108 protein-coding genes, 2 tRNA genes and 3 pseudogenes (2 of these 113 cut by a window edge) are annotated in these 112,127 nt (G+C 64.2%); 55 read left to right on the forward strand and 58 right to left on the reverse strand.

Translation table 11 applies throughout. The features are described from left to right. The 3 genes in view from M8523_RS02655 to M8523_RS02665 are tightly spaced (at most 53 nt apart) and all read right to left on the reverse strand, a layout consistent with a single transcriptional unit that may run on beyond the window. Positions 1-1,921: the 5' portion of an ABC transporter permease gene (locus M8523_RS02655; protein WP_282583258.1), read on the reverse strand. Its footprint begins 140 nt before the window's first position; the window shows 1,921 of its 2,061 coding nt (coding positions 1-1,921); it begins with the start codon at positions 1,919-1,921; its stop codon lies off the left edge, out of view. After that, entirely contained in the window at positions 1,918-3,459 is a 1,542-nt protein-coding gene (locus M8523_RS02660) for a sugar ABC transporter ATP-binding protein (RefSeq protein ID WP_282583259.1), read from the reverse strand. The genes M8523_RS02655 and M8523_RS02660 overlap by 4 nt, the downstream gene beginning before the upstream one ends. Before the next feature lie 53 nt (positions 3,460-3,512). Further along, on the reverse strand, positions 3,513-4,640 hold the full coding sequence (locus M8523_RS02665; RefSeq protein WP_282583260.1) for a sugar ABC transporter substrate-binding protein: 1,128 nt from the start codon (positions 4,638-4,640) through the stop codon (positions 3,513-3,515). A 154-nt stretch (positions 4,641-4,794) separates the two neighbouring features. Between M8523_RS02665 and M8523_RS02670 the strand changes: the two genes are divergently transcribed. Further along, positions 4,795-5,481 carry a GntR family transcriptional regulator gene (locus M8523_RS02670; RefSeq protein ID WP_282583261.1) on the forward strand — a complete coding sequence of 229 codons (687 nt, stop codon included), beginning with the start codon at positions 4,795-4,797 and terminating at the stop codon, positions 5,479-5,481. A gap of 45 nt (positions 5,482-5,526) precedes the next feature. Here the strand turns inward: M8523_RS02670 and M8523_RS02675 are convergent, their stop codons facing one another. Continuing rightward, positions 5,527-5,979 carry a response regulator gene (locus M8523_RS02675; protein ID WP_282583262.1) on the reverse strand — a complete coding sequence of 151 codons (453 nt, stop codon included), beginning with the start codon at positions 5,977-5,979 and terminating at the stop codon, positions 5,527-5,529. 2 nt (positions 5,980-5,981) lie between these two features. Continuing rightward, positions 5,982-7,082, reverse strand: a complete 1,101-nt coding sequence (locus M8523_RS02680) for a histidine kinase dimerization/phosphoacceptor domain -containing protein (RefSeq protein ID WP_282583263.1) — start codon at positions 7,080-7,082, stop codon at positions 5,982-5,984. Between the two features lie 513 nt (positions 7,083-7,595). Between M8523_RS02680 and M8523_RS02685 the strand changes: the two genes are divergently transcribed. Both M8523_RS02685 and M8523_RS02690 read left to right on the forward strand, forming a co-directional pair. After that, positions 7,596-10,598, forward strand: coding sequence for a PAS domain-containing protein (locus M8523_RS02685; protein WP_282583264.1), 3,003 nt, complete (start codon positions 7,596-7,598; stop codon positions 10,596-10,598). Between the two features lie 427 nt (positions 10,599-11,025). Next, positions 11,026-11,544, forward strand: coding sequence for a hypothetical protein (locus tag M8523_RS02690; RefSeq protein WP_282583265.1), 519 nt, complete (start codon positions 11,026-11,028; stop codon positions 11,542-11,544). Between the two features lie 42 nt (positions 11,545-11,586). On the opposite strand, the gene M8523_RS36555 is transcribed toward M8523_RS02690, so the two are convergent. Beyond that, entirely contained in the window at positions 11,587-11,814 is a 228-nt protein-coding gene (locus M8523_RS36555; RefSeq protein ID WP_345894210.1) for a hypothetical protein, read from the reverse strand. Continuing rightward, positions 11,811-12,026 (reverse strand): LysE family transporter, encoded by a 216-nt coding sequence (locus M8523_RS36560; RefSeq protein WP_345894211.1) that lies wholly within the window; start codon positions 12,024-12,026, stop codon positions 11,811-11,813. Before M8523_RS36560 ends, M8523_RS36555 begins: the two co-directional genes overlap by 4 nt. A gap of 247 nt (positions 12,027-12,273) precedes the next feature. On the opposite strand from M8523_RS36560, the gene M8523_RS02700 reads away from it, so the two are divergent. After that, positions 12,274-13,140 (forward strand): LysR substrate-binding domain-containing protein, encoded by an 867-nt coding sequence (locus tag M8523_RS02700; RefSeq protein ID WP_282583266.1) that lies wholly within the window; start codon positions 12,274-12,276, stop codon positions 13,138-13,140. A gap of 140 nt (positions 13,141-13,280) precedes the next feature. Here the strand turns inward: M8523_RS02700 and M8523_RS02705 are convergent, their stop codons facing one another. Beyond that, positions 13,281-13,643 carry an NIPSNAP family protein gene (locus M8523_RS02705; protein WP_282583267.1) on the reverse strand — a complete coding sequence of 121 codons (363 nt, stop codon included), beginning with the start codon at positions 13,641-13,643 and terminating at the stop codon, positions 13,281-13,283. A 42-nt stretch (positions 13,644-13,685) separates the two neighbouring features. On the opposite strand from M8523_RS02705, the gene M8523_RS02710 reads away from it, so the two are divergent. Further along, entirely contained in the window at positions 13,686-14,480 is a 795-nt protein-coding gene (locus M8523_RS02710; RefSeq protein WP_282583268.1) for an ABC transporter permease, read from the forward strand. Beyond that, a pseudogene (locus M8523_RS02715) lies at positions 14,477-15,262 on the forward strand (ABC transporter ATP-binding protein). The gene M8523_RS02710 and the pseudogene M8523_RS02715 overlap by 4 nt, the downstream one beginning before the upstream one ends. A gap of 14 nt (positions 15,263-15,276) precedes the next feature. On the opposite strand, the gene M8523_RS02720 reads toward M8523_RS02715, so the two are convergent. The 5 genes from M8523_RS02720 to M8523_RS02740 form a co-directional block, all read right to left on the reverse strand. After that, positions 15,277-16,698, reverse strand: a complete 1,422-nt coding sequence (locus tag M8523_RS02720; protein ID WP_282583269.1) for a M20 family metallopeptidase — start codon at positions 16,696-16,698, stop codon at positions 15,277-15,279. 756 nt (positions 16,699-17,454) lie between these two features. Then, the gene (locus M8523_RS02725) at positions 17,455-18,090 is read right to left on the reverse strand and encodes an HAD family hydrolase (protein WP_282583270.1); all 636 of its coding nucleotides are present in this window, start codon (positions 18,088-18,090) and stop codon (positions 17,455-17,457) included. Continuing rightward, complete coding sequence (locus M8523_RS02730) at positions 18,087-19,592, reverse strand: FGGY-family carbohydrate kinase (protein WP_282583271.1); 1,506 nt, start codon at positions 19,590-19,592, stop codon at positions 18,087-18,089. The genes M8523_RS02725 and M8523_RS02730 overlap by 4 nt, the downstream gene beginning before the upstream one ends. A 15-nt stretch (positions 19,593-19,607) precedes the next feature. Beyond that, positions 19,608-20,408 (reverse strand): BtpA/SgcQ family protein, encoded by an 801-nt coding sequence (locus M8523_RS02735; RefSeq protein ID WP_282583272.1) that lies wholly within the window; start codon positions 20,406-20,408, stop codon positions 19,608-19,610. Between the two features lie 24 nt (positions 20,409-20,432). Beyond that, entirely contained in the window at positions 20,433-21,221 is a 789-nt protein-coding gene (locus tag M8523_RS02740) for a DeoR/GlpR family DNA-binding transcription regulator (protein WP_282583426.1), read from the reverse strand. A 243-nt stretch (positions 21,222-21,464) separates the two neighbouring features. Between M8523_RS02740 and M8523_RS02745 the strand changes: the two genes are divergently transcribed. The 7 genes and pseudogenes from M8523_RS02745 to M8523_RS02775 all read left to right on the forward strand — a co-directional run. Beyond that, the gene (locus M8523_RS02745) at positions 21,465-22,241 is read left to right on the forward strand and encodes an SDR family NAD(P)-dependent oxidoreductase (protein WP_282583273.1); all 777 of its coding nucleotides are present in this window, start codon (positions 21,465-21,467) and stop codon (positions 22,239-22,241) included. A 123-nt stretch (positions 22,242-22,364) separates the two neighbouring features. After that, the gene (locus M8523_RS02750; protein WP_282583274.1) at positions 22,365-23,537 is read left to right on the forward strand and encodes an ABC transporter ATP-binding protein; all 1,173 of its coding nucleotides are present in this window, start codon (positions 22,365-22,367) and stop codon (positions 23,535-23,537) included. After that, positions 23,534-24,355 carry a carbohydrate ABC transporter permease gene (locus M8523_RS02755; RefSeq protein WP_282583275.1) on the forward strand — a complete coding sequence of 274 codons (822 nt, stop codon included), beginning with the start codon at positions 23,534-23,536 and terminating at the stop codon, positions 24,353-24,355. The genes M8523_RS02750 and M8523_RS02755 overlap by 4 nt, the downstream gene beginning before the upstream one ends. 59 nt (positions 24,356-24,414) lie before the next feature. Further along, the gene (locus M8523_RS02760; protein WP_282583276.1) at positions 24,415-25,692 is read left to right on the forward strand and encodes an extracellular solute-binding protein; all 1,278 of its coding nucleotides are present in this window, start codon (positions 24,415-24,417) and stop codon (positions 25,690-25,692) included. A gap of 37 nt (positions 25,693-25,729) precedes the next feature. Continuing rightward, positions 25,730-26,611: a carbohydrate ABC transporter permease gene (locus M8523_RS02765; protein ID WP_282583277.1), complete on the forward strand. Its 882-nt coding sequence runs from the start codon at positions 25,730-25,732 to the stop codon at positions 26,609-26,611. Between the two features lie 549 nt (positions 26,612-27,160). Further along, positions 27,161-27,484, forward strand: coding sequence for a transposase (locus M8523_RS02770; RefSeq protein WP_282583278.1), 324 nt, complete (start codon positions 27,161-27,163; stop codon positions 27,482-27,484). A gap of 158 nt (positions 27,485-27,642) precedes the next feature. Then, positions 27,643-28,064 (forward strand): annotated as a pseudogene (locus M8523_RS02775) (IS3 family transposase); the annotation flags it as partial. Between the two features lie 28 nt (positions 28,065-28,092). Here the strand turns inward: M8523_RS02775 and M8523_RS02780 are convergent. Beyond that, on the reverse strand, positions 28,093-28,536 hold the full coding sequence (locus tag M8523_RS02780; protein WP_282583279.1) for a hypothetical protein: 444 nt from the start codon (positions 28,534-28,536) through the stop codon (positions 28,093-28,095). A 75-nt stretch (positions 28,537-28,611) separates the two neighbouring features. Here M8523_RS02780 and M8523_RS02785 point away from each other — a divergent pair. From M8523_RS02785 to M8523_RS02795, 3 genes and pseudogenes are all read left to right on the forward strand, one after another. Further along, positions 28,612-29,918: pseudogene (locus tag M8523_RS02785) on the forward strand (IS91 family transposase). A 397-nt stretch (positions 29,919-30,315) separates the two neighbouring features. Continuing rightward, entirely contained in the window at positions 30,316-30,987 is a 672-nt protein-coding gene (locus M8523_RS02790; protein WP_282583427.1) for a response regulator, read from the forward strand. After that, a complete protein-coding gene (locus M8523_RS02795) occupies positions 30,977-32,344 on the forward strand; it encodes a sensor histidine kinase (RefSeq protein WP_282583280.1) in 1,368 nt (455 codons plus the stop codon). The genes M8523_RS02790 and M8523_RS02795 overlap by 11 nt, the downstream gene beginning before the upstream one ends. A 30-nt stretch (positions 32,345-32,374) precedes the next feature. On the opposite strand, the gene M8523_RS02800 is transcribed toward M8523_RS02795, so the two are convergent. The 7 genes from M8523_RS02800 to M8523_RS02830 form a co-directional block, all read right to left on the reverse strand. Beyond that, positions 32,375-33,244 (reverse strand): ABC transporter permease, encoded by an 870-nt coding sequence (locus M8523_RS02800; protein ID WP_282583281.1) that lies wholly within the window; start codon positions 33,242-33,244, stop codon positions 32,375-32,377. A gap of 11 nt (positions 33,245-33,255) precedes the next feature. Continuing rightward, complete coding sequence (locus M8523_RS02805) at positions 33,256-34,065, reverse strand: ABC transporter ATP-binding protein (RefSeq protein ID WP_282583282.1); 810 nt, start codon at positions 34,063-34,065, stop codon at positions 33,256-33,258. After that, positions 34,062-35,072 carry an ABC transporter substrate-binding protein gene (locus M8523_RS02810; RefSeq protein ID WP_282583283.1) on the reverse strand — a complete coding sequence of 337 codons (1,011 nt, stop codon included), beginning with the start codon at positions 35,070-35,072 and terminating at the stop codon, positions 34,062-34,064. Before M8523_RS02810 ends, M8523_RS02805 begins: the two co-directional genes overlap by 4 nt. Positions 35,073-35,098: 26 nt before the next feature. Then, complete coding sequence (locus M8523_RS02815; RefSeq protein WP_282583284.1) at positions 35,099-36,175, reverse strand: YncE family protein; 1,077 nt, start codon at positions 36,173-36,175, stop codon at positions 35,099-35,101. Positions 36,176-36,999: 824 nt separating this feature from the next. Next, complete coding sequence (locus M8523_RS02820; RefSeq protein WP_282583285.1) at positions 37,000-37,362, reverse strand: putative quinol monooxygenase; 363 nt, start codon at positions 37,360-37,362, stop codon at positions 37,000-37,002. A gap of 11 nt (positions 37,363-37,373) precedes the next feature. Continuing rightward, positions 37,374-39,101, reverse strand: coding sequence for a thiamine pyrophosphate-binding protein (locus M8523_RS02825; RefSeq protein WP_282583286.1), 1,728 nt, complete (start codon positions 39,099-39,101; stop codon positions 37,374-37,376). Continuing rightward, positions 39,098-40,339 (reverse strand): MFS transporter, encoded by a 1,242-nt coding sequence (locus M8523_RS02830; RefSeq protein ID WP_282583287.1) that lies wholly within the window; start codon positions 40,337-40,339, stop codon positions 39,098-39,100. Before M8523_RS02830 ends, M8523_RS02825 begins: the two co-directional genes overlap by 4 nt. A gap of 59 nt (positions 40,340-40,398) precedes the next feature. Here M8523_RS02830 and M8523_RS02835 point away from each other — a divergent pair, with 59 nt between their 5' ends. The 3 genes from M8523_RS02835 to M8523_RS02845 are packed head-to-tail and all read left to right on the forward strand — an operon-like array spanning position 40,399 to position 42,654. Further along, complete coding sequence (locus tag M8523_RS02835) at positions 40,399-41,103, forward strand: GntR family transcriptional regulator (RefSeq protein ID WP_282583288.1); 705 nt, start codon at positions 40,399-40,401, stop codon at positions 41,101-41,103. Continuing rightward, a complete protein-coding gene (locus M8523_RS02840) occupies positions 41,100-42,266 on the forward strand; it encodes a lactonase family protein (RefSeq protein ID WP_282583289.1) in 1,167 nt (388 codons plus the stop codon). Before M8523_RS02835 ends, M8523_RS02840 begins: the two co-directional genes overlap by 4 nt. A gap of 46 nt (positions 42,267-42,312) precedes the next feature. After that, entirely contained in the window at positions 42,313-42,654 is a 342-nt protein-coding gene (locus M8523_RS02845; protein WP_282583290.1) for a putative quinol monooxygenase, read from the forward strand. A gap of 354 nt (positions 42,655-43,008) precedes the next feature. On the opposite strand, the gene M8523_RS02850 is transcribed toward M8523_RS02845, so the two are convergent. From M8523_RS02850 to M8523_RS02865, 4 genes are read right to left on the reverse strand one after another with little or no spacing between them, the layout of a single operon-like run. Then, entirely contained in the window at positions 43,009-43,851 is an 843-nt protein-coding gene (locus M8523_RS02850) for a DUF1932 domain-containing protein (RefSeq protein ID WP_282583291.1), read from the reverse strand. Continuing rightward, positions 43,848-44,678, reverse strand: coding sequence for a hypothetical protein (locus M8523_RS02855; RefSeq protein ID WP_282583292.1), 831 nt, complete (start codon positions 44,676-44,678; stop codon positions 43,848-43,850). The genes M8523_RS02850 and M8523_RS02855 overlap by 4 nt, the downstream gene beginning before the upstream one ends. Then, entirely contained in the window at positions 44,675-45,649 is a 975-nt protein-coding gene (locus tag M8523_RS02860) for a 5-dehydro-4-deoxyglucarate dehydratase (protein ID WP_282583293.1), read from the reverse strand. The genes M8523_RS02855 and M8523_RS02860 overlap by 4 nt, the downstream gene beginning before the upstream one ends. Positions 45,650-45,697: 48 nt before the next feature. Further along, positions 45,698-47,011, reverse strand: a complete 1,314-nt coding sequence (locus M8523_RS02865; protein WP_282583294.1) for an MFS transporter — start codon at positions 47,009-47,011, stop codon at positions 45,698-45,700. 187 nt (positions 47,012-47,198) lie between these two features. Between M8523_RS02865 and M8523_RS02870 the strand changes: the two genes are divergently transcribed. Continuing rightward, positions 47,199-47,516, forward strand: coding sequence for a YciI family protein (locus M8523_RS02870; RefSeq protein ID WP_282583295.1), 318 nt, complete (start codon positions 47,199-47,201; stop codon positions 47,514-47,516). 80 nt (positions 47,517-47,596) lie between these two features. Continuing rightward, positions 47,597-48,250, forward strand: coding sequence for a GntR family transcriptional regulator (locus M8523_RS02875; protein WP_282583296.1), 654 nt, complete (start codon positions 47,597-47,599; stop codon positions 48,248-48,250). A gap of 520 nt (positions 48,251-48,770) precedes the next feature. On the opposite strand, the gene M8523_RS02880 is transcribed toward M8523_RS02875, so the two are convergent. Continuing rightward, entirely contained in the window at positions 48,771-49,340 is a 570-nt protein-coding gene (locus M8523_RS02880) for a TetR/AcrR family transcriptional regulator (RefSeq protein WP_282583297.1), read from the reverse strand. 105 nt (positions 49,341-49,445) lie between these two features. Here M8523_RS02880 and M8523_RS02885 point away from each other — a divergent pair, with 105 nt between their 5' ends. Continuing rightward, complete coding sequence (locus tag M8523_RS02885) at positions 49,446-50,852, forward strand: amidase (RefSeq protein WP_282583298.1); 1,407 nt, start codon at positions 49,446-49,448, stop codon at positions 50,850-50,852. A gap of 132 nt (positions 50,853-50,984) precedes the next feature. Continuing rightward, the gene (locus M8523_RS02890; RefSeq protein ID WP_282583299.1) at positions 50,985-51,503 is read left to right on the forward strand and encodes an alcohol dehydrogenase catalytic domain-containing protein; all 519 of its coding nucleotides are present in this window, start codon (positions 50,985-50,987) and stop codon (positions 51,501-51,503) included. Here M8523_RS02890 and M8523_RS02895 read toward each other — a convergent pair. Then, entirely contained in the window at positions 51,397-51,708 is a 312-nt protein-coding gene (locus M8523_RS02895) for a hypothetical protein (protein ID WP_282583431.1), read from the reverse strand. The two genes, M8523_RS02890 and M8523_RS02895, sit on opposite strands and share 107 nt — an antisense overlap. Positions 51,709-51,966: 258 nt before the next feature. Between M8523_RS02895 and M8523_RS02900 the strand changes: the two genes are divergently transcribed. Beyond that, positions 51,967-52,416 (forward strand): hypothetical protein, encoded by a 450-nt coding sequence (locus tag M8523_RS02900; RefSeq protein WP_282583300.1) that lies wholly within the window; start codon positions 51,967-51,969, stop codon positions 52,414-52,416. Here M8523_RS02900 and M8523_RS02905 read toward each other — a convergent pair. After that, the gene (locus M8523_RS02905) at positions 52,403-52,549 is read right to left on the reverse strand and encodes a hypothetical protein (RefSeq protein WP_282583301.1); all 147 of its coding nucleotides are present in this window, start codon (positions 52,547-52,549) and stop codon (positions 52,403-52,405) included. The two genes, M8523_RS02900 and M8523_RS02905, sit on opposite strands and share 14 nt — an antisense overlap. A 41-nt stretch (positions 52,550-52,590) precedes the next feature. On the opposite strand from M8523_RS02905, the gene M8523_RS02910 reads away from it, so the two are divergent. From M8523_RS02910 to M8523_RS02940, 7 genes are all read left to right on the forward strand, one after another. After that, positions 52,591-53,463: a recombinase zinc ribbon domain-containing protein gene (locus tag M8523_RS02910; RefSeq protein WP_282583302.1), complete on the forward strand. Its 873-nt coding sequence runs from the start codon at positions 52,591-52,593 to the stop codon at positions 53,461-53,463. Between the two features lie 136 nt (positions 53,464-53,599). Continuing rightward, complete coding sequence (locus M8523_RS02915) at positions 53,600-54,796, forward strand: tyrosine-type recombinase/integrase (RefSeq protein ID WP_282583303.1); 1,197 nt, start codon at positions 53,600-53,602, stop codon at positions 54,794-54,796. Then, positions 54,789-55,451, forward strand: a complete 663-nt coding sequence (locus M8523_RS02920) for a hypothetical protein (protein ID WP_282583304.1) — start codon at positions 54,789-54,791, stop codon at positions 55,449-55,451. Before M8523_RS02915 ends, M8523_RS02920 begins: the two co-directional genes overlap by 8 nt. Before the next feature lie 80 nt (positions 55,452-55,531). Beyond that, entirely contained in the window at positions 55,532-55,744 is a 213-nt protein-coding gene (locus M8523_RS02925) for a helix-turn-helix transcriptional regulator (RefSeq protein WP_282583305.1), read from the forward strand. 370 nt (positions 55,745-56,114) lie between these two features. Further along, positions 56,115-58,718 carry a hypothetical protein gene (locus tag M8523_RS02930; RefSeq protein ID WP_282583306.1) on the forward strand — a complete coding sequence of 868 codons (2,604 nt, stop codon included), beginning with the start codon at positions 56,115-56,117 and terminating at the stop codon, positions 58,716-58,718. Between the two features lie 304 nt (positions 58,719-59,022). Continuing rightward, positions 59,023-59,619, forward strand: coding sequence for a transcription termination/antitermination protein NusG (gene nusG / locus M8523_RS02935; protein ID WP_282583307.1), 597 nt, complete (start codon positions 59,023-59,025; stop codon positions 59,617-59,619). 259 nt (positions 59,620-59,878) lie between these two features. Further along, positions 59,879-60,091, forward strand: a complete 213-nt coding sequence (locus tag M8523_RS02940; RefSeq protein ID WP_282583308.1) for a hypothetical protein — start codon at positions 59,879-59,881, stop codon at positions 60,089-60,091. 9 nt (positions 60,092-60,100) lie between these two features. On the opposite strand, the gene M8523_RS02945 is transcribed toward M8523_RS02940, so the two are convergent. Continuing rightward, positions 60,101-60,361: a DUF1488 family protein gene (locus tag M8523_RS02945; RefSeq protein WP_282583309.1), complete on the reverse strand. Its 261-nt coding sequence runs from the start codon at positions 60,359-60,361 to the stop codon at positions 60,101-60,103. Positions 60,362-60,715: 354 nt separating this feature from the next. On the opposite strand from M8523_RS02945, the gene M8523_RS02950 reads away from it, so the two are divergent. The 3 genes from M8523_RS02950 to M8523_RS02960 are packed head-to-tail and all read left to right on the forward strand — an operon-like array spanning position 60,716 to position 62,973. Then, the gene (locus M8523_RS02950; protein ID WP_282583310.1) at positions 60,716-61,321 is read left to right on the forward strand and encodes a hypothetical protein; all 606 of its coding nucleotides are present in this window, start codon (positions 60,716-60,718) and stop codon (positions 61,319-61,321) included. Positions 61,322-61,352: 31 nt separating this feature from the next. Continuing rightward, positions 61,353-62,117 (forward strand): hypothetical protein, encoded by a 765-nt coding sequence (locus M8523_RS02955; RefSeq protein WP_282583311.1) that lies wholly within the window; start codon positions 61,353-61,355, stop codon positions 62,115-62,117. Positions 62,118-62,124: 7 nt separating this feature from the next. Beyond that, on the forward strand, positions 62,125-62,973 hold the full coding sequence (locus tag M8523_RS02960; protein ID WP_282583312.1) for a head maturation protease, ClpP-related: 849 nt from the start codon (positions 62,125-62,127) through the stop codon (positions 62,971-62,973). Positions 62,974-63,124: 151 nt separating this feature from the next. Here M8523_RS02960 and M8523_RS02965 read toward each other — a convergent pair whose 3' ends face one another. Next, positions 63,125-63,496, reverse strand: coding sequence for a hypothetical protein (locus tag M8523_RS02965; protein WP_282583313.1), 372 nt, complete (start codon positions 63,494-63,496; stop codon positions 63,125-63,127). Between the two features lie 130 nt (positions 63,497-63,626). Between M8523_RS02965 and M8523_RS02970 the strand changes: the two genes are divergently transcribed. The 3 genes from M8523_RS02970 (at position 63,627) to M8523_RS02980 (ending at position 68,527) form a co-directional block, all read left to right on the forward strand. Then, entirely contained in the window at positions 63,627-64,700 is a 1,074-nt protein-coding gene (locus M8523_RS02970; protein WP_282583314.1) for a glycine-rich domain-containing protein, read from the forward strand. 100 nt (positions 64,701-64,800) lie between these two features. Continuing rightward, entirely contained in the window at positions 64,801-65,190 is a 390-nt protein-coding gene (locus M8523_RS02975; RefSeq protein ID WP_282583315.1) for a hypothetical protein, read from the forward strand. Between the two features lie 43 nt (positions 65,191-65,233). Further along, positions 65,234-68,527 (forward strand): hypothetical protein, encoded by a 3,294-nt coding sequence (locus tag M8523_RS02980; protein WP_282583316.1) that lies wholly within the window; start codon positions 65,234-65,236, stop codon positions 68,525-68,527. On the opposite strand, the gene M8523_RS02985 is transcribed toward M8523_RS02980, so the two are convergent. The 4 genes from M8523_RS02985 to M8523_RS03000 all read right to left on the reverse strand — a co-directional run bounded on the left by M8523_RS02985 (position 68,511) and on the right by M8523_RS03000 (position 72,353). Next, entirely contained in the window at positions 68,511-69,080 is a 570-nt protein-coding gene (locus tag M8523_RS02985; protein WP_282583317.1) for a VPLPA-CTERM sorting domain-containing protein, read from the reverse strand. The genes M8523_RS02980 and M8523_RS02985 overlap by 17 nt on opposite strands. Positions 69,081-70,640: 1,560 nt before the next feature. Next, the gene (locus M8523_RS02990; protein WP_282583318.1) at positions 70,641-71,351 is read right to left on the reverse strand and encodes a hypothetical protein; all 711 of its coding nucleotides are present in this window, start codon (positions 71,349-71,351) and stop codon (positions 70,641-70,643) included. Positions 71,352-71,575: 224 nt separating this feature from the next. Further along, the gene (locus tag M8523_RS02995; protein WP_282583319.1) at positions 71,576-71,824 is read right to left on the reverse strand and encodes a hypothetical protein; all 249 of its coding nucleotides are present in this window, start codon (positions 71,822-71,824) and stop codon (positions 71,576-71,578) included. Positions 71,825-71,963: 139 nt separating this feature from the next. Next, the gene (locus M8523_RS03000) at positions 71,964-72,353 is read right to left on the reverse strand and encodes a hypothetical protein (protein WP_282583320.1); all 390 of its coding nucleotides are present in this window, start codon (positions 72,351-72,353) and stop codon (positions 71,964-71,966) included. Positions 72,354-72,664: 311 nt separating this feature from the next. On the opposite strand from M8523_RS03000, the gene M8523_RS03005 reads away from it, so the two are divergent. Both M8523_RS03005 and M8523_RS03010 read left to right on the forward strand, forming a co-directional pair. After that, on the forward strand, positions 72,665-73,129 hold the full coding sequence (locus M8523_RS03005) for a hypothetical protein (protein WP_282583321.1): 465 nt from the start codon (positions 72,665-72,667) through the stop codon (positions 73,127-73,129). A 30-nt stretch (positions 73,130-73,159) separates the two neighbouring features. Further along, positions 73,160-73,366 carry a hypothetical protein gene (locus M8523_RS03010; protein ID WP_282583322.1) on the forward strand — a complete coding sequence of 69 codons (207 nt, stop codon included), beginning with the start codon at positions 73,160-73,162 and terminating at the stop codon, positions 73,364-73,366. A 161-nt stretch (positions 73,367-73,527) separates the two neighbouring features. Here M8523_RS03010 and M8523_RS03015 read toward each other — a convergent pair whose 3' ends face one another. The 5 genes from M8523_RS03015 to M8523_RS03035 form a co-directional block, all read right to left on the reverse strand. Next, positions 73,528-74,199, reverse strand: coding sequence for a hypothetical protein (locus M8523_RS03015; protein WP_282583323.1), 672 nt, complete (start codon positions 74,197-74,199; stop codon positions 73,528-73,530). Between the two features lie 159 nt (positions 74,200-74,358). Next, a tRNA-Arg gene (locus M8523_RS03020) sits at positions 74,359-74,435 on the reverse strand. Between the two features lie 203 nt (positions 74,436-74,638). Further along, positions 74,639-75,820, reverse strand: a complete 1,182-nt coding sequence (choV, locus tag M8523_RS03025) for a choline ABC transporter ATP-binding protein (RefSeq protein WP_282583324.1) — start codon at positions 75,818-75,820, stop codon at positions 74,639-74,641. Then, entirely contained in the window at positions 75,820-76,680 is an 861-nt protein-coding gene (choW, locus tag M8523_RS03030) for a choline ABC transporter permease subunit (protein ID WP_282583325.1), read from the reverse strand. Before choW ends, choV begins: the two co-directional genes overlap by 1 nt. 68 nt (positions 76,681-76,748) lie before the next feature. Further along, positions 76,749-77,699: a choline ABC transporter substrate-binding protein gene (locus tag M8523_RS03035; RefSeq protein WP_282583326.1), complete on the reverse strand. Its 951-nt coding sequence runs from the start codon at positions 77,697-77,699 to the stop codon at positions 76,749-76,751. Between the two features lie 217 nt (positions 77,700-77,916). Between M8523_RS03035 and M8523_RS03040 the strand changes: the two genes are divergently transcribed. From M8523_RS03040 to M8523_RS03075, 8 genes are all read left to right on the forward strand, one after another. Continuing rightward, positions 77,917-77,992 (forward strand) — tRNA-Thr (locus M8523_RS03040). A 128-nt stretch (positions 77,993-78,120) separates the two neighbouring features. Next, a complete protein-coding gene (locus tag M8523_RS03045) occupies positions 78,121-79,314 on the forward strand; it encodes a glycosyltransferase (protein WP_282583327.1) in 1,194 nt (397 codons plus the stop codon). An 85-nt stretch (positions 79,315-79,399) separates the two neighbouring features. Continuing rightward, positions 79,400-80,737: a nucleotide sugar dehydrogenase gene (locus tag M8523_RS03050; protein ID WP_345894217.1), complete on the forward strand. Its 1,338-nt coding sequence runs from the start codon at positions 79,400-79,402 to the stop codon at positions 80,735-80,737. A 135-nt stretch (positions 80,738-80,872) separates the two neighbouring features. Further along, on the forward strand, positions 80,873-82,831 hold the full coding sequence (locus M8523_RS03055) for a polysaccharide biosynthesis protein (protein ID WP_282583329.1): 1,959 nt from the start codon (positions 80,873-80,875) through the stop codon (positions 82,829-82,831). A 36-nt stretch (positions 82,832-82,867) separates the two neighbouring features. After that, positions 82,868-83,797: an NAD-dependent epimerase/dehydratase family protein gene (locus M8523_RS03060; protein WP_282583330.1), complete on the forward strand. Its 930-nt coding sequence runs from the start codon at positions 82,868-82,870 to the stop codon at positions 83,795-83,797. Between the two features lie 143 nt (positions 83,798-83,940). Then, positions 83,941-84,534, forward strand: a complete 594-nt coding sequence (locus M8523_RS03065) for a PRC-barrel domain-containing protein (RefSeq protein WP_282583331.1) — start codon at positions 83,941-83,943, stop codon at positions 84,532-84,534. A 72-nt stretch (positions 84,535-84,606) separates the two neighbouring features. Next, positions 84,607-85,842, forward strand: coding sequence for an MFS transporter (locus M8523_RS03070; protein WP_282583332.1), 1,236 nt, complete (start codon positions 84,607-84,609; stop codon positions 85,840-85,842). A gap of 127 nt (positions 85,843-85,969) precedes the next feature. After that, positions 85,970-87,727: an ABC transporter ATP-binding protein gene (locus tag M8523_RS03075; protein ID WP_282583333.1), complete on the forward strand. Its 1,758-nt coding sequence runs from the start codon at positions 85,970-85,972 to the stop codon at positions 87,725-87,727. Between the two features lie 111 nt (positions 87,728-87,838). On the opposite strand, the gene M8523_RS03080 is transcribed toward M8523_RS03075, so the two are convergent. The 13 genes from M8523_RS03080 to M8523_RS03140 form a co-directional block, all read right to left on the reverse strand. After that, positions 87,839-88,927 (reverse strand): Gfo/Idh/MocA family protein, encoded by a 1,089-nt coding sequence (locus M8523_RS03080; protein ID WP_282583334.1) that lies wholly within the window; start codon positions 88,925-88,927, stop codon positions 87,839-87,841. 27 nt (positions 88,928-88,954) lie between these two features. Then, positions 88,955-89,716, reverse strand: a complete 762-nt coding sequence (locus tag M8523_RS03085) for an ATP-binding cassette domain-containing protein (protein WP_282583335.1) — start codon at positions 89,714-89,716, stop codon at positions 88,955-88,957. Then, entirely contained in the window at positions 89,713-90,705 is a 993-nt protein-coding gene (locus M8523_RS03090; protein ID WP_282583336.1) for an ABC transporter permease, read from the reverse strand. The genes M8523_RS03085 and M8523_RS03090 overlap by 4 nt, the downstream gene beginning before the upstream one ends. Next, on the reverse strand, positions 90,702-91,655 hold the full coding sequence (locus tag M8523_RS03095) for a sugar ABC transporter substrate-binding protein (RefSeq protein ID WP_282583337.1): 954 nt from the start codon (positions 91,653-91,655) through the stop codon (positions 90,702-90,704). The genes M8523_RS03090 and M8523_RS03095 overlap by 4 nt, the downstream gene beginning before the upstream one ends. A gap of 138 nt (positions 91,656-91,793) precedes the next feature. Further along, positions 91,794-92,777, reverse strand: coding sequence for an ROK family protein (locus M8523_RS03100; RefSeq protein WP_282583338.1), 984 nt, complete (start codon positions 92,775-92,777; stop codon positions 91,794-91,796). Further along, positions 92,741-93,469, reverse strand: a complete 729-nt coding sequence (locus M8523_RS03105; RefSeq protein WP_282583339.1) for a ribulose-phosphate 3-epimerase — start codon at positions 93,467-93,469, stop codon at positions 92,741-92,743. Before M8523_RS03105 ends, M8523_RS03100 begins: the two co-directional genes overlap by 37 nt. Then, positions 93,466-94,293 (reverse strand): alpha/beta fold hydrolase, encoded by an 828-nt coding sequence (locus M8523_RS03110; protein ID WP_282583340.1) that lies wholly within the window; start codon positions 94,291-94,293, stop codon positions 93,466-93,468. The genes M8523_RS03105 and M8523_RS03110 overlap by 4 nt, the downstream gene beginning before the upstream one ends. Further along, positions 94,290-95,114, reverse strand: coding sequence for a sugar phosphate isomerase/epimerase family protein (locus tag M8523_RS03115; protein WP_282583341.1), 825 nt, complete (start codon positions 95,112-95,114; stop codon positions 94,290-94,292). The genes M8523_RS03110 and M8523_RS03115 overlap by 4 nt, the downstream gene beginning before the upstream one ends. Further along, positions 95,114-96,190, reverse strand: a complete 1,077-nt coding sequence (locus M8523_RS03120) for a Gfo/Idh/MocA family protein (RefSeq protein WP_282583342.1) — start codon at positions 96,188-96,190, stop codon at positions 95,114-95,116. Before M8523_RS03120 ends, M8523_RS03115 begins: the two co-directional genes overlap by 1 nt. A gap of 19 nt (positions 96,191-96,209) precedes the next feature. Continuing rightward, positions 96,210-97,043, reverse strand: a complete 834-nt coding sequence (locus tag M8523_RS03125) for a sugar phosphate isomerase/epimerase family protein (protein ID WP_282583343.1) — start codon at positions 97,041-97,043, stop codon at positions 96,210-96,212. Continuing rightward, on the reverse strand, positions 97,040-97,879 hold the full coding sequence (locus M8523_RS03130; RefSeq protein ID WP_282583344.1) for a carbohydrate ABC transporter permease: 840 nt from the start codon (positions 97,877-97,879) through the stop codon (positions 97,040-97,042). The genes M8523_RS03125 and M8523_RS03130 overlap by 4 nt, the downstream gene beginning before the upstream one ends. Further along, positions 97,876-98,805 carry a carbohydrate ABC transporter permease gene (locus tag M8523_RS03135; protein WP_282583345.1) on the reverse strand — a complete coding sequence of 310 codons (930 nt, stop codon included), beginning with the start codon at positions 98,803-98,805 and terminating at the stop codon, positions 97,876-97,878. The genes M8523_RS03130 and M8523_RS03135 overlap by 4 nt, the downstream gene beginning before the upstream one ends. 1 nt (position 98,806) lies before the next feature. Then, the gene (locus M8523_RS03140) at positions 98,807-100,123 is read right to left on the reverse strand and encodes an ABC transporter substrate-binding protein (RefSeq protein WP_282583346.1); all 1,317 of its coding nucleotides are present in this window, start codon (positions 100,121-100,123) and stop codon (positions 98,807-98,809) included. A 186-nt stretch (positions 100,124-100,309) separates the two neighbouring features. On the opposite strand from M8523_RS03140, the gene M8523_RS03145 reads away from it, so the two are divergent. The 3 genes from M8523_RS03145 to M8523_RS03155 all read left to right on the forward strand — a co-directional run bounded on the left by M8523_RS03145 (position 100,310) and on the right by M8523_RS03155 (position 103,849). Next, positions 100,310-101,443 carry a Gfo/Idh/MocA family protein gene (locus M8523_RS03145; protein WP_282583347.1) on the forward strand — a complete coding sequence of 378 codons (1,134 nt, stop codon included), beginning with the start codon at positions 100,310-100,312 and terminating at the stop codon, positions 101,441-101,443. A 151-nt stretch (positions 101,444-101,594) separates the two neighbouring features. Next, the gene (locus tag M8523_RS03150) at positions 101,595-102,548 is read left to right on the forward strand and encodes a tagatose kinase (RefSeq protein WP_282583348.1); all 954 of its coding nucleotides are present in this window, start codon (positions 101,595-101,597) and stop codon (positions 102,546-102,548) included. Further along, complete coding sequence (locus M8523_RS03155) at positions 102,545-103,849, forward strand: D-tagatose-bisphosphate aldolase, class II, non-catalytic subunit (protein ID WP_282583349.1); 1,305 nt, start codon at positions 102,545-102,547, stop codon at positions 103,847-103,849. The genes M8523_RS03150 and M8523_RS03155 overlap by 4 nt, the downstream gene beginning before the upstream one ends. On the opposite strand, the gene M8523_RS03160 is transcribed toward M8523_RS03155, so the two are convergent. Beyond that, positions 103,801-104,679 (reverse strand): aromatic ring-hydroxylating dioxygenase subunit alpha, encoded by an 879-nt coding sequence (locus tag M8523_RS03160; protein WP_282583350.1) that lies wholly within the window; start codon positions 104,677-104,679, stop codon positions 103,801-103,803. The two genes, M8523_RS03155 and M8523_RS03160, sit on opposite strands and share 49 nt — an antisense overlap. Before the next feature lie 177 nt (positions 104,680-104,856). Here M8523_RS03160 and M8523_RS03165 point away from each other — a divergent pair, with 177 nt between their 5' ends. From M8523_RS03165 to rlmH, 5 genes are all read left to right on the forward strand, one after another. Continuing rightward, positions 104,857-105,114, forward strand: a complete 258-nt coding sequence (locus M8523_RS03165; protein ID WP_282583351.1) for a hypothetical protein — start codon at positions 104,857-104,859, stop codon at positions 105,112-105,114. Then, entirely contained in the window at positions 105,111-105,782 is a 672-nt protein-coding gene (locus M8523_RS03170; protein ID WP_282583352.1) for a Rieske 2Fe-2S domain-containing protein, read from the forward strand. Before M8523_RS03165 ends, M8523_RS03170 begins: the two co-directional genes overlap by 4 nt. Beyond that, positions 105,779-106,423 (forward strand): glutathione S-transferase family protein, encoded by a 645-nt coding sequence (locus M8523_RS03175; RefSeq protein ID WP_282583353.1) that lies wholly within the window; start codon positions 105,779-105,781, stop codon positions 106,421-106,423. The genes M8523_RS03170 and M8523_RS03175 overlap by 4 nt, the downstream gene beginning before the upstream one ends. A gap of 327 nt (positions 106,424-106,750) precedes the next feature. Then, positions 106,751-107,116, forward strand: coding sequence for a ribosome silencing factor (gene rsfS, locus M8523_RS03180; protein ID WP_282583354.1), 366 nt, complete (start codon positions 106,751-106,753; stop codon positions 107,114-107,116). Between the two features lie 10 nt (positions 107,117-107,126). Then, on the forward strand, positions 107,127-107,606 hold the full coding sequence (gene rlmH, locus M8523_RS03185) for a 23S rRNA (pseudouridine(1915)-N(3))-methyltransferase RlmH (protein WP_282583355.1): 480 nt from the start codon (positions 107,127-107,129) through the stop codon (positions 107,604-107,606). On the opposite strand, the gene M8523_RS03190 is transcribed toward rlmH, so the two are convergent. The 5 genes from M8523_RS03190 to M8523_RS03215 form a co-directional block, all read right to left on the reverse strand. Then, entirely contained in the window at positions 107,569-108,231 is a 663-nt protein-coding gene (locus M8523_RS03190; RefSeq protein ID WP_282583356.1) for a nicotinate-nucleotide adenylyltransferase, read from the reverse strand. The two genes, rlmH and M8523_RS03190, sit on opposite strands and share 38 nt — an antisense overlap. Continuing rightward, positions 108,228-109,523 (reverse strand): glutamate-5-semialdehyde dehydrogenase, encoded by a 1,296-nt coding sequence (locus tag M8523_RS03195; protein WP_282583357.1) that lies wholly within the window; start codon positions 109,521-109,523, stop codon positions 108,228-108,230. Before M8523_RS03195 ends, M8523_RS03190 begins: the two co-directional genes overlap by 4 nt. 90 nt (positions 109,524-109,613) lie before the next feature. Beyond that, complete coding sequence (locus M8523_RS03200) at positions 109,614-110,216, reverse strand: M15 family metallopeptidase (protein WP_282583358.1); 603 nt, start codon at positions 110,214-110,216, stop codon at positions 109,614-109,616. Positions 110,217-110,232: 16 nt separating this feature from the next. Continuing rightward, on the reverse strand, positions 110,233-111,177 hold the full coding sequence (locus tag M8523_RS03205; RefSeq protein ID WP_282583359.1) for a site-specific tyrosine recombinase: 945 nt from the start codon (positions 111,175-111,177) through the stop codon (positions 110,233-110,235). Between the two features lie 234 nt (positions 111,178-111,411). Continuing rightward, positions 111,412-112,127: the 3' portion of an ABC1 kinase family protein gene (locus tag M8523_RS03215; RefSeq protein WP_282583361.1), read on the reverse strand. It continues 679 nt past the right edge of the window; 716 of the gene's 1,395 nt are visible here — the last part of the coding sequence; its start codon lies off the right edge, out of view — the gene reads right to left on this strand; it ends in the stop codon at positions 111,412-111,414.

Consider the following 112,127-nt stretch of genomic DNA (forward strand, 5'->3'; position numbering starts at 1 on the left):
CGATGTAGCTGCCCCGACCGCCCGTGATGAGAGCCCCGCCGACCACCACGACGGCGATCGAGGGCAGCAGATATTCGTCGCCCATACCGAGACTGCCCTGGCCCGAGAAGCCGGACAGGAGGCAGCCGACGAGCGCGGCGCAGAGGCCGGAGAGGACGTAGACCTTGACGATCGTGCTCTTCACCGGGACGCCCGAAAGCTCGGCCGCTCGAACACCATTGCCGATGGCATAGACCCGGCGACCGAACGCCGTCTTCCCGAGCAGCACCACGGCGCCGATCACGAACAGCGCCATCATGACGACGACCGGCGTGACCCCGGCGATCTGTCCCGTCATGAACCAGCGGAGCCCCGGCGACGCGAAGCCATCCGGTGTGCCGCCCGAATAGACGAGCGCGATCCCTTGGAGGATGCCGTTCATCGCCAGCGTCATCACGATGGGCGAGATGCCGAGCGCCACGATGCCGAGTCCATTGCAGAATCCCACGAAGCACCCGAAGGCAAGAACCGCCGGAAGGGCGTAGATCAACGCGGCATCGGAGCCTTTGAGAAGCCCCGCGCACAGAATGCCGCAGAAGCCAATCGTCCAGGGCAGCGAGAGGTCGAGTCCGCCGGTCAGGATCACGGTGCCCTGGCCAAGCGCCAGAATGGCCAGGAAGCTGCCCAGCACGATCAGCGAATCGTAATAGCGCCAGGATACGAGCGAACTGCCGAGCATGAAGTGGGTCACGACGAGCACCAGCGCGAAGCAGATGAACGCAGGAAGGGCGTTGCGCAGTCCTTCCGCATGGCGCACCCAGAAGGGCGGCCGGTCGATGCGCGGTGTCGCCGCGGGCAGGACGAGCCGGTGCTCCTCCAGTCTCAGCTGGCGCGGTAACGTGCCGGCACGATGGGCCGCGATCCGCCGGCGCGCCGTGCGCAGCGTCGTGGCCAGTACCGAAGAATGCGTTATCGAAGCACCGAGCACCGCCAGGATCAGGATCGCGCCTTCGACGATCGACGAATAGAAAGCCGGCACGTTGAGGACGAGCAGGATGTTGACGACCAGCATCAGTACATAGGCGCCGAAGATCGTCCCGATCGGACCGCCGCGCCCGCCGCCGAGCAGGGTACCGCCGACCACGACGGCCGCAAACATCTGTAGCAGCATGGGGTTGCCGACCAGCGGATCGCCCGAACCCGTCTGGGCGCTGATGAACACGCCGGCGGAGCCATAAAGCGCACCGGCCAGGACATAGACGAAGAATTCGTGACGACGAACACCGAGACCTGCGGCCCTGGCCGCATCGCGGTCCGAACCGATCGAATAGATGGCCTTGCCGAATACAGTGTTCTTCAAGAGGAGCCAGAGGCCGGCGAGAGCCAATAGCAAGAGCACCGGCATCGGCAACAGGCCCGGGATTGCGTCACCCACCAGCAACGCTCCGAAGCCCGCCGGGATCTGGCCGCCAGGCTTGTCCATCACCAGCAGGGTCACGCCCTGAAGGATGAACATGGAGGCGAGTGTCACCACGATCGGCTGCAGCCGCAGGATCGCGATGAAGAATCCGTTGAAGGCGCCCGCCAGCGCGCCGATCGCGAGGCCACCGGCCGTCCAGAGCGCGATGCTCGAGGCCGTATCCTCCATGTGGCCGGCGAGCGTGACGTTGACAAGCGAGATCACGGCCGCGGCCGATAGATCGAAGCCGCCCGAGAGGATCACGATCGTCTGGCCGATGGCGGCGATCGCCAGGGTCGCGCCGCCTGCGGCAAGCGTGCTCAACTCGTAATAGCCGAGCGTGCCGCCACTCACGCCCTTGACGAGGCCGAGGCAGATCAGGAAGGCCAGAACGGCGATGATGGGGCCGCGGTTCCGGCCAAGCCGAAGACGGCGCCTCGCACTTGAAGCGGCTTCCGTGCGGTCGAGGCTCGCGGCGCTCATTGCAGCTCCAGACTGGCGGGAGCGCCGCCCAGCGTCGCGCGCAGGATCGCATCTTCCGAGATCTCGCCACCCGCAAGATCGGCCGCGATGCGGCCCCGGTAGAGCACCAGCACCCGGTGGGCGAGGTGATCGAGTTCGGCGATCTCGGTCGAGTAAAACAGGATCGCACCACCGGCGGCCGCATATTCCTGCATCAGCGCGTAGATCTCGTGCTTGGTGCCGACGTCAATGCCGCGGGTAGGGTCGAATAGCAGCAGCACCCGGCTCTGTGCGAAAAGCCATTTGGCGATCGCGATCTTCTGCTGGTTGCCGCCCGAAAATGCCTTCACCCCGGTCCAGAGCGCCCGCATCTGCACGTTGAGGCGGGCCAGCACCAGCGATACGTCCGCCTCTTCGCGCGCCCCGTCGATCAGCCCGAACCTTGTGTAGCGGTCGATCACCGGCAAGGACACATTGCGCTTGCCGTCGAGCTTGAGGAACAGCGCCTCGGTCTTGCGGTCCTCCGGCACCAGACTGATGCCGATCCGCGCATCCGCTGCGTCGCGAGGCGACGTGAAGGTCACGGGCCGACCTTCGACCCGGATGTCGCCCGTGCTCTCCTCCATGCCGAACAGCGCGGTGAAGAGTTCGAGCTGCCCCATGCCCTGCAGGCCCGCCACCCCGAGGATCTCGCCGCGACGCAGGTCAAAGGACACGTCGGCAAGCCGCTTCTCTGTTGCCAGATTGCGCACGCCAAGCACCGGCTCCCCCGAGGGCGACGGCACGGGCGGCTTCGGCGGAAAGGACTGGCCGAGTGCCTTGCCGGCGATCATGTCGATCACCGCCTCGTCGCTGACGTCCGAGAGACGCTCGGTCGCGACGTGCCTGCCGTTGCGCAGCACCGTCACGCGATCGCAAAATGCCCGGACCTCGCGCATGCGGTGGGAGATGAAGACGATCGTGACGCCTGCGCCGCGGCGCTTTTCAATCAAGTCGCCGAGCCAGTCGATGTCGCGGCCCGACAGGGTCGAGGTCGGTTCGTCGAGCAGAAGGATCTTCGGCTGCCGGAACAGTGCCCGCGCGATCTCGATCTTCTGCCGCTGGTTGAGATCGAGGTCGCGCAATTCCGCCTGCGGATCGATGTCGCCGAGGCCGAGGGCGTCGAGGTGCGCCTCGACTCGGCGCCGCGCCTCGCCCCGCCGGATCTGCCCGAAAGCATTGATGGGCGGGTAGGGCATCAGCATGTTGTCGAGAACCGTGAGGTCCCGGACCATGGTGAGTTCCTGGAACGCCGTCTGGATCCCCCGCGCGTGAGAGGCGCGGGGCGCGTCGAGGACGGCGGGCATTCCGAACACGGACAGAACGCCCGTGGTCGGCAGGATCAGGCCCGAGAGCAGCTTGACCAGGGTCGACTTGCCGGCGCCGTTCTCGCCGAGCAGCGCATGGACCTCGCCAGCCTCGACCGCGAAGGACACATCGTTCACCGCGATCGTGGCTCCGAACACCTTCCGGATGTTCTTCGCCGCGATGGCTGGTGCCGATGGCTGAGGTTCGGACACAGGCAACTCCATGAATCCGTCTCCCGGGTGACCGAAAGAAGGACAGACGAGGCTCAGTCTTCCGGCTGCCCGACCAGCGCGGCGTTGAGGCCGACTTCGGGAGTGTCGTTCGAGAAGATCGAGGCGAACCAGCCGGGGTTCGACACGAGCGACGGCTTGAAAGCGTTGCAGCCCGACTTCATCTCGGCCCAGGTTCCCTCCTGGCAGAGCTTGATGGTCTCGTTGGTGACGAGTGGCAGCGGCAGCGTCGTGTGCTGCGGGATTTCCTTGCCATCGAGCTTCTGCACCGCGAGCTTCAGGGCCAAGGCCCCCGAATAGGGTGGCGACGCGTAGGAGATGCGGGGCGCACTCATCGGCTTGTAGGTGCCGTTCGCACCCTCGACCTCGGTGTTGGCCGGCAGCATCTGGATGCGGCCGCCGTTCGAGCCTTCGCCCGCGCATGGCTTCAATTTGTCGGCCGTGGCACCGGCCTCGATTTGCATGCTGTTGGCCGTGTAGCAACCGACCTGCATCCAGAGCCCGTCGATCTCGTCCCACTTGCGCGTGGCCAGGATCTTCGAAAGCTCGGTGCGGGCGACCGCCTGGCTCCACAGGCCGACCGCCTCGTTGACGATCTTGATGTCCGGATACTTGGCGAAGACAGCCTTGGCGGCCTTGGTGCGCTCGGTATCGACCGAGGTGCCGGGCACGCCCGTGATGGCGACGATGTTGCCCTTGCCGTTCAGCTTCTTGGCCAGCCACTCGGCCGTGACGCGGCCGGCTTCCGCCTGGTCGATCGTCACATTGTGGGCGCAGGGTTCGGAAATTTCGGCGTCGTAGGCGACGACGACCACGCCCTTGCTGCAGGCGTTCTTGACCGCGGCGTTCAAGGCCGTGGGGGAAATCGGATAGACCACGATGGCCTTGGCGCCAGCCTGAACCATCGCGTTGATCTGCTGGATCTGCTTCTGGGCGTTGGGACCGGACACCTGCACCTGCAGATCGACCTTGCCGGCCATGTCCTTGCTGGCCGCCATGGCCTTGACCATGTTGGCGGCCTCGCCCTGCCAGTCGTTGCCGATATAGCTCATCGACAGATAGATCTTGTACTTATCGGCTGCTTGGGCCGGCGCCAGGCCGAGACCGACGGCCCCGATCAATCCTGCGCCGACGAACGCCGACACCCATCCTGTCCTGGTCATGCTTCCTCTCCCCTGTCGCGACATCGCCGCCCCGGGCTTTTGCCCGTGTTCTTTTGATCATAGATCAAAAGTGGCGACGACGACAAGTCAAATCACTTTGGCGCGCCATGCCGATGGCTTAGAGTTTGTGGCGACAGTCGCGTCAGGAACGATGATGAGCATAGCGAAAGGCCAGGAGCGTGGGCCATTGGCGGTCCAGCAGATCCGCCGTGGGACCATGCAGGAGGACGTCTACCGTCAAGCCAAGCAATTGATCCTCAACGGCGAACTCGCACCTGGGCAGTCCATCACCATCCAGTGGCTCGCGGATGCGTTCGGGGTCAGTGCCATGCCGGTGCGCGAGGCCATCCTGCGTCTCACGGCCGAGAAGGCACTCACCGTCGTGGCCGGCCGCAGCCTCGGCATACCGCCTTTATCGCGGGACCGTCTCGCCGACCTCACGCGGACACGGCTCGAAATCGAGGCCCTGGCCGTGACCTGGGCCGTTCCGAACATCACGCGGCCGATCGTCGGCCACCTGGCACGCTGGATCGAGGAGATGGACAACATCAAGCCGGATCGCGAGGCCCGGAAGGTCTATCTGCGCTCGAACCGGGAGTTCCACTTCACGATCTATCAGGCAAGCGGGTCGGAGGCCCTGCTGGGGATCATCGAAAGCCTGTGGCTGCAGGTCAGCCCCTATTTCAACCTCTTGCACGATCGTGGAAACTTCGTCGTCTCGAACCATCACCACCGGCGGCTCGCCGATGCGCTCGCGGCAGGCGATGCGGAGGCGGCCCGATCTTCCGTCCAGGCCGATATCCGGGAAGCGGCCTCGATCCTCGACTCGGTGATCACCTAAAGGTTTCGACGCCATCGAGAACCCGAGCGCTCCACGGCCCCTGCGTCAATCCTTCCATGTCGCCGCGAGAGCCGGAAACGCGGTGAAGTCCGGTGGCGTTGAAGCCGATGGGGGCGGATCGCAGATGCCTTCCGTGATGTACCGCAGCGCCGACATGATGCCATTGCGGGAGAACGGCTTGGCGATCACCCCATGGGCCCCAGGATGGTCGACACGGAGTTTCCTCGGGTTCGCGGTCACGAAGACGATGATGGCATCGCCCCAGTTCTGCTTGATATGGGCGCAGACATCGAGGCCACTGGAACCCTCGGCCAGATGAAGGTCGACGAAGGCCACGTCGGGCGCAATGCCGACGTCGAGGCCCTGAACCTCACGCAGGCAGCCGGCCTCCGCCACAACGTGGTGGCCGGCGTCCTCGATCATCATGCCGAGATCCATGGCGAGCAGCGCTTCGTCCTCGACGACAAGAAACCGCAGGGGAGTGTGGCGCCTTCCCATCGTCATCCTCCTGCCGGAAGGTCGATGGTGACAGTCGTCCCCGAGGTGGCTCCATGCCAGCTTGTCGTTCCGCCGACCTGACGGGACAGCCGGGCGACGAGGGTTCGACCCAGGCCGTCCACCAAGGTGTCGGCCTTCGGCATTCCTAAGCCATCGTCCGAGATGCGCAGGATCGCGCGGCCATCGATCGCGCGTGCGAAGACATGGAGCGTCCCGGACCTGCCGTTCGCGAAAGCGTGCTTGACGGCATTCGTGACGAGCTCATTGATGATCAGACCCAATGCCGACGCCTTGCTGGAGGGAATCTCCAATTCTTCAACGTCGGCGTCCACCTTTATGTCCGTTCGACCGCTCGCTCCGATGACATCGGCGACGAGGTTGGCCGTGAAGGCCCCGACGTCGAAACGCGTGATGTCGTCGGACTGGTACAGGCGTCGATGCACGGTCGCGAGGGCGTCGACGCGCTCAAGCATCGCGTCCAACTTCGAGCTGATCGCCGGGTCTCCGATCTGGCGTGATTGCAGCCGCAGCAGAGACCCGATCATCGTCAGGTTGTTCTTGACCCGGTGGTCGACTTCATGAAGCAGCAGCGTCTTGGCCTGCAGCGCCTCCTTCAAGGCCAAGGTTCTCTTTTGGACCTCGACCTCGACGATCTCCTTCTGCTCGGTGATCTGCCGTTGCGCCTCGATCCGGTCCGTGACGTCGAGTTGCGACGCAAAGAAGAACTGGACGTCTCCATCGACCCCTCGCGTTGGGCTGAGATAGAGGGCGTTCCAGAACTTCGATCCGTCCTTTCGATAGTTCAGGATGTCGATCTGTACGGCGTTCTCGCCCGCGATGGCCTCTCGAAGTGTCGCGACTGCTCCCTCATCCGTCTCAGGACCTTGCAGGAAGCGGCAGTTGCGCCCGATGATCTCTTCCCGCCCGTAGCCGGTCAGATTCTGGAACGCCTCGTTGGCGAACACGATAGGATTGTCGGGGAGGCGCGGGTCCGTGATCACCATGGGCATGCGTGTCGCCCTGATCGCCGCAGCGAAAGGGTCGCCTCGACCGCTCTCATGTTCGATGTCGCCGGTCAGGTGCCAGTCGTCGCGCTGCTTCATGCTCGATCCTTCGGGGAGGCGAGCCATAGCGACCGCTCTTTCGGATTGTCGAAGAACGGGCTCGAGGGAGAAGCGTTCCCAAGATGTTGAAAGGAAGCTTCCGCGGGCACCGCAGAGCTCTCCTGTCACCCTCGTTCAGGAGCACTCGCCCAACGAGGCCGCTCTGGCTCGAAGATTGGTCGTGTGCGAGAGCGGAAGTTCCGATTGGTCCTGGACGCGCCTGAGCACGCCGGATCCGAAACGGACCTCTGTGGCCGGTCATGGTGGTCAACGCTCGTCGACCTTATTGGAACCCACGAACGGTCGCAGCTGGAACACTGCCAATCGGATTCGCTCACCGGGTCAGATAAACACCGTTGGCCAGGTTGCTTTCCCTGCAGAGGTTTGAGCGGACCGTCAATGCGCCTGCATTCGTGCTGAGCATGCTGCTTGCGCCGACCCATTTGACGTGTCGTGCGTTCTTGCCAGCGGCGTCTCGCCAGAACGCGATGCCCCATCGTCAGCAGGTCACGCATGAGTTTGGACGGAAGCAAAGATGACCGGGAGCAAGAAGCCGATTACAGGGCCGAAATCGCCCGCCTGAAGGCCGAGCTTCTCGCGCGGTCATCAAGCACCGCGGCCCACGTCAGCGCGGAAATCGCGGGAAAAGATGGCGGTGACGATCCGTTCTTTGCCGCCGTTCGAGCCACGCGCATGCCGATGGTCGTCTCCAACCCTCGGCTTCCCGATAACCCCATTGTCTTCGTCAACGACTCGTTCTGCCGATTGACCGGCTATCCTCGGGAAGAGATCGTCGGGCGGAACTGCCGCTTTCTGCAATGCGCCGAGACCGATCCTGCGGCGGTTGCACGCATCCGCGCTGCCGTCGCGGCTCCCGAGGCCATCGAGATCGACATCGAGAACGCCCGCAAGGATGGGACGCACTTTTGGAACCGCCTGCTGATGGCGCCGGTCCACGATGCCGAGGGAAATCTGGCCTATTTCTTCGCCAGCCAGGTCGATGTCTCTTTGGAACGTGGCCGTCTGGCGGGACTCGAAACCCACAACGCCGCCCTGATGGCGGAGGTCGCCGGGCGCCAGCGCGCCCAGCGGGAAAGCGACGATCGGCTTCGCTTTGCGACCGAGGCGGGTCGACTGGGCGTTTGGGACCTGGATCTCCGCACGATGGAGATGGAGGCTTCGCCCCGCTGCAACGAGAACTTCGGCCGGCCCCAATCCGCCCCTTTCACCTACGCCGACTTGCAGGCCGCCGTGCACCCCGAGGATCGGGAACGCCGGCAGAAGGCCGTCGAGCGTTCCGTTGCGACGGGCGCCGACTACGACATCGAGTACAGGGTCATCCGGCTCGACGGCAGCACGGGCTGGGTCCAGATCCGCGCCAAAGCCATCATGGAAGCGGATGGAAGAGCACGTCGCCTCGTAGGCGTCTCCCTCGACATCACCGACCGCATGGTCTCCGACACCCGCCGGCGTGCGCTGGTCGAACTTGGCGATGTCATCCGCGACAAAACGGATCCCGACGAGATCGCCTTCGAGGCGGCCAGGATTCTGGGCGAGGCGTTGGGAGTCAGTCGCGCCGGCTACGGCACCGTCGACATCGAGGCGGAGACGATCAGGATCGAGCGGGACTGGAACGCGCCGGGGATCAAGAGCCTCGCCGGCCTGCTGCACTTCCGTGACTACGGCTCCTACATCGAAGATCTGAAGCGCAGGGAAACCGTCGTTTTCGCCGACGCGGAGACCGACCCCCGGACGAGAGACACGGCCGATGCCCTCAAGGCCATCAGCGCTCAATCCGTCGTCAACATGCCGATCACAGAGAAAGGTGGCCTCGTCGCGTTGTTGTATCTCAACCATGCGCAGGCGCGGCATTGGTCGGACGAGGAACTGGCCTTCGTGAGGGAGGTTGCCGAGCGCACTCGTGTCGCGGTCGAGCGTCGCCGCGTCGAGCAGGATCTTCGGGAACTGGCCGCCTCCTTGGAGCGACGCGTCGAGGAGCGGACGAGGGAGCGGGATCGTGCGTGGAAGAACTCGCGCGATCTTCAAGCCGTGGTCGGCCGCGACGGTATCTTTCTTGCCGTGAACGAGGCCTGGACCACGGTCCTTGGGTGGCGGCCGGATCAGGTCGTCGGCCGGCACCACCTGGAGTTCAATCACGACGAGCACCATTCCGACAGCGAAGCGGCCCTGAACGCTGCCTTCGACACCGGGCTGCCGGCCTACGAGACCCGGTGCCGTCATGCAGATGGAAGCTTCAGGTGGATTTCCTGGGTCGCGGCCTCCGAGGACGGACTGGTCTACGCCAATGGGCGGGACGTCACCGCGGAAAAGGAGCAGGCTGAAGCCCTGCACCGCACGGAAGAGCAACTTCGCCAGGCGCAAAAGATGGAGGCCGTGGGTCAGCTCACGGGCGGCCTCGCCCACGACTTCAATAACTTGCTGACTGGCGTCCTGGGCTCGCTCGAGTTGATGCAGACGCGGTTGAGACAGGGCCGGCTCGGAGAACTTGAGAAATACGCCACGACGGCCCAGGGTGCGGCCAAGCGGGCCGCCGCCCTGACCCATCGCCTCCTCGCCTTCTCGCGTCGGCAGACACTCGCGCCCAAGCCGACCGACGTGAACCGACTCGTCGCCGAGATGGCGGAGCTGATTCGCCGGACTGTCGGCCCCACGATCAAGCTTGAGGTCGTCGGGGCCGGCGGCCTTTGGAAGACCTTGGTGGATCCGCCGCAGCTCGAAAATGCGCTGCTGAACCTAGCGATCAATGCGCGGGATGCCATGCCGCAAGGCGGTCAGTTGACGATCGAGACCGGCAATCGATGGCTCGACGAACGCGGGGCTCGCGAACGGGAGTTGAAGCCGGGCCAGTACGTCTCCCTGTGCGTCAGCGATACGGGAACAGGCATGCCGGCCGATGTCGTCGCGCGGGCCTTCGACCCGTTTTTCACGACCAAGCCGATCGGCATGGGGACCGGGCTGGGCCTGAGCATGATCTACGGTTTCACCAAACAGACCGGGGGCACGGTCCGGATCTACTCGGAGGTGGGCCACGGCACCATGGTTTGCCTGTACCTTCCCCGCCACTATGGCAACGAAGCGGCCGACGAGATCCTGCTTGATCGCGGCGATGCCTTGCCGTTCGCAAAGGGCGGGACGGTGCTTGTCGTCGACGATGAACCAAGCGTCCGCATGCTGGTCGCCGATGTGCTCGGGGAAGCGGGCTGCAACGCCATCGAGGCCGAGGACGGCGTCGCCGCGCTGAAGATCCTCGAATCGGCTGTGCAGATCGACCTGATGGTCACCGACGTCGGCCTCCCGAACGGCATGAACGGACGCCAGGTCGCCGACGCGGCGCGTGCCCTGCGACCGGGACTGAAGATCCTTTTCATTACGGGCTACGCCGAGAATGCCGTCCTGGGGCATGGCCACCTTGATGCGGGCATGGAGGTCATCACAAAGCCGTTCGCCATGGAGGTGCTGGGCAAACGGATCGGAGACCTGCTGGCAAATCGCTGAATGGTCATAGATCATCCGTGAAAGCGGTCCTTCAGATCTTCGGTCAAGGAAATCTGCTGGACGCGATCGGCGTGCCGTTCTCAGTTTGCCGATGGCCATCAGGGCGTCAGTGCCGCCGACTTGGCCATCGCTTGATGTTGCAGACGTTCGATGTCGGAAAGCGCTGAATGCTGCTTCTCGATCGACGATCCATTGACGCGAGCAGATCGACGGCTTTCGGCACCCCGCCAATCGTCGGTGCCTCCGTCCTACAAGGTCAGAGGTCCAGACGAATAGATTGGAGCCTTTTACCGATGTGGGAAGGCGTCTGCGCCATGCTGAGCCCGCTTTCCGCAGGAGATGGCCTCATTCTGGGGACGAAGTGATTGTTGGCCGAAAGCTGAAAGTCTGCTTCGGGGGAGTTTTTGCTACCAACGAGACGAACCGGATGCTGGTTTACTCAGATGGGCGCGGGCATCTCGTTCATTATGCGGGCGACCGCTTCCTTTGTTTCGAACTGCGGCATGTGGCCGATCCCGGCGAAGCGGTGCAGGGCGACGTGCGACGGCAGGGTGTCGGCGTAGCGGGCCGGCAGGATCTTGTCGGCGGTGCCGACGATCACCCGGACCAGCATGGCGAGCCAGCGAGATCGGCCCGGATCGAAAAGGTCTGGGTCGCGTCGGCGAAGACGGTCTCCGCCACCGCGCGTTGCGTTTCGACCAGGGCCGTTCCCTCGCGCGCTTTAAGCGTCGCGCGCACGAAGGCCGGGCTGATGGTGTCGGATGCCGGACCATCTGATCGCCCGGTACCTGGCGACGGACGTCTCGTGCCGCGCTCGATAGCGGATGACCCGACCCGGTCAGCGGAAGCGCTGACGGTCTATGCAGCGCACCTGTGCGACCGCCCGCTTGGCAGGGCCGGCACCTGGCTGCTTGACGATCTCCGAAAGCGTTTCGAGGCCGTGTGAGCCGGTCTTCAGCGGGATGAAGATAAGGCGCGGGTCCGATCGCTAGATCCAGATGAGCACGATCGACAGCGCGAGAAAGGCCCCCAAGATCATGTTGAGCGCGCGCCATTGCGTGTCGCTCCGCAAGGCGCGGGCGAGAAGAAGGCCGGTAGTGCACCACAGCGACAGTGAAAGAAGGGCGCAGACACCGAACACGGCGCCGAGCAGTCCGCCGAGTTGCCAGGGGCCATCGGCAAGAGCCGCGAAGGAGGCGGCCGCCCCCACCGTCATCCCCCCCATCCCTTTGGGTTATGCCAGAGCATCCACAGGCCCGTGATGAAGCCGGTCGGCTCCGCCGCGCCGGCAAGACGCGGTGTGCCCCGTCGCGCCGTCTGCACGGCAAGCCACAGGAGATAGGCTGATCCCGCAGCTTTCATCGCGAGGGCGAGCATCGGCGCCGCTAGGAGTACGCTGCCGAGGCCGAGAGCCGCGCCAGCCGCCATGGTGGCAAGGCCAAACGCGATCCCTCCGATCAGGGGAGGGACCGCCTGAACCCGAAGTTCGCTCCCGAGATCGTGGCGAGCGTCGTCGCGCCGCCTGGGCTGATTGTGGCGACAAGAACGAACAGAAGGAGGGGGGCGAGTGCGTGCATGGAAGGTAGAACAGCGTGAGTGACGTTTGCCTAGCTTCCGCTCCGGCTTTACGGAAACCAATTTTGCTAATGCCAGATATTAGCCGCACTGATCGGTGATGCCTCGCAACCTCGACGTCGCCCCGTTCCGGACCTTTCTTGCCGTTGCCGATCTGCGAAGCATGACGAGTGCCAGTCGCAGGCTACACCTGACCCAGGGCGCGATCAGCCAACAGATCGCGCGGCTCGAATTGCTCGCCGGTGGTGCCTTGCTGTTGCGCGAGGCTCGCGGGCTGCGTCTGACCGCGCTTGGAGAGCGCCTTCTGGGCCGGGCCCGTGCCTTTGTGGCGCTCAACGACGAAGTCTGGTCCGAACTGGAACGCTCCGATCTGCGCGGTCGCGTGCGACTCGGCGTGCCCTACGACCTCGTCGGCACCACGCTTGCGCCGGCCCTGCAAGGGTTCAGCGAAGCCGCCCCCCAGGTCAAACTGTCCCTCGTCGGTCTGCCGTCGCCAGACCTGATAGACGCCGTGCGGACCGGCCGGCTCGACCTCGCCGTAGCCGAAGAACCGGCCGGCTTCGAAACGGGCGAGGTGCTTGCCGTCGAGCGGCTGCTGTGGGTGGGCGCGAAAGGCGGTCGCGCGCACAGGCGCGACCCGCTTCCGCTTTCGCTTGTGGCCGAAACCTGCGTCTTCCGTTCTGTCGTCGCCGCGGCACTCGCGAAGCACGGCCGTGAAACCCGGGCCGTGTTCGAGAATGGCGGCCTCGATGCCACGCGCGCGACGGTTCGCATGGACCTGGCCGTCTCGGCTTGGCTGACCTCGACAGTGCCCCCGGAGCTCGACATCCTGTACGAGGCTGGACTGCCGGAACTGCCGAGCTTCGCCATCACGGTTCATGGAGCGGCCCAGGCTCAATCAGCGGCCGTGCGCGAACTGCTCAGCCATCTGCGGAATGCTGCGGCGCGACCGCGAGCTGGTTCGTGAAGGTGCCGTGCATCACGGCGCGGCATCAACGCTCGACGGCACGCGACTACGCGGGAGGGAGGACCCTGGAATCTTCAAAACGGCGTTGTCGCTGGCCAACCTGTGGGACAAGCTTCTGCGTTCGTCGAAAGAGCAATGAGCTAAGCCAAGGGTGATGAACCCTGCGGGAGGGCATTGGCCGCGGTGGCATCCAGGATCTGGTCCGGCCCACCCTTGGGAGGCCACACGCCGGCACCGTAAGCGTCTGCGCGGAGCCTCGCGCGTTCTTCCAGGCTCTCGAAACTCCAAATGTGCGTGATCCTCGGTGCGCCATCCAGGGCATACATGTTGGTGACGAGATGATCGGTGTAGTCGCGTGCCGGCGCGATGGCTGCCTCCCAGGCCGAGAGTATCGGGGCAAGGCCGCCCGGCTTGACGCGATAGGTGCGGACCTCATAGATGCCGCCCCGTTGGCCAAGTCGCAGCTCGATCTCGCCCTCGATGCCGGCGTGTCTCAAAAGCACGTCAGTTTTGTTGAAAGTGGCCGCAGCCAACCGAGCCCGCAGATGGTGATCGACTTCGCCGAGGCGCTCGATGTTCCGCGCGGCAGAAGCCTGGTCATCGCGCGGTGTTGCACTTCGCGCCGCCCGGCGGGCGTGAGCGGGCCGGGTGTGGACTTTTCCTTCTTCGGAGCGGTGCTTCTGGAATTGCTACCCGGCATTCCGGTCACTATCGGCCTGACGGCAGCTTCGCTGCTGGTCGGAGGGCTCTTGGCTCTCGTCATGACCTGGGCGCGCCTTCTCGCCTGGCCGGTGGATTTGCTGGTGCGGCTGTTCTCCTTCACTTTGCGCGGGTCGCCGCTGCTGATGCAGATTTTCCTACTTTATTACGGCCTCGGACAGTTCGCGGCGGTGCGGGACAGCTTGTTTTGGCCGGTGCTGCGCCAGCCGGTGTGGTGCGCCATCCTGGCCCTGTCGCTCAACACGGCCGCCTACACGGTGGAGTTCCTCAGGGGCGGTCTGGCGGCGGTGCCGCCCGGCGTCGTGGAAGCCGCTACCGTGACAGGCATGTCGCGCTTCACCACGTTTCGACGGATCATCATGCCGCTGGCCATCCGCCAAGCCCTGCCGGCCTATGGCAGCGAGATCATCATAATGGTGAAATCGACCTCGCTGGCCTCGATTATCACCGTGTCGGAGCTCACGGGCATCGCTTCGGGCATCGCCTCGGCGACGTTCCGACCCATGCAGGTTTTCCTCTGCGCCGGAGCCGTCTACTTGTCCATCAACTTTCTGCTGTCGCGCGGGGTCGCCCGCTTGGAAGGGCACCTGGATCCGCTGCGACGAGGCACGCTGCCATGAAGTCTCACGACGTCGCGCCGAGCGGGCCTGTCCTCTCGATCCGAGACCTCCACAAGAACTTCGGGGCGCTCGAGGTGCTGAAGGGGGTCTCCCTGGACGCCGCCGAAGGCGATGTGATCGCGATCGTGGGCGCAAGCGGATCCGGCAAAAGCACGCTGCTCCGCTGCATCCCATTTTTGGCAGTACCAAGCGCCGGCGTGATCTCCCTCGAAGGTGAGCCGATCAGGCTCGGCGTCGGCAGCGTTCCCGACATGCGGCAGGTGACGCGCCTGCGCAAGAAGCTCGGCTTCGTGTTCCAAAGCTTCAACCTGTGGCCGCACATGACAGTGCTCGGCAACGTCATCGAGGCCCCCGTCTAGGTCCAAAAGCCGACTCGGGCGGATTGCGTGGCGGAGGCCGAAGCGTTGCTTGCGAAGGTGGGCCTCCTTGACAAGCGGAACAGCTATCCGGCGCAACTGTCGGGCGGACAGCAGCAGCGCGCCGCGATCGCCCGTGCCCTGGCCATGCAGCCGCGGGTACTGCTGTTCGAAGAACCCACCTCGGCGCTCGACCCCGAACTTGTCGGGGAGGTTCTGCGGGTGATCCGCATACTCGCCGAGGAAGGTCGCACCATGCTGATCGTAACGCACGAAATCAGCTTCGCGCGCGACGTTTCCACAAAGGCGATCTTTCTCGACCAGGGCCGGATCGAGGAGCAAGGGCCCCCAGCCCAGCTGTTCGATGATCCTCAATCCGATCGGTGCCGCAGGTTTGTCACCCGACACCTCAATCGGGGCGGGTAACAAGTGGCGTCCGCTCAATGAGCCGCCATGTCCAAAGGGGGATCAACATCGGGCGGGATCGGTGACACGAAGGGTTTGTCGCCCACTCGTCGGCGGTGGTCGATTTTGGCTTCGTCGAGGATCTCAGGATTGTTGAAAAGGTCCATGGCTGTGGCAGCCATGACTTTAGCGGCATGAACCATCCCCTTATGAGCTGCGGGCATCTTACCTTGAGCCGTCAATTGCCAGGAGTGACCAGGCGTGCCGATCGCGTAGGTTGCGCCACGGGCCTGCACGGTGGGGGTGACCCAACTCACGGTTCCGACGTCGGTCGAGCCGACGCCGTCGCTACTCCAATCATTGATGTCCACCACCCAGTCGCACAGCGGCGTGTCAGGCCGCGGAGCCTGGCCGGCGCGCTGGTAGGCGGCCACAATCTCGGCATCTGTGAGCGTCTTCTGAATTTCCGCCGCAAATGCACGGTCGGCGGCGTCGAACTTAGGCCCGCCCAGGCGCTCATAGACCCGTCCCATGACGGTCTCGAGGGGACCGTTCCCGATCAGGTTCGCGTCGGCGCTGAGAACACGATGGCTGACACTGGTTTCGGTCATGAGGGTCGCGCCTTGCGCGACTTTGAGGACGCGGTCGAAAAGCTCGCGCATCGTGTCGAGATCGCGAGCGCGCACGAGGTATCGGACAACGGCCCGGGCCTGAACGACATTGGGCGCGATACCGCCCGTATCGAGGATCGCGTAGTGGATCCGCGCCGAACTCGGCATGTGCTCGCGCATATAGTTGACGCCGACGTTCATGAGTTCGACCGCGTCCAGAGCGCTGCGTCCGAGGTGCGGCGCCGCGGCCGCATGGGCGGACCGGCCCAGAAAGGTGAAGTCGGCCTCCATGCAAGCCAGAGACGCGGCGGCGTTGACGCCTGAGAACGCACTGGGATGCCAGCATATCGCCGCATCGACGCCGTCATAGGCTCCGGCACGCACCATATAGGTCTTGCCCGAGCCACCCTCCTCAGCCGGGCAACCGTAATAGCGGACTCGGCCGGGCAGACCGTGCGACGCGAGAAAGTCCTTCACCGCCGTTGCGGCCAGCAGCGAGGCCGAGCCGAGCAGGTTGTGGCCGCAGCCATGGCCGTAACCCCTGCCCGGCAACGGCCGGTGCTCGGCGACCCCGGGTTCCTGCGAAAGGCCTGGCAGGGCGTCGTACTCGCCCAATATCGCAATCAGCGGACCGCCTTGCCCCGCCTCGCCAATAACCGCCGTGGGCATGCCGGCGACCGCTTCCGTCACTTGGAACCCCTCCGCTTTCAGCATATCGACGTGCTCGGCAACGCTCCTGTGCTCGGTGAAGTTGAGTTCAGGCGTGTCGAAGACACGGTCCGCCAAGACCTCGAACGGCTCTCGCTTGGCATCCACCAAATCCCAGATTTCTTCAGCGTTGCGCATTCAATGCTCTCCGACGCAGGTTTCTCGGCCCGCGCTCCTCGGCCAGTCCGTCCGACCTTTCAATGAAAATGGCACGACCCCCGCCGTTGTGGGACGGCAAGGCCCTTCACGTAGACACCACAGCTCAGAAATCGGGATCGAAGCGTGGCGGCTTGTCTGGAAGCATGGATGTGATGCGACCAGTCCCATAGCGATTTCTCGATCCGATCGGAGGCCGGGTAGGTTTGCGGCCTCCTCCTGCGCTGCCAAAGCCTGAACATCGGCCCGTTCGCAGATGCCATTCGCACTGAGCAAATGGCCGCCAGTTGAGTGATCTGCGGCGCGGCCACGCTCGTGCCGTCCAGCGCGAGCCTTGTCCCGCTGCGCGATCCGCTCGCCAGCACGCCGGCATGCACGATCGAGTATCGCTGATCGCGCAGACGTCAACGCCGGCTGGGTTTGCCGGCCTGAGATGGCTGCCGGTCACTGTCGGCCCTCCTGCTGAGTAAGGGGCGACGCGAAGGCTCTTCTCTGCGACCCCGCCGGCGACGATCACGCGACCACCGGTAGCGATAGAGTTGATCATACCTCGCCGCTTTACGGGCGAGGTCGGCGTCATGCCGCCGCACCGAGGGTCACGCGGCTTACCCCGAACTTCTGCCAACTTCCGCTGAGGCACGTACGACCACGACTGCGGCGTCGATCGGGGCACCCCTGTCCATCCCGGCCTTGCCTCCCGATAGTGTTTTTGACCACGTTCCGAAGCCCGATCCACGCTCAGAACCAGCGGAAGATATCGGCTAGTCGTGAAATCGGACTGGCCCCCGCGGTCGCGATACTGGCATCGAAATGCGTCGTGAAAAACGCGACCGGAAGACCTGCCGCTACGGCGGACGTCATGCCGGCAACACTGTCCTCGACGGCCAGAACCTCATAGGGTGCGAGGCCGAACAACCGGGCGGCCGCAGCGTAGGGCTCGGGATCCGGTTTGCCGGCCGAGACATCGTCCAGCGCGATCGTAAAGGCCATGAACCGGGTGATGCCAAGCGCGTCGAGGTTGGCATTCACGACAGCGCGGTGCGAGTTGGAGACGCAGGCCTGCGGAATGCCGCGCGCTGCCAAGGCCGCAATGGTCTCGACGGCGCCCGGCAGCGGCCGCAGCGTGGCGCGATCGCCGATGTAATGCGCCGCGATCGCATCCAGCCACACGGTCTCTTGAAGGTCTGCGGGCATGCGGGACCGGAGCGCGCGCCACACATCGGGCATATGGACGCCGCGGAACTCATCGTCGCGAAGATCCGATAGGTCGACCCCGAAGCCGCGGCTCGCGGCCAGCAGCGCCCGGAGGTGCAGCGGTTCGCTATCCACCAGCGTTCCATCCACGTCCCAAGCCACGGCGCGCAGCGCGGTCATGCCGGATCCCGATTGGCCGCAAGTCGCTGGTATAGGTTGCGATAGGTCAGAAAGCCCGCGGCATAGACGGCCGCGCCGGCTGGATCGGGCTGGATGAGTTCGCCTTCGCGCACCAGTTTGGCCGCGCCGCTCCAATCGTCGGTGCAGCCCGTCCCCACCGCCGCGGTCCAGGCGGCGCCGATGCACGACCCGAGATGCCCGCTCAGCGTCTGTAGTGGCTGCTGAAGCACATCGGCCACGATCTGCATCCACACTCGACTGGCCGATCCGCCGTCCGACACCAGGAACCGCGTGGTCGAGTGCCCCATGGCGTTCAGCACCTCCACGTGATGGGCGATCGCATACGCGTAGGCTTCCAGCATCGCGCGCCAGAGGTGGCCGAGATCGTGGCTCAGCGTCAGGCCGCTGAAAACGCCACGTGCACCGGCATCGTGGATGGGGGTCTTCTCGCCGAGAAAATAGGGCAGGACGGTCAGGCCCTCGGCCCCTGCGGGACGCGCCCCAGCCAGCGCGTCGAGATGCTGATGCAGGCTCAGCCCGGCGGCCTCGGCCGCGGCACGCTCACCGCCCGCGAAAGTCATCACCATCCAGTTCAGGCCCGAGCCGCCGGTCGACATGCAGCCGTTGGGCATGAACAGGCCCGGCACGAGATGGTAGTCGAGGAACATCCGGGCGTCGGGCGCCACGATGTCGGTGGCGACCAGCACATCGATCGAACCGCCGAACTTGAGCAAAATATCGCCTTTGGCCACCACCCCTGCCCCCAGTGCCGAGGCGATCATGTCGGCCGCGCCGCCCACCACGGGGACGCCGCCCGGCAGGCCGGTGGAGCGCGCGGCCTCGGCCGAAACCCGACCCAGCACCGCATGGGAACGGACCACCGGGGGCAGCGCGCCCGTCGGGCAGTGGGCGAACGCTGCCATGGCGGGGTCGATCACATGGGTCGCAAGGTCGATAACGCCGGCTTCGAGCGCCCAGTTCTGCTCGATAGCCCGCGTGCCGGTGAGCTGCCAATTGATGTAATCGTAGGAGCCGAACACCGTCGCGATGCGGCTGAAGACGTCGGGCTCATGCGTCTCGATCCAGCGCAGCTTGGCGCCCACGAGCTGCTGGTTGATGCCGTTGCCGGCCCGCGTCAGGAAGTCGGCCTCGGGCCATTCGGCCCGCATCGCCTCGACCTCCTCCCCGCAGCGCCCGTCGCTCTGCTGGATGCTGGGGCGAAGCACCGCGCCGTCGCGATCGAGCAGCACCACGGCGGGCAGCATGCCGGTCACCCCGATGCCCGCGATGTCCTGCGTCGGCACCGCGCTGTTCGCGAGCAGCTCCTGGGAGATCGCGCAGACATTGGCCCACCACTGCGCCGGGTCCTCTTCGGCCCAGCCCGGGTGTGGGGCCCGTAGGGTCACCGGGCGCGTCGCCACTGCAAGCACCTGATCGGGCAGGCGAAGTAAGACTCCGATAGTCGAGGTCGTGCCAATGTCGAGTCCGATGACGCAAGGCATCGCGGGGTCTCCGGCTCAGCGCAACTGTCCGACCTTGTCCATGAAGCGATTGACCCGGTTACCGTCCACCGCGTTCCAGGTGATGCCATCTTGCTTGAAGTGGGTGCCGATCACGACGCCGCTTGCCAAGCGCAGCACCTCCGACACGTTGTCGAGATTGACGCCCGTATTGGCGAACACCGGAACGTCTCGGATCGTCTCGCAGACCTTGCGCAAGTCTCCGGCATCGGCGGGCTGGCCGGTGATGGGGCCCGAGACCAGGATCGCGTCGGCGAGCGAAGAGAACACCGCGCTTTTGGCGCGCAGCTCGATCGGCCGCTGGTCGAGAGAATGGGCGAATTCGGCGTTGATATTGAACAGCATCTTGAGGTCCGGCCGGCCGAGTTGCGCGCGCAACCGCGCTGGCGTGGCGCAGTCGGGCTGCCAGAGGCCCATGTCGGACGCGAACAGGCCGGTGAAGATCTCGCGCACGAAGCTCGCACCCGTCACGGCCCCGATCGCGACGCTGGCGGTCGGATCCCACAGATAGTTGACGCCGAACGGCACCGTGAGCATCGGCTTGAGAATCTGCACCACCGCGGTCATGGCCGCGAGACCCTCGGGAGGCGCCTTGAACACATAAGGGCGGTCGTTCTCGTTGCCGAACATAATCGCGTCGACGCCGCCACTCTGGAGTTGTTCGATGTCGCGCGCGACATCGTCGACCAGTTTCTGGATGCCGCCCCTGGCGTCATAGAGCGGGGAGCCCGGCAGGGCCCCGATGTGGGCCATTGCGATGACGACCTTGGTCTTGCTGCCGAAAAAATCGAAAACCATGGGATGTCTTTCCTGTCGCGCCGGTCAGGCGCCTGATGAAGCCGCGGGTGGGGCAAGGATCACCTCGACCCCGGCGGCGTCGAGCGCGGCCTGGATGTCGGGCGGCGGCATGGCATCGGTCACCAGCGTGTCGACGGTGTCGAAGCCTGCCACCCGCACCAGCGACATGCGTTGGAATTTCGAAGCGTCGCAGAGCACGACCTTTCGGCTGGAGCGGCCGAGATACACCCGCTTTACCTCGGTATCCTCGATGGAATAATCGAACAGCCCATCGGCCGTGAGGCCGGACACACCCAGGAATGCGACGTCGAACCACAGCTTGGCGAAGGCCGCCACGGCATCCGGGCCGCCGATCGCCATCTCGGTGCCGCGCACGCGGCCCCCCGGCACGAAGACCTGCTGGGCGCCGTCCGACAATGCAGCGGCGATCCGCAGCGAGTTGGTGAAAAGGTGCAGACCGACCCGGGCGCGCAGCAATTGCGCCAGCAGAAACGCGGTCGCGCCCACGTCGAGCGCCACAGTCCGGGCATCGTCGACCAGCGGAAGCGCCGCAGCCGCGACGCGCTCTTTTGCGCCCCGATCGCGGCTAAGCCGGGCGTCGAAGCTCGGCTCCTCACGGTCCACCGCGATACCCTGCAACGCCACGGCGCCGCCGTGCAGCCGCTTGAGATGACCCTCCCGCTCAAGATCGACGAGGTCGCGGCGGATCGTCATTTCCGAGACCGCCAAGCGTCCGGCGATCTCGGCGACCTGCACGGAGCCGGTCTGGCGCACCGTCTCGAGGATCGAGGCGCGCCGCACGTGCGCCAGCATCGGTCTGGCGCCGCGCCGGTCCGGGGTCACGGCGTCCAGTGCGTGGGAAGCGCGCGCGAACTCGGTGGACGGGACGGTCTCGGCGGGTGGGCTGCGTCGCAGGTGGTTGGGCATCAACGCTTGTCCGGCTTATCGGTCCGCAGGAGCGCCGCTCCACGATCGGGACCAAGCTTGTTAAAAGTTCGGATTTTTGCGTATATGTTCAAATCGCCATTTTGTCCAGGGTCGACCATGAGCCAAGCCGTGACACTCGCTTCCGACATCGCCGGCCAGCGCGCGATTGTAACCGGGGGCGCCACCGGAATCGGGCGGGCCATCGTGGCGGCTCTGGTCCGTCATGGCGCCTTGGTGGTGATCGCCGACCTCGACGCCGCGGCCGCGGCGCAGACCGCAGCAGCGCTCGGGGCCGCAGGCGCGGTCGCCATGGACGTTCGCCGCCGCGACGCGGTTGAGACCGGCTTCGAGGCCGCTCTGGCAATCCTCGGCGGGTGCGACATTCTGTGCGCCAATGCGGGTGTCTCCACCATGAACCGCGCCGTCGATCTCACCGACCAGGAGTGGAATTTCAATTTCGACGTCAACACACGCGGCGTGTTCCTCACCAATCAGATCGTGGCGCGGCACTTTCTTGCGGCAGGAAGTGGGACAATCGTCAACACCGCCTCGCTCGCGGCCAAAGTTGGGGCGCCCTTGCTGGCGCATTACTCCGCCAGCAAGTTCGCGGTGCTGGGCTGGACCCAGGCACTCGCACGGGAGCTCGCGCCGCACGGCATCCGGGTCAACGCCGTCTGTCCTGGCTTCGTGAAGACCGGCATGCAGTCGCGCGAGGTCGAGTGGGAAGCTCAGCTGCGCGGGATGACGACCACCGCCGTGATCCAGGACTATGTCAGCCAGACCCCGATGGGCCGCCTCGAGGAGCCCGAGGATGTCGCCGATCTAGTGGTATTTTTGTGTTCATCGGGCGCTCGGTTCATGACCGGCCAAGCCATCAACGTCACGGGCGGCGTCTACACAACTTGAACCAGCGAGTCACACTCGAACAAAAGATGCCAAATTATATCTTGAAATGTTCGTGAATGTTGTCAGTCTGTCGCTCGGTCGCACATCAATAGCGATGTGGGCGCGGCTGAACAGAAGGACCGCATGGCCTCGATCGAGCTCCGTCACGTCTCAAAGCGCTACGCCCCCACCGTGTACGGCGTCCGGGACGTGTCGCTGCGCATCGAAGATGGCGAGTTCATCATCTTTCTCGGCCCCTCGGGCTGCGGAAAATCCACCACGCTGCGCATGATCGCGGGCTTAGAAAGCGTCTCGGACGGCGAGATCCTGATCGGCGGGCAGGCTGTCAACGCCATACCGCCGCGCGACCGCAACGTCGCGGTCGTGTTCCAGAGCTACGCGCTTTATCCGCACATGAGCGTCGCACAGAACATGGCCTTCGGCCTCAAGATGCGCGGCACCGACCCTGGTCTTATCCGGTCGAAGGTCGATCAGGCCGCGACCCTGCTGGGCCTGACCCCCTACCTGGACCGTAAGCCTGCCGCGCTGTCAGGCGGCCAGCGCCAACGCGTCGCGCTCGGCCGCGCCATTGTGCGCGATCCGGCCGCCTTCCTGCTCGACGAGCCGCTCTCCAACCTCGACGCCCAGTTGCGCGGCGAGATGCGCCTGGAGCTCGTCAAGCTGCACCGGCGGCTCGGCCGCACTATCGTGCACGTCACCCATGATCAGGTCGAAGCCATGACGATGGGCGATCGCATCTGCATCATGCGGGGCGGCGCGATGATCCAGGTCGGTCGGCCGCTGGAGGTCTACGCCAATCCGGCCGAGACCTTCGTGGCGCGTTTCCTCGCGACCCCGCCCATGAACCTGATGCCGGCCGTGCTGCGCGGCGCTGGCGGCGACGACCTCGTGGTTGAAACCGGCGAAGGGCTCGCGCTCGCGGTGCCATCGCCCTATCGCTCCGCCTATGCGGCCTATCGCGACAAGCCCGTAATCCTGGGGCTGCGGCCCGAGGATTTCTATGAGGCGCCCCACGCCTCGGATTGGCAGCCCGTTCCGTTCACGGTGGTGGCTGTGGAGGCCCTGGGGGCGGAACTAGTTCTAGTCGGGCAGGTCGGCGCGACTGGCGGCGTGGCCCCGCAAAAGATCGCGCCCCCTCAGGAAATCGCTGTCCGGCTCAGCCGCCATGTCGTGGCAGAGCCCGGGCAGATGCTGACCCTTTCTCTCGATCCAAACCCGATGCATCTGTTCGATGTGGAGACCACCCGGCTGATCCCGCGCCCGGCGCCCGGCGTGCCCGCCCGGAGGGTCGCATGAGCACGGCGTTCGGCTCCACGCGGTCCAACATCGGGCTGCACGTCGGTCTGATGGCGATGTGCCTCGTCATCGTGCTGCCGCCGCTCTGGGTGCTGCGCACCAGCCTCGTGCCGGAACCACAAGCCTATTCGACCAGCGTGATGCCCGGCTTCACGCTGGACAATTACATCGCGCTGCTCACGCGCAATAAGTTCGGCGTCTTTTATCTCAACAGCGTTGTCGTGGCGCTTGGTTCGGTCGTCGTCGCCCTCCCGTTCGCGGCCATGACCGGCTACGCCTTCGCGCGGTTCCGCACCGGGGGGCGCTTCGCCCGGTTTCTGGTGCTCGCCACCCAGATGCTGCCGCCTGTGGCGCTGGTGCTGCCCACCTTCGCGATCTTTCGGGCGACAGGTCTCACCAATTCGGTGCCAGGCCTCATCCTGGCCTATGCGGCCATCAACCTGCCGTTCCTCACCTGGATCCTGATGGGGTTCTTCGAGGGCGTGCCGATCGACCTCGAATGGGCCGCCATGACCGATGGCGCAACGGCCTGGGGTGCGTTCTGGCGCATCGTTGTCCCGGTGTCGCTGCCCGGCCTCGCGGCCGCTGGCGTGCTAGGCTTCATTCTATCCTGGAACGAGTTCCTGTTCGCACTGGTCCTTACCGGCCCTTCCACGCAAACCATCCCGGTCGCGCTTGCGTCCCTGCAAAGCTCCAACGGCGTGCAGATCGCCAAGGTCTCGGCCGGAGTCGTGCTGGCCGTGCTGCCGCTCGTCATCGCGTCCCGCTTCATCCAGCGCTTCATCGTGCAGGGGCTGACCTTCGGGAGCGTGAAATAGCCGTTGAGTCCCGGTCTCGGGCTGCCGCCAAGCATGAAACGTCGAAACGGGAGAATGCCATGACCATCAAGTCGCTGCTGCTTGCCACTACCAGTCTGCTGGCCGCCCTAACACTGCCCGCGAAGGCTGACCCGATCGTGCTGCGGGCCCTGATGGAGGATGTGCCCGAGACGCAGATCATCGAGGCCATGCTGCCGGAGTTCAAGAAGCAGACTGGCATCACGGTCGAGTTCGAAAAACTCGCCTACGGCGACATGCACGACAAACTCGTGACCCAGCTTACCGGCGCCAGCAGCGCCTATACGGTGCTGGAAGTCGACTTCCTGTGGGCCGGTGAGTTTCCGGCCGCCGGCTGGCTGACCGAGCTTTCGCCGCTGGTGCAGAGCGCCAAGTTCGACCTGTCCCCATTCATCCCCTCGATGCTCGATCTCGTGGGGCACAGCAACGGCGGGCTCTACCTGATCCCCATGTACAATTACAGCATGGGGATGATCTACCGGACCGACCTCATCACGGATCCCAAGCTCGCTGCAGCCTGGAAGACCGTGAACGGCAAGGAGCTGACCGCGCCGAAGTCGCTGGCCGACTATGTCTCGCTCTCGAAGTTCATGAAGGCCAATGCCGGCATCGCGGGCGCGGCCATGCAGGGCCAGCGGGGCGACCCCAACGCGATGGAGTTTTCCAACTATCTGTTCTCGGCCGGGGGCCGCTATCTTGACGATAGCGGCAAGGTCGCGCTCGACAGCCCCGAGGGCAAGACCGCGCTCGACCTCTACGTCGACAACGTCAAAAACGGCGCTCAGCAGGGCGCGCTATCGGCCACGCTCGACGATACGCAGCGCCTGATGTGCGACGGCAAGGCCTTCAGCATGATTACCTATTGGTGGATGTTGCCGCAGATCGACGACGCCAAGAAGTGCCCGGCGGTAGCCGGCAAGGTCGCGCTGTCCGTCATGCCGGGCGGCCATGGAGAGAGCGGCGGCTGGGGCTGGGGCATTCCCAAGAACGTCGATGCGCCGACCCGCGATGCCGCCTGGACGTTCATCCAGTGGGTGCAGGGCAAGAAGATCTCGGTCGCGCGGGCACTCGAAGGCCACGCCCCGGTGCGGGCGGACGTTTATAGCGACCCGGCGGTCCTCGCAAAATTCCCGAGCTATTCCATGGCGCAGGACGTCGTGGCGAGCGGCAAGGCGTTTCCGATCTTCGCCTATTCGGCACAATACGAGGATGTGCTCGGCACGCAGCTATCGCTCGCGGCAGGCGGCCAGGCCGACACGCCTACGGCGTTGAAAGCCGCGGCGGACGGCCTCGCCGACCTGATGAAGAAGGCGAAATAGGGCGCCGCCCCCTTCGCAGCGCCCTGGAGCTTACCTGGTGGCAACGAGCCTGCGCTTCGATCGCGAGTGGCGCACCGGCTGGGCGTTCGCCCTGCCGGGCCTGTCGCTGCTCGCCATCGTGATGGGCTTTCCGCTCGTCTATGCAGCCATCATGGCGGTTTCGTCCATGACCTTGCTGCACCCCAGACTACTGCCCCTGGTGGGCTGGGACAACATCGCCCTTATGATCGGTAATCCGGGCTTCCGTCACGCATTGTGGCTGACGTTCGGCTATTCGGTCGTGACCGTCACGGGTGAGTTCGTGATCGGTCTCGGGCTCGCGCTGATGCTCAACAGCGTCGTGGCGCTCAAGCCGGTCTACTTCGCGATCCTGACCATCCCTATGGCGATGTCGCCGGTCAGCGTGGGGCTGATCTGGCGCATGCTCCTGCAGCCCAACCTCGGCATCGTCAACGCCATGCTGGAGGCCGCGCACCTACCGCGGGTGGATTGGCTCGGCTCGGCCGATCTCGCATTCTGGACCATGGCGGGCGTAGACATCTGGCAGCAGATGTCCTTCGTGGTCCTGATCCTGGCTGCCGGGCTCGCAGCGCTGCCGCGCGACCCCTACGAGGCCGCAGAGGTGGATGGCGCGCGGCCGTGGCAGCAGTTCTGGTATCTCACCCTGCCGATGCTGCGGCCGGTGGCAGCCATCACGGTCATCATCCAGCTCATTAACGAGTTCCGGACCTACGATCTCGCCTATGTGCTGACCAAGGGCGGCCCCGGCGTGTCGACCGAGGTGCTGAGCTTTTTCGCCTATCGCCGGGCGTTTCTCGGCCTGTCCCTGAACGAGGGCGCGGCGGCGTCCTTCGTGCTGTTGCTGGTGGTCTTGGTCCTCACTCTGATTTTCTTCGTGATCACGGAGCGTAAAGCGTAAAGGCCGGGTCGAACCGCGTTCAAGGCAAGGCTGGCCAGCAGCGCCAGACCTGCTTGGTTCCCTGATCCTTTGAGCATTCTCCATGCGCGGTCAGGACGTCGGCGGGCCTCATTGGGCCTAAAGATCCTTTATCGATCATGGTTCGGGCTGGGACCGTGCACAGTGCCAATGACCGTCAGGATGCGACCATCGTCCGTGAAGGACGCCGACCTCTCCCTCTATGGCTTCGCGTCCAACGTCTTCTTCGGAGCCGGAGTGAATACCCGGCAGGACGGCAAAGATGGCCGAAGACCGAACCCGCTGCGCGGGAGGCGCGCGCGTGGCGAGGTTTGAGATAGGGCGCCGTTTGGAGCGCATGGTTTGAGCGGCATCTGAGGCGGGGGAGCATCGAGGGTCCTTTCACCCAAGGAGCCCTCCGATGGACGATGTCATTCCCGCTGCCCCGATCAGCCCGCTTCGCCAACGCCTGATCGACGACATGACCATGCTCCAGTTTGAGATTGACCCGGTTTGGTGGACACCCTGAAGCTTTCATCAGAGGTGTTCTCAATGCCGAAGACCCGCCCGCCGTATTCGGCTGAGTTCCGCCGTCAGATGGTCGATCTGGTTCGCGCCGGTCGCCATCCGGACGATTTTGCCCGAGAGTTCGAGCCGACCGCGCAATCGATCCGGAACTGGACCGCGGATGCCGACAAGAAAGAGAGTCGGCGGGAGGAGGTGCTGCCTGGCCTGAATGTGGCTGAGCGGGACGAACTGATCCGACTGCGGCGTGAGAACAAGCAGCTTCGCGTCGAGCGGGACATCCTGTCAAAAGCCGCGGCCTGGTTTGCACGGGAGACCGGGGCGCTCCCGTCCGGCTCTTCCGGTTCATGAGCGGAGCCAGCTTGAGGCTCCGGCCAGCGAAGCTGGTTGGAGAAGCTGGCGGAGAGGCGAACCAGGCCTGCTTTCCGGTTTCCACCATGGCGCGCGTGCTCGGCGGAGCCTGCCAGGGCCCACGCCAAGCGTAGCTTGGTGGGGTGGCAGGCGGAGGTGTGTCCAAGGCGGGCTACTACGCCTGGCGGCACAGGTCGCTGTCCAGCCACGCGGTTGCCGACGCGGCGTTGCTGAAGCGGGTGCGGACCGTGCACGCCAGTTCGCGGCAGACCTACGGCGCTCCTCGTATTCACGCCGATCTCCAAGGCCTTGGCGAGCGCCATGGCCGCAAACGATTGCGCGCCTGATGCGAGAGGCTGGGTTGGTCGGTGCCAGTCACAGGCGTGGTGGCCCGACCACGACGCTGCGGGACAAGGATGGACGGCCTGCGCCGGACCTGGTCGATCGTAACTTCAAGGCATCCGGTCCGAACCAGCTCTGGGTCGCGGACATCACCTATGTGCCCACGGCAGCCGGCTTCCTCTATCTGGCCGTCGTTCTTGATGCGTGGAGCCGCAAGATCGTCGGCTGGTGTCAGGCGACATGACAAACTAGCCCCCCGTATTGCCTCATGTCGGAATGTTACCCAGCGTTCCAATGTCGCCTAGGGGATCAGGAAGCCGACGGACGGCGGAATCGGCGCGGAGACTCGACACCCCGTCCGAGATCAGCCGGCGCGCGACCGTCATACGCTGTGCCGCGATCGCACGCTGAAGCGTCCGCAGATGCTTGGGGCCGAAGATATCCGGCGCGAGCGTGGTGAGCCGCTCCAAAGCTGCGACCGCGGACAGGCTTGGGTCGTTTTCCATCCAGTCCCGGATCTGATCGCCGTAGGGTGCCAGCATGCCAAGCCGTTTCGGGATCGGCTTGCGGCGGCGATAGGGCCGGCGGTGGATGGCTCGCGGCTCGCCGCCTCGGGGTTGAACCGCCGAGGCCAAGTTGGAGGTGGCCGCCGTCGCCGGATCGATGGCATCCTCCGCCAAGCCTCGCCGGTCCACCCAGTGCCCCAGCACGGTGCGCGCCGTGACCAGTCCACTCGACAGGCTCGGTCTCTTCGTGCCCGACCAGGGGCGCCCGGCGGCTGAGGCGTGCCGACCTCCTCACTGGAGATCGCCGATATCTTCCGGGCCGCAGGCCCAGCTTACCGGACGAAGCAGCTCAAGGTTCCAGGCATGCGCAGCATGGCTGGAACCTTGAGCTGCGGAGGGCGCTCACGCCGGGCATTTGAGCCTGCATCAGCTCAAGATCATGGCGGCGATCCAGAACTGCCGGACAGCCGCTCTGGGCGGCCATGTCGAAGGCTGCGACGACTGCGGCCACCTTCGCGTCGCTTATAACAGCTGCCGCAACCGGCATTGCCCCAAATGCCAGGGAGCTGCAGCACGGACATGGCTGGCCGAGCGCGAGGCCGACCTGTTGCCGGTCGGTTATTTCCACGTTGTCTTCACGCTGCCGGCCGAGATCGCCGAGATCGCCTGGCAGAACAAGACTGTCGTCTACGACCTGCTGTTCCGGGCAGCGTCCGAGACGATGATGACCATCGCCGCCGATCCCAAGCACCTCGGCGCCCGCATCGGCATCACCGCCGTGCTCCACACCTGGGGCGGAGCCTGCCAGAGGCTCCGCTCAGCGAAACTGAGATGGAGTGGCAGGCGGAGGGTCGGCGATGACGCACCATCCCCATGTTCACATGATCGTGCCGGGCGGCGGCATCGCGCCCGATGGCCTGCGCTGGGTCGCTTCGAAGCCCGCCTTCCTCCTGCCGGTCCGGGTGCTCGGCAAACTCTTTCGTCGGCTGTTCCTGACCCGCCTGACGGAGTTGCACCATGCCGGAAAGCTCACCTTCTTTGGCGCCCAGGCCGAGCTTGCCGACCGGCGTCGCTTCCTGCATCACCTCGCGCCGGTGAGAACGAAGCGCTGGGTCGTCTACGCCAAGGCGCCCTTCGCCGGGCCTGAAGCCGTGCTCGCCTATCTGTCGCGCTACACGCACCGCGTTGCGATCGCGAACCGGCGTCTGATCGCCTTCGACAAGGCCGGCGTGACCTTCCAGTACAAGGATTACCGTCGCAGCGGCCCCGAACGCCGGCAGGTCATGAGGCTCGACACGGACGAGTTCATCCGCCGATTCCTGCTGCATGTCCTGCCACGTGGCTTTCACCGCATCCGCCATTACGGGCTGCTCGCCAGCGCCACCCGCAAGGCCAACATCGCCCGCGCCCGCGAACTGCTGGCCGTCTTGCCGCCGCCCGATCCCGTCGCACCCCTCGAACCACCCGATCAGCGACCGCCCTGTCCTTGCTGCGGCGGTCGGATGCGTATCATCGAGACATTCGAACGATGGATGCAGCCACGCGCACCGCCTCGTGCGTCCGCGACAACCAAGGCGCCGGCGTGACCCTGCACGGCCTGATCTTCCTCCACGTCGCAGCCATGCCGCTCCGACGAAAGGCCAGATGCGCGTCGCTCGTCCGTGACCATGTGAGACGCGACCACCCCACCGCCCGAGGGGCCTGCCAACAGACAATCAGTCCAGCTATCCCGCGCTCCGGCTCAAGACGGAATGCGTCTTGGCGCCCTTAGACCGCGTTCCACCACGCGCCTGAACTTTAAATCCCCATAGCGCGACCTGGACACCGCGGGTTCGGTCTTCGGCGACTTTCGTACGCCTCACAGCGCCCGAAACTCTTCACGAAAGTGGAAAAGCAGGTTCGTACAGGGCGCTTGGAAAGTGGTCCTTTGGTTCTGTATCGTGGCGCGGCTCTTATCGCGCCGCCGCCCGGAAGGTCCGCTCCATTCGCCTACTCCTCGTTGAAGACAGTCGCGATCTCGCGACTTGGCTTGCCAAGGTCCTGCGTAACGACGGCTATGCTGTTGATGCGGCCCACGACGGCGAGGAGGCGGACGATATGCTTCGGCTGGTCCCCTACGATCTCGTGGTCCTCGACCTCGCCTTGCCGCGGATGAGCGGCCTTGAAGTCCTCCGCGGCCTCCGTGCGCGGGGCAGCGTGGTCCCGGTCATCCTGCTTACCGCCAACGCGAGCCTCAACGGCCGCGTGCGCGGACTGGACGAGGGGGCCGACGACTATCTCGTCAAGCCGTTTGAGGTGGCTGAGCTCGAGGCGCGGATCCGAGCGCAATTGCGGCGTGCCGGTGGCCGACCAGCGCCGCTCCAGCGCTGCGGCGACCTTGTTTTCGACACGACCAGCCGTGACTTCACGCTTGCGGGCGTGCCGCTTGCCCTGACCCCGCGTGAGCAGGCAGTCTTGGAAGCGTTGGTCCGCCGGCCGGGCCGCACCCTCAGCAAGGCCGTGCTGGCCGAGGCCGTGTTCGGCTTCGACGACCGCGCCGATCCGAGCGCGATCGAGATCTACGTCCACCGCCTCCGCAAGAAGCTGGAAGGGAGCGCCGTGACGATCGCAACCTTACGCGGGATGGGCTACCTGCTGCGCCACGATGCGCCGTAGCCTGCGCAGCCAGCTGCTTGCCTGGGTGCTAGTGCCCTTGTTGCTGCTCGCGGCGCTGAATGGGACCGCGAGCTGGATCAGCGCCCGCGACGCCGCAGACCTCGTGACGGATCGCATGCTGGCCGCCTCGGCCCGCTCGATCGCCGAGCAGGCCATCGTCGAGGAGGATCTGATCGCGGTGGTGGTGCCGCCCGCGGCGCTCGAAATGTTCGACACCGGGTCCGGCGACTTCGTCTACTACGCCGTCACCGACGGCGCGGGCCGGCTGCTCGCCGGCACGGCCGACTTGCCGCGATGGGCGCGGGACCGGACCAGCGGCCAGCCCTCCTCGACCGAAGCGGTCTACCGCGACCGGCCGCTCCACCTCTTCGCCCTCGATCACCCCATTGCCGGGCCGGGCCTGGAGGCGAGTGTCACGGTCGTGCTCGGGACGACCCTCAACAGCCGGGATGCGCTGCTGCGTCATCTGTGGGCCGTTGGTTTCGGCCAGCAGCTCGCGCTGATCGTGACGGCGGGCCTTTTCATGATCCTGGGCCTGCGGATGGGTTTGGCGCCGCTGCTCCGGCTCCGTGACGCGGTGATGGCGCGCCCCGGCTCGAGCCTGGAGCCCCTCGAAGCCGGCGCTGTGCAGGCCGAGCTGCAGCCGCTGGTCGTCGCTCTCAACCAACAGCTCGACCGCGTGCAGAAGCAACTCGCGGCGCAGCATCGCTTCGTCACCAACGCAGCCCATCAGCTGCGCACCCCGCTGGCGCTGCTCAACGTGCAGGCAACCTATGCGCGGCGCACCCTCGGCAGCGCCGAACAGGATGCGGCGCTGGCCGCGATTCAGTCCGGCACGCAGCAGCTGTCGCGCCTGTCGGGCCAGTTGCTTACCCTCGCACGCGCCGAACCGGGCAGCCGCCGGCCGCGCGCCGACCGCGTCGACCTCGGCGCTTTGGCGCACCGGGTGCTCGACGATTTCGCCGAAGCGGCGCTCGCCAAGGGCATCGACCTCGGGCTGGAAGAGCAGGAAGGGACCACCGTCCGCGGCGATGCCACGATGCTCGGCGAACTGCTGGTCAACCTCGTCGACAATGCGCTGCGCTACTGCCCGTCCGGCAGCAGCGTGACCGTGAGGGTGCAACGGGCCGGAGACGACGCCCTCGTCGCCGTGCAGGACGATGGCCCCGGCCTGCCGCCCTCCGAGTGGGAGCGGGTCTTCGAGCGCTTCTACCGCGCACCCGACACGCCGATGGAGGGAAGCGGCCTCGGCCTCGCCATCGTCCAGGAGGTCGCGACCGCGGCGGGCGGGCGTGTTCTGGCGCGGGCGATGGACGGCGGCGGCCTCGTGGTCGAGGTCAGGCTGCCGGCTGCCTGATCTCCCGATCGAACCCGACCCGTGTGGCACTCAATGCCCGTCGAACGGGACCGGCCGCCACTTAACGAGACGGTTCTCGACGATCGTGATGATCCCCTCGACCACCAGCGCAAGCACGGCCAGGATCACCATGGCGGCAAAGACGCCGTTGGCGTTGAAGCTGCCCTGGGCTGTCGAGATCAGCAGGCCGACGCCCTTCTTGGCGCCGAGGAACTCGCCCACAACGGCGCCGACGAGCGCGAATCCGAAGCTGACGTGGAGGCTCGCGAGGATCCAGCTCATCGCCGAGGGGATGATCACGGCGCGGGTGATCTGGAACGACGAGGCGCCGAGGATCTGCGCGTTGGCGATCATCGCCCGGTCCGCCTCGCGCACACCCTGGAACGCGTTGGCAAAGACCACGAAGAACACCATCACCACGGCGAGCGCCACCTTGGACGCCATGCCGAGCCCGAGCGCGATGATGAAGATCGAGCCGAGGACGACGCGGGGGATGGAATTTGCAACCTTGATGTAGGTCGAGAAGATGTCGGCGAGCAGCTTGTTGCGTCCCAGGACGATGCCGCAGACCACGCCGCCGACCGCGCCGATGAAAAAGCCAAGCAGCGTCTCCTCCAGGGTCACGACGACCTGCTCCCACAGCGGCCCCTGCGAGGTCCCCTCCGTGACCCAGGTCCAGACTTGGTCGGCGATGCCGGACGGGCTTGCGAAGAAGAAGGGGTCGATGAGCCCGAGACGGGTGCCGAGCTCCCACCCGCCGAGAACGACGACGAGAATTGCTAGGCGCGCGGTGATCACGACCTGCCGTCGACGACGTGAGGCGTGCCGCGCGGCGATCTCGAGGCTCGACGGGCTGGTCAGCGTGGCGGGCGGATCGAGCGTCTGGCCGATGACGGACATGAACGGTTCTCTCAGGCGGCGGCAGAGGCCTGGTTGTGGCTGCGCTGCACTTCCTCGCGCAGGTTCCCCCAGATGGTGCGGGCATAGTCGATGAAGGCGGGGTCGTAGCGGATCTCGGCCGTCACGCGCGGGCGCGGCAGGTCGATCGTGTAGACCGCCTTCACGGTGGCGGGGCCGGCTGTCAGCACGTAGACCTTGTCGGCAAGCGCGATGGCTTCCTCGAGGTCGTGCGTCACGAAGATGACAGAGGCCCCCGCTTCCGACCAGAGGTCGAGCAGTTCGTCCTGCATCAAAGTGCGGGTCTGAATGTCGAGCGCGCTGAAGGGCTCGTCCAGCAGCAGGATCTTGGGCTGGTTGATGAAGGTCTGGGCCAGGGCGACGCGCTTGCGCATGCCCCCCGAGAGCTGGTGCGGATAATGCTTCTCGAAGCGCGACAGGCCCACCCGGGCGATCCAGTCTCGCGCCTTGTCGTGGGCTTCCGCCTTGCCGGCGCCGCGAAACATCGGCCCCGCCGCGACATTGTCGAGCACGTTGCGCCAGGGGAACAGCGCATCGGCCTGGAAAACGAAGCCGATGTCGCGGCTAATGCCTGTCACCGGCTGCCCGAACAGGCGGACGTCGCCCTGGTTGGGGCGAGCGAGGCCGGTGACGAGGTTTAGGGTCGTCGACTTGCCGCATCCGGTGGGGCCGACGACGCAGGTGAACTCGCCCCGCTTGACCGTCATGCTGAAGTCGCGCAGCGCGGTCATCACCTTGGCGTCGGGGGTGACAAAGCGGCGCGTGACGTCGACGAGCTCGATGGCGGGTCCCGCGGCGATCATTTGGCGGCGTCCACGAAGCTCGTGGAATAGGTCTTGGCGAGGTCGACCGACTTGCCCTGCACATTCTTCGAAAAACTCTGGAGCACCTTCAGCACGGTCTCGGGGCCGTTGGCCGGCATCCTGCCGTCGGCCGTGAACATCGCCTTGCCGTCGGCAAGGCCCTGCACGTAGAGCGCCTTGTCGCCGACATAATAGTCCTTCGGCATCTGGTCGGCGATCTCGACCGCGCTGTGGTCATGGATCCAGTGCAGCGTCTTCACCAGAGCGTTGGCGAGCTTCTGGGCCTCATCCTTGTGCCCGTCGAGCCAGGCCGACTGCACGTAGAAGGAGGCGGCTGGATAGGGGCCGCCTAGAGCCTCCATGGTCTTCTCCGGCGTGCGCAGGTCGATCATGACCTTGGCCTCGCCGCGCTTAACGAGCTGGCTGACGGTTGGCTCGGTGGTCATGCCGGCCTGGATCTGATCCTGCTTCATGGCGGCGATGAACGTGTTGCCTGCGCCGACCGGCAGCAGGCTGTAGTCGCCTGCCTTGAGCCCGGCGCGTGCCACGATGAAGCGGGTCAGGAAGTCGGTCGACGAACCGAGCCCCGTCACCCCCAGCGTCGTGCCCTTGAGGTCAGCCGGCGCCTTGACCGTCTCGGCGGCCTTCGTCGACAGCATCTCGACCTCGCCAGGAGCCTGGCTGAACTGCACGATGGCGGTGATCGACTTGCCCTTGGCCTGCAGGTCGATCGTGTGGTCGTAGAACCCGACGACCCCCTGCACCGCGCCGGCCAAGAGCTCGTTCTCGGCTTCCACGCCGGCGCGAGAGTTGATCAGGTCGACGTCGAGCCCCTGCTCCTTGAAGAAGCCGAGTTTCTCGCAGAGCACGGGCGGCAGGTAGATCTGCTTTTCCATGCCGCCTACGATGATGCTGATCTTGTCGGCCGCCTGGGCGGCCGGTGCTGCGGCCGTCGCGGCCACCACAGTGACGATGCCGAACAGGAGCGCCGGCCTGATCTTGTTCATATCGATCCTCCGATCCCGTAGTGCCGTTAGTTCTTGCCGTAGGCCAGCACCGTGAAGCTGTTCGGGGTAAATGTGTTGGGATAGAAGGGCGACACCGCCGTCAGGATCTTCTTGGCAGGGTCTGCCGAGCCTTCCGCCGTGACGGCATAGAGGGTGCCGCTCTTGTGATCCATCGCCATGGTGCGGACGAAGGCGCGGGTGCCGAGCGTCTCCTCGGGCTTGTAGGTGTTGGCGTCCACCTGTTCGAAGACGTTGAGGTTGGCGCCGAGCCCGTTCGTCGAGAAGATGCGCTTCAGCGCGGGATCGTAGGCGAGGCTGTCGGTGCCAGCGCCGATCTCGGCGCTGTAAATGATCGTTCCGGTCGTGCCGTCTAGGACCACGAGCGAGGGCTTGACGGCGCCGCGGCCGCGGCACCCCACGAAGACCCTGTCGTTTGCGGCATCGGCCGCCACGGAGGTCGGCTGGCCGCATTTGGCAGCGACGTCGATCTCGGCCAGCACCTTTCCGCCGGCCGTGTCGATCCGGTCGACCTTGTCGAGGTCCTGGGCCGCGAGGAAGAACGCCTTGCCGTCGCTGTCGGCGCCCTCGACCTTCTTGCTGGCGACATGCAGGTGGCCGACGTCCTTCATGGACGGCAGCTCGAGCATGACGAGGTCGGTCCCGTCCTTGCCCCCGCTCATGTTGACCACGAGCCGCTTGCCCACGGGGTCGTAGTGGCTGGTGTCGAGCTCCTCGCCAACCTTGACCGGCTCCTGCGCCTCAAGGGTGGACAGCTTGAATGGGATGAGGGTTCCATTCTCGTTATTGGAAAGACCGAGATCAAGGTCGGGGATGAGCACCGCACCGTTGGAGCTCGCTTCGACCGTCCCGGCGATCGTCTTGACGACCTTATGCCCGACCGGATCGAAGACCTGGAGGCCCTCCTTGCGATGGCCCAGGAACACGTGGTTCGTGCCCTCGTCGAAGGAGACGTAGTCCCACGCCGAGGCTTTGCCGTCGATCGTAGTCGCGGTCTTGAGATGCCAGCCGTCCGCCGCGGACGCGAACGATGTCGGTAGGCAAGCGGCGGTCGCCAGCATCGCCGATACAAGTGCGGTCTTCATGCCATCCTCCCTCTGATCATGACCCGCCGTTTGGTCCGGCAGGTTCGGTGTTGAAGGAATGATAGCACCCCCAGCTTTCAGCTGGCTTTCAGTCGGCGCGGAAATCATCGCAGGGCGGGTGACTCGGCGGTCACCGCTTCGTCGATGAGTTCCTCCGCGAACGACTGGTCGTTCAGCGGGCTCTTCCCATGCCTTGGCAATCGGCAAGCCCGCCGTCGACTGCTTCGCACGGAAGCATCGGGAGGCGGGACCGATTTCGCACCGGAGTTTTGCTCAGACTAAGCGGCTAATCCCAAACGGCCCGGCGCGCCGTGCGACCCTCCTGCAACTCGCGCAAGCACGAACGGCCGCTTTCGAGAACGGCCGCGAAAGCGTTGAACGGCGTAGATGGGCGCACAGCTGACCGGCTGCTCAATTGCTCGTTGTGGCCGCATGCGTGCGACGGCTTTTGCACAACCATGGTCAGCAACTGCCCCTCGCGGCTGGGACTCCGTTCAATGTCAGCATGGATTGCGGCGACATGTGGCCGTCCATTCGGCTTCAGCTGGCGCGGATGAGTCAACGGCCAACAAATAGGACCAGCGGATCGCTGGTAAGCATTAGTGCCCTCGATTGAGTACATGAGATTGGCGACGGCGCGGCGCGAAGCAGACCTCGCCGTCGCGCTCACATCGCAGAAAGTCTACGACTCGGTCAGCCCGTCAAGCTTAACCATTGAGCCTCGCCGGCAGCCAGTGGCCGCCGGTTTGGATAAATCGCTCACAATCATCTACTTGACGCATAAAAGGGTCTATGGGCGGGAATCAGCGTTGCCCTATAGCGCCTCACTGCATAGCGGTGGTGACGATGGTGTCGTAGGGGCTGCCGATCAGCGGTTGCAGGTCGTTGCGGAACTTGCGCGTGTGGACTGCCTCGAGGTGCTTGGCAAAATCACCCTCGCTCTTCCACAATTCGAGCAGAGCGAAGTGGTTGGGGTGCACGGTCTCCCGCAGGATCGTAAAAGAGACAAGTCCTGGCTCGCCTTGTGTGTCGCTGTTCATTTGCTTCAGCAGCGCCTGGGCCTTTTCTTCGTTCTGCGGCACGAACTGGTCCGGGATGGCGTCGATCAACGTCATGACGGTGACGGGTTCGGCCGCCTGCGCCATCGAGACCGTCGCGCACAGCGCCATTATGCCGAACAACGCCAAAGGCAGTTTCCTCATGGTTTTTCTCCTTTTTGACCCTGGAGCCGAGCGATCGGAGCGTCAGACAGACGCGCGGTCGGCGTGATTTGATCGGGGTCGACGATCAACTCGAGAAGCGCTGGAGCACCCGCCGCGAGGGCTGCCTGGAGGGCTGGCGCGAAATCGGCCGTGGTTTCGACGCGCGCCGCATGGGCGCCGAACGCGCGGGCCAAGTTCGCGAAGTCGGGTCCCTCGATCCGCGTCGCCGAGATCCGGCCTGGGAAGCGGCGGGCCTGATGCATGCGGATGGTGCCGTAAAGGCCGTTGTTGACGACGAGGACGATCACGTTGGCGCCGAACTGCTTCGCGGTTGCGAGCTCCTGCGGGTACATCAGGAAATCGCCGTCCCCCGCGACGCAGATCACCGTGCGGTGCGGGTGCCGCAGCTTGGCCGCGACCGCAGCCGGAAAACCGTAGCCCATGGCGCCGCTCGTCGGAGCGAGCTCGGTGCGGGGCTGCCGGTAGCGATAGTACCGGTGGACCCAAACCGTGAAGTTCCCGGCCCCGTTGGTCACGACAGCATCGCCCGGGAGTATTTCGGAGAGATGTCGAACAACGGCCGCCATGTCGACCCCGCGAGGCGGGGGCGTCACGGCCGTGCTGTCCGAAAAGCGGAGAAAGCTTTCCCGCATGGTGCGGGTACGATCCCGCCCCGGTCGGGCATCTCCGGGGCCCCCGAGTGACGCCAAGGCTGCGGCCGCCTCGGCAGTGCCGGCGCAGATCGCGAGGTCCGCCTGCACGACGGACGACAATTCGTTAGCGTCGGGGTGGATATGGATCAGTCGCTGGTGGGTGCGGACCGGCTCGATCAGCGTGTAGCCCGCCGTCGCGACCTCGCCGAGCCGGGCGCCGACGACGAGCAGCAGGTCGGCCTCGCGCACGTTGCGCGTCAGGGTCGGGTCCGTGCCGAGCGTCAGGTGGCCGACGTAATTCGGCCGCATGTTGTCGAAGACGTCCTGCCGACGGAACGAGCTCACCACCGGTAGGTCGTGCCGGTCGACGAACTGCGCGAGGTCATGCGCCGCCGCGTCGCTCCAACCGCTCCCGCCCACGATAACGAGCGGCCGCTCCGCCTGCTCGAGGGCCGCGGCGATCTCCAAGACCTGGGCTGCCGTAGGGGCGCTCTGCACGGGCTGGTAGCGGCGCGGCTGAGCAACGCTTGCCACACCCGCGAGCGTGTCCTCAGGCAAGGCTAGGATCACAGGTCCGGGCCGCCCCGAGGTCGCCACCTGGAAGGCTCGGAGCACGTATTCGGGGATACGGGCCGGGTCGTCGATTTCGGCCGTCCACTTGGCGAGCGGGCCAAACATGGCGCGATAGTCGACCTCCTGGAATCCGCCGCGATCCCGGAAGGCGCGGTCAATCTGCCCGATGAACAGGATCATCGGTGTCGAGTCGTGAAAGGCGGTGTGCACCCCGATGCTGGCGTGGGTCGCCCCCGGGCCTCGCGTCACCATGCAGATGCCTGGGCGGCCCGTCAGCTTGCCGTCCGCCTCTGCCATATTGGCGGCGGCACCCTCGTGCTTGGCAACGACGACGTCGATCTCCGGCGCGTCGCACAGGGCATCGAGCACGTCGAGATAGCTTTCGCCCGGCACACAGAAGATGCGGTCGACGCCCTGGATCTGGAGTGCCTCGACGAGAAGGCGTCCGCCGTTCTGCGGCGCGGGCGCGCTAGGCTGTCCATGGAAAATCTCAGTCATAAGCTTACCAACTCCCGGCCGCGCGTTTCAGGCAGTAGCGCCGTACCGACGAGCACCAGGGCATAGGACACGACGGCGAAGATCGCGATCGCGGTGCCGAGCGGCACGGCTGTGCTCACCCAGCCCACCAAGGCCGGCATGGCGGCCCCGATGCCGCGGCCCGCATTGTAAGAAAATCCCTGCCCGCTCGAACGGACATGAGTCGGGTACAGCTCGGCGAAACTCGCCCCCATGCCTGACACAATACCGGACTGGAAGAAGCCGAGCGGAAACCCTAGCAGCAGCACCACGATACCGTCCGTGCTGCCCAGCGTGTAGAGCACCACCGTAACGGCGGCCAGAACGGCGCTAATCGCGAAGGTGAGGCGCCGGCCGAGCCAATCGCTGAGGTGTGCGCAGAACAGATAGCCGCAGAACGAGCCTGCGATGTTCACGGCCAGGTAGCCGCCAGTGTTGAGCACCGACAGGTGGCGTACGGTGCTGAGATAGGTCGGGAGCCAGGTCAGAATCGTGTAGTTGCCGCCGAGCGCTCCGGCGGCGATTAGCGACGCGATCGCCGTGATGCGCCCGAGCGGTGGCTCGAAAATTTCACGCACCCGCACCTTTGCGACGCGCGCCTCGCGCGATGCCTCGAACGCCTTCGATTCCCCAAGTGACCCGCGCATGACCAAGACCGCCAGCGCCGGCAATGCGCCGATCAGGAACAGCACGCGCCAAGCCGTTCCGGGCGCCCAGATGTGGAACACCACGGTGTAGAGTAACGCCGCGGCGCCATAACCAATCGACCAGCCGCTTTGCACAGAGCCCACGGCGCGCCCTCGGAGCCGCGGGGCGATGACCTCAGACATCAGCGTCGCGCCAGCGGCCCATTCGCCCCCGAAGCCGAGACCCTGGAGGCTGCGTAGCACGAGCAACTGATCGAACGAGTGCGCAAACGACGACAGGGCCGTAAAGCAGGAGAACCAAAGGATAGTGAGTTGCAGTACGCGGACCCGACCGATGCGGTCGGCAAGAATGCCGGCGATCCACCCGCCGAAGGCCGACATCAGCAACGCCACTGTGCCGAGCGCGCCGGCCTGGCCGCGTGACAAGCCCCACAGCGCGATAAGGGTCGGCATGACGAGCGCGTAGATCTGTACGTCCATGGCGTCGAGCGCCCAGCCCGCGAAGCACGCCCAGAAGGTGCGCCGCTCGGTGGTCGATAATTGCGTGAACCAGCCGTCCAAACCCGAACCCATACCCGCTTGCAACGGTGAACACCGTTTGGTATTTGAGCCTGTATACAGGAGCACAGGCGTTGTCGAGACCGAAGAAGAACGTGACAGTGGAGGTCGAGCCGAATGGGATGGGCCCGGCACGGCTGTACGAGCTTTTGATCGACGCCATGGTCCGTTTCGACTTCCGGCCGGGCGAGCACCTGAACGAGGGTGCTATCGCCCGTGATTTCGGCGTCAGCCGCACGCCGGTGCGGGAAGCGCTCAGCAAGCTCGTCGTCGCCGGCTTCATCGATCACGAGCCCGGGCAGGGCTTCTTCCGGCGCCAGCTCGACCCCAAGGAGATCTTTGACCTGTACGAACTGCGCCAGCAGATCGAGGTCGGGGCGGTCCGACTCGCGGTCGAACGCGCCACGCCGCAGGCGCTTGCGGAGCTTGACGCATTTCTGGCGCGTAGCATGGCCGCGACACCCGATTGCTCCGTCGATGCGCTGGTCGACCTCGACGAGCAGTTCCATCAAAGCCTCGTCAAGCTATCGGGCAATGGCGAGATGCTGCGCTGCCTACAGGGCATCAATGCACGCATCCGCTTCGTGCGCTGGATCGACATGCGCGGTCGCCGGGATGTCACTCAAGGCGAGCACCGGGCAGTTCTCGACGCTATCGCGGCCCGCGACTCTCTCAGGGGCTGCGAGCTGATGAACAAGCACGTGCAACGCCGCCTCGAGCAGATCGTCGAGCGCGTGCGGGAAAGCTACGGCCGCATCTATGTCGGAGACGCGACGTGAGGCGCCACTTGATCCTCGCGGTTGCGGCAGGACTGCTGTGGGGCGCGCCAGCATGGGCTGATGCGCTGCTGTTGTCGGCCAACGACGGGTTGCAACGGTTTGACAATGGCGCCTACGTCATGCGCCCGCACCCAGGGCTTGGGACCTTGTCGGCCTTCCGGCTGGACGCAGGGGCGTTGCAGCCGCTCTGGCACGTCGCGGTCGAGCAAACGGCCGTCGGGCCGCCGACCGCCCTGGCGGTCGCGCCCGGCAATCGGCTTGCGCTTATTGCCAACCCGGCGATCCTCGATCCGTCCGACCGGGACAAGATCCGGCGCGAGGACGATTTGCAGGTCGTGCCGTTGTCTGGTTCGTCGCATGATGTCGGGCACGTGCCGCTCAATCACCACCCCTGGAGCGTGGCCATCGCACCCGACGGGCGGCTGGCCGCCACCGCCAACGGCGACGGCACGGTGACCCTGCTGCGCATCGCGGGTGAGACCGTGACGGTGATCCGAGACATCACCGTCGGCACGCCGACGTCGCTCGACACGGGCGTAGCCTTCTCGAAAGACGGACGTTATATGCTCGTTTCCCGTCGCCACGACGACGTCGTGACCCTGTTCCGGATCGATGGTGACGCGGGTTCGCCGGTGCGGGACCTCACGGTCGGTTCGAACCCTTACGAAATCGTCACGAGCCCGGACGGCCGCCTCGTGGCTGTTTCGAACATCGGCCGCAACTCCGGCGATCGCGACAGCATCAGCCTGATCGACCTCCGGGCAGATCCGGTTCGCACGGTCGGCATCTTCTCCGTCGCTCCCACGCCGGAAGGTCTCGCCTTTTCGGCCGACGGGCGATGGCTTGCCGTGAACTCGATCAACGGCAGCAATCTCAAGCGCGAAAGCCCCTTCCACAGCGATCACAGCCTGATCCAGCTGTTCGCCCTGCGCGGCGATGCAGCCCAGCAGGTCGGCACGGCCGAGGTCGGGGCGAACGCCCAAGGACTCGCCTTTTCGCCCGACGGCTCGCGCCTCGTGGTGCAAGATTACGCGACGGACGCGCTGCTCACCTTCTCGTTTGGCGACGATGGCTTGCACGCGAGCGGGGTACCTGTGCCGGTCGAGGGTGGACCCTCGGCGCTCGCGATCGTGCCGCAGCCTTCGGGCGCGGAAAACAACTAGAGAATTCCGGGCCATGAAGCGTCCGGTGAATGGAGGAACGCATCCCATGTTGAAACTTGTTCTGGTCGGCCTCGCGGCGACGATCGTGCCGGTTTGCCTCACCTTGCCGGCCCAGGCGGATGACAGCAAAACGGGCATCTACGAAGTATCCGAAATCTACGTCTTGCCAAGCGCGATGTCGTCCAAGAAGTACAACGTGCCCGGCCTGATCGAAGGGCTCGTCAAAGCCACAAAGGCAGACGAAGGACTGCTGTCGATCAAGGTCACGCAGCAGATCGGCCAGCGGAACAACTACACTGTCATCGAACAGTGGAAGGATCAGTCGTCTCTCGACAAGCACGTGGCCGCGGACCACAGAAGCAATTCTACGCCAAGATGGAAGACCTGATGAGCGGCCCCGTCTACCAGCGCGTCTTCAGCGTCTTCCAGTAAGGTCGGTCGCCCTGCTTCCTTCTCTCGCAGGAGAAGGAGGCGCGCAGCCGGATACGGGAGACCGGATGCCGTAGCGACATGCGGCTCCTGGGCTAACCGGATGCACTCCTCGCACAACGCCTTCGCCTTCTTCCCTTGCGGGAGAAGGTGCCATGCAGGGGCGGATGAGAGGTGGCGCTAGCGATGGGTGACGATCCGTCTTGCGTCTGCGGCGCGATTCAACTCGTTTCGCAGGGGAAAGCGGGCACGTACGATATGGATGAACGCCGTCTGTCCTCAATCGGCAACCCGCAGGGGCGAGCCACATCCGTCAGTGTGGCTTCAGAATCTCGGTGAGAATCGCAGAGAGTTCGCCATCGCCGTTCACGTCGGCCGCGATGCTGGCATAGAACTGCGCCATGGCGTCGTAGATGCCGTGTTCAGGCCGGCGCTCTCCCACGAAGGCCGCGATCTCGTGAAGTTCCGGCACCCAGCGCTCGGCCTTGCCGAACATGTCCGGGACCGAGCGCTGGAAGCCAGCGAACATTTGCGCCTGGCTGGCTGCCAGCTCTGCCGCGAGTTCGGGTCCACAGCCGGAGCGGTGGGCTGCGAGCAGCATCGCGGTGCCGAGCGCGATCGTGCCCTTGGTGATGCCCGCATAGCTCATCTTGAGCCCGGATGCCTTACCAACCGGACCCTCCAGCACCCGGAACCGCACTCCCCGGTCGGCAAGCCGGTTAAGTTCGGCCGCGTGGTTTCCACTCGCGAACAACAAAGGCCCAGGCCCTTCCGGACCGGGCGGCAAACCGATGATGCCGCCATCCGCGAAACGCCCACCGGCCACCCCGATCACCGCGGCGGTACGCGCAGCCGTCTGCGGGCTAACGGCATTCCAGTCGATGAACACCGGCTGCCGCGACCCGTGGCCGACCGTGGCGGCCAGCCGCTCCGCGACCGAGGCCGCGATGCTTGGCGACACGATGGAGAACACAAAGTCCGCCTCGCCTAGCGTGCTCTCGTCCACGAACTCGAACCCGGCCGCTTTCGCGCGGGCCACGCTCGCCTCGCTGCGCCCAGCGGGTGTGACCACTCGCACGCCATGTCGGTGCAGGCGGGCCCCAATCGCCGCGCCCATGGCGCCTGGCGAAACGATGGCAACGACAGGCTCGCTCATGGCCGTTCACCTCGCGCCTGGTCTAGCAGTTGTTCGACAAAGTCGTGCACCGGAAGCCCCGGACGAGCGCCGAGCCGCGTCGCGGCCGCGTTGGCGTGCGAGATGATGCCGTCTCGATAGATAGCGCGCGCATCGCCGATCGGCGCACTCGCGGCCGAGGCCGTGGCGGCTGGCATGTTGCGTTTGTCCAGATCCGCAAGTCGAGCAATGCCGGCCCCATCGAGCCCGACGCCGGCGTCGCTGAAAAAGATCGCGCGCACGTCGGGGCCGACCACCCCATCGGGGCGCCCTCTGAACATGGCCGCATGCGATCCCGTGACGACGATCTGCCCCGCATCCGCCGGCTCGAGGAGCGGCGCGGCATCGAGGCAGATCACCCGGGGCGCGCCCGGCTCGTCACGCACGAGATGACGCTTGCCGCCGCCGATTTCGGGCGGCGGCGTCCTCACGACCGGGGCTGTCGTCATACGCTCTGCACAGGTCCGCACCGTCTGGCCGACCTCGCAACCGAGTTTTCGCGCCGCCGCGTTCACGTGGCTGATGATGCCGTAGTCGAGCATGTGCTCGGCATCGGCGATGTGGCAGGTCGCAGCATCGGCGGTCGCGGCCGGCAGGCCGATGCGGTCGAGGTACGGCAATCCCTTGATGCCGGCCTCGTTCTTGCCGACACCGGCATCGTTGAGCACCACGCCGCGAATGCCCCATTTTGCAGCGTGAAAGGCGTTGTACTCGCCCCCATAGGAACCCGACACGATCACCTGGCCGGCGCACGCGGCCGTCGCGGTCGCGCTGCTGGCGCAGGTGTAGATCGTCACGCCCTCGCTCATGCGCGTGCTCCTTCGTGGCGGCCGGCGACCGGCAGGTCGTCCGCGCCTTGCGGCCCCTCGGCTTCGATCAGCCGAGCCAGCATGGCGCGTTCCTCTAACGTCAGGCCTGACAAGGGCGAGCGCACGGGACCGGCGCTACGGTTAATGATATCCACCCCTGCTTTCACGATGCTGACCGCGTAGCCGGGCTGCCGGTTGCGGAGCTCGAGATATGGCATGAAGAAGCGCGTGAAGATGGCGTCGCAGGTCTGCTGATCGCCCGTCATGACGGCCGCATGGTAGGCCTTTGCGGTCCGCGGGATGAAGTTGAAGATCGCCGACGAGTAGGTGGGGGCGCCCATGGCCCGGTATGCCTGCGCATAGACCTCGGCCGTCGGCATGCCGTTGATGAAGATCAGCCGATCGCCGACCAGGCTGCGCATGCCGAGCAGCCACTCTACTGTGCCGAGCCCGTCTTTGATGCCGATCATGTTGGCGCAGCGCGCGGCCAGTTGCGCCACCGTGGCGGGTGCGAGCCGGCAATTGCCCCGATTGTACACGATCACCCCGATGCCGACGGCGTCGCACACCGTTGCCACGTGCTCGGCGAGTCCGGCCTGCGAGGCTTCCGTCATATACGGCGGCAGGAGCAGCAGACCATCGGCGCCGAGCTGTTCGGCGGCTTTCGCGTGCGCGACGGCGGCCCGGGTCCCCATGCCGGCGGCCGCGATCACCGGCACGCGCCCGTCCGACCACGCGACTGTTTCGCCGATGACGGCGCGGTATTCGTCGTCGGCTAGCGAGAAATATTCGCCGGCGCCCCCAGCCGGAAAAAGGCCTGCGGCTCCATATCTACCCAGCCAATTGAGGCGCGCCCGGTAGGCACGCGCGTCGAACGCCTCCGTCGTGGCGTCGAAATCCGTCAGCGGAAACGAGAGGAGGCCGCCCTCGATGGCCTTGCGAAGATCGAACGGGCTGCGTGTCGTAACCATTATCGGCATCCTATGAGGTGAGGTGCGGCGTGGTCCCGACCGCGCTGGTCAAACGGGCTCGCCCACGGGTGTCGGGGCTGCGGCTGGTGATCCGGCGCCACGTCGCCAGCCGGCCATGACGTAGAGGATTGCCGCAGCGATCAGCGGGCACACGGAAAGGAACAGGAGGCTTGACTGAAAACCGTGGCTCGATTGACGCAGGTAGCCCACGAGGTACGATCCACCAAACCCGCCGAGATTGCCGACCGAGTTGACAAGCGCGATGCCGCCCGCAGCCGCTGATCCCGCAAGCGCCCCGGTGGGCAAGGCCCAAAAATTCGCCATGGAGGTCATGATCCCCACGGCCGCGAGCGTCAGGGCCGCATAGGCAAGCAGCGGGTTGCCGAGCACGGCGCTGCCGCCGAGCCCGACCGAGCAGGCGATGCAGGGCAGCACCGCATGCCAACGGCGCTCGCCAGTCTGATCGGAGTGCCGTGCCCAGAGCACCATGACGACCGCGGCCACCACGTAAGGCAAAGCCGAGAGGAGAGTCGTGACGAAGTCCGTGAACCCAACCTGCTTGATGATTTGCGGTAGCCAGAGCCCGATACCGTAGATCCCCATGTTGACCCCCATATAGGCCAGTCCGAAGGCCCACACTCCCGGTTCCCTGAGGGCTGCGAAGAACGACGTCGAGGCCGCACCGGCACGCGCCTTCTCCTCCGCGCTCAGTACGCTTGCAAGGGCCGTGCGCTCGTCGGCATCAAGCCACGCGGCCTCGGACGGCCGGTCGCTCAGAACGAACAGGCAAAGGATTCCGAGCACGATCGCTGGAGCGCCTTCCAGGATGAACAGCCATTTCCATCCTGCAATACCGAAAATGCCACCAAGATTGAGCAGCGCGCCCGAAAGCGGCGCGCCCAGCACGAACGAGAGTGGCACCCCGAGGAAGAAGGTTGACATCACAAGCGCCCGTTCGCGCGCTGGAAACCAGCGTCCGAGATAGAACACAATGCCGGGCAGAAAGCCGGCTTCCGCGAAACCGAGCAGAAAGCGCACGACGGAAAAGCTTGCGGCGTTCCAGGTCAGGGCTGTTGCGCAGGCCAGTAGACCCCAGGTGATCATGATGCGGGCAATCCAGACACGCGCCCCGACACGTTCCAGCAGCCAATTGCTCGGTAACTCGAAGACGAAATAGCCGAGGAAGAAGATGCCGCTGCCGACCGCATAGGCAGTCGGCGACAGCGCAAGGTCCTGGTTCATTTGCAGGGCCGCGACACCGACGTTTACCCGGTCGAGGTAAGCCACGAGGTAGGACGCGAGCAGGAAGGGCAGCAGTCGCCACTTCATCTTAGACAGCGTCGACGGTTGTATCTGTGCCACGCCCGTCTTCTCCCTATTGGCTTGCATGTATGCAGCCGCAGCGGGTTGATCCCCACTATGCGCCCGAAGCTCAGGCAAACTCCCCGGCATGTCAACAAAGATCGCGCATGGTGCATCGTGCACGATCCTTGTTCATTGCATTGAGATAGTTGCTGTGCGAAACCATGCGGATCGGGCTGGAGCCGTCATGCCTTATCTCATCGACACAACCATGGACCTTGCGAAAGCCGCCGAACGCGCGCAGGTGCGGCCGCAGCATCTCGCCTATCTGACCAGCAATGCTTCGTTGGTGTTGGCCGCCGGCGCGAAGTTGGAAGACGATGGCCTGGTGGGGTCGGGCAGCTTTTATCTGGTCGAGCTTGAGACGCGTGCTGCGGCTGAGGCCTTTCTGGCCGACGATCCTTACGCCCAATTCGGACTGATCGCCTCTGCGACATTCACACGCGTCCGGAAGGGCTTCTTCGATCACAGGCAGGTGCTGGCGGCCGGCACCGGCACGCCATGAGCGCCAGCTCCGCTCCGCGGCCGAGGAGCGCGCGTCAGCTAGACGCTCGGCCGAAGGCACCTCCGCTCGTTCGAACGACGTTGACCGAGCAAACCTACGAGTTGCTGAAAGAGCGCATCCTTGACCAGGTGCTCGCGCCGGGCACACGCCTCAACATCGATGCCTTGACGCGGGATCTCGGCGTCAGTTCCTCGCCGCTACGGGAAGCTTTGGCCCGGCTTGAGGCCGAACGACTGGTCGCCTCGGAACTTTACAGCGGCTATACGGTCGCGCCCGAGCCGACGCCACGCTACCTGCTCGACCTCATTGATTTCCGGCTCATGCTTGAAAGCCATAGCGCGCTTGTCGGCGCACCGCGCAAGGACCCATCCATCCTCTCCGAGATGCGCGCTATGGTCCGCCAGATGGCTGCCACCCACAAGCTCGGTACGCGCTACAAGCAGTATCGTCGTTTCGTGGACGCCGACATCCGCTTCCATCAGGCGATCGTGCGCAGCGGTGGTAACGAGGTCGTGATCCAGGCATATTCCGGCATGAACGCCATCCTGCATCAGGCTCGGCTTTACCTCCATCGCTCAGGTGGCGAGGCGCGGGCCGTCGAAGTGGCGCAGGAGCATGGGACCATCTTGCGCGCATTTGAGGACGGCGACGGCGATGCCGCAAGTCGCGCACTAGCGTATCACCTTGAAGGCGGCAGGCGCCGGCTCATCATCAGCGGATCGAACCAAGCCTGAGCTCGGGTTTAGCCTTTGCAAGGCATTGAGCGACCCCCTCGACATTCCTCCTGCAAATGTCCGCTTCTGAGGAGCACCATTCTTGGAGCGTACGACTAAAATGGGCGCACTGCAGGCTGGCTGCTCTTCGCCGGATGTTGGCGGAAGAACGAACCCGCTGCGGGGGATGGCGCTCGTGGCGAGGTTTGAGGTGAGAGGTCGTCCGGCAAGCGCTGTTTGGGCGCGCTCGGGCGCGGGCTGAGCATTGAGGTTCCTTTCACCCGAGGAACCTCCGATGGACATTTTCATTCCCGCCGCCCCCGATCAGCCCGCTGCGCCAACGCCTGATCGACGACATCCCGAGACTGGCCGTTCGAGCCACTGACCTCATTCCCAGTTCTCCATTTTCGATCGACAGTGTCGGGAAAATACAATCGGGAACAGGTTTCGGGAAAGGATGGTCTGGCAGGAGTGCATGGCGAGCGTCGCCGCTCGTGTTCCCGACTGCTGTTCGTTTCTGGGAAAGCGGAACGAGCAGCGCTTATAACGGCAGCAATCCAGTCCCGCGGTATGCGCCGACGAGCGTATCGAACAGCGTGATGTCAGAACGGCTTCTGGCCATCAATTGTGCGCCGGCGATTGAGGCGAAAATCGCACGCGCCCTCGTCTCAGCCGCATCGTCCGAACCGACGATCCCTGCCAAGACGAGCATACGGCTGAGCCACGCGACGTTGACGTCGGTGAACATCTGCACCTCCTTCATGACCGATTCGGGCAGATCGTCATGTTCCGCTGACATGAAACTGCCGAGGCACAGCCGGTTATCGCTTTCCAGCGAGCGGCGAAATACCTCCGGGTACCGCCGAAGCGATGCCTCGGCATCATCCTCCTCGGCGTTGATCGCGTCCAGATTGGCCACGGCATCCTCCCAGTAGCGCTTAGCGACAGCGGCCCCAAGATCCGCCTTGCTCGCGAAATGATGGTAGATACTCGCCGGCTTGATACCCACCCGGTCCGCTAGCTCACGGAAGTTCATGCCGTTATAGCCGTGAGCCTGTGCAATCTGCCGGGCCTCGGAGAGGATCATTTCCTTCGCGCTCGTCGCCGCCATCGTTCCTGCTCCCGCAGTTATCCTAACGACCGTTAGTTAGCCATTGACGGAAACAAAGGGAAGGCCTAGATCTTTCATCCTAACGAACGTTAGGTAGGAGATTTTATGAGCTATGACATAATTTTTTCCGATGCAACGAAGCTCGCCGAGCTGATCCGCACGAAGGCGGTATCTCCGGTTGAAGTGGTTCAGGCGCACCTCGATCGGATCGAAGTCGTGAACCCGACAATCAACGCGATTGTCACAGTCGCCGATGGAGCACTCGCAGCAGCTAAGGCAGCGGAAGCCGCGGTGCTGGCGGGCGATGAGATCGGTCCCCTGCACGGCGTCCCTTTCACGGTGAAGGACTCGATCGACACCGCCGGCGTCTTGACCCAACGCGGCTCGCCGATCTTCAAGGGCCGGCTCCCCGGGGCTGACGCGACCAGTGTGGCGCGCATGAAGAATGCTGGCGGTATCCTGCTCGGCAAGACCAACCTGCCCGAGTTCTCCTACTGGATCGAGAGCGACAACCTGCTCTCCGGCCGTTCGAACAATCCGTGGGATGTGGCCCGCACGCCGGGCGGTTCGAGCGGTGGCGAATCAGCGGCAATCGCAGCCGGCATGTCCCCCGTCGGCTTGGGCACCGATCTTGCAATCTCCGTTCGCGGCCCGGCTGCACAAACCGGCATCACTTCGATGAAGGCGACGCACGGCCGTGTGCCGATGACCGGGATCTGGCCCCGAGCACCGCGTCGCTTCTGGCATGTCGGCCCCATGGCCCGGTCCGTGCGCGACATCGCGCTCGCTTTCGCCCAGCTCCTTGGCCCCGATGGCCACGACGCTTATGCGTCCAGCACCGTGCAGTTCGACGCCGGTATCGGTCGCCAGCCATATCGCCCGCTGCGCGTTGGCTGGATGGTCGGACCGGGCTTCGGCCCGGTCGATCCCGAAGTGGTCGCGACGGTCAAGGCGGCAGCGGAGGCGTTGAAGGATACCGGCATCCATGTCGAGCAGGTCGGCATTCCAGCGCTAGAGCGCGACTTCGCGCTGAACGTGTTCAACCGGCTCCACGTCATGGAGATGAAGGTCGCCTTCCGCGATGCGACGGCCGGTCACGAAAACCAGATGTACAAGATGACCAAGACCATGCTGTCGCTGCCCGACACCTCGATGGCAGACTTCATCGACGCCGAGCAGGCCGCCGAGCGGCTCCGCGACGGCTATGCGGAATATTTCCGCGGCTTCGACGCGCTCATCACGCACGTCCTGCCGATCCCCGCGCACAAGCACGGCGTCGACGAGTTCGTCATCGACGGGCAAACGGTGGACGCCACCTACCTCCAGGGCGCAACCGTGCCGCTCAACGTGACCGGGCTGCCTGGGATCTCGATGCGCTTCGGCACGAGCAAGGAAGGCCTGCCGATAAACGTGCAGATCGTCGGTAGCTGGCAGACTGAGTCGACGATCCTGCATGTCGCTTCGCTTCTCGAAGGCGTCAGCCCGGCCCGTAACCTTCATCCGAATCTGTGACGGTCCGGCGCACTGGGGACGGATACTCCCGGGTGCGGCTGCCGGATCGATCGAGTCAAAGAAACCAGTTCCTAACCCCATGCGGCAATTCCGCTGCGGGTTGAGGCACCATCAAAAGCGAGGATTTATCGTATGACCACTCAGATATGGCTCGACCACACCGGTGGGCCTGAGGTTTTGCAGGTTCGAACAGTCGATCGCGACGCACCCGGGCCAGGGCAGGTCTGGCTCGATCAGGAGGCGATCGGTGTCAACTATCTCGACGTGACGCAGCGCAAGGGCGCGGCGCCGATCCCTTTGCCGGGCGGGCTAGGCTTGGAAGGCGCGGGCACCGTCGCTGCGGTCGGAGCAGGCGTCACCGACGTTGCCGTTGGCGACCGCGTCGCATACGCGCTGGGGCCGCTCGGCGGCTATGCGGACGGGCGCCTGTATCCGGCTGAGCGCCTGATCAGACTGCCCGATGCCGTGACGACCAAGGATGCGGCAGCGATCCTATTCAAAGGAACTACGGCGATTGGTGTAATAGGCGCCTGCGCCCCCGCCGCTACCGAGACGGTGAAGCGAGGCCGTCACGGCTCGTCGCGCGGATACCGGCAGATGCGGAACAGGTCGACGGATCCAGGCCGCCACCCGAGCTCGCCTCTTCGATGAAGGCGGCCATCTCGCCAATCTGGCGGTCGACGATCTCTTGGCGCTGCAGCAGGACCATGTGTCGGAGCGCGGCATCGAGGTGCTGTTCGAGGCAGGCCACCGCGAGCGTCTCGGGCATGACGCCTTGTGCTTGGGCGGCGGTCGTGAGACGGCTTGCGAGTGCGTCGTCGAGGGTGAGGGTGAGGGTGAGCGTGGTTGTGGCCATGGGCGTTGCGCGTTGCGCGGCCTTCACGTCGTCTTTGATGCCACGACGGCCCACAACGAGACAGCCCCACGTCGGCCTGTAGTGAACCGATCCGCACTTCAGTGCATGGGGTGTGGGGGTAGATCCTTAGTGGCCTTTTAGTGGCACTTGCACTGGCAAACGATGGCAAAGCTATGGTATGTCTGGCACTCGCAGGCAAGGCGCAGTGCATAGCTCCTGAACCATCATCGTGCCATGACCATTGATCCCAAGCGCCTGATGCGCGACGCCAAGAAGGCGCAGGCCAAACGCCCGGCCTTGATCGTCGGTCGGGAAACAACGGGCGCAACCCGGGCGATCCGTCTCATGCTTCCAACCATTCGGGAACTGCGCGCCTCCGGCGTGACATGGGCGGCGATCGCAGAGGCGCTTGCCGAACAGAAGATAACCCAAGCCGACGGCGAGCCGCTGACCGCCTCGCGCCTGACGTCGATCGTCGGACAGATCGAAGCACAGGACGCGCGCAAGACTAACCGGGAGGAGACGCGGCACCCTCGGAGCGATAACTTTCCGTCGCTTCGAAGGCCGGCCGACCAAATGCAGCGCTTGAGGCTCGCTCCCGAGCTGACAGCTGACGCCGAGCTCAAGGAAGTGGCTCGCCCGACCTCCGAGGACGAGATCCGGCGTGCGCATTACGCAAAGCATCGCCATCTTTTCAAAAAGGATTAAAGCCTGCTGCGGGCTCGATGGCCTGCGCTTTGTCGACGAAGGCCGCCAAGGCGCTGTCTCTGTCTTGCAGCGCCATCGTCGTAGGATTGGGCGTGACCTTCTCGACACTCAGTATCGTGGCATGATCCAACATTGTTGTTGATCGTGGCAGCCTGGTCTTGACGCACGCTCTGTTTGGATCCGACACTTTTTCTCGCCACGGTCCAACGCCGGCTCGAAGCCCGCCGTCCGACCCGGACGGCGCCACGGGTCGTCAACGGACCGACGTTGCTGACGGGCTTGGCCAAGTGCGATTGCTGCACCACGGAGCAGGGCGAACGGGCCGGCATGATGCTTCGCACGGGGAAGAGCGGGCAGTACCGATATCTGGTCTGCGCCAACCGGGCCACGAAGTCGGTGTTCGCCTGCACGGCGCCGGAGCTTCGCATGGAGCAGGTCGACGAACTCGTGCTGAGCGAAGTCGAGAGGCGCGTGTTGGCGCCCCACCGCGTGAAGGCGCTGTTGGCGAAGCTTTTCGAGCGCAGAGACAAGGATCGGCAATCAACCGAGACCGAACTGCAGCGCCAGCGCGAGGCGCTGAAGAGGGCGGAAAGCGGTCTTCGCAACATGTTCGCCGCGATCGCCGACGCACCCGATCTGATCCGAATCGATGATCCCCTCACGCGCGAGCAGATCGGTCTCCTGAACCGCCAACGCGCCGAATTGTCCGCCTCCATCCCGGCCTTGCAAGACCGGCTTCGATCCGGGCCGGTCGCCATCTCGGATGCGCAGATCGCGACCTTCTCAACGCAGATGCGACAGCGCTTGCGCCACGCAGACCCCGCTTTCCGACGACAATGGCTTCACCTGTTCGTGGACGAGGTGATCGTTGGCCGGACTGAAATCACGATCAGCGGTCAAAACGACGCCCTTCTAAAAGGCGTCACAGGCAAGCCCGATTTTTTTGGGCCTGTGGTGCCCAGTTTTGACCGGGAATGGCGCGCCCGGAGAGATTCGAACTCCCGACACCCAGATTCGAAGTCATGGTTTCTAAGTGAGCAGAGGTGATCGGGAAGCAACTCAAATGCTGATCCTGCTTGCGTTTTGCGACGGACACGCAGATTATTGGGATCAAGCGTAAGCTTTGGGAAGCGCAATGTTGCTTCCCATGTGCTTCCCAATCTTATGCTTCCCAGGCAGCCACATGCGGTTCACGCGGTCGAATTTAGCCAGCCTCAGCCTTCCTCAGGGAAAGAGCGAGGTCATTGTCTTTGATGATGCGACGCCGGGATTCGGCATGCGCATAAGGGCAGGAGGCAAGCGCACTTGGGTTGCTCAGTACCGCCTTGGCACCAAGCAACGGCGCATCACGCTTGGCACGCCCGAGACCGTTGACTTCGACGAGGCCAAAAAGCGAGCGAGGGCCGCGCTTGGCAAGGTCGCATTGGGCACCGATCCGCAGTCCGAGAAGCGGGAGGCGCGCGTTCAAGCCTCCGTCACGCTCGGGGTGGTCGCCGATCGCTACCTAGCGACGCGAGCAGCGGTCCGGCTCAAGCCGAGAACCTTGCTCGAGGTGACGCGGCATCTCGAAAAGCACTGGGCGCCATTGAGGGGTGTAGCGGTTGGCTCGGTCAAACGGAGTCATGTTGCGAGCCGACTGGCAGAGATCGCGGTGGAGAATGGACCCTTTGCGGCAAACCGGGCCCGTGCCGCACTCTCCGCGCTCTACGGGTGGGCTGTTGGTGAGGGCCTTTCCGAGACAAACCCCGTTTTTGGCACCCACAAACCGGCCGAGGAAAAGACACGCGATCGAGTGCTGAGCGACGAAGAGCTTGCTCTAGTTTGGCAGCTCGTGCCGGGCACCGACTTTGTCAGCATCGTCCGGCTTCTGATCCTCACAGGGCAGCGTCGCGAGGAGGTCGGTGGCCTGCTGTGGCATGAGGTCGGCGCCAGCCTGTGGCGGATCGGCAAAGAACGGACAAAGAACCGACTCCCGCATGAGGTTCCGCTCAGCCCTGCAGCATTGTCCATTATCGGTGGGTTGCCGCATCGTGAGGGCAGGGATCTTGTGTTCGGCATCGGGCAAGGCGGCTTCTCTGGCTACGGCAAGCCCAAGGCCGAGCTCGACGCGCGCATTTTAGCCGCACTGAAACAGCGCCACGGCACCAAAACCAAGCTGGCCCCCTGGCGCCTCCATGACATACGACGCACAGTTGCAACGCGCATGGCGGATCTTGGCGTGCTGCCGCATGTCATTGAGGCCGTTCTGAACCACATCTCAGGCCATCGGGCCGGAGTGGCGGGGGTTTATAACCGGGCTGCTTACGCGGCCGAGAAGCGGGCCGCCCTGGATCTCTGGGGTGCCCGCGTCGCCAAGCTGGTGGAGGCGTCCGATGTCTGAGGATGTCCCCGCCCTTTTTCCAGAAACAAAATCTGTTTTTGAGATGCGAAAACAGAAAGAGCAGGCGTATGAGTGGCCGCTTGCCGCGGCGCTGATCTGGATCGTGTGGCGCAACATCCACCTTGCGAACACGGAATGGGCGGCCTACTGCGAAGCAGGAACGCTGACATGGGGGGCCGCCGATCTAAGCACGGCAGCGTGTCCACCTGCCGAAGCCGAAAGCGTGTTGCACGAAGGCTTGAGGACTGGAGACATTCGCGCTTACGGTCAGCGATTGGAGGATCCTGACCCAGTGGCCATCCTACCTCATCAATGGGCCGTTCTGTTTTTAGAAAATTCGATTCCGCAGGCCCCCGACGGCTTCTATTCGGTGTTGGTCCAAGCAGCGGACGTGAAGCGGCTCATGAAAGACAATCCGGGAGCGAGGTCGGCATTCATGCCGGTTGACCGAGATCCTGGCCTCAAGAAGATGGGCCGCCCGGCCGTATATGATTGGCCGGCCGCCGCGGGGTTCGCCGCAAAATATATGCTCGACAATCACCCTTTATCGGTAGCGGACCTCACGTTGGTCCTCCACGGATGGTTCGAAAAACGCGGGAAAGCTCCTGACAGGCGTGATGTCGAGCGGTTTGCGAGCCAAGCCTTGGCAGAATGACTTTCCCGACTTTCCCGACTTTTCCCGGAGACACGCGCGCCAACTGATCTCAGGTTTGCCTTCATAGGACGGAGGTAATCATGAGATATCAAACGGCCCTGCCGACATTCCTCGACCGGCATCGAATGTTGAATACCAAGCAATCAGCCGAGATGCTTGGCTTCAGCGTGGCTCATTTTCGCAGGCTGTACCGCAACGGGCGCGTGCCGAAACCGCAACAGATCGGCGGGCGGAAATATGGGTGGCCCGCGGGCGTGATCATCGACCTTACCTCGAAAGTCGAAGCGGCCTGATGCGGAAAAAACACGACCCGGCGCCTGGGCGGGCGACCGGGTCGGGATCTGAATGCAGTGGCAGCATCAGTTCCGCACGAAATCGCCGTAAAAATCAAGGCATTTTCTACGCCGACCGGGAGCCGGACCGAACCGTCGGCGGGCAGCCGTACTGGCATGTCGGTGCGCACTCCCACATGACCTTGGTCGGCATCGAGAGCCGGCTGGACCTCTACGTGTCTCTCTGCGCCCGGTGCGGAACGCCGTTCCTCGTCTCCGTGGCGGGTTGGCCCTATCGGAATTGTCGTGCGAACCGCCGGTGTCCTGAGCACCGACGACCCGGCGTCAGGGTGAAGCGATTCGCGATCCCCTGGACCGTTGGGGGGCGCCCATGAGCGATCACGGTCATGCTCCGCGCCCTCAGATCGAGAAGTTCAACGGTCTGCGGCCGAGCGCCGCCGCAGAACGCCTCCAAAAATGCAAACAATGGCTGACCTGGACCTACGTATACCGGTCCGAAAAGGACAAATGGGATAAACCGCCCCATAGCGCTCGGACCGGAACTCCGGTCAGCGGTACCGATCCAGACAATTGGGATACTTACGCGGTGGCGGCCGCGACGGCGGCCCGAATGGGTTTGGCAGGAATCGGGTTCGCGCTGTCCAAAGATGACGGATTGACCGGCATCGACCTGGATGACTGCCGAGATCCGGCCACTGGTGTTGTTGCGCCTTGGGCGGCCGAGATCATCGCTCTTGGTGAAACCTATGGCGAGGTCAGTCCGTCGGGCTGTGGCATTCGCCTGTTCGCGGAAGGGAAGGTCGCGTCGGCTCTGAAGTTCGACCCCGCGGGGGTCGAGATCTACGGCACCGGGCGGTATCTGACCGTGACGGGGCGGCATGTGACCGGCACCCCCGACAAGATTGCCCCGGCCCCTCGCACGATCGACGACTTGCGCCGCCGCGTCGAGACAATGCGGAGCGCGGTTGAAGCGGAAAAGATCAAGCAGGCACCATCTCCGAAAAAGGCGAAGCGGCCAGGAAGTGATTTCTTCCGCAATGTGAACGACGCCGCGCTGGCCAACTTGCCCGCGTGGGTGCCGAACTTATTCCCCGTCGTGGCCCGCTTCGTCAGCAGCAGCGGCATCTATCGCGTTTCTTCGAACGATCTCGATCGCGACCTCGAGGAAGATCTCAGCATCACGCCAGGAGGGATCGTTGATTTCGGCGTCGCCGACATGGGAGATCCGAAGCAGGGGAAACGCACGTCCATCGATCTCGTGATTGAGCATTCGGACGTTCCAGAGGAGAAAACACCGCTTGGAGCCGCCCACTGGCTCTGCGCTCAGCTTGGTGTCGAGCCGGCTGAGGTGGGGTTCGGTCGCAACAGAGGTGCACCTGAGATAAAGGTCGTGAACGGTGCGATCCGGGAGGCGGTGGACGCTGCAGAGGATGCGCTAATCGCACTGGGTGGAGTGTTCCAGCGGGCCGACCAGATTGTGTGCCTCGGCGAGGTTCCAATGCTTACAGCGCACAGGCGGGAGGTTAGCGCACGAAGGATTCTGCCGCTCGGCGAGTACGCTCTTGGCGAGCGGCTGGCCGAGGCCGCAACCTTCATGACTTTCGACGGCCGCATCGAGGATTTCAAGGTCGTCGATCCGCCAACGAAAATTGTGCGGACAATGATGGAGCGGGCGGCACGCTGCCGCCTGCCGCAGCTTCGCAGCGTGATCAGCGCGCCAACGCTGCGCCATGATGGGTCGCTACTCTCACAACCTGGTTACGACGAGAGCACCGGCCTCTTCTTTGATCCGGCCGGCGTGGCATTTCCGACAATTGAACAGCGCCCATCACGCCAAGCGGCGCTAGTCGCTCTCGATCGGATCAAACTACTCTACGAAGGCTTCCCCTTCGTGACCGAGGCGGACCGAAGCGTGGTGCTGGTGGCCGTCGTTACAGCATGCGTCCGGCAGGCCCTCTCGACAGCGCCAATATTCGGAGCTTCATCGCCGACACCCGGAACGGGCAAGTCGAAGCTCACTGACACCTACAGCGTCGTCGCTACGGGGCGCGAGGCCGGAGTTATCGCGCAAGCCGGAAACGAGGAAGAGCTCGAAAAGCGACTCGGCGGCATGCTGCTGCAAGGGGCAAGCTTCCTAGCAATCGACAACTGCACCGCGCCAATCGAAGGGATCTTCTTGGCAATGCTGCTCACGCAGACGGAGGTTCAGGTACGCCCGCTTGGCACTTCAAGGGCGGTGGCGGTTCCCACAAATGCATTCCTCGCTGTGACGGGAAACAATCTGCTTGTGGCGGCCGATCTAACTCGACGCGTGTTAGTCAGCAAACTTGACGCGCGTGTTGAACGCCCCGAGCTGCGAAAGTTCGATTTTGATCCGGTGAAAAGGGCGAAACAGGAACGCCCGGAGCTCGTCGCCGCTGCGTTGACGATCCTCCTCGCGTTCAACCACGCCGGACGACCGGCGCAAGCCGATCCACTCGGATCGTTTGAGACGTGGTCTCGGTCTGTCAGGGACGCGCTGATCTGGCTCGGGTGCGCGGATCCCGTCGACACTATGGAGGTCGTACGCGCGGAAGATCCACGTCGTCGGGAACGTGCTGCCGTGTTGGCAAATTGGCGCGACATCATCGGGATGGATCGCATTACGACAGCGAAACTGATCGAACGTGCTGCGGCGCGAGGGCCGAGCGGCTTCCTACATCCGGAATGCCGTGAAGCGCTGCTGAGCGTCGCCGGGCAGGCAGGTTCGATCGACACGCGCCGCCTTGGCCGCTGGCTGGGCCAGAGCGCGAACGCGATCACGGACGGCGTTTGGCTCGAGCAGGTTGGTATTTCCCAAGGATCGTCGGCGTGGCGGCTCTGTTCCACAGCTCCGATTCCCTCGTCAGGTGGAGAAAAGGGGGGATTAGGGGATTTAGGGGGATTGTTTCATTCGACGTACGGAAAGTCGCAGACAGATCTGCAAGTTTTATAGGGGCGTCCAAAAGTGATCCCCCAAATCCACCATCCCCCCTTCTCTGTTTTCGCACTGGCTGGCTCAACGGCGACAGCGCGCAACCTTGCGCTGCCGAACCCTGGCGAAGTTGTGCAGCGCCGATCAACCCACCCCCAGCATTGAGGAATCCAATGACTTTGTCGGATTTCAAGGTCGAACTTAAGAATGTGATCAAGCCAGCAATGGCGGCTCTGTCTTCTGGCAAGCGCCCGGTCCTTAGCCTGAAGCGGCCGCCGGCTCTCGTGATGGAGGCGAAGCGGCGGCTGAGCCTGGGGCTCGTTCGATGACCGGCCCGTCGGAAAGTGCGTGGTTTGCGCTCCTTATCGCGCCACGATCGCTCACCCGCGTTGAGGATTATATTCAACGCGTTGGCTACGTCAGTTTCATGCCGCGGACAAAATGCATGTCGAAGCGACCGAACCGCTCGCGCGTCAGGACAACCCGGCGCACACAATCGGCGTATGTTGCTGTGGTCGTGACGGCTCCGTTGCTCCCGCGCTATCTGTTCGTCCAGCTCCCGGCTGTGGAAACGCCGTTCGGTGTTTTCGGCACGCTGCAGGCGCGCATCGCCGGCATTCAGTCATTCATCGGCACCGGTGCGGGCCCTCTCCGTATCCCTGATCTAGCGGTGGAAAGGCTCAAGTCCCGCGAGGCAGATGGCGAATTCGATGCGACCACGCGCCGCGGTCGGCGGCTGGTTGCGAAAGCTGCGTCGTGGATGACACCCGGCGCGGCTGTTCGGATCGGCACGGGTCCGTTTGCGGAGCTGGATGCACTTTTAGAAGAACTGATTGGCGCCGACCGGGCGAAAGTCTCTGTTTCGATGTTCGGACAGTCGACGATGGTGGACACCGACATCAAGCATCTTTTGAGGGTCTAGATGTCGACCACTTATAATGTTGTCACACGACAAAGTAATCGCCGCGTGATTTTTTGTGAAGAGACTTGCAATACTGCGTGAAGATGTGTATTTTGTTCCAAACGGCCTCTCGGCTGACGGTAAGTCGCGAAGATACAAGCAGGCAATCGCCTTCAACGCGGCTCCGGGTCTCCAATGAGCAATATCGTCGCTCGGGGACGCGCCATCTGAGCGCATCGGCGAAGCTATGCGGCTATGCGTTCAACCCGAGATTTCGGCCATGACTGATGCGGCAAACGATCTTGTTGGCGGCACGCGCGCGATTGCCGCAACGCTGCAGATGTCTCACAACCAGACCCGCTATCTGCTTGATCGCGGTGTGCTCCCCGTCTTTCATTTGCATCCGGCAGGAAAGAAGTTCTACGCCCGCCGAGGCGACTTGGCGCGATGGCTTGCCGACCGCGCGGCAAGCGCCGGGCAAAGCGCTGCATGACAGCGCCACTCATGTCCGAATGACGATCGCCTCGATCCAGGGGTTCCGGTGGCCCGCATCGTAGAGGCTGCTGGCGTGGCGCTCGAGGACGCCTCGGCATGCCTGAAACATTTCAAGCAGGTCCGCATCGCTCGCAGCTCGGCGATCCGCGGTCGCGGTTATTGCGGACCGGAACACATGACATCGGACGCGGTGCCCGCGCTCTTCCATTGTGAACCTCACACCAAATGCGTCGACTTCCCCCGGCTCGTCGATGTGTGTCAGTGGCATGCGAGCAATCCTGTTCGGCGCCAGCATACCAGTCGGCGCACCCATAACGCCGCCTCGCGGTCTGTCCTCCACAGAGGAATAGGCTCAGTTCGCGCTTACAGCTGACGCACACATAGCAAGGGCGTCTCGAAACTCGGTCGCTGATGACCTTCTTGCCCCGTGGTCGGCGCAGCGACGCTGATTGCTCGATGCCAGCCAGGGAGTCGCTACGGGGCGGGAAGACAACACCCTCAGTTCGAGCAAAGAAAATGCAACCACTACGGGTCCTTACCCGCCTTCGGTGCCCTGCGGGTATAGGGCTCCCGGGATGCATCTAGTTCTGAGGTCGAAAAACCGGGTGACCAGTTGACGAAAATGACGACCGGCCTCCGGGCCACGGCCCGGGCACTGAACATCGGACACAGCTACCTCTCGCGCCTAGCTGTTGAGCGAAAAGTGCCCCGAAACCCCGACCGCAGCTTCGACATCGAGGCCGTCAGAGCGGCGATCAAAGCGCAGACCGATCCCGCGTTGATCCGGCCAAAAAAGCACGCAACAGCTGGTCACCAGGTGGTCACTCAGGTGACCAGTGACCAGCCGAAACCGGTGACCACTCCAGATGACGCACGAGAAGCCGTCGCGCTGATCGCTGCCGTCCTCCAGTCCGAAGGCATCGTGCCGGACGGTCCGATCGACTATCCGGCCGCGCGGCTGGCTGAGACGATTTTGAAAGCTCGAGAGCGCGATCTTCGTCTTGCCGAACGCCGCCGGAAGCTGGTGCCGCTCGACGCCGTAAGGGCTCACATCGCGAAGAGCTTCATCAATATGCGCCGGGAAATCGAGCGCATGCCCGATCGCCACGTGGCCGAAATGGCTGCGAAGCTGGGATGCGACCAGACCGCGCTCGACCAAGAAATCCGCCGCATGATCCACGCGACCATGACCGAAATGTCCGCGCCTGCGATCCGGGTGCGCGACTGATCTCTCGAAACCTCCAACCAGAGACCGAACTATGCCCAAGCCGACCAAGCAAACGCCTCTCGACATTGCGAAAGCCGAGATCGTCACGCTGACCAAACGCGGCGCCGCGCTGGAGGCGCGCCGCGACTACGCCGTGGACGCGCTCGCCAAGGCCACGACTGCCCGCCGCAAGCTCCTGGTCGACCATGACGAACCGGACGCCGCGGCTCTTGCCGAAGCGGATCGGATGGTGCGCGAGGCCACCGATGCCGAGGGTGCGGCTCGCGACGCCCTTCGCGAGATCGACGACAGGGTCGCCCAGCTCCGCGCCGACGTGAACCGGATGCAGGATGCCGAGGCGCGCGCCACGCAGGCTCTGCAACTCGAGGCCGCCGCTGCTGCGGTCGACGCCGTCGTGGCTCGCATGAGGCATGCCGCGGCGCTGATCGGCCAAGCGCAGGCCGACCTCGCCGTGATCATCGGAGAGGCCAACGTGACCACAGCTTACGCGCCTCCCACGGAGGATCCCGATCGAAGCTGGGTCAGCTACTTGGGGATAAGATGGTACGGACCAGGCAATGATCGCGAGTACACGGATCCCCTGTCGCCCAGCGACGTCGCCGATCGCATCGCGGGACATATTGTTGCGTCGGCGCTGCCCTCCTGTGCCGTGACCACGCACAAGGAGCTGACCGACCCGCATATGAGCGGCACGCCGTATCGTTCATTGATGCCGCTTGCCGACCCGGCCGCCGTCTCCGCCCTGCTTGCCGAGCCGATCCGCGCGGCAGCGGGCAAAATCAAGCAAGCCGCGTGAGGCGACCATGCCAGTCACAACCATTTCGGGCGAATTGTATCTTGACGGCGACGTCGGCGATTGCGGCTTCGCTGACTTCTTCACCGCGAAGGAGGTCGCCCAGGCGCTCGCCGGCCTCGGCACTCGCGCACCGGCCAAGGTGCGCCTCAACAGCGGCGGCGGCATTGCCACTGAAGGGCCCGCGATTGCTGCAGCGTTCCGGGCCCACAAGCCAGGCGTGTACGTGACGATCGAGGGTGTCGCCGCTTCGGCCGCTACCATCGCGGCCTGTGCCGCCACGCGCTGCACCATTGGTTTCGGGTCGTTGTTCATGATCCACGAGGCTTCAGGCTTGACGCTCGGGCCGGCCGATTCCCATCGCGATATGGCCCAACAGCTCGACATCATGAACGACACGATGGCGGCGAGCTACGCGGCGCGCACGAAGCGACCGGCATCTGAAATGCGCGCGATGATGAAATCCGAAACGTGGATGAGCGCCGAGACCGCTGTCGCCTACGGCTTCTGCGATGCGATCGTGGGCGCGCCGAGCGATCACCCAGCCTTCGCGCGATTCGACTACGGCAAGTACAAGCACGCACCCGCTTCGATCCTGTCTCAAGCCCGGCGCGTCGGCATGGCAAAGGTATCGGCGCAGGTTGAGCAGGAGCGTGCAGCTCAGATTGCGGATGCTTGCCTCGAGGCCGGCCTGCCGGAGATGACATCCGAGCTGATCAAGGCGCCGATCTCGGTCGCTGAGGCCCGAAACCGCGCTGCGAAGGTTAGGTCCAGCAGAGAAGCCCGCGCTATGTCACGTGCTTCCATGGAAAAGATCATCCGACAACGGGGCGAGGAGCCGGTCAAGCTCCGACGCTGACAAAGATCGGGGCGTCGAGACGCGGCGCCGGCCCGTCGCGCCCTGGAAAGCCATCCCGCGCCCCATTGCTGAAGATGCGGGATGGTGGAGGCCGGCACGACAACGGCGGTCGCCTACGGGCGGCCGCCTTCCCCTCAGATCCTCGACGGTGTCAGAGCTTGCCCCGTGTCTGGGCGGAGACCTTCAGGGTCGACATCGGCTTACCGCCATGCGGCCCTCCGCCCTGTTGCTTGTCGTTCAGCTTGCGCTCCTCAGTGCGCTTCGCCACCGCTTCAGCGAGCGCCGACTTGGCTTGCTCTGCTTTCGTCTCTGCTGTGTCGTTGGCAGCGTTGGTGGTGTGGTTCCGTGATTGCTGTTGATCCATACGCGCTGTCCTGTTGCTGAAGATGGTGACGGCTTGGCTGCCTAATGGAGAAGCCAACATGGCGACAGCGCCGTGGCTTACAAGGCTGCCCTGAACCCCGTCTCTGCTTAGTGCCCTGAGATACGAGATCCCCGTGTCGTCATCGGGCGGGGTGGCCAAGTCGTGAGTGGCTCGTAACCGCGACAGCCGGCAGCCTCTTTTTCCGGGAGGCGTGGCCGGCACTCAACATTCCAACGACCCGACCCGCCTTTTCCGGCGGGTTTTTTATGCCTGAAAGGCTCAACTCACGATGAAACGATCAATCCTTTCTTCCTTGCTTCTGGCCGCCGCGCTGGGAGCCGCATCGCCGGCCATTGCGAGCGGATATTATGGCGGTGTATCGACGGTTACGGGCGGCGCCTGCTCGGCTGGTCAATATGTCATTTCGATCTCACCAGCTGGCGTGCCGACGTGCTCGACGTCGATCGATCGCCAAGTCTTCACCGCATCAGGCACGTGGGCCAAGCCTGCGTTCGGCACCCAGGTGACGCTCTTCGAGTGCGGTGGCGGCGGTGGCGGCGGTGGCGGAGGCATGCCGCCGTCTGGCACGGCCGGTTCGGGTGGCGGCGGCGGAGGCGGGGCCGAGTGCCTGACGAAGACGTTCGCCATCGCTGACCTGCCGAGCGCCACCTATGCCGTGACCGTCGGCGCGGGCGGGACACCGGGTGCGGCTGCCACGACAAGCGGCGGAAACGGTACAGCAGGCGGCGTTGGAGGCAACACCTCCTTCGCGAGCAAAATCGCCTACGGTGGTGGCGGCGGTGGAGTAGGCGCTGGAGCGGCCACGGCTTCAACCGGGGGCGGAGGCGGTTCGTTCATCGGTGTTGGCTTGACCGGCAATGCCGCAAGCGCAAGCGGCTGTACAGCAGGGGGTGGCAGCGGCGCAGCCGCAACGCAAACGATCGAGTGTGGCGGTGGCGGTGGCGGAACGTCTGCTACGCTCGCCACAGCATCGGTCGGTGCCGTGTCCTCATTCTCGGCTCCAGGCGGAAGCTCGGGCGGCGGCCTGACGTCAGCGGGAGTCGCAGCCAACGGTAGCGCGGGCCAACGCGGCCAAGGTTGCGGTGCGGGGCCATCTACGGGCACGACGAGCACAACAGTCGCTGGCAATGGCGGCAACGCGACGGCGGATCAGGCCTACGGCATTGGGTGTGGCGGCGCTGGCGGAGGCTCGACCTCGGCCACGTCTGGCGGCACCTCGGGCAACGGTGGCAACGGCTTCAACGGCAGCGGCGCCGGCGGCGGCGGTGCGGCCTTGTTCGGCAATACGGCAGGCAATGGCGGAACGGGCGGCAGCGGTTTCGTGGTCATCGTCACGAACTGAACCGCGGTCGTTATCCGTCGGCATAGTAGGCCCGATCACTTGAAATCCCTTCCACCCAGCCCGGCCGTCGTGCCGGGCTTTTTCCTGCTTGGAGCTCACCATGTTCCGATCCCTAGTCGCGGCCTGCTTTCTGGCGTCGTTCGCCCCGCCTGCGATCGCAGGCACCTTCAACGGCGTGGCATATCCGGTCGATCCGCGGGAAACCTGTGACAGCCTCGCCGAAGGCCGTGCAGCGATGCAGGTTCTAGCCTCGAACCATCACACGACGGTCTTCTACCTCGAAGGAGACCAGGCACACCGTTTCATCGCGGCGATCAACCCACCCGGCTCGAAAATCGTGCTCGAGGCGGACTACGTCGCGGTGTTCCAGGAGCCGGCTTTCCAGTCGGGCTACGTGTGGATCGCCAACCTCCTGTGCGGAGGGTTCGGAACCGGGTTCCCGATGCGCCTGCCTGACCTGAAGGCCGCGCTTGCCAAGGCCCAGCACTGACCAGCGCCGGCGACTACCTCCTCAATTTCCGGGATTCAGAAACATGAAGTTTGACACCCTTCGATTCGCGCTCGTGCGCCTGCGCCGCTGGATGCAGAGCCGGAAGCATTCTGGAGCCGCTGCTCACGGTCGAGGTATCAGCCGACGGGCCGCACTCGCACTCACGGCGGGCGCTGTCTTTGGACCGCAGCCCGCTGACGCGGGAATGGGAGTGTGGATCCGCACGAAAAAGCCAGGGGCCGCGCCGCTCACGTCGACGATTCCTGCCCACTACAACTATCCGCAGTATCCGACATCGAACGGCGATGGGTTCTTCCACGCCCAATTTCCTGCCTTCAGCACGGGTCCGAACGGCACACCGCTTCTTCTCGATACCAGCCTTATCAACCAGGGCGGCACAGGCACGCTTACCGATAGCTTGACGGATGCCGGTGTCGGAGTTGGCGACAGCAGCGGTTTTGCAGGCGTGTTGAGCACCGCGAATGGCGTCACCATCGCGGAACTGATGCTCACCGATCATCATCGGTTTCGCGTTCGCACGTCCGGCGCGGCCAGGATCATGAATTGGGTTCAGACCCTCGGCAACCAGACGCTCGTTCAGCAGATCATGCTGACGCTTGATGCGACGCTCGCGCGGGTGTGGGATCAGTCGCTCGCATCAAGGGTAAGCCAAAACAGCACGACGCTGGCCTACCATTCCTTGACCTTGACGCAGGCCAATTTTCCGATCGTGTCAGGCGTCTATGTGCGCCCCGGCGGCTGGGCTGGGCTCACCCACTTCGTCGGCGTGCCAGACGCGCGCCGCATCGCCGGGCTCAAGAAGGTCGTCACTGGCACGCCTGGCGAGGGGACTGCGCAAGCCCCTGGAACACAGCAGATCATCCCCGAGCTTGCGGCTTATTTTCAGGTCTATGCGCAGGGTTATGGCAACCCAAATACCCAAGGGAAAGGCAACGGCGTCGATACATTCACGACGCTGCATACTCTGCAATCGCCCCCGGCAGGATTTACGTTTGACGGCTACGATTTCGGGGACGTGATTACAGAGCTCAACCACAATGGGTTCAAATTCACGAACACTTATTTCGGCAGCCGGCAGCTCGGGCTCTATGCCAATTTCCCTGGCGTCAATTTCACGATCCTGAATGTCCGAACCGGAGATGACGGCGACACCGACATGTCGCATCTCTATGCCGACAACCTCGATGCTTTGCTCGCGCTTCATGCAAGCACGGCCGTCAACGGGTTCGGAATCTATGGCCGGCTGATCATTCCCTCTGCTCCGAGCACCTATGCGGATCAGAGCTGGAATCCGTTCATGAGCACGACGCAGACAAACCTGAACGTCACGCTGCTCGACATCCTGACGAATTCGCAAGGCCACAAATACATCAAGCTCAACGTCACCGTCCCGACGAACAACATCACCGGCGGGCTGCCGCCTGGATTGAACTGCAACCTGTCGTACGGGCTAACAACCGACTCTCGAAATCCCAATGGGATAGGGACCTTCGGGAACATGGACCGGGGCCTGCATGTGATCGGGATCGCCCCAGGTGTCTCGGCAGGCTTCGTAAGCTGCACGCTCGATGGCCTCGTCCCCGGGGCGAAATACGGCCAATCCGGGCTGAATGCTCTCACCGTTGCCGCGACCGGTGGTTTCGGCCCGGACGACGATGGCACCGGCCACTTCCTTGGGATGCAGAGCTGTGCCGTCGTCGACTCGCCTCAAGACAATCTCGACATCAATCAGGGGATCATCGACGACACGGCGATCATTTCAGGAACGCTCGCTGACGGCAGTCATGTCGACAACATCCAGGTTCTGCAGATCGGCGCTCCAAACCAGACCTACTTCAACCAGCGGCCAAGCCTGAAGATGCGGAACGGCTGCGTCGTCGCAAACCTTCCGCGCTACGCCACGGCAGGGGATCTGATCGACCCCATCATCAACGGTCAGTCGACAAACCCCTATCTGGCGATCCTGCAGGCCACTCAGATGAGGGTCGGCGGTGAAGATGCAGACATCTATTTCGAACTCGGCAAGCAAAGCGGCGGGCAGGCAAACTACGGGGATTGTACCGCGACCGATTGCCTGCTTCAGGGCGGCACCTACGCGATCTTGATCTCGACCCTGATCGCGACATCCGCCAAGTTCACGCGGTCCAACCCTATGTCCGTTTTCCTGGACACGCCCAACGCCACCGGATACGCGCCGGGCGGCACCGGAGCAAATGGCATCGGAGGCCAGATCGCATTCATGCCGGGGTCGCTTCCGCCGGCTATCACCCCTCACAAGCTCTACACGGTGGCCGGGTTCAGCTATGCCTTCGTGTTCAGCATCCCCACCAACACGACGCACGATCTTGCCGTCGGGGACATCCTGATCGTGACCGGCGGCACCCTGGTGGCGGGTGGCCTTGGGGCAGCGACTTTCGCGGTCGCGAGTGTGGATGGAACAGGCAAAGCTCTGACTTTGAACGTGGTCAACCCCGGGCAATACACGACGGCAGCGCGAGCCGGCGCTCCGACCTTCAGCATGGCCATTCAATCGGCCGCAAGCAGCAGTGCGGGTGGTACGCTCACGGCGTCTCAGACATGGGTTTACAACGCCTTAGTGCTGAAGGATCCGGCGACCGGAAGCTTTGTCGATACCAGCGCGAGTTCGACCGGCACCGGTTATGTGGCGGGCGCCTTCTTCAAGGCCATTTCAACCGGGCTGATCTCGGCGAACAACAACTTCGTGACGGATGTTCCGGCGACCCTGGCAAGCAAGCTGACGAGCGTCTCGCTCGACGCCAATAACAAGCCGTACCCGCAGATGAACAACGTCTCGGCGTACAACAATCGCTGGCTCTATGCGGCGCCGGCGACGGAACCCACGTCAGATCCGGCGACCGGGGTCAGCGGCTATCCGCTGGTCACGACGCAGGTCTTGTCGACGCGAGCTCCCTCGATCAATCCGCCGCCTACGCCGATCACATCGCTTGTCGCGGCGGCCGCAAGCGCAACGCAGATGCGGCTCACCTTCGTGCCGGACGGTAACGCGAGGCTCTCGCCGGATGGCGCCCTCAACCCGTCGGGCTATCAGTATGTCTTGCGACAGACCGGCGGCGCGTGGCCTATCGATGGAAGCGGCAACATCGTTTGGTCGAACCTACCGGCCGTCTCCAGCTCTGGCAGCAATGTGACGGCGGTGCTGCCCGACGTCCTCACATCGAACCAGAGCTACGATGTCATGGTGCGTGGCGTGAACGCCTATGACAGCCCGAACCAGATCCCGATGCAGTTCGCAGCGAACAGCAACGTGCCCTCGGTGATTATGCCTGCGGCGTGACGACCTTTCCTCGGCGGCGCGCATAGGCCAAGCAGCCAAGGGTTAATAGGGCAGATCCGAAGAGCGGGGCGGAGGCCGGCAGCGGGACTTGAGAAATTGTCAGGGTAGCGTTGCTGTAGAATACCTGAGGCGCCGCGTAGCCAGTCTCTTCTTGCCCATCGGAATAATTATAATATGTATAGGACTCATAATCTATATTACCCCCGACCACATAGTAGTTTGAAGTACCAACGCCGATCTGCTTGTTTCCGTCGATTTCACCATACCACAAATATAACCCTGCTTGGTCTTGGGGATATACATTCGACCCGATCCTAACGATTGAATCACCGTATGAATTGGTTGCGCTAAAATTTAGGGGATCACCCATGAAGTTGAAATAATACGTGTAGGCAAACGGCGGGCCAAAGGTATCGTATCCAGGTTCATTGATCTCCGAACTTCCAGAAAAATCAAGCTCAGCTCTATAGCTGGTTGCGTTCGCTTGGGTCGTCACCATCAAGCCACACGCCATCACCGCCGCAACCGCAGCGCCCAAAACCGCCTTCTTCACGAGCTCTCTCCCTGGCGGGGCCATCCGCCGTGTGGGGAGACTGCGTTAACCATGCGTAATGTGTAAAGGGCCTCGAGAGCGCTTGAACTCTGGCGGGGTATGCGTGCGACGGACGGTGTGTCTGCGCTGCCACCGGGCGGACATGGCCTCGATAGGCGGCCGGTGTGGCGCTGGCATGGGCTCGACTCACTCCACCGCGTCGTGACACTATTCCGATGCGGCAGGACGCTCTTCATGCCGCAACCTACACCCGGCGTGTTCCGCGTTACGCGCCCGGTGTCTTCCCTGTAAGCGAACTTGCATTGGTGGCCTGGAGCTTTCACTGACTTTTCAGGAAAGGGTCGTCGCCTCTGAGGGTGATCGCCCGCGCCCGTAGCTCACACTGTGGGCATTTGCGTTCGGACGGGCGACGTTCTCCCGGGCCGACGGGAGCCCAGCCCTCTGCAAATCCTCGCTGTCCGGATCACCTGGCTTGCACGCCCTAGGGCAAAACCCACCACAGCGCCAGGCCCAAGATCCCTATCAGGATGACAGCCCATACCGCGCCAGTTGCCAGGCCGGCAATCACCATAGCCAAAGCCAGCGTGGATCTGTCGGGCAAGTGCCCGACCAATGCTTGCTTCCATGTCATCGATCGCCCCCCAGCGCTCGACTTCTGAAACTGCATCTCGCGTGCCAAGGCGAACCACAGCACCGAACCATGCCGAAAAAGCTAAAGCACGGCGTCGGGTGCTTGTCGCCTCCCTTTTAACCATGCCGGCATTCTGTTCGGCGGCCGTTCAGTTCCGGCATGACACTCGCTGCCTGCGCTCATCAGGGCTCGTTGGGCTTCACATGTCGGACAACATTGTCCCAGTTCAAGACAAGAAAGAAACGGCCACAGACGCGCGCCGCGTTCCATGGATCGGGATCATGCTTGTGCTCTGCGGATCACTGCTGACCATCTTCTGGGCCGCCGGCTTGCTTTGGGCAGTGCTCGTGGTTCTGGAATTGGTCTGGAGATGGCTCTAGTCGACGTCCATCTCCGGTGCGACGTAGAGCAGGTAGGCGAGAATGGCCAAGCCGGCGCATACGGCGCCTACAAAAATGATCATCGCCACTCCCCCCGGAGTTTCCAGGCAATCTGGTCAAGCGCCGATTGCTTGAGACCAGGATAGGTAAAACTTTGATCTGGTCAAACGCTGATCACCACGTCGGGCGCGGGCAGTCAGCCTGACGCAAGGCTCCCGCGGCAGCCTTCACACCAAGCCGGACCGATCTGTCCCGGGCGGTCCGGCCCACCAGGCACTTGCGTGCCGACGCGCCGCCATCCGCCCCTAGGCGGTACGCGGCGGCGCGTCAGCCTGGCCACAATGCTGGATGAGGGTTGACGGTAGGTGAACGGGATCTCCGCCGCCTACGCGGCCCAAGGCGATGCATTGCTGATCGAGGGCCAGGCCAGGATATGGCTTGCTGATGAGTACGACGCTGCGCACGAGAACACTCGCAGCTCTCGCCACAGGTGTCTCGCGTTGACTTGCCTGCCTACTGACCGCGGCCAGGAGGCTTTAACAAGCGGTGTCAGGCTGCGGCAGCAGCCTTCTTGCGCTTGGCCGCATAGCTGAAGCCGGCGAGGCCGAACAGAGCGGCGCCGAACATGGGGGCGGAAGACGGAAGCGGGACTGCCGACACTCCGCTTGTGTAATCTAAGACGTCGGTCCCGTCGGTAACCGCAACCCCGTAATTCAGGCCGCCGGGCGTATTTCCGTTGCTCCAGAGGTTCACGGCATCACCGCCGGCAATTGTGAACACCAGGCCGTAGATGTCGAACGCGCCACCGTGGAACGGATAGTCGGTCGCGGTCTGCGGCGATCCGCTTGGATAGAATAGATTGTCGTAGTGAAGCCCCGGTGAGGGGTGTCCGGAGCCATCATCAACGCCATTGGCAACAGTGAAGAGGCTAAAACGAGCGGGCGCAAGCAGGTTGCCATGCTCCGGGTCCACCTGATTTAATTTTGCAAATCCGGTTATGGTTGCATTCGTGATGCCAAGCCCGTTGTTGGTGTCGGAAAACGTGCCGCTTACCGAGTTGATAGTATACGAGCCAACAGGGTCGTACTGATTCGGCGAAGTACCCAACGGGCCGGTATTCAGATCGGGTGAGACTGTAAGGGTCAACGCGGCAGCCACACCTGGACCGCTAAAGCTCAGGTTCAGCGTCTGCGCTTGTGAGATGCTTGGGATCATAACCGCCGTCGCTACGGCCAAGCCCGCCCAAAGACTGCTTTTCATGCGCCTCCTCCCTTTTATTCGCAATTCGCACTTTTTCGAATTGGGAACCCAGTTACGTTGGAGGCATGACAAATTGTCAATCTTGGTTAACTACGAAGCGCCGGGAGCACTCGGGTCGGCCGTGTGGTCCGCCATCCTTCCCGCACCCGGGCGTCGCTCCGCCAGACTATTGCGGTCGCTACGCGCCACCTGGGTGCTCGGTTTTGGACGCTTGCCGGCGGGCCTTACGGCTCGCTCGCCGCCAGAGTGGCAATGAGGTCTAGAAGCGCACCCTGTGCCGGACTTTTTTCATGAAGAAAGTCCGGCAAGCTCAGAATGAACGCTGTTTCGCTCGTGGCATGCGACGTGTCGTGCTCGGTTGTTTGCAGGTGAAGGACATGGACCGGCATGGACCCATGTTCCAGATCGTGCACAAGAAAGAACCGAGAGCCGATCTCGCCATCGCCTTCTTTATAAAACTCGCGTTGTGACATTGGCTGCATCTCTCCGGGGCCTTCTTCGCAAGTCAGCAGACTAGTCCGTTCCCGGCTCTCATGCCATGGCGATGCAACGCTCGAATTGACCAAGGTCGTCTGAGATGGCTTTTCGCTGGCTAGGGCCTAGCAGCCATCATCATGGTTCGGCCAGCTCCGAAGGTCCGAAGGCCTCAGGGAACTCGGCACGGTACAGCGCCATGGTCGCGTCGAGGGCGACCAAGAGGCGCACGCAAGAACCGTCAGGAAATTCTACGAGAAGATCGGACGGCATCGCGCCAAGAAGGCCGAAGGGAAACATTGGTGAGTACGACAAGACCCGATGCTTGTCAGTGTCGAAACCGGGTAGCTTCTTGATCGTGCCGTGCTTCGAGGCGAGGGCGAAGTTATTCACGGCGTTAAAGCCCGGGTGAGATGGGCAGATACATTTCTTGAACGCATCTATTGCGTCCATCCCAGCCTGCGTCGTGGCGTTCCGGTACTGCATCACGAAATCCACCACGTGCAACACCGCCATGCTGGCAAGCATGCCTCGGCGTAGGTCCGTGCGGTGCCGCCGAAACTCCTCGAGCGTAGGCTCCACAACGCGTGACACGTACTCGGCTGCGGTCATCATGGCGTTTGAGCTTTCCGCAGGCGCACGCCGGGCCCGTCCCCATTCTCGGGTACGAACACCACGCCGGCTGCCCAAAGTTGTCTCTTTTGTCGGGCTATGTCGTACGACAAAAGCTATTATCTTCAATGGCTTGACTGTGGCTAGGCTCCGGCGCATTATGACGGCACCGGCAAGGAATTGCAGTTCCTCACCGGGCCTAACCACCAAACGAAAGGCCTCGTCTCATGGCTACCCAAATCCTTACCACGCCCTTCGGCGTGTACGACACCACTTTGCCGAACCACACCCCCGCCGATCCGATCGCCTTCGCGATTGCCCAGCACCGCCGCGCCTATGCGGCCGTCCTGGCCACACGCGAACGCTCGTGGGCCCTGCACGAGCTGTTCGACCCCCAGCACGAGATGGAGCAGCACGACGAGATCCGCGAGGCGCTGACCACCATCCATGGGCCGCACGCGCCCGAAGAGATCGCCACCTACTTCGCGGCCGATGCCGCCGCCAATGCCGCGGGTTGGGACGAGGACGAGGCTTGGACCCGGTTCACCGCGTTGGTGCCAGGGTCAGGCCAGGAGCTTGCCATGTGGCTGGATTACACGATCGAGCACGCCGACAAGCAGGACACGGGCGTGACGTTACAGCGGGCCCTTCGGCACGTGGCGGCCATGCTGGGGGATCGGCTGGCGGCTTGAGATTTTCGATTTTTATCAGGAGAGACGTGCATGATCTTGATTGACGAGCCCCTTAGCGACGAGCTGACTAGCGTTGCCAGAAAAGCACTATTCCGCCAGCGCAACGATAGCGAATCGGCGCAGCAATTGCTCACCGAACTGCTGAAGCAAAGCGACGATCTTAGATCACAACTGGCAGGAATGATCATTAGATCGGTTCAACGCGACACCGTCCTAAAAGGCGGGATCGCCGTCTAGGTCGCAAGATTCGGCGCGGTGCCCCTGATCGTATCGGCCACATAGGACGGCGCAAGGTGAGCGTAGTGCTTGTCCACCATTCGCGTGTCGGTGTGGCCGAGCGCTTGAGCAAAGACGATCAGGGGCGCGCCGGCAGATTGTTGCCAGCCTCCAGCACCTACTCAGCAATTACTGAACACGTGGCGCACGAGGACGCTCAAAATGCCTTTGGCGTCGCCAAGCGACATAGGTACTTCCGGAGGCGGAAACTGCCGGTTGGCATGTCTCGCGATCGTGTTGGCTGTACGCTTCAGCAGCTTGATTCGGCTGGTTGGTACAATCTCGGCCGCCGTTAGCCCACGTTCGCCACCAAAGATCCTCTCGATGCATTCGATTGCTTTGTAGATGTCAAACCAGTTGTCGGCTCGCGACGCATAAACGAGCAGGTCGGAGCGGTCGGGGTCAGCTTCAGCGCTGCCCAACCAATTCTGCACTACGCTGGGGATCTGTGGTTGCCTTTCAGCGCCAACGGTCAGCGTGGCCGAAACTCGGGAACGAGCGTTAACGGTGCCGGCTAGGTGGACGTGATGGTTGATTGAACCGTCGGCTAGCAGCTCTAGCACCGCTCCGAGTGTAACCCTTTCACCCCCGGGATTGCTCGCGAGCAAGGCGCCGTTGATCAGCTCGACAAGGAAAGTCGCGGCATCAATAATCTGGGCCGGGTCAGCGAGACTGTCGAATGAGATGGATCGAAGGACGTGTTCGTCTCGAACCTTCACAACCCAAGGGTTCGCCCCCGTGGGTAGCGCTTGCAACCACGCATCCAAATCGAAAGGGTGGCCGGTCAGTACCACTCCCCACTCTGATTGGGTCTCAGGCATCGTTCAGCGGTGGTCCAAGACACATTGTCGGAGTAGGTCGAACCGGGAAGCTGTGGATAACTCCCAGCTTCCCATGCGCTTCCCAATCGCCATCTATGGGAAGCACCAATCCGGCTAAGTATCTGATTTCATTGGCGCGCCCGGAGAGATTCGAACTCCCGACACCCAGATTCGAAGTCTGGTACTCTATCCAGCTGAGCTACGGGCGCGCGGTTCACTGAGGTCGGCCAATTCTGCGCCGCCGAACAGGACACTAAAGGAGCGGGGCGTCGTCTGCAAGAAGGTTCGGCACGATGCGGGCAAAGCGTGACGTGGAGGGGGCAACGCTTGGCACGGGCTCGTCGGACTCTGGGAACTGTGCGCGTTGCCTATGGCGCCTTCGGGGTGATCGAGGCGTTGATGCCGATGTCGATCAGATGCGGAGCAGGGCCCTGAAGATCTCCGATTCGCCGATCGTGCCGAGGAGCGCGCCGTGAGCATCGACCACGAGAAGCGGACAATTCTGGCTATGCCGGAGCGCGACAGCCTGCTTCAAGGGCAGATCACCCGGGATCGTGATGGCGGACGCACCGATTCCGTGTCCGTTCAAGCCCGACGAGGGGGCGATGGTTCCCGGCACCGCCGCCTCGCCGTGAGAGGAGGCCAGGATCTTGTTGTCGGCCTGCAATGTCACGCGCAGCCGCGAAATGGCGCATGCCATCACGGTCGATCCATCCCGCTGCATCTCAGCGAGCGGGGTCATCACGGATGCGGCCCGTAGGGCTTCCAATGGATTCATGTGCCGGACGAATTCGGCCACATAGGCGTTCGCGGGGCGGAGCACGATGTCCTGGGCCGTCCCGGCCTGGATGATCCGGCCACCTTCCATGATGACGATGCGGTTTCCGAGCTTGATCGCCTCGTCGAGGTCGTGGCTGACAAACAGGATCGTCTTCTTCAGCTTGCTTTGCAGGTCGAGCAATTCGTCCTGCAGCTTGGTGCGGATCAGCGGGTCGAGGGCCGAGAAGGGCTCGTCCATCAGCAGAATGTCGGCATCCGTGGCGAAGGCGCGGGCGAGGCCCACGCGCTGCTGCATGCCGCCGGAGAGTTCGTGGGCGTATTTTTCCGCCCAACGGTCCAGTCCCACCATCGCGAGCTTGGCATCGACGATGCGGTCCCGCTCGGCACGGGCGATGCCGCGCAGCTCCAGACCGAGGCCAACATTGTCGCGCACCGTTCGCCAGGGGAGAAGGCCGAACTGCTGGAACACCATCGCCACGCCGCCGGAACGCAGGTCGCGCAGCGTCGGAGCGTCACAGGTGGTGACGTTCACGCTGCGGCCCTTGTAGTCGACCAGCACATCGCCGCGCGCTGGTTTATTCAGCTTGTTGACGGCGCGCAAAAGCGTGGACTTGCCCGACCCGGACAAGCCCATCAGCACGCAGATCTCGCCGCGTTCCACGGTGAGATTGGCCTTGGCCACGCCGACCACCTGGCCCGTGGCGGTGATGATCTCTTCACGGGTCTTGCCGGCATCGAGCAGGGCGAGCGCCCGCTTGGGCGAGGCATTGCCGAAGACGATATCGACATCGCGGAAGGTAACGGCTGCGTCCATCAGGCGGGCCTCAAGGTCTGCGCGGGGCGCCGGAACGTGCGGTCGAGCAGGATAGCGACGAGGACGATCGCGAGACCGGCCTCGAACCCCATGGCGGGCTTCACCTGATTGAGCGAGCGCAGCACCGGCACCCCGAGTCCGCCCGAGCCGACCATCGTGGCGATCACCGACATGGACAGCGAGAGCATGATGGTCTGCGTCAAACCTTCCATGATCGCCGGCGCGGCATGCGGCAACTCCACCTTGCGCAGCAATTGGCTCCGCGTCGCCCCGAAGGCTTCGCCAGCCTCGCGGAGGGGCAGGGGGACGCTTGCGATGCCGAGCTGGGTCATGCGGATCGGCGCCGGGATCGAGAAGATCACAGTTGCGATAATGCCGGGGACCACGCCGAGCCCGAACAGAGACAGCATGGGGATCAGATAAACGAAGGTGGGAAGCGTCTGCATCAGGTCGAGCAGCGGCCGCAGGGCTTTTGCGAGCCAGTCGCGATGCCCGGCCGCAATGCCGATCGGCACACCCACCAGCATGGAGGCGAGCGTGGCATAGAAGGTGATGACGAGAGTGATGATCGTGTCGGCCCAATAGCCCTGGTTCAGGATGAACAGAAGCGCCAGGAAGGCGAAGAGAGCGACCCGCCACGACCGGCGGATCGCATAGACGACACAGGCCAGGAGCACGCAAAACAGGAGCGGCGGCACCGCCGTCAGGGTTGCCGACGTATGGTCGATGAGGAAGCTCAGGCCGTCCGAGACATCGTCGAAGAACGCCCCCGACCCGTCCTTCAGGGCATTCATCGCCATGTTGAGTTCGCGGCCGACCGGAATTTTATGATCGGAAACGAAACCTGTGACCGGGTCCATGGATCAGCGCCGCTCCTGGGCCGAGACGCCGGGCGAGGGCAGGGCGCCCTTGCTTGGCAGTCGGAAGATCAAAGGCCGAGGCTTTTCTTGACGGCCGGCAGGCCGGGCTGGCCATCGAAGGTTGTGACGCCGGCCAGCCAGGCGTCGAGCATGCCCGGATTGGCCTTGAGCCAGTCGGTTGCCGCCTTGCCGGGCTCCTGGTCGTCGAACAGGATGGAGCCCATGATCTGGTTCTCCATCGGCAGCGTGAACTTCAGGTTGGCGACGAGCTTGCCCACATTGGGGCATGTCTTCGCATAGTCGGCTCGCTCGTTGGTATAGACGGTGGCGCCGCCGTAATTCGGCCCGAACACGTCGTCGCCGCCCGACAGGTAATCGATCTTGAACTTCACGTTCATCGGATGCGGTTCCCAACCCAGGAAGACGATCGGCTCGTTGCGTTTCGTCGCTCGCTCCACCTGCGACAGCATGCCCTGCTCGCTCGATTCCACGAGCTTGAAATCCTTCAGGCCGAACTTGTCGTCCTTGATCATTCCGAGGATGAGACGGTTGCCGTCATTGCCCGGCTCGATCCCGTAGATCTTGCCATCGAGCTTGTCTTTGAACTTACCGATATCCGCAAAGGACTTGAGCCCCGCATCGAACAGATATTGAGGGACCGCCAGCGTGTATTTGGCGCCCTGCAGGTTGTCGCCGACGATGTCGACGGACTTGTCGTCGATAAAAGGCTTGCGATCGGCCTCCATGGTGGGCATCCAGTTGCCCAGAAACACGTCGATCTGTTTGTTCTTGAGAGACGTATAAGTGACAGGGACGGAGAGGACCGTGGTGGTCGGCGTGTAACCCAACCCCTTGAGGATGGTGGAGGCCGTCGCGGTGGTGGCGGTGATGTCGGTCCAGCCGACATCCGAAAACCTCACCGTCTTGCAGCTCTCGGGTTCGGCCGCCGCTGCTGCTGCTCCGCTTAGCAGCAGAGCGGGAAGCAACAATGAAGCGGCTTTCGCGGTCCAATATCCCATTCTGTTTCCCCGTCGCGTTCCGGCTGTCCGACGCGCCACATCATGGGCGCGCTGTTCCCCGATCCGGAGTTGACCCGAACCGTTTCTGCAAGACTTGTTCCGATCCGACATGTCGAGGTCGGACGAAGGGAAGAGTGCGGAGAAATGCGCCTTGTCACCAGGTTGGCCGATAGCCGTCCTTGTCAGGACGCGCCGATCTTGATAGCTGGAAGGGCCTGCCGGTTTAGCTCAGTTGGTAGAGCAACTGATTTGTAATCAGTAGGTCGCGGGTTCGATTCCTGCAACCGGCACCAAACGTCTGCAATTCGCTGATGCGCTCGATTTGCGGGCGCCATGCGGACGAGGCGCCAGACGAACTTCAATCGGGCGTGCTGCCTCGATGCGCAAAGGACGATCCGTCGTCCAAGGCTTGAAAGAGGATATGTCGACGCCCCGAAGCGTACTTTTCGTCATCGCGGAAGACTGGTTTTTCGCCTCGCATTTCTTGCCCATTGCAAGTCTCGTTCAGCGGAATGGCTACACCGTGAGCGTCTTGCTCCGCGTCAACGACCCGGATTTAAGACGCCGGATCGAGGCCGCCGGGATAAGGGTTCTCGACACCGCGTCGTTTCGCGATCGCCAAGGCCTGTTCGGGTGCCTGGCTCAAATTCGTCGAATCCACGCGGTCCTGCGGCGTGAACAGCCTGCGATCGTTCATCTGATCTCGCTGCGCATGATCGTCATCGGCGGCCTTGCAGCCATGTGGGCCGGCATCCCCGTACGTGTCCAATCGCTGACGGGCTTGGGCCTGCTGGGTGCCTCGAAGGGCCTGCGGGCTCGCGCCATCCTGGTGGCGCTGGGTTGGTGCCTGAAGTACGTCTTGGGCGGGCGTCGCGCAGCCTATATCTTCGAGAATCGCCAGGATCCCGAATGGCTCGGGATCGATCCTCAAGGCCCCAAGGCGTTGGTGGTCGGCGGCGCGGGAATCGATCCGACGATCGACATCGCCATGCCGCTCCCGAGCGCTCCGCCGCTGCGGATCGCGATGGTGGCCCGCATGATCTATTCGAAAGGCGTGACGGTTGCGGTCGAGGGGATCGCGCTTGCGCGGGCTGCCGGAGCGGACGTCACGCTGACGCTGGTCGGCACCCCGGATCTGGGAAATCCGCGCAGTCTCTCCGAAACCGACCTGCGGGCTCTCGCCGATCGGCCCGGCATCACGTGGGTGGGCCGCACCAACGACGTGCACGCCGTATGGCGCGACCACCACGTCGTCTGTGTGCCGTCGATCGGCGGCGAGGGACTGCCGCGGTCCCTTCTGGAAGGGGCTGCGGCCGCGCGCCCGATCGTGACCACTGCCACCCCTGGTTGCGCCACATTCGTGCGGGACGGTGTCGAGGGGTTGGTGGTCCCCCCGGGAGATGCGGCCGCCCTGGCCCGGGCCTTCGTATGGCTTTTCGAGAACCCACGCGCCATCGCTCGGATGGGCACCGCGGCGCGCAATCGCGTTCTCGATGGCTTTACGATACAGCAGGTGGCCGAAGCCACCACCCGCCTTTATGGTCAATGTCTGCAGACCGGGCAGGTCGACGGAATCGGCCGGCGCGAAGCCTCCCGGCAGAAAGCGCGGGGATGAGAGTGGTTTTTGGGTGCGGTTCAGCGCGCGCTGAAGTGAAACGCGGACGCTGTGCGACAGTCCTCGATCCTAGGTCTCCGATATGATCGCGCCTGTCACGGTCGATGATCTGGTCGAGCGGATCGCAGCGCGACACTACTCTCTCGGGGTGATCGGCCTCGGCTATGTTGGCCTTCCGCTCGCCTTGACGGCATGCGAGGCTGGGTTCGCAGTGGTCGGATTCGACGTGAACCCCGCACGCGTCGCCGAGATCAATGCAGGAACGAGCTTTACGACGCACGTTGCCGATGCGCGCATCGCGTCGGCGCTCGCAGAGGGACGCTTCGAAGCGACCACCAATTTCGACAAATTGGCCAGCGTGGACGCCGTCATCATCGCGGTCCCGACGCCGCTCACCAAAACCCGCGACCCTGACCTCTCCCATGTCGCTGACGCCGCGCGACAGATCGCACGCCGCCTGCGGCCGCAGCACCTTGTCGTTCTTGAATCCACCACTTGGCCGGGCACCACGATGGAAGTCGTCGCGCCGATCCTCGACGAATCGGGTCTCCGGCGGGGAGCGGATTACTTTCTGGCCTATTCCCCCGAGCGCGAGGATCCCGGCAATCGTGAATTCCGAACGGCCGTGATCCCGAAAGTCGTCGGCGGCGATGGGGCCGCGGCCGCGACGCTCGCCACAGCGCTTTATCAGGCCCTGGTCACGAAGGTCGTCCCCGTATCTTCCACCACGACCGCCGAAGCCGTGAAGCTGACAGAGAACATCTTCCGGTCGGTGAATATCGCGCTCGTGAACGAATTGAAGCTCATCTACGACAAGATGGGGATCGACGTCTGGGAGGTGATCGAAGCCGCAAAGACCAAACCCTTCGGCTTCATGCCGTTCTATCCCGGGCCCGGCCTTGGTGGACATTGCATCCCGATCGACCCCTTCTACCTGACCTGGAAGGCGCGTGAGTTCGATTTCACGACACGGTTCATCGAACTTGCCGGTCAGATCAATACCGCCATGCCACAGCACGTCGTCGACCGGCTGGCCGAGGCTCTCGACCGTGACCAGGGCCGCGGGCTGTCGGGCGTGGCCATCCTGGTTCTTGGGATTGCCTATAAGAAGAACATCGACGACCTGCGCGAAAGCCCGTCGATCCGCTTGATCGAGCTTTTGGAGCTGCGGTCGAGCCAGGTCGACTTTCATGATCCGCATGTGCCGGTGGTCCCGCCGGACCGCGATCACACGCGACTTGGGGGTCGGCGCTCTGTCGAACTCACCCCTGAGGCCTTAGGCCGCTATAATGTCGTGCTGATCGCCACCGACCATGACGCGGTCGACTATGGCATGGTGGTGGCCTCGTCCAAGCTCGTGATCGACACAAGAAACGTCTGCGAACGGCTTGGCCTTTCCGCACCACATGTCATCAAAGCCTGATCTATCCGGGGCAGAAGCCGACCTGCTAAGGTGAGGGCGAAGCGTGGGATCCGAAAGCCTGCCCTGATCGATGTCGACGCGAGAAGATCAAGAACGACCTGGTTGATGGCGAAACGGATTTCCAAACGAACTCTGATGCTTCGAGGGGCCGCTTTCCTCCACGACGTCGTCATGTCGGCGGCCGCCTATGTCGTGGCCCTCATGCTTCGCCTTGGCGCCGATCGGTTTGCCCACGAATTCTCCGACTACCTTCCGCCCTTGCTGGTGTTCACCGCGATCGCCGCCATCATCACACCGCTGACCGGCCTCAATGCCGGGATCTGGCGCTACGCCTCGCTGACCGATCTCGTGGCCGTGATGAAGGCCGCAACGGCGACGTCGGTGTTCTTCACGCTGGTTTATTTCGTGGTCGCCCGCCTCGAATATGTCCCGCGCACCTCGGTGATCGCGGCCTGGGCTTTTATGATCATCTTCCTGGCCGGGCCGCGTGCGGTGTACAGGATCTGGAAAAGTCATCGCGCGACGGGTGGAGGACGGTTCCGCCGACACCTCAAGCCGGTCCTCCTGATCGGCGCCAGCGACCAGACCGAGGCCTTCATCCGCGCCGTCACCGAACGCAATGACATGCCATTCGATGTTCTCGGCGTGATCGACGACAGTGGGCGCCGAACGGGGCGCATGCTGCGCGGCGCAAAGGTCCTGGGCACGATCGAAGATATTCCTGACCTGGTGCATCGCTACGGCTTGAAGGGTCGGCGACCGGAAAGCCTGCTGCTCGTCAAGGGGGAGCGGGAACTCGGCGCCGACAAGGTCGAGCTCCTTCTCGAACAAACGCGGGAACTCGGTATCGATCTGCTGCGGCTGCCGAATCTGGCGGACTTGCGGGACGCCGATCTCAGCCATATCGAACTGAAACCGATTGCCATCGAGGATCTGCTCGACCGTGAGCCGGTGACGTTCGACCTGCCGCGCATCTCGCAGATGGTGGAAGGCGCCAGCATTCTGATCACCGGCGCAGGGGGGTCGATCGGGTCGGAGCTCTCGCGGCAGTTGGCCGCTCTCGCGCCGGCCAAGCTCACCCTGATCGATGCCTCCGAGTTCCTGCTCTACAGCATCGACGGGGATTTGCGCCGCGCCCATCCCGGACTCGATATCGTGGCCCGCGTCGGCAACGTGCGCGAACGCGATACGGTGCATCGGCTCTTCGAGGCGGCGCGCCCCGACATAGTCTTCCACGCGGCAGCCCTCAAACATGTTCCGATCGTGGAGGCTCAACCTCTTGAGGGATTGCACACCAATGTGATCGGGACCCGGAATGTCGCCGATGCGAGCATCGCCTTTGAGGTCAACGCCATGGTGATGGTGTCGACCGACAAGGCCGTCAATCCGACCAACATCATGGGAGCAAGCAAACGGTTCGCTGAAATGTATTGCCAGGCCCTCGACGTGAGCGAGAGTGGCAATCGCACCCGGTTTGTCACCGTACGATTCGGCAACGTGCTCGGCTCGGCCGGCTCCGTCGTGCCGCTGTTCGAGAAGCAGTTGAAGGCAGGGGGCCCGATCACGGTCACGCATCCCGACATCGAGCGCTTCTTCATGACCATTCCCGAGGCCTGCGAGCTTGTCCTCCAGGCGGCCGTTCAGGGCCTCGATCCGCAGACGCAGAGAGGCGGCATCTTCGTCCTCGATATGGGCAAGCCGGTCAAGATCGTCGACCTCGCCTACAAGATGATCCGCCTCTCGGGCCTTCGGGTCGAGCAGGACATCAAAGTCGTCTTCACCGGATTGCGGCCTGGCGAGAAGCTCTTTGAAGAATTGTTCGATGCCCGCGAGACGCTCAGTCCGACCGGGGCGGCCGGCATCAAGGCCGCGCTGCCGCGCCTGATCGAACTCGGCGAGATCGCGAGGGTCACCGAGGGGCTCGAACAAACCATTCTGGCGGGAGACGAGGTGGGCGCCTGTGAACTCCTGGCCCGCACCGTCCGGGAATATACCGGCCGCATCCCGGCGCGGACCGAGATCAGCGGGACGCCAGCGTCCCGCGAGTTAGGGGTGCCGCAGGCGATCGCTCGCGCTGTGGCCCTGCCGACCTGAGCGCATGCCTGAGGATGCCGTGACCCAGGTGGCGTCATGATCGCCGTCACGGGCGCAACCGGTTTCGTCGGCCGCGCGCTGTGCGATCTTCTGGATGCGAAAAGGATCGAACACAGACAGATCGGCCGCCGACCACAGCCGGGCATTTTTGGCATCGGCGAGATCGGGCCGGAGACGAACTGGCGTAATGCGCTCGGCGGTGCCCGTGTGGTGATTCATCTGGCGGCTCGCGTCCACCAGATGCAGGACGCGACTGTGGACCCTCTGGCGGCGCACCGCCACACCAATGTCGATGGCACCCTGGCGCTCGCCCGCCAGGCGCAGGCGAACGGAGTCAAGCGCCTGATTTTCATGAGCTCGATCAAGGTCAACGGAGAACAGACCGAGCCTGGGCGACCGTTCCGACCCGGAGATGTGCCGGTACCGCTCGATCCCTACGGCCGTTCAAAATTCGAAGCCGAGGTCGGCCTGCGGGAACTGGCGAATCGAACCGGCATGGAGGTGGTGATCATCAGGCCGCCGCTTGTCTATGGAGCCGGGGTGGCAGCCAATTTCCGGGCACTCCTGTCGCTCGTCGCGCGCGGTGTGCCGCTGCCGCTCGGCGCCGTGCGCAACAAGCGCTCGCTGATCGCTGTCGGGAACTTGGCGGATCTCATCCGTCGCTGCATCGAACATCCCGCCGCGCCCGGCGGTGTGCTCATGGCCAGCGACGGCGTCGATCTGTCGACGCCGGGCTTGTTGCGGGCGCTTGGACGTTCCCTTGACCGTCCCGTCCGCCTCGTGCCGGTGCCCGTCTGGTCGTTGCGCGCCGCTGCGATCCTGGTCCGTCAGCAGGCGGCGATACAGCGTCTCACCGGCTCGCTGCAGGTCGACATCGGCGACACCCGCCGGCGTCTGGATTGGGTGCCGCCCTTCAGCCCAGACGCAGCGTTCGCGCAAGCTGCGGCCAAAGGGTGGTTCTCATGAGGGACTTGATCGTTTCGTAAACCTTGAGCGGATGTATAGAATATATTGAGCGGTCGCGCCTATGATGGTCGCAGCGATGGTCCGCTTCGCCCGAGAGTTGTGCGACGGGCGCAAGGGTTGTCGTTCCCGTAAGCGAGATTGCGATGCGTTTCAAAGTCGTTGCCGCCCTGCGACAAACCGTGTGGATCTCCGTCATGGCCTGCGGTGCCCTGCTGACGGCCGGGGTCGCTCAAGTGACTGCATTTCAGGTCGCGCAATCGGCGCCTGCCGCTTCGCCACCCGAGGCGCCGGCCGCCGCGGCGCCGGACGGCAAGCCACCCGAAACGGTCGGCACGCCTGCGACCGTCATCGACGGCAAGGCTGCTGAAAGCTTGCTCGGCAAGAAGGTTCAAAGCAATACGGGGGAGGATCTCGGCCGAATCGTCGACGTCATCGTCGACAAGGCTGGGCAGATTCGTGCCGCGGTGATCGATTTCGGTGGTTTTCTCGGCGTCGGCAGCCGGAAGATCGCAGTGGACTGGCGCTCGATCCGCATGGCTGCCGATGGCAAGCTCGATCATCTCATCGTCGGCTTGCCCCAGGATCAACTGCGCTCGGCTCCCGTCTACAAGGAGGGGGAGCCCGTGGTTGTGCTGGGTCCGGCGGCCGACCAGGTTAAACCGTCGCCAACTCCTACGCCTGCACCAGCTCCCACACCCGCACCTGCACCAGCGCTTGCCGCGCCCCCGCCCAATTGAGGTGCTGCCAAACAGAGCGTGACGAATCGTATCGAGCCCATTGCCGCACCTGCGCCTTCCAGGCCGAGGCCTTTGCCGTCGCGCAGGAGCCGTTGGGCTCTCGATTGGTTCGTGTTCTTCGTGGCCGACATTCAGACAGGGTTCGGTCCGTTCGTGGCCGTCTATTTGACGTCCGAGAAATGGACGCAGACGGATATCGGACTCGTTTTGACCGCTGCCGGATTGGTGGGGCTCTTCGCGCAGGTCCCACTCGGCGCCTTGGTCGATTCGGTTCGCTCCCTCCGTGCGACGGCGGCCGTGGCCGTGTCGGCGATCGGCGCGGCGGCCTTCGGTTTGGCGGCATGGCCGGTGTTTCCCCTGGTTCTGGCAACGCGATTGGTCCACGCCGGCGCCAGTTGTGTCCTCGGGCCGGCGATTGCCTCGATGAGCCTCAACCTCGTCGGGCCTCCGGGGATCAGCGCGCGGCTCGGCCGTAACGCCTCCTTCATGTCGATCGGCACCGGCCTTGCGGCGGCCGGCATGGGCGTCTGCGGCTACTATCTGTCGAGCCAGGCCGTCTTCTATGTGGCTGCATTGCTTGTCGTACCGGCCTTGCTGGCGTTGCTCCGCATCCAGCCGGCGGAGGTCGCGCCTCGGACGGCCCCAGTGGCACCTCATCCTGGTCAATCCTGGACGGTTGCCTTCGCGGGTCTGCGAGTTTTGCTCAGAGACCGGGCCCTGATGGTCTTCGCCGGTTGTATGGTTCTGTTTCAGCTTGCCAATGCGGCCATGCTCCCCCTTGCAGCCAGCATGGTGACCCTTCGCTCCTCATCTTCGGCCACCGTCATGGTCGCTGCGGCGATCGTGGTGCCGCAAGCGATCGTCGCGATCCTGTCGCCGCTCGTCGGCATCAAGGCCCAGGCCTGGGGGCGGCGGCCTCTGCTTCTGATCGGCTTCGCGGTTCTGCCAATTCGCGGGCTGCTTTTCGCTGTGGTGGTCGACCCGCATCTACTCGTCCTGGTCCAGGCACTCGATGGCGTGTCTGGCGCCGTCCTCGGTGTCTTGGTTCCTCTCACAATGGCGGATGTCACGCGACGCACAGGGCATTTCAATCTCGCCCAAGGCGCCATCGGTTGCGCCGTAGGGCTTGGAGCCTCGATCAGCAGCACGGTGGCCGGCAGTCTTGCGGATCGCTTCGGGAGCTACACGGCTTTTGTCGCCATGGGGATCGTGGCCGCCGTCGCCTTCCTGGCCGTCTTCCTGGCCATGCCGGAGACGCGGCCCTCGGATGAAGCAGAGCTTGAAGCCGATACACCAACTCAGCCCTGACCTTTGATGTCGCCGGTCGTTTCGCCTTGGCCTAAAAGCTTGCGGCCTGTCGCATGATTTGTTTGGATTAGGCGCTAGATAGGTAGACACGACGAAGCGGTGAGGATCGGGAATCATTTCTCCATCAATGGATGAATATGCGGATCGCCCGTTCGCCTTCTTCGCGCGCTACGTGCAGCGCAGACGTTTGGCGCATGCGTCGATCCTGATCGCCGTGCTTGGGGCGGTGACGTGCTCGGTGAGCACGCAATACGGCGTGAAATTCCTGGTCGACACTCTGTCGAGGGGGCCGGGAAACGATTCCGGCCCCTGGACGGCCTTCGCTGTTCTGGTGTCGTTCGTGGCCTGCGACAACTTTCTCTGGCGGATCGCCAGCTGGATCGCGAGTTTCGCCTTCGTCAGCGTCACCGGTGATCTGCGCTCCGACTTGTTTCGCTATCTGACGGGTCACGCGCCGAGCTATTTCGCCGACCGGCTACCCGGTGTCTTGACGAGTCGCATCACGGCGACGTCCAACGCCGTGTTCACGATCGAGAACATGTTTGTCTGGAACGTCCTGCCGCCGTGCGTCGCGACCGTGGGCGCCATCGCGTTCCTGACGGTGGTGAGCGTCAAGATGGCGGGTTTCCTCGTCGTGGTCGCGGGCGGCGTGATGTTCGTGATGTTCCGCATCGCGGCCGCCGGCAAGCCGCTGCATCATGATTTCGCCGACAAGGCCGCCGCCGTCGACGGCGAGATGATCGACGTGATCGGCAATATGAATCTCGTCAAAGCCTTCGGCGGCGTGGCGCGCGAGCACAACAGGTTCGACGTGACGGTTGGTCGCGAACTCCTCGCACGTCGTAAGAGCCTTCAATATCTCGAGAAGATGCGCCTGCTGCACGCTTTCGTGGTCGTGGTGATGACGCTTGGCCTCTTGGCCTGGGCGATCCGGCTCTGGCAGGCCAAGGAAGCGACCGCTGGCGACGTGGTGCTTGTCGCCACGCTCGGGCTGTCGGTTCTCAGTGCCACGCGTGACCTCGCTGTCGCGCTGGTCGATGTCACGCAGCACCTGGCGCGGCTCTCGGAAGCCCTGAAGACGCTGCTCACGCCCTATCAGATGGCCAGCCATCCGGATGCCATGCCGCTGGTCGCTTCCGGGGCGCGTGTCACTTTCGACCGTGTGTCCTTCAAATATCCGTCGGGCCGCGCCATCTTCGAAGACCTCACAATCGAAATCGAGCCCGGACAGCGCGTCGGCCTGGTGGGGCCGTCAGGCGGTGGCAAGTCGACGCTGATCTCCCTGCTGCAGCGCTTCTACGACGTCCAGGGCGGCCGGATTCTGATCGACGGTCAGGATGTGTCCCGGATCACCGAAACGAGCTTGCGGGATGCGATCGCCGTCGTGCCGCAGGATACAGCGCTGCTGAACCGCAGCCTCGCGGACAACATCCGGTACGGCCGTCCAGAGGCGTCTGACGAGGAGGTCTGGAATGCCGCCATCGCGGCCAAGTGCCGGCCCTTCGTCGAGAATCTCCCCGAGGGCCTCGAAACCATCGTTGGCGACCGGGGCACGAAATTGTCGGGCGGCCAGCGCCAACGCATCGCCATCGCGCGTGCCTTCCTGAAGAACGCCCCGATCCTCCTGCTCGACGAAGCCACGTCGGCACTCGATAGCGAATCCGAGGAGGCGATTCGGCAGGCGCTCGAACGTTTGATGACGCATCGGACAGTGCTGACTGTGGCGCACCGACTTTCCACGCTGCGCGGTTTCGATCGCATCCTCGTTCTACGCGGCGGCAAGGTCGTGCAGGACGGACCGCCTGACGAACTGATGCAATCCGAGGGACCTTACCGCGATTTGATCAACGAAGAAGTGAGCCGGCTCGCACCACAAGCCGCGTAGGCAGATTCGACTGCGTCCAGGGTTCAACCACACGCTCTCTGACCGATCCGGTCGCGAACGCAGAGCGAGACCGACCTTCCGGGTTCCCAGCGAGGCCGCTCATCAGCTCGGCTAGCGGGTGCTCTGACCTTGCTTCATACGCTCCACGATCGCGGCGTAGAGGGCAAGATCCTTCCGTGAGTCGGCGAGGTCGGTCTTGGGACGCGTGCCGTCGACGATATGGGCGTGGAAGGCCTTGAGTTCGTTGGTGAAGGCATCTTCGTAGAAGGGCCCGAACGTACGGCTTCGAACGCCGTCCGGTGTTCCTTCCGTGATCTCCAGCCGGGTGGGCAGGCTGCGGATATAGGGCGTATCGTAGACGACGCGCATTCGCTTGGTGTTCGTCCGCACCTCGATCATGGCGTCGAAGAGGCCAACTTCATCCATCACTGCATCATAGTAAGCCGCATAGTGGCCATAGTCGAAGGTCACCGACGTATTGGCGCCCCCGTTGGTTCGGTGGGCTGCCAAGACACCGCGTGGCTCGCCGAGGAGTTCCCGCATGGCGGACAGGTGGTGGGACGAGAGCGAGAGGAGGCCGTGATAGGCGCGCACGAGATCGGCTGGCGCTTCTTTGCCCACGACTTCACGCAGCAAGGCGTCCTTGCGGGCCGCGCCCTCGGACAGGAGCGCGGGGTCGACGTCGGTGGGATAGAGGATCTCCTGGCTGTGTCGCATGATCGAGCGCCCGACCGTGATCAGATCGAAGATGCGAACGTGCGTAATTTCGGCCGGATCAGGCATTTCGGCCTTGGCGGTCAGGAACGCGGGTGCATAGCGGCGCATGTAGGCGACGAAGAAGATCTTGCTGTAATTCGTCAGCAACGGCAGCAATTCGTCGATTTCACGCACCGTGAGACAGGCCGGCTTTTCGAGAAGAACGTGCTTGTTCGCCGCGATGGCCTGCCGGGCGAAACGGCTATGCGTTTCATCTGCCGTGAGAATGAAGACGGCGTCGATCTCCGGGTCGTTGATCAGCGCCTCGGCCGACGAAAACGCCCTGACGCCCGCGTGGCGTGACACGGCGAGATCCATGAGACTCTGCGAGGCATCGAACACGCCCGCGATGGCGAAGCGGGTTCTGAGATCGCTCAGGACCGGGAGATGAATGGATTGCGCGACCTCGCCGAGGCCCAGAAGGCCGACGCGAACGATGGGCATTGTGAGTATCCTTGTCTTCGAACGACATTACGCGGCGCGCGAGGCGCCTGTGATGAGAGCCACGAGTTCATTGCCGCTCGTTTCGCTTGCGCGGCGCGTTGCCACAACTTGCCCGGCGCGCATCACCCAGATCTGGCTCGCGAGCCGCATCACCTGATCGAAATTGTGGCTGATCAGGATGACGCTCACGCCTTCGGCCTTGAGGCGGGTGATCAGCCCTTCGACATTGGCGGTCTCCTGCACGCCGAGAGCGGCGGTCGGCTCATCCATCACGACGAGCTTGGCGCCGGCTCCGACCGCGCGGCAGATCGAGATGGCCTGACGCTGGCCGCCCGACAAGCGCCTCACCCGGCTCTTCACCGACGGCACGTTGATGGAGAGTCGCGATAGCAACGCCCCTGCCTCACGCCGCATCGCCCCACGATCCAGGAACGCGAAGGGGCCGATCCGGCGGACGATCTCGCGGTTGAGGAAGAGGTTCTGCATGACCGTCAGCTCATCCACGAGCGCGAGATTCTGATGCACGGTCTCGATGCCTGCCTGTCGTGCATCGTCGGGGTTGCCGAACGCGCTGGGCTTGCCGTCGAACGTGGTCGAGCCGCTGTCCGGAGTATGGACACCGACGAGGCAGCGGATGAGGGTCGATTTACCGGCGCCGTTGTCGCCGATGACCGCCGTGATCTCGCCGCGTCGGGCGAAGAAATCGACGTTGTTCAACGCCCGGATGCCGGCGAAATGCTTGCTGAGACCGGTGCAGCTCAGGATGGTGTCGGCGGGAGCGTCGGTCATTTCTGATACCGCATGATGAGCGCCGCGATGACCACGATGATGCCGACCGCGAGCGGTTGGTAAAAGGCCGAGACGCTGAGCAGCGTCAGGCCGTTGACCAGCGTCGTCAGCATCAGCGCGCCGAACAGGGGGCCCAGGATGCTGCCGCGCCCGCCGAACAGACTGACGCCGCCGAGCACCACGGCCGCGACCGCATTCAGCAGCAGGTTGGTGTTGACGGTCGGCTCGGCCGAGCCGATGCGGGCCACGAGCAGAATCGCGGCCAAGCCGGCACAGAGACCCGAGATCGTGTAGGCGGCGACCTTCACCCGGTCGGTGCGGATGCCCATCGCCCGGGCGCTCTCGACATGACCGCCCGTTGCCAGCAGATGCACACCGAAGCGCGTGTGGAACAGCCCGACATGAGCACCTATCGCGAGCACGATCGCCACGAGCACGGGATAGCCTAAAAACCCCAGTTCGCCACTCGCGAAGCGCAGTAAAGTCAGGTCCGAGACAAGCCGCGGTTCGCCATTGGACATTACGAGGCCAAGACCGGTGACCGCCGACAGGCTGCCGAGCGTCACCACGAAATCCGGGATGCGGCCCTTGGTGATCACCATGCCGTTGATGAAGCCGACGAGGCCAGCCGCACCAAGCGCCGCGAGGCAAGACAGCCCGATGTTGAGGCCGGTCTCGGAGCAGAGGCCAAGCACGACCGCGCTCAGCATGGTGTTGGCCGCCATCGAGAGATCAATGCCCGCTGTCGCGATCACGAAGGTCTGGCCGATTGCGATGACGATCAGGATCGCCGAGGCGAGCAGCACCGCATGGAGGTTCGAAGTCGTGAAGAAGCTCGGCGCCGTCAGGCCGAAGATGACGATCAGCCCGACGAGGCCGATGACCGCGGCCCAATCAGCCCAGAAGGACGGATCGAGCACCGCGGTCCACGAGGCGTGACGCGTCTTCGCGCCGGCGCCCAACGCGCCCGACGAGGGCGTGTCCGTCATTGGGCGCCCTTGGCCAGCATGTCGCGGAATGGGTCCGGGTAGGGTCCGGCCGGCTGCGGGAAGTTCTTGAGCGCCGTGTCGGCATTGGCCTTGGTGATCAGCTGCACCGGCGCGTCGACACTGGCCGGCAACGTCTTGCCTTGAGCGGCGGCAACGCAGGCCTCAAGCCCCATGGCGCCGACCACATAAGGGTATTGCGAGACCGTGGCGGTCAGCTGGCCCGCCGCGATGGATTTCAGGGCGTCGGTGATGCCGTCGAGCCCGATGACCTTGATGTCCTTGCCGGCCGTCAGCACAGCGCGTTCGACGCCCAAGGCCATGGTGTCGTTGGCGGTGAAGAACCCCTTGAGGTCGGGGTGGCCGCGCATGATCGTGTCGGCCGCCGTCAGGGCCTTTTCGCGATCCCAATCCGCGCTGACCATCTCGACAATGTCGAGCTTGCCTTCCGCGGCCTGTTTGAATCCTTTGATGCGAGCGTTGCTACCCACATCGCCGACGATGCCGGCGATCAGCGCCACCTTGGAGCCCTGGGGCAGAAGCCGGACCATTTCCGCGCCGGCTAACGCGCCGGCCACCACATTGTCGGTGCCGATATAGGTGTTGACCGCGAAGCCTGAGGCTTTGGCCTGTGCGGCATCGATGGAACTGTCGATGTCGACGATGGGCGCCTTCTTCTGCGCGACGGGCACGAGCGCCTGCACCAGGTTGCTGACGCTGATCGGATTGACCAGATAGCAGCCGTAATCCTGCATCGCGACGGCCGAGAGCCGGTCGGCCTGGCCGGTCGCATCACCCATGCCGGTTGCCGCCTGAACGTTGACCGTGACGTTCAGGGCTTTCGCCTGCGCGTCGATGCCTTGGCGCATGTATTGGAAGAAGGGATTGTCCAGCCCCTTGATGACGGCCGCGACCTTACTGGCGTCCGCCGCGTGGGCCGATGATGCGCTCATTCCAAGCGCAACAACGGATACAAAACCTGCGTATTTGTATAATGATTTCATTGTTTTCTCCCATTTTGGTTCTGACGCTCATCACGAACGTTCAGTTTCTTTTGTCCGGGCAGCAACGTTGCCCAGAGAGGATCGTCCTCAGGACTCCATGAGGATCAGCGAGGCGGCGCCGACCAGGCCCGCCTCGTGTCCGAGCGCGGCCGGCACGATCGGCGTGGTCCGGTAGGGTGCGAGCGCACGGGTCTGCACCGTGCGGGCGATCTCCCCGTCCATGAGGTCGAGGGCCGTTCCCAAGCCTCCGCCGACGACGATCCGCTCCGGCGCGTAAAGGTGCATGAGGTTGACGAAGCCGACTCCGAGCAGATGCGCTTCCCGATGCAGGAGGGCGGTCGCGAGCGCATCGCCCTCACGGGCCGCGAGGACCACATGCCGGGACGACGCGGGACCCCAGCCGGCCAGGGCACGGAGCCGGGCACCTTCGGCCGCACCCATCGACCGGGTCGCCTCGATCCCAAGCGCCGTGCCCGAGGCAAGCGCTTCCCAGGCGCCGGTTGCGCCGCCGAAGACGGATTTGTCCGAGCCGAGCGCGATCGTCATATGCCCGACCTCCGCCGCGAGCCCGCGCCACCCATGCAGGAGCCGCCCATCGGCGATGACGCCCCCGCCGATCCCCGTGCTGACGGTGACGAACACCATGTTCTGGGTGCCGCGTCCCGCGCCGAAACGCCACTCGCCGAGGGCCGCGGCATTCGCGTCGTTCTCCAACCGGACCGGCAGGCCGATCCTGTCCTGGAGCAGCGCGGTTAGCGGCACGTCATGCCAGCCTTGAAGGGTCGGGGGCGCCAGGGCGATACCTGCGACCGGATCGAGTGGACCGGGCGCCGCGATGCCGAGGCCGAGTGGTCGCAGCAGTCCGATCTCGGCCATGACCCGGTCGATCAAGGCGCTGATCTGCGTGATTACGGCATCGGGGCCGCCGGCGCTATCGGTCGCGGTCTTGGCCAAGGCTTGCACGCGGCCCGTCTCGTCGACCAAAGCCGCGCGAAGCTCCGTCCCGCCGAGGTCGACCGCGAGCGCCTGACGCATCAGGCGGCCTGCGGCGCCGGCAATCCGTGCAGCCACCCGATGCGCTTCGCGAGATCGGGATCGCCAAACGCGAGCGACCCCATCACCACCGTCTCGGCGCCGGCGGCGCGGAGCTTCGGCACCGTTGTGTCGCGGATGCCGCCATCGGCGGCGAGGCGGATCGCAGCCTCGCGTCCCGCCGCGCGCATCAGCCGGCGCGCCTCCTGCAGGCGAGGGCAGGCGGTTTCGGACAGACCCTGGCCCTTGACCCCAATCGCCGTGCCGAGCAGCGTCACGAAGCTGATCCGGTCGAGCCAGGGCTGGATCGCCTCGACAGGCGTTTCGACCCGGAGCACAAGGCCCGCCGCGCACCCGAGATCCCGAATGAGATGCAGTGCCTCATCCACGACCGGGCCGTTCTCGGCATGAACGGTGATCAGGTCTGCGCCTGCCTCGGCGAATTGTTGGATCTGCGCCAGCACGATGTCGGCTTCGACCATGAGATGCAGATGAAGCGGCTTGGCCGTGAGCGCCCGGATGCGGGCCACCTGATCCGGGAAGAACAGGAACGAAGGCGCGAAGCGGCCATCGGCGACGTCGATATGATAGAGGTCGGTATGAGGCTCGGTGCGCCGAATGTCGCGTTCGAGATTGGCGAGATCGGCCGACCAGAGCGAATATTCGCCGAGCATGCGATCTCGGGGGAGCGCGTCGAGCCAGCCGGCGGCGGGTTTGTTGGGTGATGTCATGAGCGGAACTCCGTCGGCATGGCCAAGTCGTGGAGGAAGCGAGTCACGGCCGCGCGGAAGGCCACGATATGGGCGGCTTTGTCGGTCGCCTTTGGCGGGATCTCGACGAGCCGGGCGTTCGGAATGGTCTCGGCCAAGATCTTGGCGGTCGCCAACGGGTGGGCATGATCGACGCCATGGCCGATCACGAGCGTCGGAAGCTTAAGCGCTCGTGCTTCCGCCCGGCTCACGCCGGGGCCATCGGCCGCGATGGCTCCGAGCAAGTCGGCCGTGGGCTCCGGATCCGGGCGGTCGAAGAAGCCGAGCAGCGAGGCGAGATTGTCGGGTGCCTCTTTGGCCAGCATGGCGGCGGTGTCCGACCGTATAAAAGCGGCTTTGGCCTCAGCCGGAGGCGCGTGGCGCAAGGCGTGCGCGACCGCCGCATAGGGCCTCATATTCTCGGGTCCCGGATCGAACAGCCAGGCGGGCCGCGCGAGGATCAAGGCACGCACGCGGTTCGGATGCCGAACCGCCAGATGCAACGCGATTGCGGCCCCCATCGAGATGCCGCCGACGGCAAAGCTCTCCACACCCCTTGCATCGCAAAACGCCAGCGCATCGGCAGCGAAGAGGCCGATCGAGAAGGGACGCGTCGTTCCCGCCGTCGAAGAGCCCTGAGCCCGGCAGTCGAGCGTCAGGCGACGCGTGCCTGCGAGATCCGGCACGTTCTCTGCGACCTGCATTTCCGACCCACCAAGGCCATGCTGGAAAAGCAAAGGCGCGCCTTCTCCTCGGTCATAGCCACGCAGGACCGCGTCGTCCCGCTCGAACACGATGCCGCTCATCGCAGCCCAAGCTCTTTGAGATAGGCGGCGACGCCGGCTGCCTCCGTCGCGGCGAGCCCGTGCGTCACGACGGGACCGTCGAAGCCTTCCGCCCACAACCGATCGAGAAAGTCGGGGAAGTCGACCACACCCGTGCCGGCCGTGACGAAGCGACCGTCATGGGCGCGATCCTTGGCATGGGCCATGGCGATGGCGCCGTCGGCGATCGCAACCGCCTCGGCGACGATCCGCCGGGCCTCGTCCGGTGTCGCCTGTTCGAACAGATTGGCGGGGTCGACTACGATGCGCAGGCGTTGGGAGCCCATATCGTCGATCAGGCGCCGGGCGTCGAGGGCCGAGGTCACGACATTGGCCTGTTCGGGTTCGATGCAGAGATCGATGCCCTCAGCCTCGGCCATGGCGAGCGCTTTCTCCATTTCACGGCAGAGGTCGAACCAAGCCTCCGGGGCGGCATTGTCGGGATGATGGCGCCATTGGTCGTCGGGATCGCGCGTGCCGGTGCAGAGCGTGACAAGCGGGATGCCGAGCGCCCGTGCCGTGTCGAGGATCACGCGCAGCCTGTGCAGGCCGGTCTGCCGGACCGAAGTGTCGGGATGGATCATGTTGTAGGTGGCCGAGAGCGCGCTGAGCGTGACGCCTGTGTCCCGCGACGCCTGCGCGATGGCCTCGATCACCCCGGGTTCGACCGCCTCCGGCATGGCCGGGAGACCGACGCAGGCCATGTTGAACTGCGTACAGCCATAGCCGGCGTCCCGCACGGCCGCCAGCACCGACGCCGCATCGGTCCCCGGAAAGGTCTTGGCGAAGATCCCGAGACGCATCAGACGGCGCCTTTCTGCTCGGCCACGGTGACGTTCCGGTCGCTTCGCACCGACTCGGCGATGGCGGCCATCACGCGCACAGAAGCGAGCCCGTCCTCAACGTCGGCACCACGCTGGGGTGCACCGGTCAGCACGCTCTCCGCGAAGCCCTCAAGCTGGCGGCGGAAGAAATGACCGTCGGCCCCGAGAACCCGGCGCGTGGTCGCATCGGCCTCGTCGAAGATCTCGACGTCGCTCGATTTATAATACCAGGGGTTATAGGTCTTGGCCAAGATGCTGCCGTGCTCGCCATAGAGTTGGAAGCCTTCGAACCAGTCCATCCGCACCGCGACGGTCAGGTCGAGATGACCAAGCGTGCCATTGGCAAAGCCCGTCTCGACAAACCAGCAATAGGCGCCGAACCGCTCCGACAGTCGCGCCCGAACTTCGGTGATCTCACCACATAAGAAGCGTGCCGTATCGACCAGATGGCTGCCGTGGGCCAGCATGAAATAGCGCCGGAGATCCGCCTTCGGGTTCCCGCTCGGCTTCTTCTGGTGCGCGCTCGTCACCGGGAGCGGCTGCACCGCATCCGTCATCGTGTAGCGGTGAGTGGAATCGCAGTACCAGGCTTTGAGTGCCAGTTGCTGTCCCATGCGGGTGTCGATGAAGTGCTTGGCGGCTTCGAGACCGGGGTCGAAGCGCTTCATGTGACCGACCTGCAGCACGCGGCCGGTGCGGTGGACCACCTCGCGGAGCTGCTCGACCTCTTCGACCGACACGCCCAGCGGCTTCTCGCAGAGCACCGCCTTGCCGGCTTCGAGCGCCTTGATGGCAGCCGCGACATGCCAAGTGTCCGAGGTGGCCACGATCACGGCTTCGAGGTCCGGGTCGGCCAGCATGGCCTCGTAATCCGAGTAGGTCTTCTGCGGCGCATAATAGGCGGCCATTCGCTCCAGCAGGTCGGGCGCGGCATCGCAGATGGCGTAGAGATCCGCGTTCCTGGCTTTCACGCAGGATTCGAGGTGAGCGAATTGAGCGATCGGGCCCGCGCCGAGAACACCGACCCGCAGTCGCCGGGCTTCCTTCTTGATCATGTCCAGCCTTTCGGAAGGGTCAAACGCCGAAGCGGCGGAGCGTTTCACGATTCTTGGCGACGGCCGCCGCTGGATCGCGTCCGGCCTCGTCGGATTCCTCTTCGAGTACCAACCAGCCGTTGAAATGCGGCGCGGCCCGAACTGCGTCGATGACGGCCCGCGTGTCGCAGGTGCCGGCGCCGAGCATCTGCCATTTGCCTGCCGCATCGACGTCCTTCAAGTGCAGGTACCGGATGCGGTCCCGGTAGGTTGTCAATGTGTCCAGAATGTCCTGGCCGCCGCGCAGGATATGCCCCGTGTCGGGAACCCAGCCGACCTGTGCCGGGTCGAGCAGCGCGAACATCTGGTCGTAGTCGGCGCGGGTGAACAGCAGGGTATTGTGATGGGACGACGGATGCACGGCGACCTGAACACCCGCTCGCGCACCACGCTCGGCGGCGCCGTTGTAGAACCGAGCAGCCAGTTCGAATTTCTGCGAGCGCGGTCCGTCCGACATGATCGTTGCGCTGCCGAAGGACACAAGCGCGCCCGGGAAGGAGGCGGCAAACGAGACTGCCTGCTCGGCCATTCTCAAGTCGGCTGCGAGGTCGGCCTCTTCGGTGAAGCCACTGTCGCTGCCGCACGCGTAGGCGACCAGGGTGAGGTTGTTTCGGCTCAAGGCCTTCGCGAAGGCGTCCGGCTTTCCGGCATAGTTACCGATCATCGTGTCGGTGATCTCGATCCCGGTGTAGCCGCCCGCCGCGATTGCGGACAGAAGGTCGTCGGCAGTTCCCTTCCAGGCGTCGCCGAGCATCTCCCACGTGAAGGTCTGGCATCCGGCCTTGAGCGGCGCGGGGGTCTCGCGTGTATTCATCCTTTGACGGCACCTTGGGTCAGGCCCTCGATGATGTGGCGCTGAAAGAACAGCACCAGCAGGATCAGGGGCAAAGTCACCACGACCGAGGCGGCGGCGATGTCGCCCCAGGGCACGTAGTAGAGATTGGTGAAGTTCGCGATGCCGACCGGAATGGTCTGGTGCTCGATGTTCGACGTGAACGCGAGGGCGAACATGAATTCGTTCCAGGCCGCGATGAAGGCGAGCAGGCCCACCGTCACGAGCGCCGGAGCCGACAGCGGAACGATGATCCGGACCAGCAGGCCGATCGTGCCGATCCCGTCCATGCGCGCCGCCTCGTCGAGCTCGCGCGGGAAGGTCTCGAAATAGCCGAACAGCACCCAGGTCACCAAGGGGAGGCCCAGCGCCACATAGGTGATCACGAGGCTCGTGAACGTATCGAGAAGGCCGAGGTTTGCGGCGATCAGGTACAACGGGCCGACCAGCGCGATCTGTGGAAACATCGACACGGACAGGATCGTGATCAGGATGCCGAAGCGCTGCTTGATGCGCAGGCGGGACAGCGAGAAGGCCGCCATGGCGCCGATCGCGAGGCAGAACAGGGTCGTCAGACCGGCCACGATGATCGAATTCAGCACATAGAGCTGGAAGTGCTTGGCCGCGAAGACGTTGTAATAATGGTCGAGCGTGCCCGGCGAGGGCCAGAACGAGGGCGTCGCGGCGGTCAACGCCTTGTCGTCCTGAAACGATGTCGACAGCTGCCAGATGAAGGGCGCCGCCGACCAGACCAGGATCGCGGTCGCGCCGGCAAAGATCAGCGCCTGTCGGCTGGCCGTGCGGCGCCGCCCGATCATCGTGCGCGTCCGAGTTGGCGGACGATGAAGACCGCGAAGCCCACAGCGATGATCGCCTCAGTGATGAACATGGCGGTCGAGAGCGTGGAGCCGTAGCCGAATTGCAGCGTGGAAAACAGGGTCTTGTAGCTGAGCGTCGACAAGGTTTCGGTCGAATCGGCCGGGCCGCCGCCCGTCAACACATAGACGAGATCGAACACCCGGAAGGCGTCGAGCGCCCGGAACAGACCGGCGATGAGCAGCGTCGACCACAGCATGGGAAGCCTCACATAAAGAAAGGCCTGCCAGGTCTTCGCGCCGTCCATGCGGGCGGCTTCGGTGAGCGAGCCGTCGATCGTCTGCAGCCCGGCCAGCAGGAGCAGCGCCATGAACGGGGTCGTCTTCCAGACATCCGCCACGATGATCGTGCCGAGCGCATGGTCGACCGAGCCATACCAGTTGATGTTGTCGCGGATGAGCCCGGCGGAAAGCAGCAGCCAGTTGACCACGCCGTGCTGTCCGTCGAACAGCCATCCGAACATTTTCGACGTCACGACCGTCGGCATGGCCCAAGGAACCAGCATGGCGGCCCGGATGAGCGAGCGGCCGGTGAACTGCTCGAACAGAAGCAGCGCCATGCCCATCCCGATCACGGTTTCCAATGCCGTGGAGACGAAGGTGAACACCAACGTGTGGCGCCAGGCGTTCCAGAAGGCGTCGTCGCCCAGCAGAACGCCGTAGTTCAGCAAGCCGACGAAGTCATCCTGCTGGCTGACCAGCGAGGTGTTCCGCAGAGACAGCCATAGCCCGTTGAGGATCGGATAGACCGAGACGGTCCCGAGCGACACCGCGATGGGCACGAGAAGCAGCCAGGGAGTCGCGTCGGGCCAACGGTTCCGAGGCTTCCGTGCCGCAACCGTTCCGAGGCGCACGGAAGCGCTGCTCATTCTATTTGCCGAGGATCTGATCGATGCGCGTGTTCGCGGCTTCGAGTTCCGCCTTCACGTTGCCGGACACGAGCGCTTTCGACACGCCCGATTGGATCGCCAGCGTGACCTGGGCATATTTCGGCGTGACGGGGCGTGGCGTCGCCCCCACGAAGACGCTCTTCAGTTGTTTCATGAAGGGCTGCTCCTTGCCGAGCTGCGCGTCGTCGTAGACGGCGGGCCGTGTCGGCGCGATGCCGAGCTGCAGGGCGAAGCGCAGTTGCGTGGCGGGCGACGACATCCAGGTCAGGAAGTCGATGGCGGCTTCGCGGTTCTTGGTCGCCGCATTGACGCCGAACTGGTAGCCGCCGAGACAGGCGGCCGATTTGCCGCCCGCGAAATGCGGGAGCGGCGCGACGCCGACCTTGCCCACCACCGAAGAGCCCTTCGGATCCTGGGCGATCGAATAGACATAGGACCAGTTGCGCAGGAACGCCGCATCGCCGCCCGTGAAGGGCTGACGTGACGGTTCCTCGTCCCAGCTCAGCACGTCGGACGGGCTGATCTTGCTCTTATTGATCGTGTCATACAGGAACTGGATCGCCTCAATGCTCTTGTCGCTGCCGAGCGCGCCGGATTTGCCATCGGCCGACAGGATCGCGCCGCCGTTGGAGGCGATCACTTCCACTGCATCGCAGACCAGCACTTCAGCCTGCTTGCCCTGCCACAGATAGCCGAACTTGGCCTTGCCGCTCTTCTGGATGGCTTCGGCCGTTGAGACGAGATCGGCCCAGGTCTCGGGAACCTTGGCGCCGGCTGCTTCGAGCAGGTCGGTCCGATAATAGAGCATCCCCGAATCGACGAACCAGGGCAGCGCCGTCAGCTTGTTGTTGTAAGTACAGGCCGCAACAAGGCCCGGAAAATAGTCGGTGCGCGCCGATGCGGGGAAATATTCGTCGAGCGGGAGGGCCCAGCCGGCGCCCGCCATCTCGGCGATCCACACCACATCCTGTGTAAAGACATCCGGAGTGCCGGTCTTGCGGACGAGCTGCTGCACCAGAGCCTGATGGACTTCCGTGGAAGAACTCGGCGGCGGCAGTTCGACATAGGTGACGTGCACCTTGCTCTGCGACTGGTTATAGGCCTCGACCACCTCGGCCATGGTCTGCTTGCCGAAGAACTTCGCGCTCGAGAAGGTGATCTCAACCCGGTCGGCGGCTCGGGCACGTGGTGCGCCAAGCAGGCTGGCGCCTGCCGCGAGACCTGCGCCTGCCAGAAACTCTCGTCGTCCGATCGGACCAAGGCCCGACTGCAAGGCCGCCGTCTTGTCGTTGCTCATATCAACTCTCCCCGTGGGCGCCGGTTCGTGCCGCCGGCTGCCTTGGGACTGAGCATCCCACACCGATTGTGGTAGTCAAGCAGAAAACAGCACGTTGACGCACACTCGTGCACGAGGCACCCTATGGAAAAGGCGTAATGCTGCATTTCACGGTGCGGAGCATGGACGCGAAAAGGGAGTGCAGGCGTGGAATCGCTCAAGATCGGCGTTGTGGGATGCGGCAACATCTCAATGACCTATATGCGCAACGCGGCGCTCTTCCGCGGTGTCGAGCTCAGGGCCTGCGCCGACCTCTCGGCTGAACTGGCCGGCATTCGGGCCAAAGAGTATGGCATTCGGGCCGAGACGGTGGATCGGCTGCTCGCAGCCGACGACATCGACCTCATCCTCAACCTCACGGTGCCCAACGCACATTTCGAAATTTCGATGGCGGCGCTTGCCGCCGGCAAGCATGTGTTCACGGAAAAGCCGCTTGCCACCTCGGCCGCGAAGGGACGCACGCTCGTGGCGGAGGCGGCACGGCGCGGTCTGAGCCTCGGGTCGGCGCCCGATACGTTCCTGGGCGCGGCAGGACGGCACGCGCGACAGTTGATGGAGGGCGGCGCCATTGGCCGACCCGTCACAGGGACGGCCTTCATGATGGGCCGGGGCATGGAACATTGGCACCCCAACCCGTCCTTCTACTATCAGCCGGGCGGCGGTCCCGTGCTCGACATGGGCCCTTATTACGTGACGATGCTGGTGAACTTGCTCGGCCCTGTGCGCCGCGTCCTGGCCATGGCGACGAGCGGGTCGTCCGAGCGGCTGATCACGGCCGAGGGTGCTTTGCAGGGCACGACGTTCGCGGTCGGCACGCCCACCACGATCAATGCGCTGCTCGAATTCGCGACCGGCGCGCTCGTCACGGTCGGCATGAGTTGGGATGTCTTCCGCCATTCGATCCCGCCGATCGAATTGCACGGGACTGAGGGGTCGCTGCGCTTGCCCGATCCCGACACGTTCGGGGGCGAGGTGGCGATCAGCCGGGCCGGTGTGGCGTGGGAGGAGCGGCCGAGCGACGCGGCTCTTTATGGCGCGAAGAACTGGCCCTTCACGGCAGCCGATCGGGCGAATTACCGGATGCTCGGCGTCGCCGATCTGGCGCGGGGTCTTCACGAGGGTCGCCCTCCTCGCGCCTCCGGCGCCTTGGCGCTGCACGTGCTCGAGGTGCTGGAAGCGATGTTGGAGACGGGAGCCTCGGGAATCTCACGCACCATGGAGACGACGGCGGTGCAGCCGGCGGCCTTGTCCGAAGACGAGGCGGCCTCGCTCAAGGCATGAGGATCCGGCCGCGACCAAGCGCGGTCGGCCACTCGATGCCTTGCACTCAGCGACCTCTTCGTCAAAAGCGCGTACCGTGGCAGCATCGTTCGGGAGGCACCGCGGCAACGGGGTTGCGCGGGACCGCTTTGGCCATCGAAATGAGGCTGTTGTGAAGAAGGTCGTTACCATCGGGGAGATCCTCGTCGAGATCATGGCCACGACGCGCGGCACTGGTTTTCGCGAGCCGGTGGCCCTCGTCGGGCCATTCCCCTCCGGGGCCCCCGCCATTTTCATCGACCAGGTGGCCACCCTTGGGCAGCCCTGCGCGATGATCGGCTGTGTCGGCAACGACGATTTCGGTCACCTCAATCTCGACAGGTTGCGCCGCGACGGCGTGGACGTGCGCGGGATCGCGGTCGACCCCGAGGCTGCCACGGGCAGCGCTTTCGTGCGCTACAGGACGGACGGCGCACGCGATTTTGTCTTCAATATCAAGCACAGCGCGTCCGGCCGCACGACCCTGACAGAAGCCGCCCGCGTGGTTCTGGCCGAGAGCGACCACCTTCACGTCATGGGCACGGCCCTGTTCTCGCCGGCTCTCGTGGCGACGATCCTGGAGGCCATCCAGGTGATCAAGCGCAAGGGCGGCACTGTGTCGTTCGATCCCAACGTGCGCCCGGAGATGCTTGGGCTCCCGGGCCTGCGCGACGCCTTCGGCACGATCTTCGCGCAATGTGATCTGTTTCTCCCAAGTGGTCCCGAACTGTTCCTGATGACGGGGGCCAAGACCTCCGACGCGGCTGTGGCCGAGATCCTCGGCACAGGCATCCAGGCCGTCGTGATCAAGAATGGCGCCGAGGGTGCCGGCTTTGCTTCGCCAACCTTCAAACTGCATCAACCGGCCTTCCCGGTGCAGGAAGTCGATCCGACCGGTGCCGGTGACTGTTTCGGCGCCACCTTCGTCACGTGCTGGCTGCGCGGCATGGAGCCGGGCCACGCGCTGGCCTATGCGGCGGCGAGCGGCGCCCGTGCGGTCGAGCGGCAGGGGCCGATGGAGGGGGTGTCGAGTTTCGCGGCGCTCGATGCCTTCATGGCCACCCATCGAGCGGAGCCCTCGCGATGAGCCGAGCCATTCCCACCCTCATCCGCGAGCGTCTCACGGGACCGAATGCCGGCATCCCGTCGATTTGTACGGCCCATCCGGTCGTGATCGAAGCGACGCTCCGGCACGGCAAGAGCACCGACGCCAAGGTGCTCATCGAGGCGACCTGCAACCAGGTGAACCAGGATGGCGGCTACACTGGCATGACGCCGGCCGGCTTCCGCCGCTTCGTCGAAGGGATCGCCGACACTGTCGGGTTCGATCGCGGCCGGCTGATCCTGGGCGGCGACCACCTCGGCCCGAACCCGTGGAAGCATCTGCCAGCCGAAGACGCGATGGCCCGCGCGGCCGCAATGATCGACGCCTATGCGAAGGCAGGCTTCAGCAAGCTCCATCTCGACACCAGCATGGGCTGCGCGGGCGAGAGCGCGGCGCTGCCGGATGCCGTGACGGCGAGTCGCGCCGCCCGTCTTGCGAGAGTCGCAGAGACCGCGACGAATGCCTCCGAGAACCCGCCCGTGTATGTGATCGGCACCGAGGTGCCGGTGCCCGGCGGCGCCCTTGAGACTCTCGATCATCTTGAGCTGACGACCCCGGAAGCCGCACTGGAGACCGTCGAGGTGCATCGGCGTGCCTTTGTGGCCGCGGGTGTGGAGGGAGCCTTCGAGCGCGCCATTGGCGTCGTGGTGCAGCCGGGCGTCGAATTCGGTCATGCCGAGGTGATTGCGTATCAACCTACCCGGGCGGCCGGACTTTCGGGAAGCTTGGCGCGCATGCCCCAATTCGTTTTCGAGGCCCATTCGACCGATTACCAATCGGGCGAAGCCTTGACGGCCCTGGTGCGCGATGGCTTTGCGATCCTCAAGGTCGGTCCCTGGCTGACCTTCGCGCTTCGGGAGGCGCTTTATGGTCTCGACGCGATCGCCCAAGTGATCGCACCGGCGGCCGAGGGTGAAGGGCTTCAGGCGCGCATGGAACAGTTGATGCTGCGCGAAGCCATTCACTGGCAAAAATACTATCACGGGACGCCGGATGAACTCCGCGTCCAGCGCCATTTCAGCTACAGCGACCGCATTCGTTATTATTGGCCCCATCCGGACGCGCAAGCCGCCGTGGCGCAGCTTCTGAGGCGCCTCGAAGGCCACATCATCCCGGACACGCTGGTCAGCCAGCACCTCGCTTGGGCCTATCCTGCGGTAAGCCGTGGCGACGTGCCGGCACGGGCCAAAGAGCTGCAGATCGCGGCGGTTCAGCGTGTGCTCGACCTCTATGCTCAGGCCTGTGCCGTGGCCCCGATGGCAGGCCCGGCGGTCGTGCCATAAACGATGCCCTTTTCCTTGAGCCAGCGTCGATAGGCGACGGACGAGCCATCCGCCCGCGTCGGGATTTCAGCGCGCGGCTCAAGGGGAAGCAGGACCGGCCGTTGATTTTCAAGGATGATGCGGTCCTGCAAGAAGATCAGCTGCTGAAATTGGATCAGCGTGCCCAGCGGCGAGACGTCGTCGACCAGGAACATCACCGGATGGGCACGGCAGCGGCCTGGGTCGAGCGGCTGCACGAAGAGAGCGATCACGTCCCATCGGTCGTAGGCATTGGGGCAGGTCTTATACAGTAGGGTCACGAAGGGTGAGGCGACGCGATACTGGTACTGCGTCATGATCCCACCTTGAGCCGAAGCGGCAGCCTGCGGCTGGAAAAACTGGCAGTTTGTGGCCCAGACCTCGTCGACGTCGCGCCGGATCTCGGTCGTGTAGTGAAGCACTTCGGTGTTCGGCTCGGCACCCAGGATATCCGTATGCACAAAGGGGAAATGCGCCATGTCGAGAAAATTCTCGACGATCCGCAAGCCCGACGCCTTCACGGTCACGCTGCCGCACACGACATGGCGGCGGTCGACTTCGTCCGCTTCAGAAATGAGCGGGATGTCGCGGGGCGGGGCGCCGAGCGTGGTCCAGACGCAATCGTAACGCTCCCGCGCCGGCAGCGGATCAACGCCATCGGCCGCGGTCACCACGATTCTGCCATTCCGGTCGCGCCGCACCGAGAGATCGACGCCGAGAAGCCGGGTCTGGCGCGGCGTCACCGTGACGGCGTCGCTGTTGTCGATGACGTACCATTGGTCGAGTGCGGCGGGTTCGGCGTGGCTCGGCATGGTGGCTCTTTTCCCAGTCGCTGCATTCAACCATGTTGGATCCGGACGGGCTATTCTCCAAGATGCTGAGCTGAACGGAACACCCGACGCGCACGGAGCCAGGAGACTTTGGCCGGGATTGGCTCGCCTCCTGCATCGCGTGCCGGCCGTGTCCACCAGGGCGAATAGAGACAGGATGTGAGAGAGGCAGCCACGATCAAGTTCAGCGGGACGCTCGATCCGGCACGATTCTGCGAATTCCTCGACCATCGCGCCCGACGGCTCGATCTCGACACGCGGCTCGATGGAGTGGGGTCGGAGGCCGTCACCGTGACGGTGGAAGGCGAGCCGGATCTCATCGACGCCTTCGAGATGGCCTGCAGCCTGGGGCCGGCCAACTGCCTCGTGCGCGAGGTCGAACGCTGCGCGCCTGCTCTCTCAAGGGACGCGACATGATGTCCGAGGACGGCTGGTATCCGGTGGCACTCGCGGACGATATCGAGCCTGGAACCTCGACCGGCACTCGGCTCTTCGGGCGCGAACTTGTGGTGTGGCGCGACATCACCGGACACTCCCACGTGTGGGAAGACCGTTGTCCGCATCGCGGCATGCGCTTGAGTTTCGGCTTCGTGCGCGGCAGCTCGATCGCCTGCCTGTATCATGGCTGGCAGTTCGATGCGGGTGGCCGCTGCCGCTACATTCCCGCACATCCCAAGCTCGACGTTCCGGCGTCGATCGCGGTGGAGCGCTTCGCATCCGCCGAGCGGCTCGGGATCATCTGGGTATTCTCGGGTGACCCATCGGGTGCCGGTACGCCGCCCGGCGGCAATGCCGAGACCATGCCGGTTCGCAGCCTCTCCGTGAACGCACCGGCGATTTCGACTGTCGCGGCTCTGATGAAAGAAGCGTCGCTCCTCGTTGAGGCCGGAGCGTCCGGCCCGTTGCTGATGCTCCAGGCCTGCGGTGAGCCCGTTTACATCGCGGTCCAACCGACCGGCGCGCAGGAAACAACCTTGCATGTCGTGGTCGAACCGGGGTCCGACCGGCAGAAGGTGTCGCTCTGGGCCGAAGCCTTGCGCCATACCCTCGAAGCGGAGCCGACGCGTAGCGGAGTGACGGCGTGACCGGGCTTGTTCTGCACGACTTCGAGCTCGACGAGGGCTGCTACAAGGTTCGCCTGCTGCTTGCGGCCTTGCATGTTCCGCATCTCAGGTCGGCCGTGAATATGGTGCCGGGCGGCGAGCAGACGCGGCCGCCGCTGCTGCTGCTCAACCCGCTTGGCACGCTGCCGATCCTGGAGGATGGGGCAGGGGACGACACGGTGGTGCTGCGCGACGCGGAGGCCATTCTGGCCTATTTGGCAGTGCGATACGACGCCGCACGTCGCTGGCTTCCGGACGAGCCAAAGGCCTTTGGGCAGGTCATGATGTGGATGACCTTCGCGTCGCGCGACCTTCACGCGGCGGTGCTGGCACGACGGCATGCGATGTTCGAGGAGATTGTCGATGGCGCGGCCATGACGTCCGCGGCGCGCCGTGCCTTCCGGGTCATGGACGATCACATGACGATGCGTCGCCTCGATGGTGATGTTTGGTTCGTCGGGAAAGGCCCCACCCTGGCCGATTTGGCGCTGTTTCCGTCGTTTGCCCTGAGCCGCGACTTTAGCATCGACCATGAGGCCTATCCGGCCCTTCGACGCTGGATGCGGCGTGTCCGTAGCATTCCGGGTTTCACCACGATGCCGGGCATCCCCGATTACCATTAGGGAACAGCTTCGAAGCTCGCGCGAACGGCGCTACCGGCGCGAACTGGCGGCAGAGTCCCTGGCCAACAGGATGATGTTGGCAAGGTGCTCGCCGAGCCGCCGTACACTGAGCCCATGTCGAGAATTAGCAGTGACTATATTCCTAGAAAGAGTGCACAACCGCGTCCGAAATGTCCCAGAAAACCTTTCCTTAAGCGGACTGTCCAAAATGACGACAATCAGGATTGAATCATCATCGATCAAGGCTCATCTTATAATCATCGACTCGGACCCAGGAAGGTTGAGCCACTGATCACTCCAGCTTCTGACATTGCGGTTGCCTTGCCGTTGACCGCCAACTCCGCCGACGCCCGTATCAAGTTGCTGGCCCGCGGAATTCTCGACAGCCTCGACGATGCCAAGGCAGAAGACGTTTTGGCGATCGAGCTCGAAGGCAAGACATCCATCGCCGATACGATGGTGATCGCAACAGGCCGATCGAACACCCACGTGAATGCCATTGCGGACCGGGTGTTGAAATCGTGCAAGGAGAGCGGTCATCTGGCTCGCGTCGAGGGCCTACCACAGTGCGACTGGGTGTTGATCGACGCCGGTGACATCGTGGTGCACGTGTTCCGCCCCGAAGTCCGGCAGTTCTATAACCTCGAAAAGATGTGGGGCATGGACAGGCCGAACGAGCGTCGAGCCGGATAGATTTTCTTTAATGCGGCTGGTTTTGCTTGCCGTGGGTCAGATGAAGGACGGCCCCGAAAGGGAACTGCTGCGGCGATACATGGGGCGATCTCAGGCGGCGGCTCGCGCGGTCGGCATCAGCGGCGTCCTTGATGTCGAGATCGAAGAGAGCAGTGCCCGCAGCGCCGCGCAGCGGAAGCACGAGGAGGCTGCAAGCCTCTTGTCGAAGGTTCCGGCTGGCGCGCGCGTGATCGTGCTCGACGAAAAGGGACGGTCGCTCAGCAGCACTTCCCTGGCCGAGACGATCGGAAAGGCCCGCGATGACGGGCTTCCGGCCTGCTGCTTCATCATCGGCGGTGCGGACGGATTGTCGCCGGAACTGTTGTCCCGAAGCGAGACGCTGAGCTTCGGGTCCGCCACTTTCCCGCATCAGTTGGTGCGCGTTCTGATGGCCGAGCAGATCTACCGCATCATCACGATCCTGGCCGGCCATCCTTATCACCGCGTCTGAGCGCTTCACGAAGCGCGGTGGAGGATTGCGGTGAGCGAGGCCCATGCAGGAACGCGAAGGCCGGCGGCTTTGCCAGGGCCAGCCGCGACGCTGCCTGTTCGGGCCGCTGCCAGCGTCCAAGATAGACTCCGGCACCACCCTGCCGGCTGCGCAACGTCGAGCCGGGACGATCGACCACGGCAATCGGCACCGTGCGGGCGATGGTGGTCCACCGCTGCCAGCGTGGAAAGTTCGCAAGATTGTCGGCGCCCATGATCCAGACAAAGTGAACACCCGGGCAGCGGCGGACGAGCGTCTGCAGCACATCCACCGTGAACCGTGTCCCGAGGGCTGCCTCGACTCCGGTCACGTCGATGGCGGGATGGTGGGCCACGCGGCGCGCTTTTGCGATCCGGGCCTCAAGTCCTTCGAGCTCGTCCAGGCTCTTGAGCGGGTTGCCGGGCGAGACCAGCCACCACACGCGGTCGAGCTTCAGCCGCCGGAGAGCGATGAGGCTGGCGAGCCGGTGTCCCTCATGGGCCGGATTGAAAGAGCCGCCGAACAGGCCGATTTTCAGCCCAGCCGCATGTTTGGGAGGGAGACGGGCCAGCCACCCCGCCCGCACCTCCGGATTTGGGTCTGTCACGGTCGCGTTTGGCCCGTCCCACGCACCCGATAGTTGAAGGATGTCAGCTGTTCGACCCCGACGGGCCCGCGCGCGTGCATGCGGCCGGTGGCGATGCCAATTTCTCCGCCAAACCCGAATTCGCCGCCGTCGGCGAATTGTGTCGACGCGTTGTGTACCACGATAGCGGAGTCCACACGGGCCAGGAAGGCCTCGGCCGTCTCAAGATTCTCGGTGACGATCCCATCCGTGTGATGCGATCCATAAGACGCGATATGGTCGATCGCGGCTTCGAGACCGTCCACAACACGGCAGGCGATGATGCGGTCGAGATATTCGGTTCGCCAGTCCTCTTCGGTTGCCGCTACGACGCGCGGATCGGCTGCCTGGGTGGTGGCATCGCCACGCACTTCACAGCCGGCATCGATCAGCGCGGTCACGAGCGGGGCTAGGTGCGTGGCCGCGACGGCTTGATCGATCAGCAGGGTTTCAACTGCGCCACACACCCCCGTGCGACGCAGCTTGGAATTCAGCACGATCGCACGGGCCCGTTCAAGATCGGCATCCCGATCGATGAAGAGATGAACCAGTCCTTCGAGATGGGCGAAGACCGGAACGCGCGCCTCGGCCTCCACGCGCCCCACGAGGGCCTTGCCGCCACGGGGCACCAAGACGTCGATGTTGCCCCGAAGACCGCTCAGCATGGCGCCGACGGCATCGCGGTCGCGGGTGGGCACGAGCGTGATGGCGGCGGCCGGAAGTTCCGCCGCGGCCAGGCCTTCCAGCAGGCACTCGTGGATGGCCATGCTCGACCAGAAGCTTTCCGAGCCGCCGCGGAGAATACAGGCATTGCCGGCCTTGAGGCACAAGGCGCCGGCATCGGCGGTCACATTGGGACGGCTCTCGTAGATTACCCCGATGACCCCGAGCGGCGTTGCCACGCGTTCGATCACGAGACCGTTTGGTCGCTCGTATCGCGCAAGCATCCGACCGACCGGATCGGGCAGGGCCGCGATCTCTTCGATGGCATGCGCCATCGCGTCAATGCGGGAGGGGTCGAGCTTCAGGCGATCGAGCGACGCCGGGCTCAACCCGCGCCGGACACCTTCCGCCATATCGCGGACGTTGGCGTCGAGGATGGCGGTTCGCCGATCACGCAGAGCCAGCGCGGCCGCACGGAGCGCCGTCGAGCGGGCCGCATCCGTGGATGTCGCGAGACGGCGCTGGGCAGCCCGTGCCGCTTCACCCAGTTGCAACATCATGGCCCGAACGTCCGAGGGCGCGTCGCTCTCGACGAGTTTCAGCCGATCCATCTTGGTCCCCAATTTGGAGGAGCCTTGTTGCGCAGGTGCGAGGGATTGTCCATCCATGTCGACGACTTCGCCCGACCGGGAAGGCCGACCCTAAGGCATGAGGCGGAACTGCGCCCGGACAATCTCGGGTGGTAGAGCATCGAAGTGCCACCATTCGATCGCGAGAGACTGAAAGCCGGCCGCCTCCATGACATGACGTAAGAGCGCGCGATGACGAACCTGTGCAGGCGTGAGCGCCCCCGTCGCCAGGTAGGCAGCTTCCCGACGCGGCTCCGCCAGCGGCGTGAAATCGTCGAACGGCGTTCCCATGTCGACCTCGCGGCCGCTCTCGTCGAGCAGGGAGAGATCGACCGCAAGGCCGAACCCGTGGATCGAGCCGATGGCGGGGTCGCCGACATAAATCTGCTGAGGCGTGCCTCGCACGAGATCCCAGAAGATCTGCTGGATAGTGTTCGGACGCAGGCCGTCGAACACGAGAAGCTTCCAACCCGGCTCCCGCTCGTTCAACAAGGTCACGGCGCGACAAAGCTTTTCGCCCGCGATCCGGTGCAGGATCAGGCGGTCGAAGCCACCGTAGATGGGACGCCCGACGAAATTATTTGTCGTTGAATAACGAATGTCGAGGACGACACCGTCACCAGGGGTGATCTCGACGAAATCACCTGTGGCCAGCAGACCCTCGGTATCGATCATAAACGTGGTGCCTGGATCATCCCTCGTTCAAAGGATGCAAGTCCCGCACCATAGCCTTCATGCGTTCGTCGAGCACGTGCGTGTAGATCTGGGTCGTCGCGATGTCGGCATGGCCGAGCAATTCCTGCACGATTCGCAGGTCGGCACCATTCTGCAGCAGGTGGCTCGCGAAGGCGTGCCGCAACACGTGCGGGCTGACCCGGGCGAGGTGAAGTCCGGCCGCGCCCGCCAGCCCCTTGAGGTCCCGTGCAAAGGCCTGACGGGTCATGTGCCCGCTCTCGCTGAAAGCGGGAAAGAGCCAGCGCGAAGGGGCCGGGCTGCCCTCTTCCGCAATCGCGCGATAGAGCAGGATCGCGGCCTTCGCGGGCTCGGAGAGGGGGACCACCCGCTCACGCCCGCCTTTGCCCTTGATTTCGAGAAGCGCGGGTTCTCGGTTGGCCGCGACCTTCGCGGCCGAACGTGGCAGCGCCATGAGCTCGGAGACCCGCAGCCCCGTCGCGTAGAGAACTTCGAGAAGGCAATAAAGGCGAGCCGACCGGCGGCGATCGAGGGGCGACCGATCGGGCACGTCGATGTCCGACCGTGCCAGACTGAGCATACGATCGACCTCGTCGATCGTGAGAACCTTCGGCAAAGGGCGCCCGCGCTTCGGACTGTCGAGTGCGAGCGTCGGGTTGTCGGCGCGATGCCCGTCCGCAAAAAGCGCTTTGTGGAACTGTCGGACGGCGGAGAGACGCCGCGCGGCCGATGCCGGTTTCAGCCCCCTTTCGGCGAGATCCGTCAGGTAGGCGCGGATGCGCTTGCCGTCGACGTCGAGAAAGGACGAACCGCAGCCTTCAAGAAAAGCACCGTAATCCTCAAGGTCACGGCGGTAGGCCTGCAACGTGTTGGCCGCCGCGCCGCGCTCCACAGTGATCATGTCGAGAAAGAGGTCGATCAAACGCGACGAGCGAGGCAGCATCGGCACTCTACTTGTTCAATCTGGCCGGCGGCACGATTTGCTCCATGGGCCGAGGTGTGACGGTCACAAAGGTCGCAAGCGCGAACATGGCTGCAAACGCTATGGCCGCAATGAGGCCTATGATCAGCAGAAAACGAACGAGGCTCGGCACGGAACTTCAAACCCCATGGCGCCGCGGCCGATGCACGGCCACGGCACGATGTCCGGGATTGGTGAATGCTTTGTGTACGACCGCTACGATCGAGCGGTCCTTGATGACGGTGCCGAACGATCGACAAGCGGAGGTAGTCCCACAGCTCGCAGAGCCTCGGCTTGACGCTCCGCCACTCTGCTTTCGTCGAAATCCGCAATCGTCTCCTGGAACAATCGTGCGAAATTCATCTCAGCCGAAAGATGCAGGAAGACCGATCCGAGCCCCACGGCGGCACGATCCATGAACACGAATTCACGTGGTATCGTTATTGGACCCTTTTCCTTCAGCACCTTATGAACCTGGAAGGCCTCCCGACGTCCGTACTGGCCGGGCGCGATGCCGTTTGCGACGGTGCGCACGCGGTCATCCAGGATCGGCCCGTAAATAAATTTCGCCCAAAGCGTCAGTGTGTCGATCAACTCCGACCGAAGGCCATGGAAGCCCCAGGTATCATAGGCCTTCGAGACCCGTGCGAGGTCGCCCTCCAATAGGCCGCGGTAGAGATCCACCACCCCGCCTACGAACCGGGCCGGAAAGATGCGGATGCAACCATAGTCGAGCAGGTTGATGCCGGTCGCGACGCCACTCTCCGAGCGGACAGTGTAATTGCCGAGATGCGGGTCGCCATGGATCACGCCGAAGCGCATGAACGGCACCCACCAGGCCTTGAACATCGCCACAGCGATCCGGTTGCGGGTTTCGAGATCCGCATCCTTGAAGTCCAGAAGCTTGCGGCCTTCGAGCCATCCCATGGTGA

This window comes from Lichenifustis flavocetrariae (genome assembly GCF_026130545.1).
Taxonomy (GTDB): Bacteria; Pseudomonadota; Alphaproteobacteria; order Rhizobiales; family Beijerinckiaceae; genus Lichenihabitans; species Lichenihabitans flavocetrariae.

What these genes read in the sequence shown, in the direction of transcription:
- M8523_RS02665 (WP_282583260.1), bottom strand. Translation starts at nt 4,640, where the DNA reads ATGACCAGGACAGGATGGGTGTCGGCGTTCGTCGGCGCAGGATTGATC.
- M8523_RS02670 (WP_282583261.1), top strand. Translation starts at nt 4,795, where the DNA reads ATGAGCATAGCGAAAGGCCAGGAGCGTGGGCCATTGGCGGTCCAGCAG.
- M8523_RS02675 (WP_282583262.1), bottom strand. Translation starts at nt 5,979, where the DNA reads ATGGGAAGGCGCCACACTCCCCTGCGGTTTCTTGTCGTCGAGGACGAA.
- M8523_RS02680 (WP_282583263.1), bottom strand. Translation starts at nt 7,082, where the DNA reads ATGAAGCAGCGCGACGACTGGCACCTGACCGGCGACATCGAACATGAG.
- M8523_RS02685 (WP_282583264.1), top strand. Translation starts at nt 7,596, where the DNA reads ATGAGTTTGGACGGAAGCAAAGATGACCGGGAGCAAGAAGCCGATTAC.
- M8523_RS02690 (WP_282583265.1), top strand. Translation starts at nt 11,026, where the DNA reads ATGCTGGTTTACTCAGATGGGCGCGGGCATCTCGTTCATTATGCGGGC.
- M8523_RS36555 (WP_345894210.1), bottom strand. Translation starts at nt 11,814, where the DNA reads ATGACGGTGGGGGCGGCCGCCTCCTTCGCGGCTCTTGCCGATGGCCCC.
- M8523_RS36560 (WP_345894211.1), bottom strand. Translation starts at nt 12,026, where the DNA reads ATGGCGGCTGGCGCGGCTCTCGGCCTCGGCAGCGTACTCCTAGCGGCG.
- M8523_RS02700 (WP_282583266.1), top strand. Translation starts at nt 12,274, where the DNA reads ATGCCTCGCAACCTCGACGTCGCCCCGTTCCGGACCTTTCTTGCCGTT.
- M8523_RS02710 (WP_282583268.1), top strand. Translation starts at nt 13,686, where the DNA reads ATGGTGATCGACTTCGCCGAGGCGCTCGATGTTCCGCGCGGCAGAAGC.
- M8523_RS02720 (WP_282583269.1), bottom strand. Translation starts at nt 16,698, where the DNA reads ATGCGCAACGCTGAAGAAATCTGGGATTTGGTGGATGCCAAGCGAGAG.
- M8523_RS02725 (WP_282583270.1), bottom strand. Translation starts at nt 18,090, where the DNA reads ATGACCGCGCTGCGCGCCGTGGCTTGGGACGTGGATGGAACGCTGGTG.
- M8523_RS02730 (WP_282583271.1), bottom strand. Translation starts at nt 19,592, where the DNA reads ATGCCTTGCGTCATCGGACTCGACATTGGCACGACCTCGACTATCGGA.
- M8523_RS02735 (WP_282583272.1), bottom strand. Translation starts at nt 20,408, where the DNA reads ATGGTTTTCGATTTTTTCGGCAGCAAGACCAAGGTCGTCATCGCAATG.
- M8523_RS02740 (WP_282583426.1), bottom strand. Translation starts at nt 21,221, where the DNA reads ATGCTGGCGCACGTGCGGCGCGCCTCGATCCTCGAGACGGTGCGCCAG.
- M8523_RS02750 (WP_282583274.1), top strand. Translation starts at nt 22,365, where the DNA reads ATGGCCTCGATCGAGCTCCGTCACGTCTCAAAGCGCTACGCCCCCACC.
- M8523_RS02755 (WP_282583275.1), top strand. Translation starts at nt 23,534, where the DNA reads ATGAGCACGGCGTTCGGCTCCACGCGGTCCAACATCGGGCTGCACGTC.
- M8523_RS02760 (WP_282583276.1), top strand. Translation starts at nt 24,415, where the DNA reads ATGACCATCAAGTCGCTGCTGCTTGCCACTACCAGTCTGCTGGCCGCC.
- M8523_RS02770 (WP_282583278.1), top strand. Translation starts at nt 27,161, where the DNA reads ATGCCGAAGACCCGCCCGCCGTATTCGGCTGAGTTCCGCCGTCAGATG.
- M8523_RS02795 (WP_282583280.1), top strand. Translation starts at nt 30,977, where the DNA reads ATGCGCCGTAGCCTGCGCAGCCAGCTGCTTGCCTGGGTGCTAGTGCCC.
- M8523_RS02800 (WP_282583281.1), bottom strand. Translation starts at nt 33,244, where the DNA reads ATGTCCGTCATCGGCCAGACGCTCGATCCGCCCGCCACGCTGACCAGC.
- M8523_RS02805 (WP_282583282.1), bottom strand. Translation starts at nt 34,065, where the DNA reads ATGATCGCCGCGGGACCCGCCATCGAGCTCGTCGACGTCACGCGCCGC.
- M8523_RS02810 (WP_282583283.1), bottom strand. Translation starts at nt 35,072, where the DNA reads ATGAACAAGATCAGGCCGGCGCTCCTGTTCGGCATCGTCACTGTGGTG.
- M8523_RS02815 (WP_282583284.1), bottom strand. Translation starts at nt 36,175, where the DNA reads ATGAAGACCGCACTTGTATCGGCGATGCTGGCGACCGCCGCTTGCCTA.
- M8523_RS02825 (WP_282583286.1), bottom strand. Translation starts at nt 39,101, where the DNA reads ATGACTGAGATTTTCCATGGACAGCCTAGCGCGCCCGCGCCGCAGAAC.
- M8523_RS02830 (WP_282583287.1), bottom strand. Translation starts at nt 40,339, where the DNA reads ATGGGTTCGGGTTTGGACGGCTGGTTCACGCAATTATCGACCACCGAG.
- M8523_RS02845 (WP_282583290.1), top strand. Translation starts at nt 42,313, where the DNA reads ATGTTGAAACTTGTTCTGGTCGGCCTCGCGGCGACGATCGTGCCGGTT.
- M8523_RS02850 (WP_282583291.1), bottom strand. Translation starts at nt 43,851, where the DNA reads ATGAGCGAGCCTGTCGTTGCCATCGTTTCGCCAGGCGCCATGGGCGCG.
- M8523_RS02855 (WP_282583292.1), bottom strand. Translation starts at nt 44,678, where the DNA reads ATGAGCGAGGGCGTGACGATCTACACCTGCGCCAGCAGCGCGACCGCG.
- M8523_RS02860 (WP_282583293.1), bottom strand. Translation starts at nt 45,649, where the DNA reads ATGGTTACGACACGCAGCCCGTTCGATCTTCGCAAGGCCATCGAGGGC.
- M8523_RS02870 (WP_282583295.1), top strand. Translation starts at nt 47,199, where the DNA reads ATGCCTTATCTCATCGACACAACCATGGACCTTGCGAAAGCCGCCGAA.
- M8523_RS02880 (WP_282583297.1), bottom strand. Translation starts at nt 49,340, where the DNA reads ATGGCGGCGACGAGCGCGAAGGAAATGATCCTCTCCGAGGCCCGGCAG.
- M8523_RS02885 (WP_282583298.1), top strand. Translation starts at nt 49,446, where the DNA reads ATGAGCTATGACATAATTTTTTCCGATGCAACGAAGCTCGCCGAGCTG.
- M8523_RS02890 (WP_282583299.1), top strand. Translation starts at nt 50,985, where the DNA reads ATGACCACTCAGATATGGCTCGACCACACCGGTGGGCCTGAGGTTTTG.
- M8523_RS02895 (WP_282583431.1), bottom strand. Translation starts at nt 51,708, where the DNA reads ATGGCCACAACCACGCTCACCCTCACCCTCACCCTCGACGACGCACTC.
- M8523_RS02900 (WP_282583300.1), top strand. Translation starts at nt 51,967, where the DNA reads ATGCGCGACGCCAAGAAGGCGCAGGCCAAACGCCCGGCCTTGATCGTC.
- M8523_RS02905 (WP_282583301.1), bottom strand. Translation starts at nt 52,549, where the DNA reads ATGTTGGATCATGCCACGATACTGAGTGTCGAGAAGGTCACGCCCAAT.
- M8523_RS02915 (WP_282583303.1), top strand. Translation starts at nt 53,600, where the DNA reads ATGCGGTTCACGCGGTCGAATTTAGCCAGCCTCAGCCTTCCTCAGGGA.
- M8523_RS02920 (WP_282583304.1), top strand. Translation starts at nt 54,789, where the DNA reads ATGTCTGAGGATGTCCCCGCCCTTTTTCCAGAAACAAAATCTGTTTTT.
- M8523_RS02925 (WP_282583305.1), top strand. Translation starts at nt 55,532, where the DNA reads ATGAGATATCAAACGGCCCTGCCGACATTCCTCGACCGGCATCGAATG.
- M8523_RS02930 (WP_282583306.1), top strand. Translation starts at nt 56,115, where the DNA reads ATGAGCGATCACGGTCATGCTCCGCGCCCTCAGATCGAGAAGTTCAAC.
- nusG (WP_282583307.1), top strand. Translation starts at nt 59,023, where the DNA reads ATGACCGGCCCGTCGGAAAGTGCGTGGTTTGCGCTCCTTATCGCGCCA.
- M8523_RS02940 (WP_282583308.1), top strand. Translation starts at nt 59,879, where the DNA reads ATGACTGATGCGGCAAACGATCTTGTTGGCGGCACGCGCGCGATTGCC.
- M8523_RS02945 (WP_282583309.1), bottom strand. Translation starts at nt 60,361, where the DNA reads ATGCCACTGACACACATCGACGAGCCGGGGGAAGTCGACGCATTTGGT.
- M8523_RS02950 (WP_282583310.1), top strand. Translation starts at nt 60,716, where the DNA reads ATGACGACCGGCCTCCGGGCCACGGCCCGGGCACTGAACATCGGACAC.
- M8523_RS02955 (WP_282583311.1), top strand. Translation starts at nt 61,353, where the DNA reads ATGCCCAAGCCGACCAAGCAAACGCCTCTCGACATTGCGAAAGCCGAG.
- M8523_RS02960 (WP_282583312.1), top strand. Translation starts at nt 62,125, where the DNA reads ATGCCAGTCACAACCATTTCGGGCGAATTGTATCTTGACGGCGACGTC.
- M8523_RS02970 (WP_282583314.1), top strand. Translation starts at nt 63,627, where the DNA reads ATGAAACGATCAATCCTTTCTTCCTTGCTTCTGGCCGCCGCGCTGGGA.
- M8523_RS02975 (WP_282583315.1), top strand. Translation starts at nt 64,801, where the DNA reads ATGTTCCGATCCCTAGTCGCGGCCTGCTTTCTGGCGTCGTTCGCCCCG.
- M8523_RS02980 (WP_282583316.1), top strand. Translation starts at nt 65,234, where the DNA reads ATGAAGTTTGACACCCTTCGATTCGCGCTCGTGCGCCTGCGCCGCTGG.
- M8523_RS02990 (WP_282583318.1), bottom strand. Translation starts at nt 71,351, where the DNA reads ATGAAAAGCAGTCTTTGGGCGGGCTTGGCCGTAGCGACGGCGGTTATG.
- M8523_RS02995 (WP_282583319.1), bottom strand. Translation starts at nt 71,824, where the DNA reads ATGTCACAACGCGAGTTTTATAAAGAAGGCGATGGCGAGATCGGCTCT.
- M8523_RS03000 (WP_282583320.1), bottom strand. Translation starts at nt 72,353, where the DNA reads ATGCTTGCCAGCATGGCGGTGTTGCACGTGGTGGATTTCGTGATGCAG.
- M8523_RS03005 (WP_282583321.1), top strand. Translation starts at nt 72,665, where the DNA reads ATGGCTACCCAAATCCTTACCACGCCCTTCGGCGTGTACGACACCACT.
- M8523_RS03010 (WP_282583322.1), top strand. Translation starts at nt 73,160, where the DNA reads ATGATCTTGATTGACGAGCCCCTTAGCGACGAGCTGACTAGCGTTGCC.
- choV (WP_282583324.1), bottom strand. Translation starts at nt 75,820, where the DNA reads ATGGACGCAGCCGTTACCTTCCGCGATGTCGATATCGTCTTCGGCAAT.
- choW (WP_282583325.1), bottom strand. Translation starts at nt 76,680, where the DNA reads ATGGACCCGGTCACAGGTTTCGTTTCCGATCATAAAATTCCGGTCGGC.
- M8523_RS03035 (WP_282583326.1), bottom strand. Translation starts at nt 77,699, where the DNA reads ATGGGATATTGGACCGCGAAAGCCGCTTCATTGTTGCTTCCCGCTCTG.
- M8523_RS03045 (WP_282583327.1), top strand. Translation starts at nt 78,121, where the DNA reads ATGTCGACGCCCCGAAGCGTACTTTTCGTCATCGCGGAAGACTGGTTT.
- M8523_RS03055 (WP_282583329.1), top strand. Translation starts at nt 80,873, where the DNA reads ATGCTTCGAGGGGCCGCTTTCCTCCACGACGTCGTCATGTCGGCGGCC.
- M8523_RS03060 (WP_282583330.1), top strand. Translation starts at nt 82,868, where the DNA reads ATGATCGCCGTCACGGGCGCAACCGGTTTCGTCGGCCGCGCGCTGTGC.
- M8523_RS03065 (WP_282583331.1), top strand. Translation starts at nt 83,941, where the DNA reads ATGCGTTTCAAAGTCGTTGCCGCCCTGCGACAAACCGTGTGGATCTCC.
- M8523_RS03075 (WP_282583333.1), top strand. Translation starts at nt 85,970, where the DNA reads ATGGATGAATATGCGGATCGCCCGTTCGCCTTCTTCGCGCGCTACGTG.
- M8523_RS03080 (WP_282583334.1), bottom strand. Translation starts at nt 88,927, where the DNA reads ATGCCCATCGTTCGCGTCGGCCTTCTGGGCCTCGGCGAGGTCGCGCAA.
- M8523_RS03085 (WP_282583335.1), bottom strand. Translation starts at nt 89,716, where the DNA reads ATGACCGACGCTCCCGCCGACACCATCCTGAGCTGCACCGGTCTCAGC.
- M8523_RS03090 (WP_282583336.1), bottom strand. Translation starts at nt 90,705, where the DNA reads ATGACGGACACGCCCTCGTCGGGCGCGTTGGGCGCCGGCGCGAAGACG.
- M8523_RS03095 (WP_282583337.1), bottom strand. Translation starts at nt 91,655, where the DNA reads ATGAGCGCATCATCGGCCCACGCGGCGGACGCCAGTAAGGTCGCGGCC.
- M8523_RS03105 (WP_282583339.1), bottom strand. Translation starts at nt 93,469, where the DNA reads ATGACATCACCCAACAAACCCGCCGCCGGCTGGCTCGACGCGCTCCCC.
- M8523_RS03110 (WP_282583340.1), bottom strand. Translation starts at nt 94,293, where the DNA reads ATGAGCGGCATCGTGTTCGAGCGGGACGACGCGGTCCTGCGTGGCTAT.
- M8523_RS03115 (WP_282583341.1), bottom strand. Translation starts at nt 95,114, where the DNA reads ATGCGTCTCGGGATCTTCGCCAAGACCTTTCCGGGGACCGATGCGGCG.
- M8523_RS03120 (WP_282583342.1), bottom strand. Translation starts at nt 96,190, where the DNA reads ATGATCAAGAAGGAAGCCCGGCGACTGCGGGTCGGTGTTCTCGGCGCG.
- M8523_RS03125 (WP_282583343.1), bottom strand. Translation starts at nt 97,043, where the DNA reads ATGAATACACGCGAGACCCCCGCGCCGCTCAAGGCCGGATGCCAGACC.
- M8523_RS03130 (WP_282583344.1), bottom strand. Translation starts at nt 97,879, where the DNA reads ATGATCGGGCGGCGCCGCACGGCCAGCCGACAGGCGCTGATCTTTGCC.
- M8523_RS03135 (WP_282583345.1), bottom strand. Translation starts at nt 98,805, where the DNA reads ATGAGCAGCGCTTCCGTGCGCCTCGGAACGGTTGCGGCACGGAAGCCT.
- M8523_RS03140 (WP_282583346.1), bottom strand. Translation starts at nt 100,123, where the DNA reads ATGAGCAACGACAAGACGGCGGCCTTGCAGTCGGGCCTTGGTCCGATC.
- M8523_RS03155 (WP_282583349.1), top strand. Translation starts at nt 102,545, where the DNA reads ATGAGCCGAGCCATTCCCACCCTCATCCGCGAGCGTCTCACGGGACCG.
- M8523_RS03160 (WP_282583350.1), bottom strand. Translation starts at nt 104,679, where the DNA reads ATGCCGAGCCACGCCGAACCCGCCGCACTCGACCAATGGTACGTCATC.
- M8523_RS03170 (WP_282583352.1), top strand. Translation starts at nt 105,111, where the DNA reads ATGATGTCCGAGGACGGCTGGTATCCGGTGGCACTCGCGGACGATATC.
- rlmH (WP_282583355.1), top strand. Translation starts at nt 107,127, where the DNA reads ATGCGGCTGGTTTTGCTTGCCGTGGGTCAGATGAAGGACGGCCCCGAA.
- M8523_RS03195 (WP_282583357.1), bottom strand. Translation starts at nt 109,523, where the DNA reads ATGGATCGGCTGAAACTCGTCGAGAGCGACGCGCCCTCGGACGTTCGG.
- M8523_RS03200 (WP_282583358.1), bottom strand. Translation starts at nt 110,216, where the DNA reads ATGATCGATACCGAGGGTCTGCTGGCCACAGGTGATTTCGTCGAGATC.
- M8523_RS03205 (WP_282583359.1), bottom strand. Translation starts at nt 111,177, where the DNA reads ATGCTGCCTCGCTCGTCGCGTTTGATCGACCTCTTTCTCGACATGATC.